The following is a 113250-nucleotide window of genomic DNA, read 5'->3' as shown; positions in this document are numbered from 1 at the left end:
GCCGGGTGCCGTCGGGGCTCAGCAGCTGGACGAGCTCGTGCTCGCCGGCGAGGGCGCCGGGCTGCGGGGTCATGGGTAGGGTCATGCCGATCCTCCAATCGCCGTCGCGCGGGATGACCGCGGTCGGTGCAACGGGACGCAGCTCCAGGGGTGGCGGAGCGAGAGCGCCACGATGTGACGGTGCTCACATCGTGAGACCAGCGTAACCGCTGGACTGGCCGGGGGCCAGCCTCAGCGGGCGGCGCGCCAGCGCGCGGCGGCCGTCAGGAACTCGGCGTTGATCTCGGGGTCACCGATGGTCACCCGCACTCCCTCGCCGTCGAACGCCCGCACGGACACCGGCGCGCAGTGAGCGGCGAAATCGAGGGAGTCGGCGCCGAGCGGCAGCCACACGAAGTTCGCGTGGGTGTCGGGAACGTCCCACCCGTCCGCACGCAGCGCGGTCATCACGTCCTCGCGCTCGGCGACGATCGCCTCCAGCCGCTGCTCGAGCTCGTCGACCGCCTCGAGCGAGGCGACCGCGGCCGCGATCGCGATGTCGGTCACCGCGAACGGCGCCGTGGCCGTACGCACGACCGACGCGATCGCCGGCGGCCCGACGAGGAAGCCGATCCGCAGGCCCGCCAGCCCGTAGGCCTTGGAGAACGTGCGGAGGACGACGAGGTTGTCCCGGCCGGCGAGGGCGTCCAGGCCGCGCACCGCGGCGGGATGGCGGACGAACTCCGCGTACGCCTCGTCGATCACCACGAGCACGTCCGAGGGCACGCGGGCCAGGAACGCGTCCAACTCGTCACGCGTGACCACGGGACCGGTGGGATTGTTGGGCGAGCACACCAGTACGACCCGCGTCGCTTCGGTGATCGCGTCGGCCATCGCGTCGAGGTCGTGGGAGGCGTCGTCTCGCAACGCGATCGGCACGCCGGTCGCGCCGGCGAGATCGACCGCGATCGGGTATGCCTCGAAGCTGCGCCAGGGATAGACGACCTCGTCCCCGGCCTCGCAGAACGCCGCCAGCAGCGTGAACAGCACGCCGACCGAGCCCGTCCCGCCGGCGAGCTGGTCCTCCTCCACACCCAGCCGAGCACTGAGCGACCGATAGAGCGCGGCCATCCCGGCATCGGGATACCGGTTCATGCGGCCGAGCTCGGTGGACGCACGTTCCAGCACCGATGGCAGCGGCGGGAACGGGTTCTCGTTGCTGGAGAGTTTGTATGCGTCGCTGTAGGCAGGCTTGCCGGCGCGGTATGCCGGAAGGCGCTCGAACACCGATCGGGGACGAGGGAAAGCCATGGCGTCACCCTAGTCCGGCCCTCTGCGACGATGGGCCGGTGAGTCGACCGGTGATCGGATACGCCCTGGTGGTGACGGCAGCCGTGATCTTCGGCGTCAACGCCGGGGTCTCGCGGGTGCCCGTCCAGGCGGGCCTCGGCATCGACAGCTATACCGCCTTCCGGCTCACCGGCGCCGCGCTGACGTTCTGGCTGCTCGCCGCGCTCGTGGACCGCACCGCCTTCCGGGTGCCGCGAGGCCGCGCGTTCGTGCTCGTCGTCGCCCTCGGAATCGCGGGCGTGCTCGGGGCGCAGGCGACCTACAACGTGACCGTCAACCGCTTGCCGCTCGGCGTCGCGCTGCTGCTGGAGTACCTCGCACCGGCGATCGTCGTGCTGTGGGTCCGATTCGTCCGCCGCGAACCGGTGCATCCGCGTCTCTACCCGGCGATCGTGGTCTCGCTCGTCGGCCTGGCGCTCGTCGGACAGGTGTGGCGCGGTCTGACGCTCGACGGCATCGGAGTCCTCGTCGGACTGCTCTCCGCCGCGTGCCTCGCCAGTTACTTCCTGCTCGGCGAGGCGCTCACCGCCCACGAGGGCGCGACCTCCAGCCCGCTGCAGACCGTGGTCTGGTCGTTCGGCATCGCGGCGGTGGCCGTGAACCTCTACGAACCGTTCTGGACCGCCTTCGACGTGCTCGGACAGGACACCGCTCTGCTGGGTCGGTTCGAGGACGTCACGGTCCCCGGCTGGCTGCCGATGGCCTACATCGTGCTGCTCGGCACCGTGGCACCGTTCTTCCTGTACCTCCTGGCGATGCAGTTCGTCCCGAGCACGCGCGCGTCCGTCGTCGCGATGCTGGAGCCGGTCGTCGCGCTCGTGGTGGGCTGGCTGTGGTTCACCGAGGTGCTGTCGACCGCGCAGACGATCGGGGTCGTCGTCGTGCTCACGGGCGTCGTCGTCGCGCAGAGCGCGCGGCTCGTGCGCGGGGAGAACGTCCCCGCCGCGCCCTGACGGTACGGGCACCGCAGCCGTCGGCCTGCGACAATGGCCGCATGGAACGCTTCCTCTCCACGTGGTTCGCGAGCAGTGTCGCGCTGGCCTTCGCCGCGCTGATCCTCGGCGACCACATGAACATCAGCGACCCGAACGAGTCCACGCTCAATCGCGTCCTCACCGTCGTCATCGTCGGCCTGGTCTTCACCATCGTCACGTCCATCGTCGGCCCGGTGGTCAAGCTGCTGTCGCTGCCGTTCATCATCCTCACGCTCGGACTCATGCTCGTGGTGATCAACGCGCTCCTGCTGTTGCTCACCGAGTGGATCACCGACCAGTTCGACCTCGCGTTCTTCGTCGACGGCTTCTGGTGGGCCGTGCTCGCGTCGGTCGTCATCTCGGTCGCCCAGACCGTCGTGCGCGCCATCATCGGAGACTGATCCGTGAGCCGCGACCGCTATCGCATCGCCGTCGTGTGCTTGGGCAACATCTGCCGTTCGCCGATGGCGCACGTCGTGCTGGAGAAGAAGATCGCCGACGCCGGCCTCGACGACAGGGTCGAGGTCGTGTCGGCGGGCACCGGCGGCTGGCATACCGGCGATCCGATGGACCCGCGTGCGGCCACCGTGCTGAGCGACGCCGGGTACGACGCGTCCCGCCACGTCGCCCGCAAGTTCACGGCCGACTGGTACGCCGAGAACGACCTGCTGCTGGCGATGGACGACAGCAACTACGCCGACATGGCCGCGCTCGCGCCCACCGCCGAGGACACCGAGCGGCTACGGATGTTCCGCAGCTTCGATCCCGAGGCCTCCGCGGACGACCTCGAGGTGCCCGATCCGTGGTTCGGCGGCGACGAGGGGTTCCGGATGGTCATGGAGATGATCGATCGATCCACCGACGCCATCGTCGAGCAGCTCCCGGGGCTGCTCTCGGCTTCCCGGCGAGGCTGATCGACCCCTCCGGTAACGTCGTGACCATGGCTCGGATGGCAGGGACGGCGGCGCGTGCGGAGGCTCTCGTGGGAACCCCCGTCGTGTCCACCACCCCGGTCGCCGGCGGCGACATCTGCACCGCCACCCGGTTGCGGCTGACCGACGGTCGCAACGCCGTCATCAAGACGCGCCCGCAGGCGCCGGCCGGGATGTTCCGCCGCGAGGCCGAGGGGTTGCGCTGGCTGAGCGAGGCCGGGGGCGTCGCGGTGCCCGAGGTGCTCGGCGTCGACGACGAGTGCCTGGTGCTCGCCTGGGTCGAGCCCGGCAAGCCGACCCCCGAACTGGCCGAGCAGTTCGGCCGCGAGCTGGCCGCCACCCACCGCGCCGGCGCTCCGCACTTCGGTGCCGACCGCGACGGCTACGTCGGCCTCGCCCCGCTTCCCAACCGCCCCCTCCCCACGTGGGAGGAGTTCTATGCCTCCCGGCGCGTCATGCCGTACGTCCGCGCCGCCCTCGACCGCGGCGCGCTGACGCCGGAGGAAGCGTCGACGATCGAACGGGTGATGCGCCGCATCCACGCGTTCTCCGGCCCCGCCGAAGAACCCGCACGCCTCCACGGTGACCTGTGGTCGGGAAACGTGCTGTGGGGATCGGAGGGTCGGGTCTGGGTCATCGACCCGGCTGCCCACGGCGGCCACCGCGAGACGGATCTGGCCATGCTCGCACTGTTCGGCGCGCCGCATTTGCAGCGCGTCATCGAGGCGTACGACGAGGCGTGGCCGCTCGCCGAGGGATGGCGCGAGCGGGTCGCGCTGCACCAGCTGCACCCGCTGCTCGTGCACGCGGTGCTGTTCGGCGGCGGATACGGCGCCCGCGCGGCCGCCGCGGCACAGAGCCTCCTCGACGGCCGCTCCTGAACGACACGCGGCTCCTTCTGTGGAGTGACACCGGTACGCCCTCGGGCTGACGCGAAGCCGCTGGGCGCTGCCTAACGTGGGGTCGATGCAAGCGCTCATCGCGCGCGATCAGCGCGCCCTTCTCACCGCCGTAGCCGTCTTCGGCGTCACCCTGCTGGTGATGCCCTGGCCCGAGAGCCTGAGTGTCGTTGTCACTCGGTCACTGACCTCGACGTTCGCCGCGGTGCCCAGCGTCGAGTTGCTCTCCGAGGCAGCGCTCGTCGTTCTCGCGCTCGGAACCGCAGCGGCCGGTCTCCGTGCCTGGCGGGATGCCGCGCGGCCGCGCGTCGTACTCGGGAGCGCTGCCGCAGGCGTCGTCCTCGCCTACGCCCTCAGCGAGGCGAGCAAGGTGGTCGTCTCGCAAGACCGCCCGTGCCAACGGTGGGCGTTGCCGGGCAGCTGTCCCCCACCAGGAGACTGGTCGTTCCCGTCCCATCACGCCACCCTGGCCTTCGGGGCGGTGCTCTTCATCGCCATCGCCACGCGGCACGTCGTTGCGACATCGGTAGCCGTTGTCGTCGCGACCGTCGTCGCCGCGGGCCGGGTCATGCAAGGCGCTCACTACCTCCACGACGTGGCCGCCGGGGCGCTCCTGGGCCTGGCCGTACCGACGACACTCGCTGTGCTCGTCACCTTCGGCCTGAGTCGTCGACACCGGCCCTAGCGCCGCGGCGGGGTGTGCTCAGGGCACTCTCAGGGGTACGCGGCACACTAAGCACATGCGCATCCTGGTGGTCGACGACGACCGCGCCGTCCGCGAATCGCTGCGGCGTTCGTTGGAGTTCAACGGCTACGACGTCGAACTGGCCTCCGACGGCGCCGAGGCCCTCGCTCGCGTCCCCCAAGTCCAGCCCGACGCGATCGTCATGGACGTCATGATGCCCCGGCTCGACGGCCTCGAGGCGACGCGTGCCCTGCGATCAGCGGGCAACGACGTCGCGATCCTCGTGCTCACGGCGCGCGACGCGGTGACCGATCGCGTGGACGGGCTCGACGCTGGCGCCGACGACTATCTCACCAAGCCCTTCGCCCTCGAGGAGCTCCTGGCACGGCTGCGCGCCCTGCTGCGCCGCGCGACCCGAACCGGCGGAACCGAGGACGACGCACCCGAGCCCGCCCTCGAGTTCGCCGATCTCTCGCTCGATCCCGCCACCCGCGAGGTCCGCCGAGGTGACCGGCCGATCTCGCTGACCCGCACCGAGTTCGCGCTGCTCGAACTGTTCATGCGCCGACCCAAACGCGTGCTCGAGCGCTCGTTCATCCTCGAGGAGGTGTGGGGCTTCGACTTCCCCACGACGGCCAACTCGCTCGAGGTCTACGTCGGATACGTGCGGCGCAAGATCGAGGCGGAGGGAGAGCCCCGACTGCTGCACACCGTCCGCGGTGTCGGCTACGTCCTGCGGGAGACGCCGCCGTGAGCATGGCCCGTGATGCTGCCGACCGGCTGCTCGACTGGCTTCACGACGCGCTGAGTCCCATCACCTCGCGCCTCTCCCTCGCTGGGCGGGTCGCGATCCTGACCACCGTCTCGGTGGCGCTCGTGCTCACCAGCCTGAGCACGCTCCTGTACGTGACGGTGCGTTCGGAGTTCATCGGCTCCGTCGACGAGGCGCTCGTGAACCGGGCCAACGACGCGGTCGCCGCGGGACTGAGCGCCTCCGCGCTCTCGGACCCGGGCACGCAGCAGTTGCTCGACCTCATGGGCATCCGCACGGTCTTCGTCCGCAGCGGTGGCGGGTTCTTCCAGCAGGGCAACGACGGCATCCCCTACGGCATCGACGAGCTCGGAGTCGCCCTCGGCCAGGAGCAGCAGTCGGCCCGGACGGTGGAGCTCGGCGGCGAGCGCTACCGGGTGGTGGCGGTTCAGGCGGGCCCGGGAAGGGCGTTCGTGCTCGCTCAGTCGATGGAATCCACCCAGCAAGCACTGGACCGGCTCGCGGTCGTGTTGGTTCTCGCCTGCTTCGCCGGCATCGCCCTGGCCGGAGCCGCCGGGTGGGCGGTGGCGAGCAACGGCCTGCGACCCGTTCGACGGCTCACCGCTGCCACCGAACGCATCGCCTCGACCGGGGATCTGACGCCGATCGAGACGTGGGGGTCTCGCGACGACGAACTGGCCCGTCTGACCCGCTCGTTCAACGCGATGCTCCAGGCGCTCGATGCCTCCCAGTCACGCGAGCGCCAGCTCATCGCCGACGCCGGCCACGAGCTCCGCACCCCGCTCACCAGCCTGCGCACCAACATCGAGCTGCTGCGTCAGGCCACGGGCGATCCCGACCGGGAGTTGAGTCCGGAGTCGCAACGCGAACTCATGGACGACGTCCGTGCTCAGCTGGACGAACTCACGACACTCATCGGCGATCTCGTCGAACTCGCGCGGGACGAACCGCTCCATCGCGACCCCGAACCGCTCGATCTCGCCGAGGTCGTCAACCAGTCGGTCGCCCGCGTGCGGTTGCGAGCCCCGGAGCTGGCCTTCGACGTCGAACTCGACGACAGCCGCGTCGTCGGCGAAAGCCAGTCGCTTGAACGCGCCGTCACCAACCTGCTGGACAACGCGGCGAAGTGGAGCCCGGCCGGCGGCACCGTCGCGGTGCGGCTGAACTCAGGCGTCCTCACCATCGCCGACGAGGGTCCGGGCATCGCCGAGGAGGACCTCCCGCACGTCTTCCAGCGCTTCTACCGTTCGACGGCCGCGCGCTCGCTGCCGGGCTCGGGGTTGGGCTTGTCGATCGTGCAGCGCGCCGCCGACCGACACGGCGGATCGGTGGAGGTGGACTCGACCGTGGGCCGGGGCACCACGTTCACCCTGCGGCTACCGCTCGCGCCTGCCTCGGAAGGCTGACAGAGTGGAGCAGACCTTTTCGCTGCCTCACACCAGGCTTTCATGACCGTCTCAGCAACGGGGGAGAATGTAGGACCATGACCGATTCTCACGATCCCTACGCGGACCGTCCTTACGTTCCGCCCACGGGCCCGCGTGGGCCCCAGGACCCCGCCAGCCCGGCCACGCCGGCGCGTGGGGACGAGAATGCCGGCTCCCCCACCGGCCCCTCCGGCGACCAGCCGCCACGGCCCACCCCGCCCGCGGAACCGCACGGCGACCCGCTCGACCCGAACCGCCGCACCGAGCCCGCCGGCCCCGCGAGCGACCAGCCGCCACGGCCCACCCCGCCCGCGGAACCGCACGGCGACCCGCTCGACCCGAACCGCCGCACCGAGCCCACCGGCCCCGCGAGCGACCAGCCACCACAGCCCACCCCGCCCGCGGAACCGCACGGCGACCCGCTCGACCCGAACCGCCGCGACGACGACACCGCGCGCTTTTCCCACGAGCCCAGCGGCCCGGCGGTTCCACCGCGCGGACCGGACACCGCCCGCGAGGCGCATGTTCCGCAGGGCGAGCCGTTCGGCCCGGACAGCGAGCACACCACCGTCCTCGGTGCTCCGCCTCCCGGCTCCGATGCGACGTCGGCGAACGCGGGCGCGACCCCGCCGACTCGTCGTGGACGGCTCGTCGCCGCGGTCATCGGCATCGTTCTCCTCGCCGGTGCGTCCGGCGTGGGCGGTGCGGCCCTCTACGACGAATTCTCGAACGACTCGGGGCTCTCTCCCCGCAGCACGAACACCGGCACGTCGCTCGACGACCCGGCCTCCTCGGATCTGCCTGCAGGCACGGTCGAGCAGGTCGCCCAGAAACTGATGCCGTCCGTGGTGCAGATCAACTTCGCCGGCGGCGGCGAGGGCGGCTCGGGGACGGGCGTCATCATCAGCGAGGACGGCCAGATCCTCACCAACAACCACGTGGTCGAGGCGGCGGCCGAGGGCGGCACGCTCACGGTCGCCTTCAACGACGGCACCAACGCCGACGCGACGATCCTCGGTCGCGACCCCGCCACCGACATCGCAGTGATCCAGGCTGACGGCGTTTCCGACCTCACTCCGGCGGAGTTCGGCCGATCCAGCGACGTGCGGGTGGGTCAGGAAGTCGTGGCGATCGGCTCGCCGTTCGGCCTGGAGTCCACCGTCACCCAGGGCATCATCTCGGCACTGAACCGTCCCGTCTCACCGGGAACACAGAGCAGCGACACCGACACCATCACGACCTTCCCGGCGATCCAGACCGACGCCGCGATCAACCCGGGCAACTCCGGCGGCCCCCTCGTCGACCTCGAGGGACGCGTCATCGGCATCAACTCGGCGATCCGCTCCTCGGGCATCGAAGGCGGCTCGATCGGTCTCGGCTTCGCGATCCCGAGCGATCTGGCTCGCAACGTCGCCGCCCAGATTCTGGATGGTGAGACGGTCGAACACGCCCGGATCGGGATCACGGTGCAGAACGCCACCGGCGACGACCAGATCACCGGTATCGGAGCGCGGGTGGCGGACGTCGAGCCCGGTGGACCCGGCGATGACGCCGGTCTGCGCGAGGGCGACATCGTGACGAGCGTCGACGACCATCCGGTCGCCAGCAACCAGGCGCTGATCGCCACGATCCGCGGCTACCAGCCCGGGGACGAGGTGACGCTGACCATCCTGCGCGACGGCCAGCAAGAGCAGGTGCAGGTCACCCTCGGCTCCGACCAAGGAGACCTCGCCCGCTGACGGACGGGAGGACTCAGCAGGGGCCTAGCCGCGGCTCCATTGCTGCCTCGTCCCGGTTCCTGAGTAGCCGCGAGGAACGAGCGGCGTATCGAAGGGCGGCCGCTACTCGACCACCTATCCCGGCGATAGGTGGTCGAGTAGGAGGTCGCTCAGCGACCGACGTATCGAGACCAGGTTGCGTCACGTGGTCTCGATACGCTCCCTCGTCCCTCGGTCGCTACTCGACCACCTATGTGGTCAGCGCCAGGCTCCGCGCTGGTATTGGGGGGCGTAGGGCGCGTCCTTGCGCGCGATGCCGAGTTCGTGCGCGGCGCGCAGGGGCCAGCCCGGTTCCCGTAGCGCCGCCCGGGCCAGCAGAACGAGGTCCGCGTCCCCGTCGGCGACGATGCGCTCGGCCTGCTCCGGCTCGGTGATGAGGCCGACGGCCCCGGTCAGCATGCCGGAGCCGGACCGGACTTCGCGCGCCAACGGGACCTGATAGCCCGGGCCCACGGGGATCTGCGCCGGCAGGATCGCACCGGACGAGACGTCGACGACGTCGACGCCCTGCTCGGTCAACTCGGCGGTGAGCTTGGCGGTCTCCTCGATCGTCCAGCCGCCCTCGAGCCAGTCCGTGCCGGAGAACCGGATCGCCAGCGGCTTGTCCTCGGGCCACACCGCGCGGAGGGCGTCCACGACGTCCCGGACGAGGCGAGTGCGCCCGTCGTAGTCACCGCCGTACTCGTCCGAGCGCTGGTTGGACAGCGGAGACAGGAACTGGTGCAGCAAGTAGCCGTGAGCGGCGTGGATCTCAATCAGATCGAATCCCGCCTCGTCCGCGCGCCGGGCGGCATCGGCGAACGCGGCGGGCAGCGCGGCCACCTCTTGGGTGGTGAGGGCGCGCGGCGCGTCGTAACCGGGGAACGCGAGGGCCGACGGGGCGACGGTCTGCCAGCCGCCCTCGCTCGCCGGGACCGACCCGTCGCCCGCCTCGCTGAAGGGCGCGTAGGTCGAGGCCTTGCGACCGGCGTGCGCCAGCTGTATTCCGATGGGGGCGCCCTGGTCGTGAACGAAGTCGACGATGCGACGCCAGGCGTCGCGCTGGACGTCATTCCACAGGCCGGTGTCCTCCGGACTGATCCGTCCCTCGGGCACGACCGCCGTCGCCTCGGTGATCAAGAGCCCGAATCCGCCGATCGCGTGCGAGCCCAGGTGCACGAGATGCCAGTCGGTCGGTACGCCGTCCTGCTCGACGCAGGAGTACTGGCACATCGGCGCGAGCCAGATGCGATTACGGGCGGTCACGCCGCGCACGGTCAGCGGCTCGAACAAGGCAGAGGTCATGGTCAGCACAACGGCACGGCCGGTACAGGCATTCCGTCCGCACAGGACAGAGGGCCCGCCCCGCCACTCCCTCGGACGGAAACGGGCCCTCGCCCCCCTAGCCCACGGCGCGGGTTGCCTCGGGAGCTGTCCCGCGCCGTGGGGGTCTGTCAGCGCCGTGAGCGCTGGGTCATCAGTGCGCCACCGCCGAGCAGCGCGATGAGGCCGATGATGACGAGCCACAAGGCAACGTCTGGCGCACCGGCGTCGGGCAGCTCGGTCACGAGCACCCGGACCGAGTCCTCCGCGCTTGCCGCCTCGCCGTCGCCCGGCGGGATGCCGACAACCGTCGCGTGGTTGTCGACGTAGCCGCGAGCGCGGTCGGCCTCGGTAGGCGCGTACGTCGCCTCCGCGACGACCTTCTCGCCCGGTGCCAGGACCCCGGCCTCACCCGGCCAGTCCCGGTAGGTGACGTCGGACAGGCCGCGCAGCCCGTCGCGCACCTCCACCCCGGACAACGTGACCGTTCCGGTGTTCTCGACGTCGAAGGTGTACCGGATCTGATCGCCCTCGACCGTGCCGGACTTCTCGATCGCGAGGCCGGTCAGCCCGGGAAGCGTGGTGCGCTCCTCGTCCGCCCCGTCCACCGGATCACCCTGGGGCGAGGTGCCAGAGGCCACGGCGTGGTTCACCAGCTCCCCGCGATCCAGGTCCGCCTGGGTCAGCGTGTACGTCGCCGTCGCCGTCGCGACCGCGCCGGGCGCGAGCACGCCCGCCTCGGCCGGCCAGGCGTACTCGATCTCCGACAGGCCCTCGAGCTCGTCGGCGATCGACACGTCCGTCAGCGTGACGTTGCCCGTGTTGGTCGCCTCGAAGCGGTAGGTGACGGTGTCACCGGCCTTCGACGCGGCGCCCTGCTCGAGGGTGGCCGACTTCTGCAGCGCGATCGCCGGGCCGGCCTCGACCGGAACCGTGACGTCGTCCGCGTCCTCGACCTCCTCGGTGACCGCGCCGAGGCGCGACAGCGCCGAAGCGGTCGCGGTGTTGTCGACCTTGCCGGCGTCGACGTCCGCCTGGGTCAGCGCGTAGGACGCGGTCGCGGTGACCGACTCCCCATAAGCGAGCGTGCCCTCCTGCGACGGCCAGGCGCCGAACGTGATGTCCGACAGACCCTCGAGCTCGTCAGCGACGGTGACGTCGGTCAACGTGACGTTGCCGGAGTTGGTCAGCGTGAACGTGAAGTTCACCGCGTCGCCGGCCTTGCCCTCGCCGCCCTCGGCCAGCACGCCCGTCTTGACCAGGTCGAGCGACGGGAGCTGGGGCAGCGTCACGTCGTGCTCGTCCTCATCGGTGACCGGCGGGTTGCCGCCGGGCGGGGTGCCCGTCACGCTCGCTGCATTCTCCAGCAGGCCTTCGTCGAGATCGAGGGCGGTGACCGGGTAGGTCGCGGTCGCCGTGGCCTTCTCACCGGGAGCGAGGACACCTGGCTCACCCGGCCACGTGTAGTCGAGCTCCGACACGCCCGGCTTCGGGTCGTCGACCGCGACGTCCGACAACGTCACGTTGCCGGTGTTGGTGACGGAGAAGCTGTACTCCACGATGTCGCCGGGCACCGCCGTGGCGCCGTCGGCGAGCCCGCCGGTCTTCTCCAGCTCGATCGCGGGAGCGGCAGCGACGTCGACCGGAGCATCCGCGACCGAGGTCACCCGCGCGCCCATCGGCGACAGTCCGGTGACGTTGGCGGTGTTGAGCACGCCGCCCGCGTCGACATCCGCCTGGGTCAGGTCGTACGTCGCCGACGCGTCCACCGACTCGCCCGGCTGCAACGTGCCGGCCCCCTCGGGCCAGGTGCCGAACTCGACCTCCGAGACACCCTCGAGCTCGTCGGTGAGCACGATGTCGGTCAGGGTGACGTTGCCGGTGTTCTCGATCTCGAAGTCGAAGTCGACCCTGTCACCGGCGCGTCCCTCGGCCTCGTCGGGCAGGTGACCGGTCTTGGTCAGCCCGATGAGCGGCTGCTGCGGAAGGTCGACGACATCCTCGGCGCTGTCCTCGATGTCGTCACCCGTGGGCGGCGTGGCCGTCACGGTCGCGTTGTTGACGACCTCACCGTCGTTCAGATCCGACTGCGTCAGCGCGTAGCTGGCGGTCGCCCTGACCGACTCGCCGGGCGCGAGGACGCCCTCGGCAGCGGGCCACTCGTAGGTCAGCTCCGAGACACCCTCGAGGGCGTCCTCGATGGCGACGTCACGCAGGGTCACGTTGCCGGTGTTGGTCGCCTGGAACTCGTAGGCGACGGCGTCGCCGGCCTGCGAGACCGCGCCCTGCGACAGGGAACCGGTCTTGCTGAGCTCGATGGCCGGTCCCGGCGTCACCGTGACCCGCGCGTCGTCGACGTCTCGCACGGGGTCGCCGGCAGGGGACTGCGCCGTCGCCGTCGCCACGTTGTCGACGCCGCCGGCATCCACGTCGGCCTGCGTCAGCGGGTAGGTCGCCGTCGCACTCACCGACTCGCCCTGAGCCAGCACGCCCTCGGCCGACGGCCAGGCGCCGAAGACGACGTCCGAGAGTCCCTCGAGCTCGTCGACCAGGGTGACTCCGGTCAGGGTCACGTTGCCCGTGTTGGTCAGGGTGAAGCCGTACTCCACGGTGTCGCCCGTTCGACCCTCCGCGCCGTCGCTGAGTGCGCCGTCCTTGACGAGGTCGATCGAGGCGAGCTGCGGGAGCGCGAGCTCGTGCTCGTCCTCGTCCAGCACCGCAGGTCCGCTCGGCGGAGTGCCGGTCGCGCTCGCGATGTTGGTGAGGTCGCCGCGATCGAGGTCCGCGGCCGTGAGCGTGTACGTCGCCGTCGCATCGACGGACTCGCCGGGCGCCAGGACACCCTCGTCACCCGGCCATGTGCCGTAGCTGAGGGCGGAGAGGCCCTCCATCGGATCGCTGATCGCGACGGCGTCGAGGGTGACGTTGCCGGTGTTGGTGACCCGGAACTCGTACTCGACCGTGTCGCCCGGCAGCGCCGTAGCGCCGTCGGCGAGTGCGCCGGTCTTGTCCAGCTCCAGCGCGGGTGCCGCCGGCACGTCGACTCGGGCGGTCGCGCCGTCGTTCACCGTCTCGTCGGTGGGCGCGGTGCCCGAGGCGGTGGCCGTGTTGTCCACGCCACCGGCATCCACGTCGGCCTGCGTGAGGGCGTAGGTGGCGGTCGCGGTGACCGACTCACCCGGCTCCAGGGTGCCGTCATCGCCCGGCCACGTGCCGAACGCGATGTCCGACAGGCCCTCCAGTTCGTCGCTGAGAGCGACGTCCGTGAGGGTCACGTTGCCCGTGTTGGTCAGCTCGAACGCGTACTCCACCCGGTCACCCGAGCGGCCCTGCGCGTCGACGCCGAGTTCGCCGGTCTTGACCAGATCGATCCGCGGCAGCTGCGGAACGTCGAGGACATCGGCGTCGCTGTTCTCCACGGGGTCGCCGACCGGCGGCGTGCCCGTCACCGTGACGGTGTTGTCGACCTGCCCGGCATTCACGTCGGACTGGGTCAGCGCGTACGTCGCAGTGGCCGTCACGGACTGACCCGGGGCCAGCCGTCCCTCGGCTCCCGGCCACGTGCCGAACGCGATGTCCGACAGACCCGGCAACGGATCGTCCAGCGTCACGCCGGTCAGCGTCACGTTGCCGGTGTTGGTCACGGTGAAGGTGTAATCCACCGCATCACCGGCGCGACCTTGTGCGGTGTCGGCCAGCGCGCCAGACTTCACCACGTCGATCGCGGGTCCATGGGAGATGGCGATGGTCTCTTCGTCGGTGTTCTCCACCGGATCGCCGTTGGGGCGTGCGGCCGTTGCCGTCACGGTGTTGTCGACCGTGCCGGCGTCGACGTCAGCCTGGGTGAGCCGATACGTCGCGGTGGCCGTCACCGACTGGCCCGGCTCGAGCGTGCCCGCAGCACCCGGCCACGCGCCGAACACGATGTCCGACAGACCGGGCAACGGATCGTCGAGCGCCACGCCGGTCAGCGTCACGTCGCCGGTGTTGGTGACCGTGAAGCCGTACTCCACGAGGTCGCCGGCGCGGCCCTCGGCCTCGGGGTCGAGCCGGCCGGTCTTGACGACGTCGATCGCGGCGAGTTGCGCCAACTCCACCTCGGCATCGTCGGTGTGCTCCACCCGCTGGCCCGTCGGCGAAACGCCGCTGGCCGTCGCCGTGTTACGCAGGTAGCCGCCGTTGACGTCGGCCTGGGCGACGGGCGCGGTGGCAGTCGCCGTGACCGATTGGCCGGGCTCGAGGGTGCCTTCCGCACCCGGCCACGCACCGAACACGATGTCGGAGAGACCCGGCAACGGATCGTCGAGCGCCACGTCGGTCAGCGGAAGGTTGCCGCTGTTGGTGATGGTGAAGTCGTACTCGACCGTGTCGCCGGCTCGTCCGGTGTCGCCGTCGGCGAGGGCACCGTTCTTCACGAGGGTGATCGCCGGCGCGAGTTCGGGAAGGACGACGTCGGCCGGGTCCTCGTCGCCCACGGGCGAGCCGGCCGGCGGTTGGCCGGTCGCGGTGGCGGTGTTATGGACGGTGCCGCGCTCCACGTCGGGCTCGGTCAGCTGGTACGTCGCACGTGCCATGACCGACTGGCCGGGGTCGAGCGTGCCCGCAGCACCCGGCCACGCGGCGAACTCGATCTGCGACAGGCCCGGGAGGGCGTCGGTGAGCGCGACGTCCGTGAGCCGGACGCTGCCGTTGTTGGTGATCGTGAAGTCGTAGTTCACGGTGTCGCCGGGCAAGCCCAGCGCGCCCTCCGCGAGCGAACCCTCCTTGGCGAGCTCGAGCGTCGCGCAGTTGGTGTTGACGATGTCGATCAGGGTGGACTGCAGTCCGGAGAAGCCGCCGACGTAGAAGTCGCTGCGCTCGTTCGGTCCGGAGACCTGACGGATGTGCTCGTAGAACGCCTCGAGTTGCTCACCGCTGAGGTTGTCGGTCAGGCCGATCGGGATGATGCGCGTGCCCTTGGCCTTCAACGCGTTGGCGCTCTGCACGGCGCGGGTGATGGTCTCGACATTCGTGGAGTTGCCGGGACCCTGGGCAGGGCTTCCGTACTGGGTCGGGTTGCCGTCGGTGAGGAACAGCAAGGCGCTGTACTGCTCCGCGGACGCGGTGACCGCGGCGAAGGCGCGGTCCCAGTTGGTTCCGCCCTCCGCGCGCTGCGGACGCTGGATGCCGTTGACCTTCTGCGCGATCGTCTGGGCACCCGCGGCGGTGCTCAAGGACGTCAGCGGCAGCGGCTGGTTGGCACCCGCGGTGGTGGCGGGCGCGTTCGAGGCGAAGGTGTGAAGCGCGATCCGGACGGGGTACCCGGTCAGGCGGGTCGCGAGTTCGCTGATCTCCTGCCGCATCTGCGCCAACTGCGGATCGGTGACCGAGTTGGACAGGTCGATGCTGATCGCCAGATCCAGTTCGCACTGACCCGGCAGCGGCGGATTCTGCGCCGGCGGCGTCGTGGACTCGACGGCGCCGGCGGCGGTGATGCCGCCCGTGATGGCGATGAGCATCGCCAGAACGAGGGCGATGGCGCGGCGGGGCCGACGCTGTGATGGACTCGGGGCTTGGGCGTGCTTCGGCCGTCCTGACGACGTCACGTACTGCTCTCCTTGCGAGGATGGGGGTGCCGCGGAGGGGGCGGTCGCGGGGCAGACGCGCGCGTCCGCCAACAGTCGATCCTGCGCCGAGCTGACAGCGTTTTCGGGCGGTCGCCGAGGACTTCACCCTGCTTTTCACCCCATGAGCGACAATGCTCACAATGAATCGGCGTTTACCCTGGTCGCTGCTGCTCGCGAGCCTGACCCTCAATGTCATGTACGCGGCGGTCGCCGGGGTCCTCGTTCCGGCACAGATCGCCACGGCATCTCCGGGCGACAAGGAGACGCACCTTGCGGTCGTGATGACCGCATCATCCGTGCTGACGATGATCGTGCATCCCTGGGTCGGAGCGCTGTCCGATCGCACCCGCTCACCGCTCGGACGGCGGACTCCGTGGATCGTGGGCGGGGCTCTCGCCTCGGCCGTCGCCCTCGTGGCCCTCGGCAGAGCCGAGTCCGTCGTGATGATCGCGCTGGGCTGGCTCGTCGTGCAGCCGCTGCTCAACGTGGTCGAGGCTCCGCTCGACGCCGTCGTCGCGGACCGGGTCCCCGCAGGGGAACGCCCTCGCGCCTCGGCCTTCTACGGCGGTGGCGCGGCGCTCGGCCTGGCCCTCGGAGCGGGCGCGGCCGGGCTCACGGTCGCGCACCTGTCCAGCACCTACGCGGTGCTGGCCGTGCTGCTGGTGATCGGCATGGCAGGGTTCGTCCTGGCCAACCGGGAACGGGTCACGCCGAGTGCGCCCCGTCGCTCCCGCCCGGCGCTCGCCGCGTGGCGTGACCGCGATTTCCGGCTCGTCCTACTCGGCCGTTTCGTGCTCGTCCTGGGGCACCAGCTCGTGATGGGCTACCTGCTGTATCTCGTGATGGACCGCACCGGCGGCGGACCCGAAGAAGCCGGGCGGGTCGTGACGCTGCTCGTCGGTGCGCACATCGCGGCCCTCGTCCTCGGAGCGGTCGTCGCCGGCCGCCGGGTCAAGGGGGCGCGGGTGCGATGGGTGCTCATCGCGACGGCGGTCATCGTGTCAGGGTTGCTGCTCGCCTTGCTTCTGCCCGGGCTGGCCGGGCTCGTCGCGTACGCCGTCGTCGCAGGCATCGGACGGGGGCTGTACCTGACGGCCGACCTCGCGTTGATGCTCGACGTGCTGCCGTCGCGCGAGGATCACGGACGCGACCTCGGCGTCCTCGGGCTCGCCACGATCGTGCCGCAAAGCCTGGCTCCCGCCATCGCGGGGCTCGTCCTGGCGCTGACCGGCAACGCCTACGACGCGCTCTTGGTGTGCGCGATCGTCGGCGTCGGGCTCTCGGCCGTCTTCATCGCCCGGATCATCCCTGCGGTCGAAACCACCCGCTGAGAACGCCGAATCCCACGGCGCGGGCATGATGCCCGCGCCGCGGGACGGTGATCAGCGGCGTGCCAGGCGGCGGGTCGTGATACCGCCGCCGAGGGCCACCAGCACCATGCCGGCCAGCAGGTACCACCAGGTGGGACCGCCGTTGTTCGGCAGGTCGCCGGAAGGGACGGCCGCGAAGGTGTTGGTCACCGTGATCGCGTTGTCCTCGTCGGCCGTCAGGACGGCCGGCTCGGCGATCGTGCCACCCTCGACCTGGACCTGGGCGGCGCCACCGGTCTCGGTCTCCTCGGCCCAGCAGTCCGCGCCGACCGGAAGGCCCTCCACCCGGATGGTCTCGCCGCCGGAGATCCGGTGCTCCTCGGCATCGACGATGACCGTCGGTTCACCGCGGCCCTGATCGAGCACGCAGGTGACCGCCACGGTGAACTCCTTGTCGCCGACATGATCGCGACCGGCGCCGGCGAGCTCCTTGCTCACCGCGAGGTCGGTCAGGTCGAAGGTGTTCGTCGCGGTGATCGTCAGCTCCTGGAGCTCCTCGCCCTCGGCCACCACCGCGGCGTCCTCGTACGAGTCGTGGTCCACCACCGAGGTGGTCGCTCCACCCGTGACGGTCTCCTCGCCGAAGCAGTGCGTACCGAGCGGCAGTCGCAGCGGCTCCCCATCGGTGCCGAGGACGGTGATGGTGTCACCGCCACGCAGCGCGATCTCACCGGAGTAGACCGTCGTGCGCACACCCTCGACCTCGCGCTCGCAGCGCAGCAGCACCGTGAACTCGGCGTCGGTGGCGTATGCCTCGTCGGCGCCGTCGCCCGCCAGCTCCTTGTGCACCGCGATGGTGCCGGCGGAGAAGACGTTCGTCAGGCCCGCGACGACGACCTGGGCCTCACCGTCGACCTCGTCGGGGATCGTGACCGTGACCGGGTCCGGGACCTGATCGGCACCGCCCGCGTCGGTCTCGGTCACCACACAGTCCGCTCCCACGGGCAGTCCGTCGAGGACCTCGGACTCGAGCAGCGTGGTCGCGCCGTCGCCCTGCAAGGTGACGGTGTCGGTGAACACGTCCTCACGACCGTGGAACGAGCAGCGCACGTCGAAGCTGAAGGGGCCGCCTGCGAGGCTCGGGGCGCCCGGGCCCGCGAGCTCCTTGGCGATCTTCAACCCACCGCTGCGGAACTGGTTCTCGATCGCGATCGTGGCCGGCTGACCGCTCTCGGTCTCGGCAGTACCGGAGTAGACGACCTCGGTCGCACCGCCGGTCTCCGTCTCGACCGCCCGGCAGTCAGCGCCCGGCGGCACGTCGACCGTCACCCGGCCGTCGTCGACCGTGGTGTCGATCGTCACCGAGAGCGGGTCGAAGCCCTTCACCGGCTGGCCGTCGACCGAGCAGAACAGATCCGCCTCGAAGGTGGTCGGCGCGTAGCCCGCCGCGGTGCCGGTCACCGACTTGTCGAGGGTCAGCGACGCGGGGGCGTAGCTGTTCTCGATCTCCACCTGCGCGACCGAGGCCGAACCGAGACCCGGCTCGATCGTCACGCGGACGGGGTTCTCCTCCGTGGCGGAGGACTGTCCGCCGAGAGCGTCGGTCTCCCACACGCGGCAGTCGGCACCGGCGGGGATCGCGGTCACCGTGACGGGCTCGCCCGGCGTGACCTCGTAGTCCTCGTCGACGACGGTCGTGCGAGTTCCGCCGATCGGCTCGATCTCACAGGTCACGTGGACCGGGAACGCCCGCTCGTCGACCGGGAGGTCGTACGGGTTGTCCGTGATCAACTTGGTGATCTCGAGCGCACCGTACGCCGTGCCCACTCCCACCTTGATCGGCTCGGTCGGCGGCATGACGTTCAGGCCGTTGCCGCGCAGCGTCGTCTCGGCGTGCGCGAACGAGTTCCACGCGATCGTCGGATCGGCGACCTGCTCGACGTCCAGCGGCGTCGTCATCGCGTACGCCACCTCGATGCCCTGACCGGGGGCCAGCGGCTCGTCGAACGCGATGTCGAACTTCGAGGCGGTGACGTCCGGCCCGAACTGCGCCTCCCACGCCGACGCCGGGCACTCCGGTGCCGAGGAGCCGGCGCCGCCCATGCGCAGATCGTCCGTGCAGACGTCCGCGTCCTGCGTGTAGCTCGTGGTCATCGAGCCGGGGCCGTTGAGGACCGGCTCGGTGGCGAGCGTCGGGCGCTGGTCCCACTGCGTGCCGCGGTTCTGGTCGACCCAGACACCACGGTCACCCTTGGCGGGGAAGACGTCCACGATGCGCATGTTCGTTCCCGACTCCGTCCCCGCGTTGACGACGCGGAGCAGGTACTGGAACTGATCGCCGGGATCGACCAGCGCAATGCACGGGTGCGACGTGTACTGCACGCCGTTCGCGTCGGTAACCGTCGGGCAGGACGCATCGCCGACCGGAACACCCTGGCGTGCGCGGGTGTCGTACCAACCGCGCTCGGGGTTACCGGCGACCCACTTGCGGGCGGTGAACGCCGCACCGGCCTTGACGGTCACATGGGCGGTGTCGGTGCAGTACAGCCCCTCGCCGAACGATCCGTCGTTCTGCGACTCGCCGCCGCAGGTGAAGTTCGGGCCGTTGCCGGTGGCGCCCATGGTGTTGACAACGACCTCGCCGGCGGTCACGCCCGGCGCGAGCATGACCTGGATCTCGATCGTGAACGTCGTTCCCGGACGGAGCAGCCAGGGCTTGCCGTCCTCGTCGACCGAGAAGTCGAAGTCCGCCTGGTTGACCCGCTCGCCGTCACGGGTCAGCGTGAGGGCAGGCGTCGGGACGTCCTCGGTGCCCTCGGGCACCTGGACGTCGATGATCCGGAACGGCTGGCCGCCGTCGCCGACGAACGTCTCGTCGAGCTGAAGGCCGGCCGGCAACGCGTCCTTGACCACCAGATCGGTGATGTTCGACGTCCCGGTGTTGGTGACCTTCAGCCGGAACGGCGCGACCTCGCCCGGGGCGAGCGACGAGTTCGGCGTCTTCTCGACCGACAGCTGGGCGTCGCCTTCGCTCACCGTGACGGTGGCGCGGGTCGGGTCGACGGGACGGGGATCCTCGGGGTCCTGCAGACGCGTCACGTACTCGCCGTGCAGCTCGTTGATCAGATCGTCCGGCACCGCCACGTCGGCATCGCTGCGCAGCGTCTCGCGCAGGCCGAAGCGGAAGCTCACCTCGCCGCCACACTGGTTCGCGTCGGCGCACGGCGTCAGCCGGTACTCGCCGGAGGAGTGCGTGAACGTGGCGCGGATGCCCACGACGTCCTTGGCCGCGACACCGTCGGGCAGCACCGCCTTGTCACGCGGAGATCCTTCGACCCACGTGCCGTCGACGAGCGCGTCGATGGTGACCCGGTTGGCGCCGGCGGGGAACTTGACCGTGGCGAAGTCCACGAAGTTCACCGCATCGAAGAACTCCTCGTTCGCATCGATGAGGCGCAGCTGCGACATGCTCAGGTTGCCGCTGTTGCTGGCCTGGAGCCGGGCAGTCGAGTGCTGCGGAGCGAGACCGGGGATCGGCCGCGGCAGCACCGACGGCGTGATGCTCTTGGTGATCGTGGCGGCGTCACGGGTCTCCTTGGTGGAGATGCGCGGCGAGCAGGACGGCTGGGCACCGACGTACCCGTCGGCGGTCATGACGAAGCAGTTGTCGAGCGTGACGTCGTCGTCGACCCCGTCGCGCCGCTGCGTGACGATCGAGAGCGTGAACGACTGCGTCGGCAGCAATTCACCGGTCATCACCGCGCGCACGCCGATGGACCGCTCGACGACCTCGTCCGAGGCGCCGTCGTAGGCGACCCAGGCGGAGACCTGCGGATCGTAGATCTCGATCGCCGTGTCGGCAGCATTGCTGCCACTCACCCGGGCGTCGGTCAGCCGGAGCACCGAGAACGGGTTGCCGAGACCGCTCGGCGGGATGCCGCCAGCCTCGGGCGCGGGGTCGGTGATGACAGGGTCGACGAGCGGGATGTTGCCGTTGTTGGTGTACCGGAGCGTGAAGGGGACCGGCTGGCCCGGCGGGATCTCGGTCTGACCGACCGACTTGTTGCCTTCACCGCCGCTGCGCGGCTTCTCGACCGTGAGGTTGGCGCATCCGCTGCCGCTCGTGGTGCCGGTGCCGTCGGTGCGCCCGGCGGTGCCGCTGTAGCCGTAGCAGTTGACGACGAACGGGCTGGTTCCGTCGGCGAGATCGGCATCGGTCACGAGGTCGTTGAGGTGACCGGAGATGTCCAGGCCGGCGGTCGCGTCGGTCCGGATCGACGGCTCGCCGTCCTTTTCGCCGGTGTACGTCACGACGACGCCGGTGACCCGTGAGCCGTCCTTCGCCACGTCGATGACCTGGGTGGCCGGCGACGGATCGTAGTCGGTCGTGGTGGCGGGGGCGTTGTCGTAGGTGACCCGGACGGTCGCGTTGGTCGCGCCGTTGGGGAAGCGCAGGCGGATCGTGTCGACGTCGATCTTCGAGAACTCACCGTCGGGGTTGGCCGACGGCTCGGTGATGACGATCTCCTTCACAGGAAACGGCGAGCGCTGACGCACGTCGATCCGCGCCGAGGAGCGCGAGTTCTCACCGATCACGGCGTACTCGCCACGGTCGTGCTGGAAGTTCTTGTTGGCGTCGGGGAAGAACGTCTTCGAGGCGTCCAGGACCAGGACGTCGGGGAGGATGTCGTACCCAGCGCAGGCCGCAGCACCGACGACGGGCGTCCCGTCGCCCTCGACCGCGGTCGGCTCGACGCAGTTGTCAACGCGCACCCGGCCCTGCGGACGCAACGGCTCGCCACTGGAGCGGTACGTCTCGCGAAGCTGCAGGCCGAGGCGTACCTCGCCGCCGGTCGCGTCGTACGGAAGCGGTGCGCCCGCGGAGTTCGTGAACACGACGCGCACACCGGTGACGTCGCCGGCGCTCACTCCGCCGGGCAGGGCGAGCTGGCCGGTGGCCGTCACGGTTCCGGCGGGCACCCACGCGCCGCCGGTCAGGACCTCGAGACGCGCCTGATCGGCTCCTGCCGGGAACCGCGACAGCTCGACGTCGGTGAGGTCGAAGTGCTCGAACGTGGCCTCGGCCGCGTCGGTGATGGTCAGCTCGTCCACGCGAGCGGAGCTGGAGGAGGAGTTGCGCACGCCGAGCACCGCGGTGCTCTTCTCGTCGCTGCCCGCCACCGCGGAACCGTCGGTCCACGACTTGGTGGCGACCGGACGCACGACCTTCGGCACCTCGACGGTGATGTCGTTCGTCGACTCGGCCGGGTCGGCGTTGTCGGCGGTCACCGTCGCGGTGTTGGAGATCGTGGTGCCGTCGGCGATCGTCGTGTCGGTCGGCAGTCGCATCCCGACGGTGAAGTTCTGGGTCGCCCCCGCGGTCAGACCCGTCGCGCCCACCGGAGCCTGGAGCACCTGCTGGTAGACGATCGTCAGCGTGCGCGTGGCCTCGTCGAACGTCACGGTGCGGGTGGAGTTGCTCTGCGGCAGCGCCGTGATGTCGAGGCCCTCGGGCAGGACGTCGGTGAACGTGAAGTTCACGCAGTCGACCTCGAGGCTCGAGCACTGCACGACGAACGTGTAGCTGAACTCGTCGCCGGGGTGCAGCGGCTGTCCGCCGAAGTCGTTGCCCTTCGTCACGTTGACGAAGGCCTTGCCGGGTTCGTCGACCGGCTGCGCAGCGGCGGTAGCCACCACCGACGGGCCCATGACCGAGGTGATCAGGGCGGTGACGGCAGCCAGGACGAGGAGGACTGAACGCCTGAACGAGCGTTCTCTGGGCATGCGGGGTTCCATGGTGATCTTTCATTTCCGGGGGTGACACTGCCGACGCGGCGTGGGCGGCGAGCTCCAGCAGTGATCGTTCGTGACGGGGACGGGGTGAGACGCCGCAACTACGGCCTTTTCACCCCGCCTTTCACCTGACGCCGCAGCACGGGGCCGCCCGCAGCGGGGCGAGGGGCTCCGAGCAGGTCGAGCTCCAGTGCTCGAGCGACGGCTTGATCGCGGTCGCGGACTCCGAGCTTGCGGTACAGCGAGCGGCGTTGCGACTTGATGGTGTTGACCGACAGGTGCTGGCGAGCCGCGATGGCGGCCTCGGTACCGCCACGGACGAGCTCGCGCAGCAGGATGCGTTCGCGTTCGGTCAAGCGCAGGGACGAGGTATCGGCCGGCAGCAGCGAGCGCAGGGAGCGTAGACCCGTGCTCGTGGCGAGCGCCTCGGCGTCGCCTGGGCTGAGCAGCCGCAGCGGCCACGTGATGCCGTGGGTTTCGACGAGCGCCACGATGCGCTCGGCCACCCGGTCCGCGACCTCGCCCTGGCCGAGACGCCGAACGAACGCGAATTCGAGAACGGCTGCGTGGAGCCGCCGCCGCGGGGTGACATTCCGCCCGTCGTCTCTGAGCTCTCCGACGAGCTCTCGAACGAGATCGAGGTCGCCGGACGCGAGCGCGGCGTGGGCACGAATCACCGAGGAGGCCGTCCCTTCGGCACGCACGGCAACCGGGCCCTTGCTGGCGAGCTCGCTCAGCATGGTGAGCGAACCGAGGACGTCGGCCCAGCCGATGCCCTCGGTCAGCGCCTCCGCGCCGCTCACGAAACGTTCCCGTGCCACCCGGGGGTTCCCGTCGGTGAGGTCCACGAGGCCACGGACGAGCTCGACGACGCCGCGATGCTCCGTCGCGGCACCGATGCTGCCGACGAACGCACGGGCGCGTTCGACGTCGTCGTCCTCCAGAGCGAGCGCGGCATCGAGGGCGAGGATGAGGTCGTCGCAGGGGTGCGGTCGGCCCACCTCGGGGCACTCCTCTCGGCGCAGACGCGCATCGTTGACGCGGCCGAGGACTAGGTCGGTCATGGCCACGCACGACAGCAGGACCCGCTGCCACCACGGATCGGGCATGACCTCGGTACCGCGCTCGAAGACGGAGTGGGCGTGAACGACCCGGCCACCGCCGAGCAGTGCCATGCCGCACTCGTAGTGCATGGCCGGAAGCCAGGGACCCAGGACTCGTCGGTCCTCAGGGGTGAGGTCGTGCAGCATGCTGTCGAGCGCGACGGCCGTCGTGACGGCACCGGGGCGGGCGAGGCGGCGCTGGACCGCGCATCGCAGTCCCCGGGTGAGGGCGCGTTCCACCGCTCCGCGGCGGCGGTCGTGATCGCTGAGAATGTGGCGAAGCAATGCCGGGAGCCGGTCGCGACGTCCCAGCAGTACCGCGCTGATGACGAGCGACCAGCGCAACGCCGGTCGCGAGTCCAGCTCGAGGATGTTGACCCCGCCGAGCAGGCCGTCGAACAGCTCCGGTTCGTCGGCCGCGAGCTGCGGACCGGAAGCGCGGAGGATCTGCTCGGCTTCCTCGAGGTCACCCGCGTCGAGAGCGGCGCGAAGTCCGTCGACGGCGGTGGGAGCCGAGGCAGGGTTCTCCGCGGCCGCGAAGGAGCGTAGGCCGGCGGCTTCGAGTTCGCGCCAGACCTCCGGACGCAGCCGGGAGGGGTCCTCGATGACCAGGACCATCGGGCCCGATGTGTGTCGATCGGTTCGCATCAGCTGTACCTCGCGAGATGTGGGTATGCCTCGCCCCCTGAAGGCACCGCCGGTCGGGCGGTCGACTACACGACGGGACTAGCGAGGAAATCTCACGCGAGAATCTGATGTGACTCCTGTCATACGGCTTTGCTTTTGGGGAATCTCGGCTAATCTGAGGTCGCCTCGGGTTCTTACGTCACTGACGCCTGCCCGAATGACCGGAGAGAAAGATGGCTGAACCGTCGTCCCCCGCCCTCGATGCCCCTGACAACGTGCTCATCGAGGCCCTTCGACGTGGTGATGTCGCGGCGATGGACTCCTTGTACCGCCGCTACCGGCCCGGGGCCGAGCGGGTCGCTCGCGCCCTCGATCCCGAACGCGGCGACGATCTCGTCGCCGAGGCCTTCTCTCGCGTGTTCGCAGCCATCCGCTCCGGCCGCGGGCCGAACGAGAACATGGCCGGCTACCTGGCGTCGACCGTCCGACGCCTGAACATCGACTTCCAACGCTCGCGCCGGCGAGAACTTCCCGCCTCCGACAGCCCCTGGCTCCTCGACGAGGAGACCCCCGACGAGGTGCTCGATCCGATCGACCTCGACCGGGCCGGACAGGCGTTGTCGGCGCTTCCGGAGAACTGGCGCGAGGTGCTTTGGTACCTCGAGGTCGAGGGCCGCAAGCCCGCGGAGGTCGCCGCACGCATGGGCGTCTCGGCGCCGCGCGTCTCGGCGCTGGCCTACCGAGCGCGCGAAGGGCTGCGCCGCAGCTACCTCGACCGCCACCTGACGACGTCGCAGTCGCGCCAGTGCCGCTGGACCCGCGAGCGGCTGAGTGCCTACGTGCGCGACGGGTTGAGCGAGGCGGCGCACGAGAAGGTCCGGCGGCACCTGGACGTCTGCCCCGACTGCATGCTCCAGCACGCCTCGCTCGTCGAGGTCAACACGCGCCTCGGTGTCTGGTTCTGGCCGCTGGCCGCTACAGGCTTTCTGGTGCTGCGCCCGGAGTTCTGGCCGAAGGCACTCGTCGCCACGGGAGCGACCGGTACGGGCGCGGCGGGTGGTGGAGCGGCGGGCGGTGGCCATGGCGGGACGGGGCCCCGCCCGAAGGGCCGGGCACTGCGCAGCTCGGTGACCACCACCGCGGGCGTGGCCAGCGGCGTGGCGGTGGCCGCAGCCGCGGCTGCGCTGGTCGTCGGCGGGTTCGGACCGTCCACGCCCACGAGCGATGCGATCCCGCCGGCGGCCGCCCCGCCCGCTCAGCCCAGCGAGCGAACGAAGCCGGTAACGGAGGACGATCCCGAGGCGACCGAACCGGCTGAGACGCCTGAAGCGCCGGCGCTACGACCCGTGGCCGCGGCGGTTCCGGCGGCGGCAGCGCCGGTCGCTGCAGCGCCGGCGGCGCCCGCGCCAGCTCCCGGCCCCGGGCCGGGGCCGCGGCCGCGGCCGAACGATCCTGGAACCGGCGGCGGTGGTGGCGGTGGTGACGGTGGCGGCGGTGACGGCGGTGACGGCGGTGACGGCGCAACTGGCGGCGGTGACGGCGGTGACGGCGGAACTGGCGGCGGTGACGGCGGCGGTGACGGCGGCGGTGACGGCGGAACCGGCGGCGGTGAAACACCGGAGCCGGTGATCACGGACTTGTCCTTCGCCGCCGCGAACGTCGTGAACGAGGCCCCAGGCACCTGGGACCTCGCCTTCGCCTTCCAGAACACGGCGGAGGGATTCACCGAGCCGACGACGCTGGTGCTGTCCATCCACTTGACCGATTTCGCCTACTTCCAGCCAAGCAACGATGGCGGCTGGCAATGCGGGGCGGAGCCAGCCGTCATCGGTAGCGGCTACTTCTGGGACAAGACCACGTGCACGCTCAACTGGGTGCCGGGGCAGCCGATCGAGTCGCTGACCATCCCGATGTTGTCCGAAACGACACCCACCGGAACCGCCACGTTGTCGGCGCCCGACGTGTCAGGTAGCCCGACCGGCTCCACCAGTTTCTGACGAATTCTCGCGTCAGATTCTGACCACTTCCGCGTCTGGTCGGTATGGACGTGTTCCTCGTGCTGGTCGTCGCTCTCCTGGCGCTGAACGTGCTCGTAATGTCGCTGCTCTATCTGCGGTATCGCCGCGAGCGCCAGGACGACGAGTGACGACACCTCAGCGGCGGTAGGGCGTGAGCGCGGAGCGGTGAGCTATCCCGCACTTCGAGCGTCGCCGTGCGTGATAGCTCACCGCCCAGGTCCGTGACGGTTACGTGTTCGAGCGGCGGCGGGCCAGGATGACGGCCGCAGCGCCGACGACGGCGAGCAGGACGACGATGCCGATGACGAGGCCCAGGTCGGCGCCGCCGTCGTCGCTTTCGTCGGTGGCGTCTGCCGCCTCATGCGCTTCCGGCTCGTCCGCGGCGTTCGCGTCGGAGGCGGGCGCGTGGGCGTCGGCCCGCAACTGCGCGTCGGCGGCCAAGGTCGGCAGGCTCTCGCCGCCCTCCTGGAAGCTCAATGCCACGTAATCACCCTCGGCGAGCACCTGCTCGGAGACGCCGGACTCGGCGTACTGCCACGGCGCGCCGTCGGTCGCCATGTAGAACGCCCAGTACGCGTCGGCGGCCGGCATGCTGGTGCACGGCTCGGTTTCCTCGTCGGGCAGGCCGTTCACACGGCACACGACGCTGTCGCCGTACTCGACGGTTCCCTCGATCTCGATGCCCGCCATCGTCAGTGCGTCGAGGGCGCGCATCCCTGCGGCGCCTTGAGCGCAGACGGTCGTGGGGGCGCCGGCGAGCGAGCCGTACTCGATGAGGATCGGAACGTCCGAGGGGCCTTCGCACTGGCCGTGGGCGGTGGCCGGCGGCGCGGTGATGACGAGGCCGGACAACACCAGCGCCACGGCGGCGAGCAGACGATTCACAGCTGAGGTCTCCTTTCGGGTGCCGGGTCGACCGGCGGGAGGTAGCGGGCCCGTCGCGCCGCTCGGCGCAAGGTGGTGAGGAGGGCGGGCCCGAGAATGACGATGAGCAGGGTGTTGGTGATCGCGCGTCCAGTGTCCCAGCCGGCCGTCGAGGTCAGCAGGGTGTACACGAGGAAACGTTGCAGGTTCTCCAGGACCGGGTCGCCGGGGACGAAGGACAGCGAGCCGCTGTCGATGCCGATGAGGAACGGCCACGAGGACAAGTTCATGAGCATGCCGAACAGGTACGCGCAGACGATGCCGTAGCCGGCGAGCATCGCGATCTCCGCACGACCGCCGACGCGGCGCGGCAGCAATCCCGCCCCCATGCCGATCCACGCGGAGCACAGCATCTGGAACGGCAGCCACGGACCGACTCCGGACGTCAGCAACGCGGACGCGAACATCGTCGTACAGCCGAGCACATACCCGAAACCGGGCCCGAAGACCCGGCCGGCGAGGATCAGCAGGAAGAACACCATCTCGATACCCGCGGTCCCGGCCCCTAGGCCCCGCAGTGCCGCGTTGATCGCGGTGAGCACACCGAGGATCGCGAGCGCCTTGGAGTCCATGCCGCCCTCGGAGAGCTCGGCCAGCACGACCAGTGCCACGACCGGAAGCAGCACCAGGAGGAGGAACGGCTGGTCGACCCGCTGAGCGTCGGCGGACGGCTGCAGGACGAGCGGCCACAGGAACATCAACAGTCCCGCGACGGAGGCCAGTGCCAGCACCATCGCCGAGCGCCGCGTGATCGGCACGGCGGCGGGCGCGCTCATAGCAGCGTCCTCTCCACCTGGCCGACCGTGAGCCACTGAGGACCGAGGACCTTCGACACCTGGGGCGCGAAGGCCGGGGATTCGGCCAGGACGCGGTCGGCCGGACCGCGGGACACGACCTCGCCGTCGGCCATCACGACGACGGTGTCGGCGACCGTCGCGGCGAACTCGACGTCGTGCGTCGACAGCACGATCGCGTGGCCGTCGTCGGCCAGGGCACGCAGCACGTCGGCCAGTTCCGCCTTCGCCCGGTAGTCCAGGCCCCGGGTCGGCTCGTCCAGCGCGACGACGCGAGGCCGCGCCGTCAGCACGATGGCGAGGACGAGCGCGAGCCGCTGCCCCTCGGAGAGATCGCGGGGGTGGTGCCCGGCGTCGATTCCCGGAGCAAGCCGCTGGAGCAGTTCCGCGCACGTGCCGGCGGGTGACCCGGACTGCGTATCGGCGGCCGCACACTCCTCGGCCACGGTCTCGAGGTAGACCAGATCCGCCGCGGTCTGCGGCACCAACCCGACGAGCATGCGCGCCTCGTCGGCCGACACCTCGGCCGGGTCCACGCCCTCCGCACCGACTCGCACGTCACCGGACCGCCGGGGGCCGGTGCCCTGGATCGCCCACAGCAACGACGACTTGCCGGAGCCGTTGCGACCCATCACGACGAGCACCTCGTCGGCGCGGACGGTGAGGTCGACGTTCTCGACGGCACGAGTGGTGCCATAGGCCACCGTCACTCCCGTAGCCCTGAGGAGCGGCGAACCCGAGGGCTCCGGGCGGCGTGGCGGCGCGGTGAGGACGAACGGCTCGGTCCGGACCCGCCGGCGTGCCTCGCGCACCGACAGCGGGAGCGGATCCCATCCGGCGAGCCGCCCGAGTTCGATCAGCGGCGGGGCCACGGGGGCCTCAGCCAACAGGTCGGCGGGCGACCCGCTGCGCACCGTCCCGTCCTCGACGATGACGAGCTGGTCGGCGAGGGGGATGACGCGCTCCATGCGGTGCTCGGCGAGGACGACGGTGAGCGCGAGGTCGTCGACGAGGCGGGCGATGGTGGCGAGGACGTCCTCAGCAGCCGTGGGGTCGAGCGCCGACGTGGGCTCGTCGAGCACCAGGACGCGCGGATGCATCGTCAGGACCGAACCGATCGCGACGCGTTGCTGCTGCCCCCCGGACAACGTGCGCAGCGACCGCTCCCGCAGGTCGGCCATGCCGAGCAGATCGAGCGTCTCCTCGACTCGCCGGCGCATCGTGCTCGGCTCGAGCCCCAGCTGTTCCATGCCGTAGGCCAGCTCCTCCTCGACCGTGTGGGTCACGAAGCCGGCGGCCGGATCCTGTCCGACGTAGCCGATCAGGTGGGCCAGCTCCCGCGGCGGTCGACCGATGACCGACTCGCCGGCGACGCGGACGTCGCCGCTGAGCACGCCGCCGCTGAAATGGGGCACGAGGCCGTTGAACATGCCGAGCAGCGTGGACTTGCCCGAGCCGGTGCGGCCGGCGACGAGCGCCAGCTCGCCCTCGGCGATGTGCAGGTCGACGTGGTGAAGGGTGGCCGTGGTCTCGCCGTCGTAGGCGAAGGAGACGTGGCGCAGCTCGATCATCGCATCGGCCTCGGTACGGGCGTCGCGAACGCCGGGATGGCCGCCACGAGGACGGCGCCGAGCGCGAGGAGCGAGACCTCGGGGACACCGGTCGGCGACGGAAAGGCCGCGGCCGGTGCGACGAACTGCATCAGCACCGCCGCCGTGACGCCGCACGCGACGGTGAGCCACTCGCCGGTCCGCCACGGATCCGGGCGGTACCGCGTCCGGCGCACGCGGCGGCCCGCCCGGTGGAAGCCGGCCGCCGCGAGAACGACCCCGAGCAGCAGCAGCGGCCAGGCGAGCACGCGAGGCGCGGTCTGGTCGAGGAAGGCGTAGGTGCCGACGCAGACGCCGAACAGCCCGGCCAGCATGAACGCGCCGGTGACGGCCCGCTCGCGGCGCGGCACTCCCCCGCTGCGGCCGTAGCCCCGGGCGTCCATCCCGGCGGCCAGCGTCATCGACCGTTCCAGCGCATCCTCGAGCACCGGCACGACGACGCGGCGCAGCGCTCCGACGCCCTTGCCCGGGTCGCCGCGCAGCCGCCGTGCGCGCCGCACCCGCTGGACGCTCTCGGCGAGTTGCGGGAAGACGGCGAGCGCGACGACGAGGGCGGTCCCGACCTCGTACAGAGCGGGCGGGACCGATTTGAGCAGACGCTGCGGATTGGCCAGCGCGTTGGCGGCCCCGATGCAGATGATGACGGCGGCGAGCCGCAGGCCGTCGTAGAAACCGGCGAGCACGGATGAGAGGGTCACGTCGCCGAGCAACCGGATGCCGCGGACGACCTCGGGCAGCGGGATCTCCGGCAGTGAGAGCAGAACGACATCGCCGGTCGTCGAGCCGCCGCCGAAGACGATGCGGTACACGACGCGCAGGACGACGATGACGAGACCGAACCAGAGGTAGAACCGGAACGCGCGGGCCCAGGGCGCGTCGCTGCGGCGGCTGACCACGACGAGCCAGGCGACGGCGACGACGAGACCGAGCACCACGGGGTTGGTGGTCCCCGATGCGGCGGCCGCGAGCGTCAACGCCCACCCCCACCAGGCACCGGGATGGAGGTCGCGCGGCAGGGGTCCTCGCTGGACCCGGGCCGGCGCCTCGGTGCTGACCATCAGTGCCCTTCCGGCGTGCGGCCGGGGGTGGCCGCCGGGGCGGTCACTCCACTGCAGCACGCGACAGTGTGACGTGACGACGCATCTCGCCCGGTCTTCCGACTCGCCCGAAGGCCCACGGCTGCGCGACAGTGCCGGATTCGGACCGGCTTTCCCGCGACGAGATGTGGTTCAAGGGATGAACAGCACGAGTATAGGCGTCGCGCGGTCAGGCGGCGCCGACGTCGGCCTGCCGAGGCGTGCTCAGCCCCAGTCGGGACGGGATCAGCTCACGTCGGCGTGCTGGCGGATCCAGGCGTGCATGGCGATCGCCGCCGCCGCGCCCGCGTTGATCGACCGGGTCGAGCCGAACTGCGCGATCGACAGCGTACGATCGCTCGCCCGCCGCATCGGCTCGGTGATCCCCGGGCCCTCCTGCCCGAAGACCAGCACACACGCCTCGGGGAGCGTCGCGGTCTCGATCGGCGACGATCCCGGCAGGTTGTCGATCGCCAGGATCGGCAGGCCGGCCGCGTGCGCCCAGGCCGCGAAGGTCTCGACGTCCTCGTGGTGACGGACGTGCTGGTAGCGGTCGGTCACCATGGCCCCGCGCCGGTTCCAGCGCCGCTTGCCGATGATGTGCACCTCGGCGGCCGCGAACGCGTTCGCGGTGCGCACGATGGACCCGATGTTGAAGTCGTGCTGCCAGTTCTCGATGGCGACGTGGAAGCGGTGCCGGCGCGCGTCCAGGTCGGCGACGACCGCTTCGACCCGCCAGTAGCGGTAGCGGTCGACGACATTGCGCCGGTCACCCTCCCGCAGCAGGTCGGGATCGTAACGCGGATCGTCCGGCCAGGGGCCCTCCCAGGGGCCGACGCCGACCTCCTCCGGTTCGCTCACGCCACGCCGTAGGTCTCGCGATAGGTCCGCATCGCCGGCAGCCGGTCGGCGAACCGCCCGGTCTCCTCCAGGTACGCGATGACGTCGTCGAGCGTGACGATCGCGCGCACCGACACGCCGCGCTCGCGTTCGATCTCCTCGATCGCCGAGACCGCGCCGGTTCCACGCTCCTGGCGGTCGATCGCGACGACGACCCCGGCGGCCGCGGCACCGGCCCCGTCGATGAGGTCGAGGATCTCGCGCACCGCCGTTCCGGCCGTGACCACGTCGTCGATGATGAGCACGCGGCCCTCGACGGCCGCTCCGACGAAGATTCCGCCCTCGCCGTGGTCCTTGGCCTCCTTGCGGTTGAACGCCCAGGGCACGTCGCGACCGAACTCGTCGGACAGTTGGATCGTGGCCGCCGCGGCCAGCGGGATGCCCTTGTACGCGGGCCCGAGGACGACGTCGAAGTCGATGCCGCTCTCCTCGATCGCCGCCGCATAGAAACGGCCGAGCGCGGCCAGCCGCGCACCGGTGTCGAAACTCCCGGCATTGAAGAAGTAGGGCGAGACGCGTCCGGACTTCAAGGTGAACTCACCGAAGCGCAGGACGTCGTGCTCGATCGCGAACGCGATGAACTCGCGCTGGTAGTCGTGCATGGCGATCAGCCTAAGGCGTGGCCGCGCGCGATCTTCGACCCGCGGTTACGTCGTGGACTTGGAGACGCCGCTCTTGGCCTGCACGTCCACCAGCGCGCCGATGGCCACGCTGCGGTCGTCGGTGTGGAACAACTCAGAGCACGTCAGCAGCGTGACGAGCTTCTCCGTCGGCTCCTGGCCTTCGGCCTCGGGATCGGGGACGGGTTGCAGCGGCCACGTCGTCCGGAAGTCGACGCGGGTGGAGCCGTCGGTGCGCAGTTCGTACGTGTAGATGTCGGTGCGCGTCTCGACGATGATCTCGTCGCCGGGGCGGAGTTCGGGGAACTTGCGGAACGGTTCGCCGTGGGTGACCCGGTGGGCGGCAAGGACCAGGTTGCCGACCTCGCCGGGGCGGGCGCCCTCGGGATACATGCCGACACCCTTGGCGAACGTGGGGTCGTCGAAGCCGAGCAGGATCGGGACGACGTAGTCCTCGCCGAATCGCGGTACCCGCAGCAGTCCCTCGCCGTCGATGACCTCGTCGCCGCGCTCCCACTGCTGGATGATGGCGGCGTGCTCGCGTTTGGCCACGTAGGTGGTGCCGTAGTACTGCCAGCCGACGTAACCGAGCACGGCGAGGCCGGCGAGGATCAACGCCAGTCCCAGCACACCCAGCACTCGGCCTGACTTGCGAGGCTTCACGTCCGTACTCACGCCCCTAGTGTTCCATTGCCTCCCTCGGCCTGGCGAGCGAAGTCGACCGGCAGAAAATTTTTTCTTCAATCTCCTTGCTCCCGTCCGCGGAGCCCGATAGCATGGAGCCGCAGCACAGAGGAGACTCGCAGCTGCCGACGGCCCGCCGTTTCACCCCCCGAGAACGGCGGGCCGACCTCTGTTCTCCACCAGGTCGACTATCGTCGCGTCAGTGAAGGCTTCCAGCGCCCGGCTCGACGGTCTCGGCACCACCATCTTCGCCGAGATGAGCGCCCTCGCCCTGCGCACCGGGGCGATCAACCTCGGCCAAGGGTTCCCCGACACCGATGGTCCTGCCGCCGTCATCGACGTGGCCGCCCGCACGGTACGCGACGGCGGACACCATCAGTACGCGCCCGGTCCCGGTATCCCTCCCCTGCGCGAGGCGATCGCGGAGCACCAGCGCCGTTGGTACGACCTCGAGCTGGACCCGGACCACGAGATCGTGGTGACCACCGGCGCGACCGAGGCCATTGCCGCGGCGCTCCTCGGGCTCGTCGATCCCGGTGACGAGGTGATCGCGCTCGAGCCGTACTACGACTCCTATGCCGCCATGATCCAGATGGCCGGGGGCACGCGGGTGCCGGTCACCTTGCGGACTCCGGACTTTCGTCTGCCGATCGACGAGCTCCGCGCCGCGGTCACGGACCGGACCGCGGTGATCCTGCTCAACACTCCCCACAACCCCACCGGAGCAGTACTGCGGCGCGAGGAACTCGAGGCGATCGCCCAGCTCGCCCGCGAACACGACCTGGTCGTCATCAGCGACGAGGTGTACGAGCACCTGACCTTCGACGCACCGCACATCCCGATCGCGACGCTGCCGGGCATGCGGGAGCGAACCGTCACGATCTCCAGTATCGGCAAGAGCTTCTCGCTCACCGGCTGGAAGATCGGATGGGCGAGCGGGCCCGAGGATCTCGTCCGCTCGGTCATGGGGGTCAAGCAGTTTCTCTCGTACACCTCCGGCGCGCCGCTGCAGCCCGCCGCCGCGCTCGCGCTGGGCCAGGACGCGCGCTACTTCGAGGAGCTCCGCGCTCAGCTTCGCCACCAGCGCGACCAGCTGTGTGAGGGTCTCGCGTCGGTCGGCTTCGATGTCTACGTTCCCGAGGGCACGTACTTCACGACGACCGACGTCCGCCCGCTCGGCTTCGCGGACGGCGTCGACTTCTGCCGCCGGCTCCCCGAGCTCGCCGGTGTCGTCGCCGTGCCGCACGAGGTGTTCTACGACGACAAGGAGGCGGGCCGCCCGCTCGTCCGCTGGGCGTTCTGCAAGCGTCCCGAGGTGCTCGGCGAGGCGGTGGACCGGCTGCGCCGCCTGGCCGGTTGAGGCGGTCGTCCTCTCCGCGCCGTCGAAGTCGCGGAGTACCGGTGCCCGGCCTACCGTGAACTGTGCTCTTTGACTGGTTGCTTCGGGCGCTCGGGGCAGTGGCCATCGTCGTGGCCGTGCGCGATATCTTCCACACCCTCTGGCACCCATCAGGTTTCGGCACGCTGGCCCGTCGAGTAGCGAGAGCCATCTGGCGGGTCGATCAGGCGACGTTGCGATTCCGGCGCCGTAACACGGTCGTGGGTCCGGTGATCGTCTTCACCACCGTTCTGGTCTGGTCGTCACTCGCCATCGTCGGGTGGGCCCTGATCTACCTGAGTTGGATGCCCGAAGGCTTCTACTTCGATAGTTCACTTCAACCCCATCGGTCGGACGACGTCTGGGCGTCGCTGTACCTGTCGCTGGTCACCGTCGCGACACTCGGTTTCGGCGACATCGTGCCGGCGACTCCGGCGCTCCGGCTGCTCGCGCCACTGCAGGCCGTGGTCGGATTCGTGCTGCTGACGGCGGCCATCTCCTGGATCCTGCAGATCTACCCGGCCCTCGGCCGGCGCCGGGCGGCCGCCCTCCGACTGCACGGCCTCGCGACGAGCCGCGCCCACGAAACGGTGGCCGCGGGCGACCCGCGGATCGCGGCCGCCGTGCTCGAATCGCTCGCTGCCGATCTGCGTGGCATCACCGTCGACGTCAAGCAGTACGCCGAGACCTACTACTTCTGGGACGCAGAGGAATCGACGTCGCTGTCGGCCAACCTCTCCTATGCACTCGTCCTCGTCGAGAGCGCAGCGGAAGCGGGGTCCGCCGACGTCCGCCGCCTCGGACGGATGCTCGCTGACACGCTCTCGGTGCTGGCCGGAGACCTCGACGGGCAGCACCTTCGGACGGGGGGCGATACCGCCCAGATCCTCGCCGCCTACGTGCGGGACCATCGCGGGGAGCAGCATCGAGACGAGGCCGCATTGTGACCGCCCTCGCTCTGGTGTTCGGCACGGCGGCCCTCCTGGCCGTGCTCACGTCAGCCATCGCGGCACGCAGCCCGCTGTCCACGTCGGCGGTCTTCCTGGTGACCGGCCTCGTGGCAGGGCCACTCGGGTTCGACCTCGTCGATCTCGATGATCACGTGGTCGAACGCACCGCTGAGATCGCACTGTTCACGATCCTGTTCACGGACGGGCAACACGCTCCATGGCGCGAGGTGAGGCGGCGGCTGGGTGCGCCGGCGCGCGCGCTGCTGCTCGCGATGCCGTTGACCTTCGCGATCATCGCCGCCGCCGGGCATTTCGTGGTCGGTCTGCCGTGGTTGGTGGCCCTCGTCCTTGCCGCCGTCCTCGCGCCCACCGACCCGGTGTTCGCGTCCGCCCTGGTCGGGCGGGAGGACGTCCCCGCCCGGGTGCGTAACCTGCTCAACGTCGAGAGTGGACTCAACGATGGGCTTGCGCTGCCTGCCGTGCTCGTCCTCGTCGGCGTGGCCGGCGGTGCCCCCGAGAACTTCTCCACCGACCCCGGGATTCTGGTGGTGGAGCTCGCCGCCGGCGCCGCGGTCGGCATCGCCCTGCCCGTCCTCATCTGGCTGCTGCTGCGCATCCCCGGGGTGGGAGCCGTGGCTTCCCTGCGCCCACTCGGGCCGTTGGCCTGCGCGGTGCTGCTGTTCGGCATCTGCGAGCAGATTCACGCCAACCAGTTCCTCGCCGCCTTCCTCGCAGGAGCCACGATCGCGACGCTGGCGCCCGACGCCTCCGAGACCTTCCGCCCGACGGGCGAGCTGGTGTCCGAGATGGTCAAGGGGGCCGCGCTGATCGCCTTCGCGTCCCTGGTCGATCTCGGCACGCTGGGCACCGCGGGATGGGCGGGCGTCATTCTCGCCGGCCTCGTGATCCTCGTCGCCCGTCCCGCACCCATCGTGCTCACCCTGGTGGGTACGCGGCTCACGATGGCCGAACGGCTTTCCGTGGCCTGGTTCGGCCCCAAAGGTTTCGCCAGCGTCGCGTACGCCGTCATCGTCGCCTTCAGCGGCATGGACATGGCTGACGACGTTCTCGCACTCACCACAGTCGTCGTCCTGGCTTCGATCGTCGCTCACAGCAGCACGGACGTCACGGTCGCCCGCCGTCTTTCCACTCCGCCTGCCTGATCTCGCCCTGCCCTCGATCAACGCGAGCGTCGAGCACAGCATTTTTGCTGCCCTGCCAGGATGGAGCGCGTGCCCGAGCCCCAGACGACGCCGCGCCTGCGGTCGCTCGACGGTCTTCGTGGGCTCGCCGCGCTCGTCGTCGTGGTGCACCACGCCGTCTTGACCATCCCGGCGCTGGCGACTCCCTACTTCGCGCCCTACGAGGCGACGACCGAGGGCTCACCCGCCTGGTGGCTCAGCTACACGCCCTTGCACCTGGTGTGGGCCGGCGGCGAGGCGGTCGTGGTGTTCTTCGTGCTCTCGGGCCTCGTGCTCGGGCTGAAGGCACGGAGCCCGCGATTCGACTGGGCCGGTTACTTTCCCGAGCGGCTCGCGCGCCTCTATCTCCCGGTGGCCGGTGCGGTCGCGTTCGGCGTCGCGGTGGCTGCGGCGTTCCCTCGAACCGCAGACGGGTCACTCGGCCCGTGGATCGCGCACCGTCCGCCTGCTCCCACGGTGACCGGTGTGCTCCACGACCTCACCCTCGTCTTCGGGCCCTCGCGCCTCATCAGTCCGCTGTGGTCGCTGCAGTGGGAGGTCATCTTCTCGGTCCTCCTGCCGCTGTACATGGTCGCGGCGGTAGCACTGCGGCGATCGCCCCTCCTGCTCGCCGCCCTGTGCATCGCCGCGTCCGGTGTCGGTTACTACGCCGGCGACGCATGGCTCATCTACCTGCCGATGTTCGGCGTCGGCATCGCTTTGTCGGAGTTGGTGACCACCACGCCGAGCACCTCAGGTCGTGCCCGATGGGGATGGACGGCGGCGGCGCTGTTCGGCCTCCTGCTGATCAGCAGCCGCTGGAGCCTGGCTCCGATCCTCGCGCCGTCGGCCGGCACGACCGCCCTGACCGGTGTCCTCGTGGTGCTGGGCTCCGGCATCCTCGTCGCGGCCGCTGTCCACGCGCGGCCGCTCGTGCGGATGCTCGAGCTGCGCCCGGTCCTGTGGCTCGGCGGTATCTCCTTCAGCCTCTATCTCATCCACGAGCCGATCATCATCGCGGCTGCCGAGCTCCTCGGGCCCGACCGCGGACCGTACGTCCTCCCGATCGCGCTCGCCGTCTCGATCCCGGCCGCGGCCGTGTTCTTCCGCCTCGTCGAGCGCCCGTCCCATCGTTTCGCCAAGCGGGTGGGCGTCTGGTTCCGCACCGAGTCCGCGCGCCAGGGCGAGCCGATGCGTCGATCCGACGAGCGCGTCGAGTCACCCCGACAGCGCGCCTGAGCACCAAAAAAGCGCCGAACCCCAGGGCCGGCGCTGCGAAGAGTGGAGCCGCCTGTCGGAATCGAACCGACGACCTTCTCATTACGAGTGAGATGCTCTACCGACTGAGCTAAGGCGGCGCGGTCGACGAGGATCGCCCGTCGAACCACAGGGAGTCTACCTGGGGACCCGCGCTGGATCGAATCGAGGGGGTGCTTCGTAGAATCGCGGGGTGGACGACGACATCCGCGCCGAGCTCGAAGAGATCCGCGCCAGCATCGACAACATCGACGCCGCCCTGGTGCACCTCCTCGCGGAGCGCTTCAAGTGCACGAAGCGGGTCGGGAAACTCAAGGCCGAGCACCACCTCCCGCCCGCCGATCCGGACCGGGAGGCACGTCAGATCGCCCGCTTGCGGGCCAAGGCCGAGGAGGCCGACCTCGATCCGGCGTTCGCGCAGAAGTTCCTGACGTTCATCATCGACGAGGTCATCCACCACCACGAGGCCATCGCCCGGGACTGACCGCCCCCGCGCGCCCGACTCACTCGCCGCAGACGAGGCCGTCCTCGGGCACCGTGCCGTCGACGAGATAGGCGTCGATCGCCTCGTCGACACAGGCATTGCCCATGCCGTAGCCGGTGTGCCCGTCGCCCTCCCGGGTGACGAGGACGCCGGACTCGAGCTGCGCGGCGAGCGCCTCCGACCACGCGTACGGCGTGGCCGGGTCGCGCGTGGTGCCGACGACGACGATCGGTGCGGCGCCCTCCGCAGTGACCGCCTCCTGCGGGTAGCTCGCCTCGATCGGCCAGTCGGCGCAGGCCAGAACACCCCAACCGAGCGCTCCGCCGAAGATCGGCGACGCCTGGCGGAAACGCGGCAGAACCTCGGCCTCCAGCTCCTCTACCGAGATGTCGGGCGAGCCGTCCAGACAGTTGACCGCGTAGATGACCTGCCCGGAGTTGCTGATGAACTCGCCCTCAAGGTTGCGGTCGAAGTAGATGTCGGCCAGCTGCAGGAAGATCGACGGGTCGTCGTCTTCCAGCGCCGCTTCGAAGGCGGCCGTCAAGTACGACCACGACTGCTGTGCGTACAGCGTGACCGCCACGCCGTAGAAGGCCAGCCCTTCGGTCAGTTCACGCCCACTCTCGGTGGCCATGGGCTGCTCTTCCAGGCGCTGCATGAAGGCGGCCACCGTATCGAGCGCCTGCTCGGGGGTCTCGCCCAGCACGCAGCCCTTGGCGACGCAGTCGTCGATGTACGACTCCAGGGCGAGTTGGAACCCCTGCGCCTGTCCGAGTGACAGGTCGATCGAGTCGAGGCTCGGGTCGAGGCCGCCGTCGAGCACCATCCGGCCAACTTTCTCGGGGAACAGATGCGCGTACGTGGCACCCACCTGCGTGCCGTACGACGCCCCGAACCAGTCCAGCCGGTCCTCGCCGAGCACCGCGCGTACGATGTCGTGATCGCGAGCGACCTCCTCGGTGGAGACGTGGGCGGCGAGTTCTCCGGAGTTCTGCGCGCACGCCTCGCCCATATCGACGATGCCCTCGCGCACGGCGTCCACCTCGTCGGGCGTCTCGGGGTCGGGATCGAGTGCGATGAATCCCCCGAAGTCGGCATCGTCGAGGCACTGCAGCGGGGTGCTCTCACCGACGCCCCGCGGGTCGACGCCGACGACGTCGTACATCTCGCGGACATCGGCGCCGAGCATCGAGCTCAGGTAGTCGGCGAACTCCTGGGCAGATCCTCCGGGCCCGCCGGGGTTGACGAACAGCGTGCTCTGCGCGTCGCCGGTGGCCGGCACCTTGCGCATGGCCAGCTCGAGCGTCTCGCCGTCCGGCTCCGCATAGTCCACCGGGACTTCGACGGTGCCGCACTGGGCTCCGCCCTCGCAGTCGCGCCATTCGACGTGCTGCGCGTAGAAGTCCTCGAGGCCGTCGGGTGCCTGCTCCCCGGTCGGCTCGGACGGTGTGGCCTGAGGCGCGTCGTCGCGCAGGAGGCTGGCGACACCCAGCGCGGCGGCGATGGTCAGGGCGAGGGCGGCGACGGCGACGCCCACCCCCACGGCGACGGAACGCTTCACGGTAGGAACCTCGTCATCATGTGTTCGACAGCGAGCAGAGGCGCGGCGTTGGCTTCGAGCGCCTCGCGGCACTGCACGACGGCGTCGATCGCCTCCACGATCGACTCCGGGCTGCGGTCGCGCGCCATCGCGGCGACGTCGTCGGCGACGTCGGCGTTGATCGGGTGCTGGCCCGCACCGAGTTGGACGGCCATGACGTCACGCAGGAACGACAGCAGGTCGAGCAGGACGCCGTCGATACTGTCGCGAGCCATGCGCTTGCGGCGGCGTTCCTGCTCCTTGGTGAGGGCCGACAGCGCACCGGCGTACCCGGCGGGACGCTTACCGCGGTCCTCGACACCCCACGACGCCTGGAGATCGGCTTTCTCGCGGTCGTCGGCGACATCGCAATAGGCGTTGGCGCGCGCCGTGGCCTCGTCGTCGATGCGCTTGGCAGCGCGCAGGCAGTCGCCGAGCGTGCGCAGCGAGTGCGGCAGCCCGAGGATGTCGGCACGCCGGCGTCGAGCTTCGGGGTCGCGAGCCAGCCCTCGCGCCCGTCCGATGTGTCCCTGCGATGCGGCTGCCGCGGCCCGGGCGTCGACCTCCTCGAGACCGTCGCGCTCGACGAGCAGCCGGGTGATGGCGTCGACCGAGGGCGTCCGCAACAACACCGGACGGCACCGCGAGCGGATGGTGGTGATGACGTCCTCGACGGCCGGGGCGCACAGCATCCAGACGGTGTAGGGCGACGGCTCCTCGACCGCCTTGAGCAGCGCGTTGGCCGCTTGGTCGGTGAGTCGATCGGCGTCCTCGACGACGATGATCTGCCAGCGACCGACCGCCGGCCGCAGCGCCGCGGTGCGGACGATCTCGCGGGCTTCGGCGACACCGATCGAGAGGCCGTCGGTGTTGAGCACGGTGATGTCGGGGTGGCTGCCGGCCCGCGCCGTGGTGCACGACTGGCACGTGCCGCAGCCGCCGTTCTCGCACTGCAGCGCCGCGGAGAAGGCGACCGCGGCGGTGGACCGCCCCGAGCCGGGCGGACCCGTGAACAGCCAGGCGTGCGTCATGCCACGCTCGCGCGAGCCGGCGGCCGAGGAGGCCGCGTCGACGGCCTCACGCAGCGAGGCGACGACGGTGTCCTGGCCGACCAGATCGGACCACACGCCGCTGAGCACGGCCGTCATGCCGTCACCTGCACCAGCCAGGGCGCGACGGCCTGCTGAATCGCGAGGTGGATCTCCTGCGGATCCTGATCGGCCGCGACGACGGCGTAGTGGCCGGGGTCCGCGGCGGCGAGTTCGAGGAAGTGCTCGCGCACTCGGCGATGGAAGTCCAGCGGCTCGCGCTCGATCCGATCAGGCGCGCCGGCGCGCTCGAGCCCGACGACGGGATCGATGTCGAGCACGACGGTGAGGTGCGGCCGCAGGCCGGAGGTGGCCCAGCGGGCGATCGGCTCGAGTTCGCCGGCACGCAGCGCTCGCCCGGCGCCCTGATAGGCCAGCGTGGAGTCGACGTAGCGATCGGAGATGACGACCCTTCCGTCGGCCAAGGCCGGGAGCACCACGTGATCGACGTGCTCGGCCTTGTCGGCGATGTAGACGAGCGCCTCGGCCCGCGGCGAGAGATCGCCGGTGGAGGGGTCGAGCAGGATGTCGCGCAACCGTTGACCCACGGCCGTGCCGCCCGGCTCGCGCGTGAGCACGACGGATCGGCCGTGCTCCTCGAGCCATCCGGCGAGCAAGCGCGCCTGGGTGGATTTGCCGGACCCCTCACCGCCTTCGAACGCGATGAACACACCGGTCTCGGTGTAGAGCGAGGCCTCCATGACAGCGAGCCTAATGGGGCCCGCCCACGAAGGCCCCGCTCAGGGCACCGGGTGTGGAGAACGGTCAGTCGTCACCGAGCAGGAACGCGTACGAGAATCCGGCGATCGCCGCGCCGAGGAGCGGCGCCACGATGAAGACCCACACCTGGCTGAGCGGATCGGCGCCGGCATACCAGGCGACGCCGAGGGACCGCGCCGGGTTCACCGAGGTGTTGCTGATCGGGATGCTGATGAGGTGGATGAGGGTGAGGGCCAGGCCGATCACGAGGCCGGAGAATCCGACCGCCGCGCGCTTGGCCGACGCACCGAGGATGACGAAGAGGAAGAAGGCGGTCAGCAGGACCTCGGCGACGATCACCGACGTGAGGTTGTAGCCGGCCGGGGAATGATCGCCGTAGCCGTTCGTCGCGAAGCCGTCCGCGGTCGTGAAGCCGCTGACGCCCGAGGCGATGAGCAGCAGCACCGCCCCGGCGATCGTCGCCCCGATGAGCTGCGCGACCACATAGCCCGGCAGCTCCTTCCAGGCGAAGCGACGAGCGACCGCGAGGCCGACCGACACAGCAGGGTTGAAGTGGCCGCCGGAGACGGGACCGAAGGCGTAGGCACCCGTGAGCACGGTGAGACCGAACGCCAGCGCGACACCCACGAAGCCGACGTATTCGCCGGCGAAGATCGCAGTGCCACAGCCCCCCAAGACGAGCCAGAAAGTACCGAGTGCCTCAGCACCGAGCTTCTGCGCGGTGCCGTGAACCGGAGTGAGTTCTGTCATGACACGAGAGTAGGACCGTGTCACCGGAACGCCCGGCATTGACGCACCACGGAATCCGCGCCGCGTCAGGACTTCTTGGCGGTGGACTTCTTGGTCGTCTTCTTCGTCGTGGACTTCTTGGCCGTCGTCTTCTTGGCAGCCGACTTCTTCGTGGTCTTCTTGGCACCCTTCTTGGCCGGGCCCTTGGCCCGGCGCTCCGCCAGCAGCTCCACGGCACGCTCGTGCGTGAGCGTCTCGATGTCGTCGTCCTTGCGCAGCGTCGCGTTGTACTCGCCGTCGGTCACGTACGGACCGAACCGGCCGTCCTTGGCGACGATCGGCTTGCCGCTCACCGGGTCCTCGCCGAGCTCCTTGAGCGGCGGCTTGGCAGCGCGACGACCGAAGGTCTTGGGCTGTGCGTAGATCGCCCGCGCCTGCTCCTCGGTGAGCGTGAACAGCTGCTCCTCGGACTCCAGTGACCGCGAGTCCGTGCCCTTCTTGAGGTACGGACCGTATCGACCGTTCTGCGCGGTGATCTCCGTGCCGTCGGTGTCCGTGCCGACGATCCGGGGCAGAGTCAGCAGCTTGACGGCGTCCTCGAGCGTGACGGTGTCGAGGCTCATCGAGCTGAACAGGCTCGCGGTGCGCGGTTTCTCGCTCTTCGGCGCGTCCTCGGGCAGCGCCTCGGTCACGTACGGGCCGTACCGGCCGTTCTTGACGACGATCGGAAGCCCCGTCTCCGGGTGCGTTCCGAGCTCGCGCTCCGCCCCGGCGGGGTTGGCCAGCAGCTCCTTGGCCTTCTCGAGCGTCAGCTCGTCCGGCGGCAGGTCCTCGGGGACGTTCGCCCGCGTGGGCTGCTCCGTGCCGTCCTTGCCGGTGACCATGGGCGGGCCCTCGAGGTAGGGGCCGTACCGCCCGACGCGCAGGTGGATGTCCTCGCCGATCTCGAACGTGGCGATCTCCCGCGCATCGATGTCGGGCAGGTTGTCCACGAGCCGCTTGAGGCCCGTGTTGCCTTCGCCCTCACCGGCCCAGAAGCTCTGCAGCACCGCGACGCGATCCTCACGTCCGTGGGAGACCTCGTCGAGCACGTCCTCGAGTTCGGCCGTGAAGTCGTACTGGATGAGGCGCCCGAAGTGCCGCTCCATGAGCCGGACGACGCTGAACGCGATCCAGGCCGGCACGAGCGCCGTGCCCTTCTTGTACACGTAGCCGCGGTTCTGGATCGTGTTGACGATCGACGCGTACGTCGACGGCCGACCGATCTCGCGCTCCTCCAGCTCCTTGATCAGGCTGGCCTCCGTGTACCGCGCCGGGGGCTTGGTCTGGTGACCAGCGGCCTCGAGCTCGGTGGCGGTGACCTGCTCACCCTCGCCGAGGACCGGGAGCTTGGTCTGCTGGTCGTCGTCGGCGGCGTCGGGGTCCTCGCTGGACTCGACGTACGCCTTGAGGAAGCCGTAGAACGTGATGGTGCGACCGCTCGTCGCGAACTCGACGTCTTCCCCGCTACCGGCCTCGGCACCGATCCGGATGCTGACCTGTTCGCCCTTCGCGTCGGACATCTGGGAGGCGACGGTGCGCTTCCAGATCAGCTCGTACAACCGCAGCTCGTCACCGGACAGGCCGGTCTGCCGCGGGGTGCGGAACGACTCGCCAGCGGGGCGGATCGCCTCGTGCGCCTCCTGAGCGTTCTTGACCTTGCCGGTGTAGACGCGCGGCTTGTCGGGCAGGTAGGACGCGCCGTACAGCTCCTTGACCTGCGCGCGGGCCGCGGCGATGGCGCTCTGCGACAGCGTCACGGAGTCCGTACGCATGTAGGTGATGAAGCCGCCCTCGTAGAGCCGCTGCGCGACCGACATCGTCCGCTGGGCGCCGAAACCGAACTTGCGGGAGGCCTCCTGCTGCAACGTCGTGGTGCGGAAGGGGGCGTACGGCCGGCGGGTGTACGGCTTGGACTCGACCGAGCGGACCGCGAAGTCGCGGCCCTCGAGCGAGGCGGCCAGGGCACGCGCCTTCTCCTCGTCGAGATGCGCGACGTCGCCCTTGCCCTTGAGCCGGCCGGTGTTGTCGAAGTGCGAGCCGTTCGCGACCCGCTTGCCGTCGAGGGAGGCGAGCTTGGCGCCGAACGTCCGCGGTTCGTGACCCTCACCGGCGTCGAAGGTGGCCTCGAGATCCCAGTAGGACGCGACGGTGAACGCCATGCGCTCGCGCTCGCGTTCCACGACGAGGCGCGTGGCCACCGACTGCACGCGGCCCGCGGAGAGGCCGCTCATGACCTTCTTCCACAGGACCGGGCTGACCTCGTACCCGTAGAGCCGGTCGAGGATCCGCCGGGTCTCCTGCGCGTCGACGAGATCCATGTCGACGTCGCGCGGGTTGGCGATCGCGCGCTGGATCGCCTCCTTGGTGATCTCGTTGAAGACGATGCGCTTGACCGGGACCTTGGGCTTGAGCTCATCGAGCAGGTGCCACGCGATGGCTTCGCCCTCGCGGTCCTCATCGGTCGCCAGGACGAGTTCGTCGGCGTCCTTCAGTAGCTTCTTGAGCTTCGTGATCTGCGACTTCTTGTCGGCAGACACGACATAGACGGGTTCGAATCCGTTCTCGATGTCGACGCCGAGCCGGGCCCACGCCTTGCCCTTGTGCTTGTCGGGCACCTGGTCCGCTCCCCGCGGAAGGTCGCGGATGTGCCCCACGGAGGAGTCCACGACGTAGTCGTCGCCGAGGTACGCCTGAATGCTGCGTACCTTGTTCGGCGACTCGACGATGACGAGCTTGGCCACGACCCACTTCCTGACTGATCCCGAGAATGGTGGGAACGCAGCACACCGTAGCGTGCCCTGTCAACCCTCCGCCGCGCAGCATGCTCCCGAGGAACAGCATGTCAGTGCCGCGTGCCAAGATCCATTCGTGAGGCTCGGGGTCTATCGAGACCTGTTACGCATCCCGCGGGTCGGCATCTTGTTCGTCGCCGCGTTCTTCTCGCGTATCCCCATGATGGCGCTGCCGCTCGTCTTCACCCTGTACGTGGTGGAGGGGCTCGACCGGAGCTACGCCGAGGCGGGGATCATCGCCGCGTGCGAGACGATCGGCGCCGCCGTCGGCTCGCCCTGGCGCGGCAAGCTCATCGATCGCTTCGGCGTGCGGCGCGCACTCATCCCATCGCTCGTCGCCGTGGTGCTGCTGTACCCGCTCGTCCCGTTCGTCGGTTTCTGGGGGCTCGTGCCCGTCGCGTTCCTGGCGGGCGTCTTCCTCATCCCGGTCCAGACGATCGCGCGGCTCGCGCTGGGCATCCTCGCCCCCATCGAACAGCGGCGCACCGCGTTCGCGGCCGACTCGGTCGTGGGTGAGGCGGCGTTCATCATCGGCCCGGCGATCGGTGGCGTGCTCGTCGTCCAGGCGAGTCCGGTCATCGCGCTCCTCCTGGTCGGTGCGTGCACCGTGCTGGCCGGGCTCATCTTCTTCGCGATGAACCCGCCGACGCGGTCCGCGACCGTCGAGGAGTCCGGGTCCCCTACCGCGGAGATCGCGCCCAAGCGCGGGTGGATGACGCCCACGATCGGTTACCTCTTCGCCCTGTCGGCCGGCACCATGTTCGCCCTCATGGCCACCGATCTGGGCATCATCGCGGCGCTGCGGGAGATCGACGCCATCGCCATGGTGGGGGTCGTCTACCTCGGCTGGGGCGCCTCGTCGCTGCTCGGTGGTCTCGTCTACGGCGCGCAGAGCCGTTCGATCCGGCCCACCTATCTGCTGTTCGCGATGGGGCTGCTCACGATCCCGATCGGGCTGGCCGACTCGGTGCTCGTGCTGGCGCTCGCTTCGATCCCGGCAGGCTTCCTGTGCGCCCCCTCGCTCGCGGCGGCGACCGAGTGGATCACCCATCTGGTCGACGAACGCGATCGCGGAGTCGCCATGGGATGGCAGGGCACGGCGTTCACCGTCGGAGGAGCGTCCGCGGCCCCGCTCATCGGCTGGTCGATCGACCATTTCGGAGCTGCCGGTGGCTTCGCGCTCGGCGGCGGGGTCGCCGTGGTCATCGCGCTCGTCGCGCTGCTCGGCCAGCGATTCGGCAGCCGCGATGTCGTCCGCTCCCTCGACTGACCGCGCGGGTCCCCCACTCAGGGAACGAGGAAGCCGTCGGCGACCAGCTCGCGGACGATCGGCGCGTAGGTGGCGCGCAGCTGCTCGCGGTCGCGGCCGAGCAGGCTGGCGAGCGCGTCCAGGATCTGGCCGGCAGTCAGCTCGCCGTCGCTCGTGCCGAGCAGGCCGGCTTCGATGGTGTCGACCTGCGCCACCCGGCGCGGCCCGCGGTCGAGATGCACCGTGATCGTCGCGGGGTCGGCGGCACCCACCGGGCCGTACGTCACCTGGCGAGCATCAGGAGCCAGGCGCCAGCGGCGCTCCAGGACATCGTCGGTCCCGGCGAGGGCGTCGACCCGGCGACCCCAGTCGAGCACGGCCTCTCCCATCGGCTGTCCGACGTCGCCCGTCCACTCCTCGATCCGTACGACGGGCGAGGTGCGCTCGGCCTTGCGCAGGGAGATCCAGCCGAAGCCCATCGCCTCGATCCGCTGGTCGGCGAACCAGGAGAGCCAATGGTCGTAGCGTTCGGGGTAGTCAGGGGCGCCGCGCAGTCCTGCATCGGCGAGCCACATCTCGGCGTAGCTCGCCAGGTCGGCAGCCTCGCGCTGGACGACCCACGCGTCGAGACCGGTGGGCTCGATCCAGGAGGCGAGTCGCTCCTGCCACGGCTCGCCCTCACGGTGCACCCAGGCGGCGAGGATCTGGCACCAGCCGCCCGGTGCGAGATGGTCCGAGGCTCCGGCCACCACTCGGCGCACGACATCGTCGGCCGGAAACGCCGTCTCCCGGTAGACGAGGCGCGCACCGTCCGGTGGGGAGACGACGAACGGCGGATTGGTCGCGATGAGGTCGAACCGCTCGCCGACGACCGGCTCGTACAGGCTGCCGTCGCGCACGTCGAGTTCGACGCCATTGAGCCGAGCACTGAGCCGCGCCATCTGAAGGGCGCGGGGATTGACGTCGGTGGCGACGACGCGCTGAGCGTGCGTGGCCAGATGGAGCGCCTGCACACCGCACCCCGTGCCGAGGTCGAGCGCACGTTCCACGGCGGGCCGCGCGGTCAGCTGGGCGAGGGAGGACGACGCCTCGCTGATGCCGAGGACGTACGACGGGTCCATCGCCGTCGCTCGGCCGTCGAGCCCCGGCGTCAGATCGGCCACGACCCACCAGTCGTGGCCTTCGTCGCCGTAGGGGCGAATGTCGACGGCGGCTCGCACATCGTCGCCATCGCGGAGCAGGACGCCCGCCGCGGCGAGCGGTTCGGCGAGCTCACCGAACCCGGCACGTACCGCCGAGGCCGGAACCGGGATCTGCAGCTGGAACAGACGGATCAGGGTCGAGAGCCGGCTACCGTCGCTCGTCGCCCGCCGGGCCGGAACGGTCTCGTTGCGGGCGAGCGCGTACCACGCCGCATCACCGAGGACGGCGTGCACGGCGTCGACCGTGAAGCCCGCGAGTTGCTCGCGCAGGTTCGCGACCTGCGCGTCATCGAGAATCTCCGGGGCGAAGGTCACGCGGAGTCGGCGCCGGCGAGTGCCTCGTAGGACTCGTGGAGCCCGAAGACCTTGTCCAGGCCCGTGATGCTGAAGATCCGCAGCAACCGATCGCTCGTGCAGATGATGTCGAGCGACCCGCCGTCCGCGCGGACCCGCTTGAGCGCACCGACGAGGACGCCGAGGCCCGTGGAGTCGAGGAACGCGACGTTCTCGATGTCGATCACCAATCGCGTATGACCTGCGTCGATGGCCGCTACGACAGCCTCCCGGAACTTGGGCGCCGTGTAGACGTCGATCTCGCCCTCCACCTCGATGATGTGGTGGGGCGCTGCAGTGCGTTCAGTGAGCGAGAGCTCCATGGTGTCCCTTCTCCTCCTCGCAGACGTTCGTCATTCAATCACGTAGCGTCCCGCGATGCACCGCCGTCCCTCTAGATGACCACCCATGCGTCACACTCGATGTCGTGGATACCGTCGCGCCGTCGCTCCTGGAACGCCGGGCGGATCGTATCCTGCATCGGGTCGACGAGCCCGCCCGCGAGGCCGTGGTCGAGCCGTGGCCCTCGTGGATCGGTCAACCGGTCCGGGACCACTTCGCCGCCGAGGGGGCCGAGGTGCTCTGGGCTCACCAGTCCGAGGCCCTGCGGCGACTGGAGCGTGGCGAGAACGTCGTCGTCGCGACCGGAACGGCATCGGGCAAGTCGCTGGTGTTCACCGCGCCCGCACTGCAGGTGCTGAGCGAGGGACGCGCAGGGCGCGCACTGGACGGACACCAGCACCCCACCGTGCTCTACCTGTCACCGACCAAGGCGCTCGCGGCCGACCAGTGTCGCCGGCTGCCGACCGACTGGCCCGGCCTTCGAGCGGCGACGGTGGACGGGGACAATTCTCGAGAGGCCCGCGCCTGGGCGCGCGATCACGCCACCTACGTGCTGACCAACCCCGACACGCTTCACCACACCCTGCTGCCGGGCCACGCCCGATGGGCCAGATTCTGGTCCGGACTCACCTACGTCGTGATCGACGAGTGCCATCACTACCGGGGTGTCTTCGGAGCGCACGTCGCTCAGGTGCTGCGCCGGCTCCGGCGCGTGTGCGCGCACTACGGTGCCACCCCGCAGTTCGTCGCCTCCTCGGCGACGGTGAGCGAGCCCGACATCGCGGCCGGCCGGCTGACCGGACTCGAGATGTCCGCGGTGACCGACGACGCGTCGCCGCGAGGTCCGAGGACGACCGTCTTCTGGGAGCCGCCGCTGCTTCCCGGCCGGGGAGACGGTCCGGGGACCACGCGCCGGTCGGCGACCACCGAAGCGGCGGAGGTGGTGACCGACCTGGTCGTCGACGACACCCGGACGCTGTGCTTCGTCCGATCGCGCCGTGGCGCCGAACAGCTCGCCACGGTGGCTCAGGAGCGGCTCGAGGACATCGATCCCGGCCTTCGAGAACGGGTGGCGACCTATCGCGGCGGGTACCTGCCCGAAGAGCGCCGGGAGTTGGAGGACCGGCTGCGTTCGGGCGATCTCCTGGCGTTGGCGAGCACCAATGCCCTGGAGCTCGGTATCGACGTGGCCGGTCTCGACGCGGTGGTCAGCGTGGGGTTCCCGGGAACCCGCGCCGGTCTCGTGCAGCAGTTCGGTCGCGCCGGCCGAGGCGGGGTCGATCACGCGAGCCTTAACGTGCTGGTCGCACGGGACGAGCCGATCGACACCTACCTCGTGCATCACCCGGAGGCCGTGCTCGGCGCCCCGGTCGAGGCGACGGTCTTCGACCCCGACAATCCCTACGTGCTCGGTCCGCACCTCGCCGCCGCCGCGCAGGAACTACCGCTCATCGAGTCCGATCTGGAGCTTTTCGGGGAGCGCGCGGCGGACGGGGTGGCAGCGCTCGAAGCGGCCGGCATGCTCCGGCGACGAGCGGCGGGATGGTTCTGGACCAGCCGCGAGCGCGCCTCGCAACTGGCGGATCTGCGCTCGGCCGGGGGGACGCCGGTGCAGATCGTCGACGCCGACACCGGTCGTCTGGTGGGGACCGTCGATGCCGCCGCCGCCGACGGTGAGGTGCATGAGGGAGCCGTGTACGTCCACCAGGGCGACATGTTCACGGTGGAGGAGTACGACCTCGAGCACGGCATCGCCGTGGTGCGGCGCGGAGACGTCCCGTACACGACGAGCGCCCGTTCGAGTACGGCGGTGGCGATCTGCGACGTACGCGACGAGCGTTCGCACGGCCCGGCCCACCTGAGTTTCGGCGAGGTCGAGGTGACGCACCAGGTGACGTCGTACGCCAAGCGGGACCGCCAGTCGGGTCGCGTCCTCGGCGAGGAGCCGGTAGAGCTTCCGGAGCGGACGCTGCCGACCACCGCGGTCTGGTGGACGCTGGACGATGCCGCGGTGGCCGAGGTCCTCGAGCCCGAGCAGATCCCCGGCGCCGCCCACGCCGCCGAGCACGCCGCCATCGGCCTGCTCCCGCTGCTCGCGACCTGCGACCGATGGGACCTCGGCGGCCTGTCGACCGCACTGCACCCGCAAACGGGCCAGCTGACGGTGTTCGTCTACGACGGTCATCCCGGGGGTGCCGGTTTCGCCGAGCGCGGATTCGCGATCGCCGCCCGGTGGCTCTCGGTGACCCGGGACGCGATCGCCGCCTGTGAGTGCCGCGACGGCTGCCCCTCCTGCGTCGTCTCGCCCAAGTGCGGTAACGGGAACCAGCCGCTCGACAAGGCCGGCGCCATCCGCCTGCTCGACGCGCTCACGCGACATCTCACCGCTCCAGATAACTGACCGGAGCAGCGCGGGCGCGCTGTTCCACCGCCCATCGACCACCCCACCAGCGGGGGCTCTCCGCCCGAGCGGTGACCGTGGCGACGTCAGCGTCCATCCGGCAATCGGCGAGGATCGCATCGTTCTCCCGGGCGACCTCTCTCGCCGCCTCGCAGCCGTCCTCGCCCTCGACACTCGCTTGACTGCCCGCGAGAGCTGCGAGGTCGGCCGCCGCTCGCGCCTCGTGACGAAGGCCGATGAGCTCGGCGAGCTGCCATCCCACCACCCCGAGCACGAGCAGGAGCACGCCGACCACGAGGGCGCTCACGGTGGCCACCCCGCACTCTCGCCTCATTCGGCGCGTCCCACCGCCACGGCGGTGACCGTGGTGCCGATGCCACCGAAGAGCGGAAGGCGTGCGGGCGTGTGAACCTCCACCCGCACCCGCTCCCCCTCCACATCGATCTCGACACGGGAGTCGGGCACTGCCACCTCACGCGCAGCCGCCTCCGCAACGTCCATCGACTCGCCCCGCGCGACGAGTCGGACCGCCTCACGGGCGGCATCGGTGGCTCGAGCATGGGTCGTCCCCAACGACCCCAGCCAGATCGCACCGACGAGCGCCATGGCGACGAAGGGGGCCACGACGGCGGTTTCCGCCGTGACCATCGCCTTCTCCGACCTCACCACGGCCAGAGACTCTCGACGGCCCGGACGAAAGCCTCCGGCAGCGACACGAACGAGTCGGGGTCCATCGTGAGGATGGACGTGAGCACCTTCTCGAAGACCGCCTGAACCCACTGCATGATGGGGTTGCCGGGGCCGATCAGGACCGCCGCGATGGTGGCCGTGCCCAAGGTGCCGACGGCGTACTCCGCCGTGGACATCCCCGTTTCGTGACGCCGCCAGAACGTCTTTCGCATCATCGAACACCTCCTCCAGGGGGGGGCCGGTGGCACGCCGCGCGACGCGCCACCGGCCGATCGGCTCAGAACGGCAGCAAGCCGGGGATCTTCTCGATGAGCCCGGTGACGAGATCGCCGAACCAGTCGCTCTGACCGATCTTGACGAGCACGCCGCCGATGGTGCAGGCACCGAGGGTGCCGACGGTGTACTCGGCGGTGGACATGCCGCGCTCCTGCGAACGACGGCGAAGACGGACGACCATGGGAGAACCTCCAGGGAGTCGGAAACACTGACACCGGAACATCGCGATGGACGCCGAGCTTCGGCGGAGGAATGCGCGCACTGTGGACGCGCACCGCCTGTGCACGATCACCACGAGATGCCGGTGAACGCCCCGATCAACGCCGGGACGATGCCGACGAGGAAGAACGCCGGCAGGAAGCACACGCCCAAGGGCGCGGCAGTGCGCACTCCCACGCGGCGGGCCGCGTCGCGGCGGGTGGCCCGACGATCCCGATGCAACTCGCGAGCCGTGTCCTCGAGGACTGCGACGATCGGCACCCCGCTGGTCGCGGCGCGTTGCAGCGCGCGAACCAAGGGGGCCAGCGGATCGTCGCCGACGACCTCGTCGACGCCGAGATCGCCGGCGATCAGCAATCGCCGCGCCACGGCGGCCAGCTGCGGGCCGATCGGCGGTGCCATGGCGTCGGCCACCAGGGAGAGCGCCCGATGCACCGGGACCCCTCCGGCGACTGCGGCCGCCGTGAGGTCGACCGCCAAGGGGAGCTGCTCGGCCGCGAGTCGGCGCTCGCGCCGCCGGGCTGCCGGCTCCAAACGTCTGATGCCGCGGGCGACGAAGGGCGCAACCAGGCCGCCGAGCACGAGACCCCACATGCCGCCGAGCGCGAGCCCCAGGAGCGGAGAGAACAGACCGGCGGCCAGGGGAAGCGGGAACTCCTTCGATCGGGAGGACGACCGTTTCACGGCGCGCCATCGAGCGCCAGCGGAGGTGGGAACCGCGACGAACCCGGCGGCCGCGGCGAGCGCGACCGCGACCAGCATCATGCGTCGCCCCGTTCCGCGGCGTCGGCGATGCGGTCGATCCACCACACGCCCACGCACGCGAGCGCCACCCCGGAGGCGACGACTCCGGCGACGAGCAGGTGGTCAAGGATCAGTGCCACCGGATCCCCGCCGAAGCCCGAGCCGAGGAGGAGACCGAACACCGGCAGCGTCGCCATGAGTACGGCGGTGGCTCGTGCGGGCGCCACGCCGGCCTCGACCTCGCGTCGGACATCCCGCTCCTCCCGCTCGCTCACGCTCAGCCGATCGAGCACTCCGGCCAACGGCGCTCCGCTGGTTTCGGCGACCCGCCAGGCAGCGGCGAGCCGGGCGAGCGCGGCGCCACCGGCCCCAGCGCTCTGGTGGTTCAGGGCCGCGGGAACGTCACCACCGAGCCGCGCGGCGTGCGCGACGGGAACCAGGACGGGAAACTCCCGGGCCACCTGAGCTAGCGCCGTGGACGCCGGGAGTCCCGCACGCAGCGCAGCCGCGAGAACGAGGACCAGCTCGCACACCTCCGCCTCCCGACGAGCCGCTGCCGCACGCTGCCGACCACGACGCCACCGGCGGGCAGCGAACGCCCCGGTGCCCGCGCCCGCGGCGGCGACGATCACGAGCGCCGGGCGCAACGAGACGACGATCGCGCCTGCGACCGGGGCCAGCACCAGCAGCGTGCCGCCGGCCAGGCGGATGCGGCCGAGGCGGATCGGTCGTTGAAGACGCGACGACGCCACCCAGCCGGGTGAGGGGCGCCAGGCGAGGACCGCCAGCGCGACGCCGACGGCGGCCAGCACCGTCATGTCGCCGCGTCCACCGTCTGGCGCAGGTCCGCAATGCCGGCCCCCTCGACGTCGTCGCCGTCGGTCGACCGGGTGAGCGCGGGAGTCACCCGCACCCACCCGTCGCCATCGGACTGGAGAACCGCGACCTGCTGCACGACCCGTTGCCCGGCTCGGCGCGGGTCCCGGGCGACATGGACCACGACCTTGACGCCCGCCGCCATCTGACTGTGGACGGCCGCACGACTGAGCCCCGCCGCCACTCCCAGCGCTTCCAGCCGTGCCGGCAGCGCCGCCGGCGAATTGGCGTGGACCGTGCCGCATCCACCCTCGTGTCCGGTGTTGAGGGCGGCGAGCAGATCCACCACCTCGGCGCCGCGGACCTCGCCGACCACCAGACGGTCCGGACGCATGCGCAACGCCTGGCGCACGAGGTCGCGGACGGTCACCAGTCCGGCACCCTCCACGTTCGCAGGCCGAGCCTCCAGCCCGACGACGTGCGGGTGGTCCGGACGCAGCTCGCTTGCGTCCTCGACGAGCACGACGCGCTCGTCCGGTGGGACTTCGCCGAGGAGCGCGGCGAGAACAGTGGTCTTGCCCGACCCCGTGCCTCCGGTCACCAGGAACGCGACCCGGGCGGCGATGAGCTCCCGCAACGTGTCAGCGAACGGACCCGAGACCGAACCGGCCGCTTCGAGATCGGCGAGCGAGAATCGTCGGCGGGCGGGGACGCGCAGGGAGATCGTCGTACCCGGACGCGCGAGCGGGGACAGCACCGCGTGCACGCGCGTGCCGTCGGGAAGCCGCGCGTCCACCCAGGGACTGGCGTCGTCGAGTCGACGACCGGCGTGCGCCGCCAATCGCTGGGCGAGACGACGGACGTCCGCCTCGTCGGCGAAGGCCACGGGACGACGTTCCACCCCGCGGCCCCGATCGATGAAGACGTCGGATGCCCCGTTGACCAGCACGTCGGTGACGCCGGGGATCTGCAGCAAGGGCGCCAGCACCCCCGCGCCGTGGGTCTCGTCGCGGAGGCGGTCGACGATCGCGAGCACGTGGTGCGTTCCGAGGAGGCGATGCTCCGCCTGCAAGGCGGCGGCCACCGTCGCCGGTGTCGGCTCGTCACCGCGCTCGGTGAGACGGCGACGGACCTGGTCGACGAGGACCGAATCCACGGGTGTCACGACTCGATCCCCACCGCATCGAGGACCCTGCCGGCGACCGATCTCAGCATCCGCGAGCGCGTCGGGCCCCGGCCGCGTTCCACGTCCTGCGCCAGCGGCCGCCGGGTACGGAGCCGAGCGAGTACGGGCAGCCCGAGGCCACGCTCGACCTGGCCGGGACCGAGGCCGCCGGTGACCGCGCGGCTGACGACCAGCACCCGATCGGTGCGTCCGTCGAGCTCGCCGACGATCCGCTCGGCGGCCGCGAGTCCGGTGACGTGCTCGGGAACGACGAGGACCACGGCCACCGACCGCGCCAGCAGGTCCGTACCGAGGCCGGCGGTGGCGAGAGCGTGGCGAGGGATGTCGCCGACGACGAGATCGAATCCCCGCTGCGCGGCCGCGAGCACCGGTCCGGGATCGAGGGACGTGCGAGACGACCGAGCGAACGACAGGACGCGGGCTCCCTCGCCCGGCAACGCCTCCGACAGCGAACGCGCCGCCACATGGCCGTCGGTCAGCGTGATCTCGTCCCAGCGAAGGCCCTCGTGGTGTTCGAGGCCCGCCACGAGATCGAGGCCCGGCCCGTCCGGATCTCCGTCGACGGCCAGGGCACTCGCGCCGCGACGGTGCGCCCCGTGCGCGCAGGCGACCACCAGCGTGGACGCACCCACGCCGCCACTCGCGCCGACGACGGCAAGAACGCACGCCTCGCCGCGACCGTCGACCGCCCGGGTGAGCGCCCCCGTCACCGCGTCGTCCTCGTCGAGTTCCCAGATGCCGACCGCGCCGAGCGCGAGCGCATCGGCCCACACGGCCGAATCCGGACCCTTCGCGAGGACCAGCACGTGGTCGCGGCGAGGCACCGCCAGGGACCGCAACCACGGCAGCACGGCAGCGTCGACGATGACCGCTTCGCAGCGGCGCCACGCCCGATGCACCGCATCGGGGACGCCCACCACCTCGACGTGCGCCTGGACCGCTGCACCCCAACGCTGGCCGCGTTCGGCGATGTCCGCCTGCTCGGTGACCACTGCGATCGATGCCATGACCTCACCGTGACCTGTGCCGCCCGCCGCACGACAGGGCACCTCGGCGCGTTGTGGATCTCGCATCGCGCGTCCCGATTCTGTGGACGACGCGCACCTGCCGTGGTCGGAGGCGTCCGCCCCAGCGACTACGCTGTGGTCATGGGCCGCGCGGCAGCCTTCTTCGACCTGGACAAGACCATCATCGCCAGGTCGAGCACGCTTGCGTTCAGTCGCCCGCTCTTCGCCGAGGGCCTCCTCACCCGTCGCGCTGTGCTGCGTAGCGCGTACGCGCAGTTCGTGTTCGCCTCCAGCGGTGCCGATCACGAGCAGATGGAGGCGATGCGCTCGTACTTGACCAGCATGGTCGCCGGGTGGGACGTCGAGACCGTGCGCCAGGTCGTCTCGGAGACCCTGCACGACATCATCGATCCGATCGTCTACGCCGAGGCCGTCGAGCTCATCGAGGCGCACCACGCCGCCGGGAGGGACGTCGTCATCGTCTCGGCGTCGGGCAGCGAAGTCGTCGAGCCGATCGGGGCGATGCTCGGCGTGGACCGGGTGCTCGCCACTCGGCTCGAGATCGAGGACGGACGCTACACCGGCGAGATCCTCGAGTACGCGTACGGCCCGGGCAAAGCCCGGCTGATCCGCGAACTGGCAGAGGTCGAGGGCTACGACCTGGACGCGAGCTTCGCGTACTCCGACTCCGAGACCGACATCGCGATGCTGGAGACCGTCGGCCACCCGTTCGCCGTCAACCCGGACAAGGCGCTGCGCCAGCGCGCCGAGGCCGACGGCTGGCCGGTGCTCACGTTCGCTCGCCCGGTGGCGTTGCAGAGCCCGCTCGCCCTCACGACGCCGACCGGCAAGGCGTTCGCCGCCGTCGGCGCGGCGGCGTCGGTCTCCCTCGTGGGCGCGGCGATCGCGGGAATCCTGTCACGCCGCCGGAACTTGTGATTCACGTCACAGTCGTGCATGCTGGAGACAGCACCACCTCAAGCACCCGGTCACCCGGTACCCACGCGGCGATCTACCCGTCCCACAGGGCAATCGTCTCGGGATATCCGCATCGCGGCCCCGCGGCGATGATTCGACGAAGGCACGCTTGGTAGCCAGCTGATCGGGTCGGCGGCGTCACTCTCCACGCGAGGGCGGCGCCGCCACTTCTGTGCCTCAGCGGGCGAGTGGTGAGGCTTCGGCGGCGCGGGTCGCCGCGTCGGCCGCGTAGAGCAGCCACTGATGCACCCCGGTCTCCTCGCTGCCGTAGCCGCTCAACGCCGCGAAGTACGCGGGAGCGTCGCCGACGTGACCGGCTTCGGGCACGGTCACGGAGGCCGGATCGATGCCCTTCGCCACCCACACCAGCCGTTCCGCCGCACGAGCCACGACGCCGTTGTGGGAGACGAACGCGCCCGCGTCGGCGATCTCGGCGTGCACGAGGGCCGCGACGATCAGGCCCGGCGCCTGGGTCGGGGTGGCGAGCATCCGGGCGAGCGCGGTCAGTCGCCCCACGCCCGCCGGGTTCACCGGACGCCCCAGCTCCTCGTCGGGGACGCTTCCCGCGGCAGCGATCGCGTGCAGCCGGGCGAGCGCCTGAACCGGCGAGCGCTGCCAGGTCGGCAGCAGCCCGAGGAGCTCGGTGGACAACCGGACGGCTCCCCGCGCCGTCGCGTCGCCCTCGCCGGCGGACAACTCGTCCACCGAGTAGGACGAACCTTCGAGCGAGGCCGTCGCCCAGGCTCCGAGCAGCAGGGCCCGCGCCGTGTCCTCGGGGGCAGTGCGCCGCAGCCCGCGATCGCGCAGGACGGCGTCGATGCCGTCACGAGCGGCGTTGAACGCCGAGGGAACGCCTTCCAAGGATGCGGCGGCGATGAACGGATCGGACACGCCCGAAGCGTACCTGCCGGCTGTCGCGGCCACCGATACGCTCGAAGGGTGAACGACGTCGTCCCGGTGGCTCGGGCCATGAAGTGGCTGGTCGGTGACCGGCTCGCGCTCGTGCTGCACATCGGCGACGGGCCGCTCGCCTACGAACTGGCCGACCAAGGCCATGACGTCACGATCGTCGGCGACGACGTCACCGCGATCCGCCACCCACACATCGCCTACGTGCGCTCTCAGGGCGACTATCTGCCGTTTCGGTCCCGCAGTTTCGACGCCGTCGTCGCCCCCGACCTCAACGACGAAGTGGCCGCACTCGCCGAATACGCCCGGGTATTGGTCGACGACGGGCTGCTGTCCACCATGGCGAGGCGTTACGACGACTCCATTCCGTGGATGCGCAAGCTGCGCACGATCACCGGCGACCGGGCCGGCACGATCGCGCCGGTGAACACCTTCACCGCGTCCGGGCTCTTCCATCCGCCGGAGAGCCAAGAGTTCAACGCCTGGCAGGAACTCGACTTCCCCACGCTCATGCGCTTCGCGGAATCGACCAAGCATCCGACGGTGCCCGCCGCTGCCTTGAGCGCGGTGCATGAGCTGTGGCGCGAGTACGGCGAGCAGACCGGCTCCTTGCGACTGCGGCACGAGACGCAGTGCTTGCGGGCGCGGGTGGACAAGTCGCAACTCGCCGCCGAGCCGGAGCCGCCGGACACCGTGCTCATCGACTTCCACTGACCCGATGACAGACCTCCTGCTTCTCGCGGCGCTGCTGCTGGCCGTCGTCGTCACTGCGCTGCTCGTGCGCTGGTGGCTGCTCGGCCGTCGCACCGGGCTCGGGTCGCCAGAGGAGCGGGCCACGTACGCCACGCTGCACACCGCCTCGCTCGCCGCACCCGCGCTGCGTGGCGGGCTGACCGCCGACACCGCCAGCCGCGCTCTGCCTCATCTGCGCTCGCTGCTCGGCGCCCGCACCGTCGGCCTCACCGATTCGCACGGGCCGCTGGCCTGGACCGGCGGCGACGCCTGGGAGCACGCGGGTTCCGTGGTCGCCGAGGTCCTCGACAGCGGTCGCCCGCAGGCGTCCGGCCGCGTCATCGTCGCGCCGTTGACCGTGGAGGATCGTGTCGTCGGCACGATCGTGGCCGTGGACGACGACCCGTCCGCCGGGCTCGCGCGGACCGCGACGGAGGTGGCGCGCTGGGTGTCGAGCCAGCTCGAACTGGCCGAGCTCGACGCGTCGCGTACCGCCCTGATGGAAGCCGAGCTGCGCGCCCTGCGGGCCCAGATCTCGCCGCACTTCATCTACAACTCGCTCGGAGCGATCGCCTCGTTCGTGCGCACGGACCCCGAACGCGCCCGTGACCTCCTGCTCGAGTTCGCCGACTTCACCCGGTACTCGTTCCGTCAGCACGGCGAGTTCACGACGCTGGCGGAGGAACTGCGGTCCATCGAGCGGTACCTCGTGCTCGAGAAGGCCCGTTTCGGCGATCGGCTCCGCGTCGTCACCCGCGTCGCCCCGGAGGTGCTCAACGTGACGGTGCCATTCCTGTCGGTGCAGCCACTGGTCGAGAACGCCGTGCGGCACGGGCTGGAGAAGAAGGACGGCACGGGCACGATCACCGTCATCGCGGAGGACGCCAGCGCCGAGTGCGTCATCACCATCGAGGACGACGGAGTCGGGTCGGACCCCGAGACGGTGCGCGACGCACTCTCGGGACGCACCGGCTCGCCCTCCGTCGGACTGGCCAACGTCGACGAACGGCTGCGGACCGTCTACGGCAACGATCACGGCATCGTCGTCGAGACCGGAATCGGGCTCGGCACCAAGGTCACGGTCCGCGTACCGAAGTTCGCGCCCGGCGTGGACTGACCGCCCGTTTTCGCGGCGGCCCGTGCGGCTTCGGCCCGTAGACTCGACGGGTGAAGTTCCTCAACGGCCTGCAGCCGACCCACGATCTGACGTACAGCGACGTCTTCATGGTGCCGAGCCGCTCCGACGTGACCAGCCGCTTCGACGTCGATCTCTCCGCGACCGACGGCACCGGCACGACCCTGCCGCTCGTGGTGTCGAACATGACGGCGATCTCCGGACGTCGCATGGCCGAGACGGTCGCCCGCCGCGGGGGTATCGCGATCCTCCCGCAGGACATCCCCATCGACGTCGTCGCCTCGACCGTCGCTCAGGTCAAGAACGCGCACCCGGTCTTCGACACTCCGGTGACCGTCGACCCGTCCATGACGATCGGCGAGGCCCTCAATCTCATCCCCAAGCGCGCGCACGGCGGCGCGGTCGTCGTCGACGGTGACAAGCTCGCCGGCGTGGTGACACCGCGGGACGGTGCCGAGATCGATCGATTCGCCCAGGTGCGCGAGGTCATGCGCACGGATGTGCTCACCGTCGAGGCCGGGCGCGACCCGCGCGAGTACTTCAACGAGCTCTCGGCACAGCACGTGCCCTTCGCGCCCGTGCTCGACGGCGGACGCCTCGTCGGCGTCATCACCCGCAAGGGCGCGCTGCGCTCCACCATCTACACGCCCGCGGTCGACCCGGAAGGACGCCTCGTCGTCGGTGCGGCCGTCGGCATCAACGGCGACGTGCGCGGCAAGGCTCAGGCACTCGTCGAGCTCGGCATCGATGTGCTCGTCGTCGACACCGCGCACGGCCACCAGAACAAGATGATCGAGGCCCTCGCCGTCGTCCGCGAGGTGCGCGACGCGCACGCCGAAGCGACGGGACGCCGTATCCCCATCGCGGCCGGAAACGTGGTCTCCACCGCCGGCACTCGCGAGCTCGTCGAGGCCGGCGCCGACATCATCAAGGTCGGCGTCGGCCCGGGCGCGATGTGCACGACCCGCATGATGACCGGCGTGGGGCGCCCGCAGTTCTCCGCCGTGCTGGAGTGCGCGGAGGCGGCCGCGGCGCTCGGCGCGAGCGTCTGGGCCGACGGGGGCGTGCGGTTCCCCCGCGACGTCGCTCTGGCTCTCGCCGCGGGTGCCGGCAGCGTCATGATCGGTTCCTGGTTCGCGGGCACGCACGAGAGCCCCGGCGACCTCAACATCGCTTCCGACGGGCGGGCGTACAAGGAGTCGTTCGGCATGGCGTCCTCGCGCGCGGTCGCGAATCGGACGCGCGACGCCGCCGGATTCGAGAAGGCGCGCATGGCGTTGTTCGAGGAGGGCATCTCGACGTCGCGGATGTACCTGGATCCCGAGCGCCCGGGCGTCGAGGACCTCATCGATCAGATCACCGCGGGCGTTCGTTCGAGCTTCACGTACGCCGGTGCCCGCGACCTCCTGCAGTTCCGCGAGCGCGCCATCGTCGGCATCCAGTCCACCGCCGGGTACGACGAGGGACGGCCGCTCCACGCCAGCTGGTGACCCTCCCTCGGCGGTAGGTCTCGTCCCACCCTGCCGCGCGGGCGGTAGGTGTAGTCCCACACCTACGCGCGGGCGGTAGGTGACGTCCTACCGCGACCGTCGCCGTGGGACCTCGCCTACCGCCCGGTGGCGGGGGCGAACGCGTGTCCACAGCGACCGCCCGTGCTCGGGTCGTCCACAGATGGGGTCGGCACGTCTGCCGTGACGCCTCGGTTGCGGCGGAGTCTGGCGTCATGTCCTCCCCGACGCCGATCCCCGACGCATTCACCCGTGGACCGTTTCATCGGCAGAGTTTCGTCGATGCGGGACTGTCCCCGAAACTGCTGCTCGGCTCACGTTTCCGCAGGATCTTTCCCGCCGTATGGGTGCACCGCGATCACGAGCTCGACGCTCACGACCTTCGCGCCGCGGCGCGGTTGTGTCTGGGAGACCGCGGGAGGCTCAGCCACCTCAGCCGACTTCAGGAGCTGGGCCTGGACGTGGGACCCGCCCTCCCGGTCCATTTCACGGTGGCTCGCGATCTCCACGTCGACATCGACGGCATCAGTCTCCACCGCACCGAAGTGCTGCCGCCCTGCGACGATGACGGCGTCACTCCGGCCGTCGCGTTCATCCAGGCGTGTCACAGCGCGCGGCTCATCGACGCCATCGCTCTCGGCGACTGGTTGCTTCACCATGATCGTGCCAGCACCACCGAGATCAACGAACTCTGCGTGCTTCATCCCTGGCGCCCTGGTTGCCCCGGCAGGCGCGACGCGTCCTTCCCTGGCTCGAGGAGCGTGCCGCCTCACTCAAGGAGTCGGAGTTGCGCGCGCTCGTCCTGGCCTGCGGTCTTCCGGCAGGCGAGGTGAACGCCGACGTGTTCCACCGAGGCCGACGCATCGCGATCACCGACCTGCTGTTCCGCGCCTGGGGCGTGGCTGTCGAGTACGAGGGGCGCCAGCATGCCGAGACGGCCGAACAGTTCCAGCGTGACATCGCCCGCTACGCCGATCTCCGCGCTGCGGGAATCGAGTACGTGCAGGTGACTCAGGAGATGCTGGCGCAACCGCGGGCGCTCATGATGCGGATCTACGACGTGCTGCGGCAGCGCGGGTACCCGGGACCTGCTCCCCAGTTCGGTCCCCGCTGGGACGCGCTCTTCCGCCGTCTGAGCGGTAGCTGAGGCCCCAGGCCCCTCGGCGAGCGGTAGGTGAGGCCCCACGAGCGAGCGCTCTCTGGGACGACACCTACCGCCCCAGGCCGGCGAGGATGAGGGTGAGGCCGCGGTCGAAGGACGCGTCGAGGTCGGGGTCCTCGTCGATCGCGCCGACGGCGCTGGCCTGGCGGTGCGTCTGGGTGGACTGGGCGTGCCCGAAGACGTAGAGCAACAGGGTGCGGGCGGCGTCGTCGCCGACGAGGTCGGCGAGCCGCTTCTGCACGTCCGAGACACCGAGCCGGAAGGCCGACGCGGTCGCGACGACCTCGGCACCGTCGCGCACGCGCAGCATCGCCTCGCGCAGCGCGTGGCAGAGTGCGCGCGGGTCCTCACCGTCGACGTCGCGGACGATCTCATCGGCCATCAGGGCGAGGAGGGACTGCTTGTTCGGGACATGGTGATACAACGCGCTCGGCTGGACGTCGAGCTCCGCGGCGACCCGACGCATCGAGCAGAACTCCAGGCCGTAGCTGTCCAGGACGCGCAAGGCGGCGGCGACGACGTCGGGGAGGCTGTTGGCCATGGCGCCATCCTATCGGCTAGCCTGAACAGCGTTCAGGTGAACACCGTTCAGTTGCCGAGGAGCGTCCATGCCCGAGACCGTCGCCGCGTCCCGTCGCGGCACCACCACCGACCTGGCTCTCATCGCCTCGTTCGCGGCGCTCATCGCCGCGTGCTCGCTGCTGCCGGCGCTCAACGTCGGCGCGGGGCTGGTGCCGATCACGCTGCAGACGTTCGGCGTGCTGCTCACCGGCGCGGTACTCGGTCCCAAGCGAGGCTTCCTCGCCGTCCTCCTCTACCTCGCCGTGGGTGCCGCGGGAATCCCGGTGTTCGCCGGAGGCAATGCCGGCCTCGCACCGTTCGCCGGGCCGACCGTCGGTTACCTGGTGGGCTTCCCGGTCGCGGCGGCGCTGTGCGGAGCGATCGTCCAGCGTCTGCCCCGCGCCAAGCTCGCCACGAGCGTCCCCCTGGTGTTCCTCGCCGGCCTCGGCAGCAGCGCGCTGCTCATCCACACGCTGGGGATCGCCGGCCTCATGTGGCGCGCCGATCTCAGCCTCGAGGCGGCCTTCACCACCGACATCGTGTTCTGGCCCGGCGACGTCGTGAAGAATCTCCTCATGGCGTTCGTCGCCACCGCGGTGCACCGCGCCTTCCCCGACCTGCTGCCGCGCCGGTGATCGTTCTCGACGAGGCCGGCGTCGTCGCCCCCGATCCGGGCGGCGACGTCGTCGTGCTCCGGCCGACCACGCTCACGCTGACCGAGCGCCGCATCGCGGTCATCGGCGCCAACGGCTCGGGGAAGTCCACGTTCGCGCGGATGATCAACGGTCTCGTCGAGCCGACCGAGGGACGGGTGCTCGTCGACGAACTCGATGTGCAGCGCGACGGTGCCGCCGTCCGCCGCCACGTCGGTTTCGTCTTCACCGACCCGGCGGCGCAACTCGTCATGCCCACCGTCGTCGAGGACGTCGCGCTCTCGCTGCGCCGTCACCATCGAGACGCGCGCGAGCGGCGAGCGGCGGCCCAACGCGTCCTCGACCGATTCGGGCTGGGCGAACTCGCCGACCGCAGCGTGCATACCCTGTCGGGCGGGCAGAAGCAGTTGCTCGCCCTGGCGAGCGTGCTCGCCACCGAGCCGTCGGTCCTCGTCGCGGACGAGCCGACGACACTGCTCGACCTGCGCAACAGCCGCGCGATCGGCGACCTGCTCATGGCCCTCGAGCAGCAGGTCGTCGTCGTCACGCACGACCTCGAGCTCGCGGCGCGTTGCGACCGGGTGCTCGTGATCGACGACGCTCGCGTCGTCTATGACGGCTCGCCGGCAGACGCGGTCAGCCACTACCGGAGCCTGGTGTGAACGCGCCTCTCGGGCTGCACCGCCCCGGCAGCACTCCGCTGCATCGCGTCCGCCCCGGGGCGAAGCTGCTGGGCTTGGTGACGTTCGCCGTCGTCGTGATCGCGACCGACGGCGCCGGCCCCACCCTCGCCCTGCTCGGCGTCGCGGTGGTGGTCGCGCTGATGTCCGGGCTCGGGGTTCGCGAACTGGGGCGGTCACTCCGGGCCTTCGCCGTCGTCGCGATCGCCTTGTTCGCGTTCCAGGCCTGGCAGAACGGTGTCGATCGCGGATTGGAGGTCGTCGGCGGTCTCGTGGCGTTGATCGTCGCGGCAACCGTCGTCACGGCCACCACGCCGACCGACGCGATGGTCGACACGATCGCATGGGCGGCCCGGCCCTGGCGGCGGCTGGGCGTCGATCCCGATCGGATCGGGTTGGCCTTCGCCCTCGTCCTCGCCGCGCTGCCGCGCATGCTCGAACTCGCCCACGAGACGCGCGCCGCCGCCCGGGCGCGCGGACTCGAGCGCAATCCCCGCGCCTACGCCACGCCGCTCGTGCTGCGCGCGGTGGCGCACGCTCGCGAGACCGGCGCGGCCCTGCACGCCCGGGGCATCGGCGACGACTGACGGTGACGGGCGGGACGCTGCCGCCGGCGCATCCTGTGACTACGATCACTGAGGTGACTGGCCTGCGCACGCTCGTCGTCGACGACGAGCAACCCGTGCTCGACGAGCTCGTGTGGCTGTTGGGGCGCGACGACCGGATCGCCTCGGTCGCGACCGCCCATTCGGGAACCGAAGCGCTCCGGCGGCTCGAGCGGGGCGATATCGACCTCGTCTTCCTCGACATCGCCATGCCGGGTCTCACCGGCATCGAGATCGCCCGGCTCCTCGGCCGATTCCGTCAGCCGCCGCAGATCATCTTCGTCACCGCGCATGACGCGCACGCGGTCGAGGCGTTCGAACTCGACGCGGTGGACTACCTCCTCAAGCCGATCCGCGAGGAGCGGTTGCGCGAGAGCATCCGCCGGGCCGCTCAGGAGCCCGAATCCTCTCCGGACGACACCATCGCCGTCGAACTCGCCGGCGTCACGCGGTTCGTGTCCCGATCCCACGTCACCCATGCCGAGGCGCAGGGCGACTACGTCCGCCTCCATCTGCTGGACGGCTCCAGTCACCTGATCCGGGCGGCGCTCAGCACGCTCGCCGACGAGTGGCGGGCCGCAGGATTCCACCGCATCCACCGCAGCATCCTGGTCAACCGGGCGCACCTGGTCGAGGCTCGCTCCCACGACGGACGGACGACCGTCGTCGTGCCCCGCGGCGACGGCACCGCGGCGCTCCCGGTCTCACGGCGTCACCAGCGGGACCTTCGCGAGCTCATCGGCGAGTACACCCCATGACCGAGCAACGCCGCGAACGCATCACCAATCCGCTCACGACGGCGCGCACCCATGTTCCTCGCTCCGTCCGGCAGGAGATCGACGAGTCGACGGGCGTGGGGCAGGTCTACATCCGCAGCCTCGTCCGCTCTCAGCTCCGAGCCGCGTTGACCGTGCTGGCCACCCTCGCGTTCACCGTCGGCGCGCTCCCGCTGGTGTTCCTCGTCCTGCCCGCCGTCAAAGAAGCGGCGGTCCTCGGCATCCCCCTGCCCTGGATCGTCCTCGGCATTGCCGTGTACCCCGCCGTGCTCCTACTCGGCTGGCTGTACGTCCGATACGCCGAGCGGGCCGAGTCGGACTTCATCGCGCTCGTCGAGTCCGAGAACGACGAGGCGGAGTCGCCATGAGCCCGGGCGCGGCCGTCACGGCGATCGTCGTGGTCGCTGTCGCGACGGTGACGATCGGCGCGCTCGGGCTGCGGATCAGCCGCACGACGAGTGACTTCTACGTCGCCTCCCGCACGGTCACACCCGCGCTCAACGGCTCGGCGATCAGTGGCGAGTACCTGTCGGCCGCGTCGTTCCTCGGCATCGCCGGACTCGTGCTGAGTTTCGGCGCCGACATGCTTTGGTACCCGATCGGCTGGACCACGGGGTACCTGCTGCTGCTCGTCTTCGTCGCCGCACCGCTGCGTCGCTCCGGGGCGTACACGATCCCCGATTTCGCGCAGGTGCGGGTGGGATCGGACGGCGCCCGGCTCGCCTCGACGTGGCTCGTGGTGATCGTCGGCTGGCTGTACCTGATGCCGCAGTTCCAAGGGGCGGGTCTGACGGTGCGAGCGACGACCGGGGCGCCGTCCTGGGTGGGCACGGCGCTGGTGGCGGCGATCGTCGTGGTCAACGTCGTGTCCGGGGGCATGCGCAGCATCACGTTCGTGCAGGCGTTCCAGTACTGGCTCAAGCTCACCGCGATGCTCGTGCCGCTGATCTTCCTGCTCCTCGCCTGGCGGGGTGACGGCGCGCCCGCACCCATCGCTCCCGAGCACTGGTTCGAGCCGCTGGGCGCCGCGACCCCCGAGACCCTGTACCGCACGTACTCGATCATCATCGCGACGTTCCTCGGAACGATGGGACTTCCGCACGTCGTCGTACGCTTCTACACCAACCCCGACGGCCGGGCGGCGCGGAGGACGACCCTCATCGTGCTCGCGCTGCTCGGCGCGTTCTACCTGCTCCCGACGCTGTACGGCGTGCTCGGCCGCGTCTACGCGCCCGACCTCGTCGGCTCCGGCGCCGCTGACACCGTGGTGCTGGAACTGCCCACGCGGATCCTCGGCGGTGTGGCGGGGGACGCGCTCGCCGCCCTGCTCATGGCCGGGGCGTTCGCGGCGTTCCTCTCCACCTCCTCGGGGGTGACGATGGCCCTGGCCGGTGTGGTCGGTCAGGGCCTCGCGCGGCGCGGCCCGTGGCAGGGCCGGCTGGCACCCGTCGCCGCGCTGCGCTGGGCGGCGGTGCTCTGCGTGTCGGTACCGCTCGTGCTCGCGCTGCTCGCCCAGCCGATCCCCGTCGCCAACTCGGTCGTGTTCGCGTTCGCACTCGCCGCGTCGACGTTCTGCCCGTTGCTCGTGCTCGGGATCTGGTGGCGCGGGTTGACCGCCGCCGGCGCGATCGCAGGCCTGGTCGGCGGCGGCTTGGCGGCGACCGCGGCTCCGATTCTGACACTGGTCGCGCGGCCCGAGGGCTGGATCGGAACCGTCATGTCGCAGCCCGCCGCCTGGTCGGTACCGATCGGGTTCGCGCTGATGATCGGTGTCTCGCTCGCCACCCGATCCCGGGTGCCGACGGACGTCTCGCGCACCATGGTGCGCCTCCACACCCCTGAGCGCCTCCCCCTCGACCGCGGCTGACGCGGGCCGTCGATGGCAGGTCAGCCGCCGACGGCGGGACGGTACGGCTCCTCGCGGACAGCGTGAGCGAGGACGAGCTTGAGGGCCATGGCCGCCGGGAGCCAGGACCAGCCCTCGGGTGCGCCGAGCATCATCGAGCCGAGCACCGCGAGCAGGACGAGAGCCGCCGCTACGGGCCGGCGCAGGTAGAGCGGCGCGCCGACGACGATCATGACCGCCGCGAGCACCCCGAGGTGCCAGACGGCTCCCCACCACCACAGCGCGGGTGCGAAGGCGAGGGCGACGATCCAGGGCTGAACGTGGACCGCGGCGAAGAGCACCGGCCGCCGCACGAGCCGCTCACCGAACGACGCCCCGGGCGCGGCCGGTCCGAAGTGTGAGCGCTTGGCGCTGTTGAGCGCGTTGGCCACGACGCCGCCCAGCACGTCGAATCCGATGACGGCCGCCAGCAACCACTGCCACCAGACCCACGGCACCTGCTCGCCCCACCATGCCCAGGCGAGCACCAGCGCGGTGCCGGCACCACCGGCCGCGACAGCCAGCCCACGCTCGGCACGCGTCGCCCCTGCGCCGTAGATCGCATCGCGCTTCCCGATGGGCGGAGTCCAATCGATGCGGACGTCATCGGTCATGCTCGCCCTCCATGGACATCCTGCGCCCCCAGGTCGGGGCGTCATCACCGTGCGGTCGCGAACGCCACTCTCCCACCGAACCACCGAGCGCGAGTGGCGGAGGCGCGACCGTCACCGGCTGCCGCGCACCGTTCCCGTCGTCCACCGTCATCGTCATCGTCGGCAGGTCGCCCGCCTGCTCTCGCGGCTCCACTCCGGCCGCGCCCCGATCGAGCAGCTCCTGCCCGAGCCGCGCCAGCGCCACCCCGACTTCTCGCGTTCCTCCGTCGTCGCGCTGTCGTCGCACCGCGAGGGCGAGCGCCCCGGCCAGCAGATGCCCTGCCCCGTGATCGAGCGCCTGGACCGGCAGCGCGCCAGGTTTCCGAAGAACTCCGTCCATCACGTCCCCCTCAGCCCAGGCGATCCCGGTCGCGGCCTGGACGATGCTGTCGAAACCCCGGCGCGATGACCACGGGCCGACGTGGCCCCAGGCGCTGATCCGTCCGATGACGAGGCCGGGATGCGTGGTGGCGAGTTCCTCTCCGCTCAGGCCGAGTCGCTCCAGGGCGCCCGGCCGGTACCCGGTCACGAGGACGTCCGCGCTGGCGAGCAGCTCGTCGAAGCTCGCCCGGTCCGCGCGACGGTTCAGGTCCAGTAGCGTGCTGCGCTTGCCCTGCCCCGTGTCGAGGTGCTGCCACGCGTGTTCGAGGAGCTGCGGGGCGTCGACGCGCAGGACGTCGGCACCACCGAAGGCGAGGTCGCGCGTCGCCACCGGGCCCGCGATGACCCGGGTGAGATCGAGCACCCGAAGGCCGCTCAAGGGCCTGCGGGGTCGCCGACCCGGGAGCGGGATCGGGCGTGACCGTGCCACGTGGACTCGATGAGTGGTGCGGTCGCGACGGCTTGCGCCTGCGCGTGGGTTCGCCAGGAGTCCGGGTCGCGAACCGCTGCGACGACGGCGCCGGCCGAGACCGCCGCGTCCTCGAGTTCCGCACTGGCCCGTGCCGCCACCACCCGCTCCACCTCGGCCCGGCCGGCGCGACGTCCCAATCCCAGCACGCGCAGGAGGCGCTCCTCGTGATGCGCGTAGTTGGCGTGCGTGCGGACCCACCCGTCGGCGGTCGCCCAGAACCCGGAGAGCGGCGCCCAGATTTGCGGGCGTTCACCGCCGATGAGCAGCAGCTTGTCACTACCGAACGACGCCTCGACCCGGCGCGGCTCCATGACTAGCGGCCCGGAGGCGGGGATCGCACCGCCCACCGCCGTGATCGCCGCAGAGGCGAACGCGACGCTGTCGAGGGCCAGCTCGTCTACCGCGAGGGATGACCGCCAGCTCATCTCTTCGCCGAAGCGATGCACGGGGGGCAGCTCGGTGACGTCGAGATCGACGGCCTCCGCGGCCGATCGCGCGAAGTTCCCCCACCTCCACGGCACGACGCGGGCCCGGCTCACGCCGTTGCCCCGTCCGCAGTGTGCTCTGCCGGACCGAAGACGACGAGCACGACCAGATCCTCCTCGATATCCACGAAACGATGCTCCTCCCCGGCAGGCACGAAGACGACACTTTCGGGCCCGACCTCGACCGTCGTCTCCGGAGTCCACAACCGACCTCGCCCACGCAGCACGACGTACACCTCGTCCTCGCCGTGGGGACCTTGCGGATCATGACCGCCCGCCGCGATGCGGTAACTCCCGACGCTGAGTGCGGGCACGCGCAGGCGCTCCTCGTACGTCGCCTCCTCGGAAACCGCCTCGGTGACGACGCCTCCGATCACCCTCATCGTGACCCTCCTGCCGCAATCGGTAATCGCGCCCATTCAAGCCTCATCGCCGGCCGGACCGCGCGGGCCAATCGCCCGGGACTGGCCCGCCGCTGCGTCACGATCGTTCAAGACCGTCGCTGCGCCACGTCCTAGACAGGGGGTCGGGGACAGCAGCGTCACCGGAACGTCGTCGAGGGGAGCTGGTCGTGAGGCCCGTCGGATTCATCGGTCTCGGCGTGATGGGGCAGCCGATGGCGCTCAACCTCGCCCGTGCCGACGTCCCGCTCGTCGTCTGGAATCGCACGCCCGCCCGCTGCGACCCCCTCGTGGCCGCCGGCGCGGACCGAGCTCCGACCTGCGCCGCGGTCTTCGAGCACTGCCCGGTGGTGCTGATGATGCTGTACGACGAGGCCGCGACGGACGCCGTGCTCGAGCGTGGAACCGGCGAGTTCGCCCGGCGCGTGCGCGACCGCACGGTCGTCAGTCTGGGCACGATGTCGCCGCGGTACTCCGCGCAGCTCGCCCACGACATCGAGGTCGCGGGCGGCTCGTACGTGGAGTCCCCGGTGTCGGGATCGCGCGGCCCGGCCGAAGCGGGTGAGCTCGTGGCGATGCTCGCCGGCCCGCCGGACGGACGCGAGCTCGTCCGACCGCTGGTCGAGCCCCTGTGCTCCCTGGTCGTCGACTGCGGCACCGTCCCCGCAGCGCTGACCACGAAGCTGGCCGTCAACGTCTTCCTCATCGCGATGGTCACCGGGCTGGCCGAGGCGTTCGCCTTCGCCGAGCGGCACGGCGTCGACCCGCGCCTGCTGCAGACGATCATCGACGCGGGCCCCATGTCGTCGGCGGTCTCCCGAGCCAAGGCCGACAAGCTGGTCCGGGGCGACCTCACCGTGCAGGCCGCGATCGCCGACGTGCGCAAGAACGCCGAACTCATCACCGGTGCGGCACGAGAACGCGGTGCTCCGAGCCCCCTACTGGAGGTGTGCCGTGCGCTGTACACGCGCGCCGAGGAGCTGGGGTTCGGCGATGCAGACATGGCCGCCGTCGTCGAGGCGATGCGCGACAGCGGCTCGATCACGTGACGGCCGGCCGCGCGACGCACCCGGCGCTCCTGGGGTTGTGTCTCGTCGAGTTCTCCAGCTGGGGCGTGCTCTACTACACGCTTCCGGTTCTGGGTGTCACGATCACCAATGCCACCGGCTGGCCGGTGCTCGTGGTCCCCACCGTCTACACGCTCGGCCTGCTCCTCGCCGCCGCCCTCGCTCCGCTCGCCGGACGGTGGGTGGATCACCTCGGGCCGAAGCGGGTCATGGCAGCCGGCTCGTTGCTCGGAGCCGCCGGGGTGGCGCTCTCGACGGTGGGTCCTTCCCTTCTCATGTTCGCCGCGGGCTGGTGCTGCGTCGGGGTCGCCCAAGCCGCGACGTTGTATCCGCCGGCGTTCTCGGCCGCCAACCAGTGGTTCGGCGCGGGCGGCTGGCCGCTCACCGTGATCACCCTCGCCGGCGGGGTCTCGTCCACCGCGCTCGCCCCCGTCATCGCGGGCCTGGGTGACGAGCTCGGCTGGCGGCGGGCACTTCTCGTCCTGGCGGCCGGGTACGCCGTCGTGAGCACGAGCGCGGCCGTCGGACTGCTCCGGCCCCGGTGGCGCCGGCCCGAGCGACGTGGCCGCGAACACCGGACGTACGTCGCGGCGATCGGACGCAGCCCGGCCTTCCGGTCCTCACGGCAGGCACTGGCCGTCGCGGCCCTCGGTCTCTATGCAGTCACGCTCACGCTGATCCCCCTCCTCACCGAGCGCGGGTTGGGCTACCGCGAGGCGGCGATGGTGTTCGGCCTCGTCGGCACGGGACAGGTCCTGGGTCGCTTGGCGTTCCATCCGCTCAGCCGGTTCGGCGACCCTCGTTCCCGCCTCCTCGTGCAGGTGGCGGCGAGCGCCACGGTCATCGCGATCCTCGGCGTCGTGCGCGGACCGCTGCACGCGCTCGCGATCGCCGCGGTACTGGCCGGCGCGGTGCGCGGAGCCCACACGCTCGCGGCCGCGAGCGCGGTGTCGGATCGTTGGGGCTCCGAGGCGTACGCGACGATCCTCGGCCGCTTCCACGCCCCGATCGCCGCGGCGATGGCGCTCGGCCCCGCGGCCGGCTCCGCCCTCGCCCACCTGACGGGCTCCTACGGAACGGCGGCGCTCGTCTTCTCGGTACTCACCCTGCTCGCCGTCGTCCTCGTCCGCAAAGCCTGAACACCAGCCCCGCGAGTGGCGCAAACTGGTCCGCGAGTGGCGCGGTTTGGAGGCGATCCCGGCCGGAACCGCCCCGTTCTGCGCCACTCGCCATGAAGGGCGCGGCCGGCGTCCTCCACGATCCGTCAGGAACCGCTGGTGGCCGCGCGCCAGGCGGCGGGCGTGATGCCGTAGGCGCGTTTGAACATGCGAGTCAGGTGCGCCTGGTCGGCGAAGCCCGCCAGCGCGGCCGCCTCGGCGAGCGGCCGTCCGTCCAGAACGAGCCGCCGGGCCACCTGGAGTTGCTGCGCCGTACGGAACCGGCTCGGGCTCGTGCCGTACGCCGCGCGGAAGTGCCGGGCCAGGGTCCACCGGTCGAGTCCGGCGATGACCTCCAGGTCCTCGGCTCGGTAAAGCCGCGCCGGCTCGTCGCGGATCGCGTCGCGGACCCGCCGAACCGCCGCCTCGTGCAGCGGGCCCAGCGGCACCCGGCGCGTTCCGCCCTCGCGCGCGAGCATCGCTGCGACCGCGGCGACGACCTCGACGTGACGGAACCCGTCGGGCGGAGTGTCCTCGTCGGCCAGGACGTCGACGAGAACGCGCGGGACCCGACGAGCGTCGACGACCGGATCGGCGACGAACGGCAGGGCGAGACCGCCGAGCGACTCGCGGACGAGAGCGGGGTCGACGTAGAGGATGCGGTATCCGAAGCCGTCGCCGGTTCCGGGCATTCCGTCGTGGGGTTCGTCGGGGTGCAGCACGTGCCACTGGCCGGGCAGACAGGCGCGCCGGCTCCCCCGATACCCGAAGGCCTGCACACCGAATCGCGTGACACCTACGGCGTACGTCTCATGCCGATGCGGCGAGAAGCCCTCGCCGACGATTCGGGCATCCATCCGCTCCAGGCCGTCGGCGAGGTCGACACGGCGGAACCGATGACCGCTCGCCTGCTGGCCTCCCGGCACCTCCATGAGGTCATTCCACCCGCAACGGGCCACGGCGGCAATGGCCACTCGGCGCGCACTGGCCATCGGGCGTCACAGGGGTTCAAGACCGCGACCGGACGCCATGCGTACCGTGAGCGCGCCTGGAAGGAGGGCACGATGACGGTCGACGCGACTCTCGGGGCGCTCCCCTCCCTCATCGTCGGTGCGCTCGCGCTCATGGGAAGCCCCGGCCCGGCCACAGTCGGCGCGGCCGGCACCGCGGCCGCCTTCGGACTGCGGCGCGCGTTTCCGTACGTCGCGGGCAGCGCCGTCGGGACGATCGCGGTACTCACGGTGCTGGTCGCCGGAGCGGGCGCCCTTCCCGACGCCGAGCTGCGGTGGGGCCGCGTCGACCTCGCGACCGTCGTGATCGTCGTCGCCACGGGCTACTTGCTGTGGCTGAGTTGGCGCATCGCCACCGCACCGCCATCTGCCGCCGGTGAGCAAGCCCTGGCCCCGCGGTTCGTCAGCGGTCTCCTGCTCGGGCTCTCCAATCCCAAGGCGTACCTCGCGCTCGGCGCGCTGGTGAGCGGGCACGGGCTGAGTGGCGCCAGCCCGGCCGGAGCGACGCTCGCGCTCGCGGTGCTCGCCACCCTGGTCGCCCTCGTCCACCTCGCGTGGGCAGTGGCCGGGGCGACGGCCGCTCGGGCTCTGCATCATCCGGTCGTCGCCCGGGGTGTCAACGTCGCCCTCGCCCTCCTGCTCGCCGCGTCGACCCTCCCCCTGCTCGCGGACGTGCTCTGACGGCGGACCGTTCGTCCGCGGATGACGACCGTTCGTCGTGGGCGCGTCGCCGCACGGCGGTCGTCCGGTTCCCTTGATCGATCCAGTCCCCATGTGAGCTGCCACACACCGCCGTCGGGCCCTACGGTCCAGACACGGACACCGATCCCGGTGTCGTGACGTCTGGAGAGGGGGAGCCATGGCCGAACAGATCTCGCGTGAGACGCACCAGGCGTACGAGCGCATCCACCAGGAACCGCAGTTCGCCGAGCTCAAGAGGATCTACCGCGGCTTCGTGCTGCCGATGACCGTGGCCTTCATGGTCTGGTACCTGCTGTACGTGGTGGCGTCGAACTGGATGCCCGACTTCATGAACACCCAGGTGTTCGGCAACATCAACGTGGCACTCCTCTTCGGGTTGCTGCAGTTCGTGACCACGTTCGGCATCGCCTCGTGGTACGCCCGCTACTCCGCGAGCAAGATGGACCCGCTCGCGGACGACCTGCGTGACGACTTCGAGCGGGAGGTCGGCCAGTGAGGACTCAGGACGTGCTCCTCGCCGCGAGTGAGGGATCGAACCAGGCGCTCACCGCCTCCTTGTTCGCCGTCGTCGTGCTGTTGACCGTCGGCATCACCTTCTGGGCGAGCCGCAACACCAAGACCGCTGCGGACTACTACGCCGGCGGCCGCTCGTTCTCCGGAGTGCAGAACGGCTTCGCCATCGGCGGCGACTACATGTCGGCCGCCTCCTTTCTCGGCATCTCGGGTGCCATCGCACTGTCCGGCTACGACGGGTTCCTCTACTCCATCGGCTTCCTCGTCGCATGGCTCGTCGCGCTGCTGCTGATCGCCGAACTCCTGCGCAACTCCGGCCGCTTCACGATGGCCGATCAACTGGCGTACCGCATGCGGCAGCGGCCGATCCGCCAGGCCGCGGCCGTCTCCACCGTCGTGGTGTCGATCTTCTACCTGCTCGCGCAGATGGTGGGCGCTGGCGCGCTCGTCGCCCTGTTGCTGGGCGTGGACAGCCAGACGGCCAAGAACATCACGATCGTCTCGGTCGGCGTGCTGATGATCTTCTACGTCGTGGTGGGCGGCATGAAGGGCACCACCTGGGTGCAGATCGTCAAGGCCGTGCTGCTGATGTTCGGCACCTTGCTGATCAGCGTGCTGGTGCTGGCCAAGTTCGGTTTCAACCTCTCGGACCTGCTCGGCACCGCCGCCGACGCGAGCGGCAAGGGGCAGGCCTTCCTCGAGCCCGGCTTGAAGTACGGCGCGACCACCACGAGCAAGATCGACTTCCTGTCGCTCGGCATCGCGCTCGTGCTGGGCACCGCCGGCCTGCCGCACATCCTCGTCCGCTTCTACACGGTCCCCACGGCCAAGCAGGCCCGCGTCTCGGTGCTCTGGGCGATCGGCCTGATCGGCACCTTCTATCTGATGACGCTGGTGCTCGGCTTCGGTGCCGCCGCCCTCGTCACCGGTGATGCCAAGGACCAGATCGCCGCCTCGGGCGGCAACCTGGCCTCGCCGCTGCTGGCCGAAGCCGTCGGCGGTGGTCCGAGCACCCTGGGCGGTGCGATCCTGCTGGCGTTGATCTCCGCGGTCGCCTTCGCCACGATTCTCGCGGTGGTCGCCGGGCTGACGCTGACCTCGGCATCCTCGGTCGCGCACGACCTCTACGCCAATGTCTGGAAGAAGGGCACGGCGACCGAGAAGGACGAGGTGCGCACCGCCCGGATCGCGGCGTTCGTCATCGGTGGCATCGCGATCGCGCTGGCCATCCCCGGGCAGAGCCTCAACGTCGCGTTCCTCGTCGCCCTCGCCTTCGCGGTCGCGGCCTCAGCCAACCTCCCGGCGCTGCTCTACAACCTCTTCTGGAAGCGGTTCAACACCCGCGGGGCGCTGTGGAGCATCTACGGCGGCCTGATCTCCGCGGTCGGCCTGGTGTTCTTCAGCCCGGTCGTCTCGGGCAAGGTCGACCCGGACACCGGATCGAGCCTCTCGCTGTTCCCCGCGGGAGTCGACTTCAGCTGGTTCCCGCTGGAGAACCCGGGCATCGTCTCGATCCCGCTCGGGTTCCTCCTCGGCTGGCTGGGGACGGTGACCTCGAGCGACAAGGGTTCGCAGGAGCGCTTCGCCGAGCTGGAAGTGCGGTCCCTGACCGGCGCCGGCGCCGAGAAGTAGGCGACGCCGCGGGGTCCGCACGACGGGCCCCGCGGCAACCTTTCTGCCACCTCTGCGCCGAATGCTGTGGGGTGGGACACAATCGTGAGTAGGACCCGATTCGAGGAGAGAGTTTCGTGACAGAGACAGCAGGCATCGACAACCTGGCCCACGAGGACCGCGTGTTCGAGCCGCCCGCCGACCTCGCGGCTCATGCCAACGTCACGGCGCAGGCCTACGAGGACGCCGCGGCCGATCGCCTGGGCTACTGGCGCACGCAGGCCGAGCGGCTGCACTGGCAGACCCCGTTCACCGAGGTCCTCGACTGGACCAACCCGCCGTTCGCGAAGTGGTTCGTGGGCGGCAAGCTCAACGTCGCCTACAACTGCGTCGACCGCCACGTCGACGAGGGTCGCGGCGGCAAGGTCGCCTTCCACTTCGTCGGCGAGCCCGGCGACACCCGCACGCTCACCTACGCCGACCTCAAGGACGAGGTGAGCAGAGCGGCCAACGCGCTCGTCGATCTCGGCGTCCGCACCGGCGACCGCGTCGCGATCTACCTCCCGATGATCCCCGAGGCCGTCGTCGCGATGCTCGCGTGCGCCCGGCTCGGCGCCCCGCACACCGTCGTGTTCGGCGGATTCAGCTCCGACGCACTCGCCAGCCGGGTCGCGGACTGTGAGGCCAAGGTCGTCATCACCGCGGACGGCGGGTACCGGCGCGGCAAGCCTTCGGCGCTCAAACCCGCCGTGGACGAGGCGCTCGAGAAGACGACGGGCGTGGTGGAGAAGGTCCTCGTGGTGCGGCGCACCGGCGAGGAGACCTCGATGACCGAGGGTCGCGACGTGTGGTGGCACGACGTCGTCGACACCGCCTCACCGGAGCACACGCCCGAAGCCTTCGACAGCGAGCACCCGCTCTACGTCATGTACACCTCGGGCACGACCGGCAAGCCGAAGGGCATCCTCCACACGTCCGGCGGATACCTGACGCAGGTCGCCTCGACGTTCCACGCCGTGTTCGACCACAAGCCCGAGACCGACGTCTACTGGTGCACGGCCGACATCGGCTGGGTCACCGGGCACTCGTACATCGTGTACGGGCCCACCGCGAACGGCGCCACCCAGGTGCTCTACGAGGGCACGCCCGACACACCGCACAAGGGCCGCTGGTGGGAGATCGTGCAGGAGTACGGCGTGACGCTGTTCTACACCGCGCCGACCGCGATCCGCACGTGCATGAAGTGGGGCGGCGAGATCCCGGCCGAGTTCGACCTCTCCAGCCTGCGCATCCTCGGCACCGTCGGTGAGTCGATCAACCCGGAGGCGTACGTCTGGTACCGCGAGAACATCGGCGGCGGGCGCACGCCGATCGTCGACACGTGGTGGCAGACCGAGACCGGCGCGCACATGCTCAGCCCCCTGCCCGGCGTCACGAAGGCCAAGCCGGGCTCGGCCATGGGCCCGCTGCCGGGCATCAGCGCCGAGGTCGTGGACGACGCCGGCAAGCCCGTGGGCAACGGACAGGGCGGCTACCTCGTGCTCACCGAGCCGTGGCCGGCGATGCTGCGCACGATCTGGGGCGACGACCAGCGGTACCAGGACACCTACTGGTCGCGCTTCGAGGGCATGTACTTCGCCGGCGATGGTGCCAAGAAGGACGAGGACGGCGCCATCTGGCTGCTCGGCCGCGTCGATGACGTCATGAACGTGTCGGGACACCGGCTGTCCACCACCGAGATCGAGTCGGCCCTCGTCTCGCACCCGAGCGTCGCGGAGGCCGCCGTGGTCGGCGCGACCGACGCGACGACGGGCCAGGCGGTCGTCGCCTTCGTGATCCTGCGCGAATCGGCCGTCGACTCCGGCGAGGAGACCGCGGCCGAGCTGCGCAATCACGTCGCCAAGGAGATCGGCCCGATCGCCAAGCCGCGGCAGATCATGGTCGTGCCCGAACTGCCCAAGACCCGCTCGGGCAAGATCATGCGTCGCCTGCTGCGCGACGTGGCCGAGAACCGCGAGGTCGGCGACGCCACGACGCTGGCGGACTCGTCGGTCATGGACCTCATCACCTCGGGCCTGAAGCGCACGAGCACCGACGACTGATCGGTCCGGGCGGTGGCCGAGACCGCCCGGACGTGACGCGGGCCCGGCAACCGAGGGGGAGGTTGCCGGGCCCGCGCGTGGGGACGAGGACGATCAGATGAGGCGTGCGTCGCCCACCTCGGCCGCCGACGCCGGCAGGCCGTTGTCCTCGAGGATCTTCACGAGCTCACCGTTCTCCCGCAGCTCCTCGATGAAGGCGTCCAGCGCCTCGCCGAGTGCCTCGTTCTCCGGGTTGATGAGGATGGCCGTCTGCGACGGCTGGTTGGTCGAGGACACGCGCTCGTCCGACTGGAGCACCTCGAGCTCGAACTCGGTGCCCTCGGCGGAGATCATCGCCGCGCCGTAGCCGTCGAGACCGGCGTCGAGACGGCCGGCCTTGAGCTCGTTGGCGAGGCTGAGCGAGTCGGGGTAGACCCGCGTCTCGACGTTCGGCAGCGCCTTGAGGTCGTCCACCCAGAGGTAGCCCTCGACCGTGCCGATCCGCTTGCCCTCGAGATCGTCGACGGTGGCGCTGCCGTCGGTCGACATGACGGTCAGCTCGTCGAGGTACACCGGCGTGCTCAGCCGGACGACCTCGCCGCGCGCCTCGGTCCGGTAGAACCCACCGACGGCAACGTCGACACGGCCCTGCTCGGTCGCCGGCACGGCGGTCGCGTACGTGTACGGAGCGTACGTCAACTCGAGGCACGCCTCGGCGGCGAACTGCTCGAGGATGTCGCTGTCGATGCCGGCCATCTCGCCGTTCTCCTCCATGGAGTACGGCGGGGTGTTGGTCAGGGCGACGCTGAGTTCGCCCTCGTTCACGGTCTCGACCTCGATCGTCGGCTCACACGAGGCGTCGACGCTGCTGGCTCCCCCGCCGCCCCCGCAAGCGCTGAGCGTGAGCAGCGAGGCGGCCGCGAGGCCCAGGACGCGAATCGGCGTTTTCATGGTGTCTCCTTGTGGATGGATGGGTGGTGCACGTGGTCAGGTGGTCAGGTGGCGGGACAGGCGCCGCTCGAAGCGTGCGACCAGCCAGCCCGCCGGGATCGTGACGGCCAGGTACAGCAGACCGGCGAGGGTCAGCACGTCGAGGTAGCGGAACGTCGCCGCGCCGATCGAGTAGGCCTGGCTCAGCAACTCGGGAAGGCCCAGCGAGAAGGCCAGCGAGCTGATCTGGAAGATGAGGATCGCGAAGCCCAGCAGGGTCGGCAGGGCGATCCGCAGGCCCTGCGGGATCACCACGAAGCGCATGACGTCGCCGCGGCTCATCCCGAGAGCGTCCGCGGCTTCGAGTTCACCGTCGGGGACGGCCCGCAGACCCGCGCGGATGATCTCACTCGTGTACGCGGCCGTCGTGAGCGACAGCGCGAGTACCACCGCGGCGTAGGTCTCCAGGGTGAGCCCGACACTCGGCAGGCCGAAGTAGACGAGCTGGAGCATCACCAGCGCGGGCATACCGCGGCCGATCTCGACGAGCAGGATCGCGGGCCAGGTGAGCAGCCGCGTCCGGGCGAAGGCCGCGAGCGCCAGCAGCAGACCGGCCGCCAGGCCGATGATCAGACTCAGTCCGGTGACCTGGACACTCACCCAGAGACCGTCGAGCAGTCGGGGGAGCCACTCGGCCCAGTCGGAGAAGATCGCAGACTTCATGGTGCTCACGCTGCCTTCCGGATCCGGGCGAAGCGCTTCTCGAGCCACCGGGACCAGATGGCCAGCGGCGTACCGATCGCGATGTAGACCGCGGCGGCCAGGATGAACGGCATCAGGCCGTCCCCGGACGAGCGCGCATGCTGGTTGGTGACCGACATGATCTCGGCGACGCCGATCGTCGAGACGAGGGCCGAGTCCTTGAGCAAGGAGATCGCCCAGGTGACCATGCCGGGCATCGCGACCCGGAAGGCCTGCGGCGCGATGACCCGCGCCGATGTCGTCGAACGGCTCAGCCCGAGGGCGTCGGCCGCCTCGAACTGTCCCTTGGGCACCGCGAGGAGGCTGCCCCGGTAGACCTCGGACAGATGGGCCGCGGAGACCAGCCCGAGGCCGATGACGGCGGCCTGAAACGGCTCCATCCGCAGCGCACCGCTACCGATGCCGAAGAAGATGATGAACAGCAGCACGATCGGCGGGATGCCGCGCAGCACCTCCACGACCGACCGGCTGAGGCCGCGCACGACCGTCCACCGCGAGCGCCGCCCCGCGACGAGCGCCAGACCCAGGACGGCACCGATCGCGAAGCTCGCCGCGGTGACGCCGAGGGTCACCGGGATGGCGGCGACGATGATGGGGAGGACGTCCATCAGCGGTCCTTGATCGCCGACAGGAACGTCCGGGTGCGCGCGTGCTGCGGGTCGTCGAGCACCTGCTGCGGCGGGCCCTGCTCCAGGATGCGGCCGTCGGCCATGACGATGAGGCGATCGGCCACGGTCGCGGCGAAGTGGATCTCGTGGGTGACGACGATCATCGTCATGCCGGTGTCGGCGAGCTGGCGCATGACCGCGAGGACCTCGAGGCCGAGCTCCGGGTCGAGGGCGCTGGTGGGCTCGTCGAACAGCATGATCTCGGGGTCGAGAGCGAGGGCCCGGGCGATCGCCACGCGCTGCTGCTGACCACCCGAGCACTTCGCCGGATAGGCGTCCGCCTTCTGCTGCAGCCCGACCCGCTCCAGCAGCTCCATCGAGCGGCGGTCCGCCTCGTCGCGGCTGCGCCCGAGGACGCGCTCCTGGGGCAGCGAGATGTTGCGCAGCACCGTCATGTGGGGAAACAGGTTGAACGACTGGAACACCATGCCGACCCGGCGGCGCAGCTGCGTGAGATCGCGCGCGCTGACCGTGCCGGAGGTGTCGAGGTCCGTGCCGTCGACGGTGATGGTGCCGCGGTCGGGCACCTCCAGCAGATTGATGCAGCGCAGCATCGTGCTCTTGCCCGAGCCGCTCGGACCGATGACGGCGACGACCTCACCGCGGGCGACGTCGAGCGACACCCCGTCGACGGCGCAATGCCCCGCGAAAGTCTTCTCGACATCGCGCAGGGACAGGATCGACTCTGCCTGATTCACTGGTTTCCTCCTCGAAGGCCGCGCACGGCCGTGACCACCGCGTCGGTCACGGTGTGCACGTGGTCGTCGGTCATCGGCGTCGACAACGCCAGCAGACCGTTGGTGCCCGCGAGGACGCCTTCGCCGTACAGGGCCCACCAGAGGCGGGGCAGGTCGACGTCCTCTCGGATCCGCGTCAACGACCCCCGTCCGCTGACAGCGATCCCGGCCTCGGTCAGACCGGATCGCAGCTGGTCGCCCAGCGAGTTGAGGCGCGCGATGGTCTCGGCAGAAAAGTGTTCCAGGGCGACCCGACCGGCGATCATCGACATCGGGTTGGCGCTGAACGTGCCGCCCCAGGAGACGCCGAGCTCACGCATCGGATCGAAGACCGCCATGACCTCGGCAGTGCCGCCCAGACCGCCGACCGGGAACCCGCCGCCGATGACCTTACCGACGGTCATCAGGTCGGGCTCGACCTCGTACTCGCGGTGCAAGCCGCCCTCGGCCATCCGGAACGTGATGACCTCGTCGACGATCATGAGCGCCCCGTGGCGTCGGGTCAGCTCACGGACGAGGGTCACGAACTCGGTCGCAGCGGGGACCAGGCCGGCGCGGTTCGGCATGACGTCGATCAGCACGGCGGCCACCTCCTCGCCGCGCGTGCGCATGAAGTCGCGGAGTGCCTCGGCGTCGCCCTGGGGCAGCGCCACGCTCGTGCCGGCGACGGCTTCGGGAATGCCCGGAGCGTTCGATGCGACCACGGCGTCGGAGGTGCCGTGATAGCTGCCCTCGAAGCGCACCAGCAGGTCACGGCCGGTGGCCGCGCGCGCACCGCGGACGGCGGTCATCACCGCTTCGGTACCGGAGTTGGAGAACCGCCACAGGGGCAGGCCGGTGCGCGAGGCGAGCAACTCGGCGAGTTCGATCTCGGTCGCGGTGGGCAGACCGAAGGCGGTCCCGTGCGGCAGTTGCTCGGCGACCGCCTCCTCGACCGGCGCGAACGCGTGGCCGTGGATGAGCGCGGTGTAGTTGTTGTTGCAGTCGATCACCCGATGGCCGCGCTGATCGAGGACGTACGGGCCGCTGCCCGAGACGGCGTACGGCGGCGTCGGCGGGACGAACAACGTCGTCCGCGTGTTGCCCCGCGGCATGACCGCTCGCGCGCGCTCGGCGAGCGGGTGCCCCTCGTAGTCCTGGACGCCGGTCACTGCTGCCCCGCGAAGGTCCGGCTCTGTTCCTTCATGAAGCCCGGCAGGTACCACAGTCCCAGCCCACCCTTGCCGGTCGAGCCCGAGAGCTTCCAGCCGCAGAACGACTGGACGCCCGGCCAGGCACCCGTCGTCGCGCCGGCCGCTCGGTTGACGTAGATGACGCCGGCCTGGATCTCGTCGAGGAACCGGTCGATCTCGGCCTGCTCACCGCTGAAGACGCCGGCCGACAAGCCGTAGTCCACCGCGTTGGCCTCGGCGAGCGCCGCGTCGAAGTCGTCCACCGCGGTCACGGCGAGGAACGGCGCGAACAGCTCGTCGCGGGTGAGACGGTGGCCGAGCGGCAGGTCGGTGACGATGATCGGTGCGAAGAAGTTGCCGGGACGGTCGATGCGGCCCCCGGTCACGACCCGGCCGTCCTGCTGCGCGGTCGCGATGGCGTCGTCGATACGCGCGGCGATCGAATCGTCGATCACGGGCCCGAGGTTCGACGCGGGGTCCAGCGGATCGCCGACGACGAGCTTCTCGGTCTCGCGGACGAGCGCGGCGATCAGATCGTCGGCGACGCGGCGGTCGACCACGACGCGGCGGCAGGCACTGCACTTCTGTCCCGAGAGGCCGAAGGCGGAGCGCACGATGCCCTGGGCGGCGGCGTCGAGATCGGCCGACGCGGCGACGACGGCCGGGTTCTGGCCGCCCATTTCGGCGAGCACGGGGCGCGGCAGGCCGGAGGGGCTGCGGGTCGCCACGAGTTCCCAGCCCACGTGAGCCGAGCCCGTGAAGGCGATGCCGTCGACGTCGCTCTTGGCCAGCGCCTGGCCGACCTCGGCGCCCCCGCTCACGACGTTCAGCACGCCGGCCGGAAGGTGACGGCGCAGCATCCCGGCGATCTCGGCCGTCGAGCGGGGCGTCTTGTCCGACGGCTTGAGCACGACGGAGTTGCCCGTGACGAGGGCGGCGACCATCATGCCGATCGAGAGCGCGACCGGGAAGTTGAACGGCGAGATCACTGCGAAAGCGCCGTAGGGGACCATCACGTCGAAGTTCGTGTCGCCGCCGCTGGGCTTGAGCGGCGCACAGTAGCCGTCGTTCTCGACCATCAGGTCGCAGTAGTGGGCGATCATGTCGAGCACCTCGGTCGTCTCGCCCACGGCCTCGAGCCGGGTCTTGCCCGTCTCGGCCGACACGACCGCGGAGAGGTACGCGATCTCCTGAGCGATGTCCTCGCGGGCGGCGCGCAGCATGGCGACGCGCTCGGCGTAGGGGGTGCGGCGCCACGGTCCCGCCGCCGTCTTCGCGGCGGCCACCGCGCGCGTCACGTCGTCGTCGGTCGCGACGTGCGCAGCGCCGATGACGACGCCGGCGTGGCACGGGTCCTCACGGACGACGACGTCGCCCGTGAACAGCTCCTCGCCGCCGATCACGAGGGGCTGCGGCGCGGGCCGCTCGGCGCGGATGGTGCGCAGAGCCTGCTCGAAGGCCGCTTCGAGAGCGTCGTCCCCCAGCGAGGAGGACGCGTAGTTGACCGTGGGTTCCGTCATTGTCAGTTCCTGCCCTAGTCGTCGGTCGTGGTGCGCGTTAAACATATAGCGCTGTATATTTGAATGCCAAGTGGGGGTGTGCCCTGTAACACAGTCGTTACACCGGGCCGGTCCCGGCGGAGTCCGGAATGCCCGGCCAAATGCCCTCACTCGAGCGCTCTGGGCGCGCCGCTGGTTAAACTGCCGCGACCAGCGGATTCGGCGAGGGAGGCGACGTGCAGAGCGATGATCTGCTCTCGACGCTGACCCGGCGAGTCCTGTTCGCGCCGCTGGCCGATCAGGGCCGGGCGGACACCGTCGCCGAACGCCTGCGCACCGCGATCTCGCTCGGCATCCTGGGCGAGGGTGAACAACTGCCCCCAGAACCCGACCTCGCCGCCCAGTTCAACGTCTCCCACGTGACCCTGCGCGAGGCCCTCACGAAGCTGCGGGCGCAGGGCATGGTCACCACCCGCCGGGGCCGCGGCGGCGGCACCGTCGTGAGCGCGCCGCGACCCAATCAGCTGCGGGTCGCCCTCGAACAGGTCGCCCGGTTCTCCCGGCTCGACCTTCGCGATCTCGCTGACTGGCGACGGGCGATCGCCTGCGAGGCGGCCGCGCTCGCCGTGGCCCGCGCGTCCACCGAGGACGTCGCCCTCCTCGCGCGCGGCACGATCCGGCTCGCCGCAGCCGGTGACGAGGTGGAGTCCCGCCGCGCCGACAGTCGCTTCTTCATCGAGCTCGCCGCGGCCTCGCAGTCGGTCCGGCTCAGCCGCGCGATGATCAATCTGCAGGTCGAGTATGCGCCGGTCCTCACCCTCGTCTACACCGACCAGCAGCTCCGTGCGGAGGTCGCTCAGATCCTGCAGGATCTGATGATCGCGGTGCGTGAGGCCGACGGCTCGGCCGCCCGCCGGCACGCGACCACCGCGATCGACCGTGTCGCCGTCCGCGCCACCGTCATGCGTTCGGAAGGATGGTCAGCGCCGTGAACACCACCGGAGAACATTCCGATCGCGGGCTCCGCCGGGCCGCGCGAGACATCATCACGCTCACCGAGCCGCTGTTCGACGCGCTCGCGGAGCTCGCCGAAGCGTGCCGGCGCGACGTCGATCTCACGCTGCCGCGGCCGTTCGACGACGAGGCGTCCTGGTCGGCGTTCGCCCCGGCCGCGGACCACGTGCTGCGCACCCACGTGCTCGCGACGGGCGTGGGTGCAGCGGTGATCGGCGAGGAGTCGGCCGACGGAACAGCGTCGATGGCCTGGTGGATTCGCCGCGACGGTCACGTGAGCCGCAAGCGCCACGTCATGAATCCGCAGTCGGACTCCTTCTACGACGTGCGGCACCTGCGATGGTTCCGCGTCCCGATGGCCACGGGCCGCCCAGCACTCTTCGGCCCCTACGTCGATTCGTGGGGTACGGACGACATCACACTCACGGCTGCCGTCGCACTGATCGTCGACGACCGCCGCGTGGGTGTCGTCGCCGCCGATCTCGACACCCGGCAGTACCTCGATCTAGCCGAAGCGGTGCTCCGCGAGACCGGAGTCTCCGCCCTCCTCGACGACGAGGACCGGGTCGTGGTGTCCAGCGATCCGAGCATCGACACCGGATCGCGGATCGCCTCACTGGGTCAGGCGGTCACCGGGCGCGAGACCATCGACGAACTCAACTGGTCCCTCGCCCGGCTGGGCGGTCAGTCCGCGAACCGCTCGTGACTCCAGTCGATCTCGAAGTCACTCGGCCGGCCGAGGATCGCGTGGGCCGCCAGACGCCCCACCGCCGGGGACAACTGGATGCCGGAGCCGCCCGCGCCCAGCGCGCACACCACCCCCGGGGCATCGCGGTGCCACCCGGCGATCGGCTGGTGGTCGGGCGTCATCGGGTAGATGCCGGACCAGCTGCGGCCGATCTCCATGTCGTCGGCGCCGACGAGACGCTCGGACAACAAGGTGATGACGCGCTCGATCTGGTCCATCCCCATGGCACCGAGCGGCACGTCGGGTGAGACCGGGTCCTTGATCGCCTCGTCGGTGTGCAGGCCGGCGATCAGCTGGTCGGCGCGCTCGGAGCGGAAGTAGACCCCGTCGGTACCCGAGCCCGGCACGTAGTCCATGACGAAGGGGGTGAACGGCTGCGGCGCGCCGAGTTCGATCGTGAGCGCGCCGTGCAGCTGGGGAAGCAGCGGTACGGGAGCACCCAGCAGCTCGCCGACGTGCCCCGCCCACGGGCCGGCGGCATTGACGACGACATCGGCCTCGAAGACGCCTTGTGCGGTGTCGAGCCGCCAGGTCTCCCCGATGCGCTCCGCGCTGAGCACCTCGGCCCGCGCCACGACCGTCGCCCCGCGCCGCTTGACGATGCCGGCCAGCAGCTGCGACACCGCGTAACCGTCGACGTAGCCGTCCCACGTGCCGAACTGCGCGGCGACGAGATCATCGACGACGATGTGCGGCCAACGCTCCGCGATGTCCTCGGGCGCGAGGATGACGGCGTCGTCGACTCCGCACGCCTTCTGGTGCTCGAGGCTCTGCTCGAAGGCCGTGATGTCGGCCTGCTGACGCCCCAGCCGCAGGTACCCGCCGTGCACGAAGTGCAGGTCGTGGTCGCGCTCCAGCGCTGCGTAGACCTCGCGACCATAGGCGCGGACCTGGACGTCGGGGTACGTCAGGTACTGGGTCTCGACCATGCCCACCGACCGCCCCGAGGAGCCGTCTCCAGGATGCGACGCCTCGAGGACCACGACGTTCTCGACGCCGGCGGCGGTCAGCTCGTAGGCGGTGAACAGTCCGAGGACTCCGGCGCCGATGACGACGACACGCGGGTGGCTCATGGGCACTCCTGTCAGCGGGGAACGATCGCGATAAACATACAATGCTGTAGGTTTAAGCAGGCAGTGGGCCCCGCCACACCCCGGGTCGATGAGCGTTCCGCTGGCCCTCGGCCCGCTTCTCGGTAGGCTCATGCCATGAGTGAACGTCAGCCCGTCACGGAGGACCCCACGATCGGCCGTCTGGTGGCCGACGTCACGCGCGACTTCTCGTCGCTGGTCCAGCACGAGATCCAGCTGGCCAAGTCCGAGCTCAAGGTGAGCGTGCGCGCAGGTGGCATCGGTGCGGCACTGCTCGCAGTGGCCGCGTTCATCCTGCTGCTCGTCGTGATCCTCGCCTCGATCACGATCGGCTTCTTCCTCACGATGACCGGCCTGCACCCGGCATGGGCGTTCCTCATCGTGACCGGCGCCTATCTGCTGCTCGCGCTACTCCTCGCGTTCATCGGCATCCGCCGGTTCCGCAAGGTCAAGGCGCCGCAGAAGACCATCGCCACGGCCAAGCAGATCCCCTCCACCCTCAAGGGCAAGGTCGACTGACCCCCGCCGAGTCCTCGAGCGGTAGGTGTAGTCCCACTTCGGTCCTCGAGCGGTAGGTGTAGTCCCACCGCCGACAGCCTGGTCGGACTACACCTACCTCCCAGCGGGCATGGTGTCGCAGGAGTGGGCGGCTAGCGTCGACGGGCGGCCTCGCGCCGACCTGCGATGAGGCGCGCGAGCACGCCGACCACGAGGGCGGCGGCGCCGGCGATCGCCAGCAGCTCGATCCATTCGTCGAGCGAGGCCTGGAAGCGATCCGCCAGCGTCTCGGTGAGCACCTGCCCGAACGCCGACGCGCCCTCCTCCATCCGATCCAGCGCAGCCGGCACCGCGACACGAGAACCCGCGTACGAGATACCGGCCACCAGGAGCGCCCCGACGCCGATCCATGCCAGGCCCACCGAGCGGCGACGCGCGAACACGAAACACAGGAACGTGGCGGCACCGGCGGCGATGAGCGAGATCATCTTCCAGGTGGGCGCCGACTCGACCCAGTCCATTCCGGGCGGGGCCGACGCGACCGTCACGAGCATCTGATCGGGGGTCGCGAGCTCGACGGGAAACTGCGCGGCGACGGGGCCGACCGCCAATGCGGCCAGCGGCGCCACGTCGAGCTGCAGTTCCTCCGGAGGGCGATGCCCGTCGAACCAGAGCGCGTGGGAACGGCGTTGGGTCTCGTCCCAGGCCGCGTCGAATCCCTCGATCTCCCCGACCCGCTCGAAGGCGGCGCGCAGCTGCTGCGCGAACTGATCGCGGACGCCATCTGGCAGCCCGAGGTTCTCGGTGAGGTCGGTCGCCACGATCTCCGCGACTGCCACCCGCAGCTCCTGGTCGTCACGCAGCTCAGCGACGAGTGCGACGTACCCGGACTCGTCCGTGACGTTGTCGGCGATCCAGGTGACCGGCAACGCGACAGTGCCCGCCACGACGGCGACGATCCAGCAGAAGACAGAGGCCAAGGTGCGCATCAGACACATCCTCCCGTAGAGACGCGCTGGGTGGCGGTGATTCCCGCCTGCGCGTTCCCCGCGGCCTGTTGCGCGGTCACCGCGTACCCCGTGGAGGGGTCGCTGACCGACGCCGCGAAGATGACGCCGTACACCTGGCCGTCCTCGGACACCAGCGGCCCACCGGAGTTGCCCGACCGCACCAGCGAACGCACCGAGAACGCCTCGCGCGGGTGCTCGCCTTGACCGTAGATGTCCGTCGCCCGCATCGTCGTGACATCGCGGATGCGTGCCGCGCGCGCGTCGAAGGGCCCGTTCTCGGGGTAACCCAGCACCGCCGCAGCATCACCGGCCGCGCCGGACGTGTCGAACTCCAACGCCGGCACGCCCAGGCTCTCGGTGCGCAGGACCGCGATGTCCATGGCCGGATCGAACACGACGGGCACGGCGCTCACCCGGCGCCCGTCGACCTCGACGATCGGGTCGGAGACACCGGCGATGACGTGGGCGTTGGTCATGATGCGCCCGTCGGCGTAGACGAAGCCCGAGCCCTCGATACCCCGCCCGCACTGCGCTGAGCCGACGATCTTGACGACGCTGCCCGATGCCGACTGCACGCCGGGCAATGCCAGCGTCGCGTCGTCGGGCGGCTCGATCGAGGTGATGACCTCCGGCTGGAACGGTTCGAGGTACCGAGGGAAGACGTCGTCGGTGAGCGAGCGGCTGAAGGTGGCGAGCACATCGGACGCCTGGGACGGCATGACCCGGTCGACCCGCTCGAGGATGGCTGACGTGCGGACGGCCTGGCTGAGGTACGGGATGGTGGCACCGCTCACCGCGTAACCGAGCGCCCAGGCCGCGGCCAGCACCGCGACGACACCCAAGGCCGCACCCGCCACCGCGTCCACGGCGCGCCACGGCCATTCGGTGACGCGGAAGTCTCGTCCGGCGAGCCTGCCGATGAACTGCCCGGCCAGCAGGCAACCGACCACGAAGAGCAAGGCCAGGAGCGGCCGCCCGTCGCCGAAGATCCACGGCGCGACGACGACGCCGATCAGACCGCCGGCGATCAGGCCGATGCCCTCGATGAGGTTCAGCACGAATCCGTGCACGAATCCGGAGGCCGCGTAGAGCGCGACCAGCCCGAGCAGGATGAGGTCGAGGGTGTTCATCTCATCCCTCCGGGAGCGGGCGCTCGCGCGAGGCGTCCCAGGGCCGGGACCATCCCACGTGGTCGAAGACCCGGGCGATCACACCGGCGGTGAACCCCCACAGCGGCACGTCGGTGCCGATGTCGAAGGCGGGGCCGCGCCAACCGCCGCTGTGCACGACGCTGAACCGTCGCTCCGGATCGAGCAGTTCCTCGATCGGCGTCCAGATCACCTGCTCCACCTCGTCGAGACTCACCGGTACGAGATCCGGACTCCACGAGCGCCAGTACCCGAGCACCGGGGTGACCGCGTGATTGCTCGGCGGCAGCCACAGGGTCGGCAGCGTCCCGAACACCTCGACCGAAGCGGGGTCGAGCCCCACCTCCTCCTCGGCCTCGCGCAGCGCGGTCGCCACGGCATCGGCGTCCTCCGGATCGCTCTTGCCACCGGGAAACGAGATCTGGCCGGCGTGGTTGCGCAAGGTGCTGGCGCGCTCGGTCAGCAGGAGCTGCGGACCGCGAGGGCCGTCGGCGAACAGCATGAGCACCGCCGCCGGACGTGCGTCGGCGGGCGGATGGGGAAAACGGGGCGCCAGCTGTTCGGCCTCGACCGATCCGGCGAGGTCGGCGACGGGGCGCAGCCACTCGGGCAGCTCGGAGGTGGTGGCGCTCATGCGCGCCCCTGCGTGGTGACGAGCGCTTCGGCCTCGGCCGGATCGGTCGGACCGATGCCGTACGACGGGCACCACCGGGCGACCGGACACGCGCCGCAGGCGGGTTTGCGGGCGTGGCAGCGACGGCGGCCGTGCCAGATGAGGCGCTGGCTCACGTCGGTCCAGTCGCGGCGCGGGAAGAGCGCACCGACCGCGTGTTCGGTCTTGACCGGATGGCGAGCGGTGGCGGCGTCCACCCAGCCGAAGCGCTCCGCGAGCCGGGCGAAGTGCGTGTCGACGGTGATCCCCGGGACGCCGAAGGCGTTGCCGAGCACGACGTTGGCGGTCTTGCGACCCACGCCCGGGAGCGTCACGAGGTCGTCGAGGCGACCGGGCACCTCCCCGTCGAACCGCTCGACGAGTGCGGCGGCGAGCGCCAGCAGACTGTCGGTCTTGGCCCGAAAGAACCCGGTCGGCCGGATGAGTTGCTCGAGTGCGGTGCGGTCCGCCGCCGCCAGCGCGGTCGCGTCGGGATAGGCGGCGAACAGCGCCGGGCTCACCGCGTTCACGCGGCGATCGGTGGTCTGCGCGGAGAGCACCGTGACCACCAGCAGCTCGAAGGGATTGCGGAAGTCGAGTTCGGGATGGGCGTCCGGATACGTGGCCGCGAGCACCCGATCGATCTTGCGCGCACGACGCACCAGGGCGGTGTCCGGACGCGGGACGGGGGACGTGACCACGCGATAAGCGTACGTGTCCAGCGTTGCGGCGCTCGCGAGATCGCGGGATATGGGAAACTGGGGTACGGACCCACCGGGCCGTGACCGAGAAGGAAGAATCGTGACCGACGACGTACTGCGCCAAGCGCCCCTGTTCAACGGGCTCGACGAGACCGCTTCTGCGGCTCTGGAGTCCTCGATGGAGTCTGTGTCCCTGCGACGCGGCGAGATCCTGTTCAACGAGGGCGATGACGGCGACAAGCTGTACGTCGTCGTCGGCGGCAAGATCAAGCTCGGCCGCACCTCGCCCGACGGCAGGGAGAACTTGCTGGCCATCCTCGGCCCGGGTCAGATGTTCGGGGAGCTCTCCTTCTTCGATCCGGGGCCGCGTTCGGCCACTGCGACCGCCGTCACCGACGCCTCGCTCAAGAGCCTCGGACACGACGCCCTGAGCCCCGTGCTCAACGACCACCCCGATGTCGCCAAGGCGCTGCTCAACCAACTCGCCGGCCGACTGCGCCGTACCAACGAGGTCGTCGGCGACATGGTGTTCTCCGACGTGCCCGGCCGCGTGTCGAAGGCGCTGCTCGACCTCGCCGACCGCTTCGGACGTGAGGCCGAGGACGGCATCTACGTCAACCACGACCTGACGCAGGAGGAACTGGCTCAGCTTGTCGGCGCCTCGCGCGAGACGGTCAACAAGGCCCTCGCCGACTTCGCCTCGCGCGGTTGGGTCCGCCTCGAGCCGCGCAGCGTCGTCATCCTCGATCTCGAACGCCTCCAGAAGCGCGCCCGCTGACGAAACCCCGGATGTGCGCACATCCGGGGTTTAGGGCGTGTCTCCTAATTCGTGGCGGTGTCTCGCGGGATGTTTCCTGGGTGAGTCGGGAAGCTGTGCTGACGGATGCCCAGTGAAAGCGGATCAGGCCGTTGTTGCCGTCGTCGACGGGGCGGCGGGATCACCCGTTCCGGCACGACCGCCTGGTGATGCCGGTGCGGTCGGCGACGTGGATTCGGCCGTGAGCGTAGGTTCGACGGTCCACCGTGCTCATCAGCACGCGACGAAGGGACGCAACGTCGTCGAGCGAGGCTTCAGCGAGTCGAAACGGTGGAGCGGCCTCGCCACCCGATACGACAAGCTCGCCCTCACCTATCGCGGCGGTGTCGTCCTGCGAGCGGTCACGCTCTGGCTGAAGGCCACCGCGTGAGGACCTGCATCATCACGACTCGTCCGCCACGACCTCTGCTTTGAAACCGACTGAGTTCTCCAGCCAGCCTGCGTAGTGATCCGGACCTCCGGCATGGGGATAGCGATCCTGATACAGCGGTCGCCACCCGTGCTGGTCGGCCCGAGCCATGATGTCGTCCACGCGGCCGGGACCGCCGGCCTTAAAGGCGAGGTGGTTCACGCCCGGCGACCGCCGATCATGTGTCACCCCGGAGGTATTCGGAGAGGTCGTCAACGTGAGATACGCGCCGCCAGCAGCCCAGGACTCACCCTCGGGCCACTCGCCATCGCGCGCGAAGCCGAGCTCACTGAGCAACCAACCCCATTCCGCACGGGCTTCCGCAAGATCTACGACCCACACCTCGACATGATGAAACCCCGCCACGTCCTACAGTCTCTCAACTCAGCCGATCAGGCTTTGGGAGACACGTCCTTGCCGAGGTAGTCGAGCTGGGCCTTGACGCTCAGCTCCGCCGCGTCCCACAAGACGGGGTCGACGTCGGCGTAGACCCGCTCGACCACCTCGCGCGGCGTGGTCGCTCCAGCCTCGACGGCGGCGCGGACCTGATCGAGCCGGTCCTCGCGATGCGTGATGTAGAAGTCCAGGACCGCTTCGGGATCGTCGATCACCGGGCCGTGGCCCGGCAGGATGCGGCTCACGAGTCCCTCGGCCACGAGCTCACGCAGATGAGCCAGCGAATCGAGGTACGGGCCGAGGGCGCCGTCGGGGTGCGCCACCACCGTGGTTCCCCGGCCGAGCACGGTGTCACCGGTCAGCAGCGAGTCCTCGCCGGTGAGCCGAAGGCAGAGGGAGTCACGCGTGTGTCCCGGCGTCGCGATGACCTCGAGCTCGAGACCATCGACCTCGACGAGTTCGGCGTCGCTGAGCGGCTCGGCGCCCGTGCACAACGCCTCGTCCAGCGCCCGGGTCGGAGCGCCGGTGAGTTCGGCGATCCGGGCCATGGCTTCGGTGTGGTCGGCGTGGTGGTGCGTGAAGAGCACGAGCGCGACCTCGCCGGCAGCGCCGATGACGGCGTTCAGATGCTCCTCATCGGCCGGTCCCGGGTCCACCACGACGGCGCGCGCGGCCCCCGGCTCACGCAAGATCCAGGTGTTGGTGCCATCCAGCGTCATGATCCCGGGGTTATCGGCCAGGACGAATGAGGCGCGGTCGGTCACGCGGGTGGCGCTCACACGTGCTCCCCTCGATCGGTCTCCAAGAACAGCTCCCCGTCGACCTCGACGATGCGAGGCTCGATCGGGGTGACCACCCGCAGCGCAGCCGCCGCGAGGACGGTCTCCGCGGTGTGCTGGGCGAGTTCGCGACAGGTGACCGCCGTCGGCGGCATCATCGCCGCATCGCCAGCGTCCACGCGCTCCAGCACCGCGCACAGCGGGGCCCACAGCGATCGGTCGGCCTCCGTGCTGATCTGCCCCACGGCCTGGCCCTCGGGCAGCGCAGCGACGAAGAACCGGGTGTCGTACCGGCGCGGCTCGAACGCCGGGGTGATCCAGTGAGCCCACACGCCGATGAGGTCGGCGCGCAACACCAGCCCGTGAGCCTCGAGGAAGTGCGCGAACGAGACGCGCCCCGCTTCGAGGTCGTCGCGGGCGGCGAGCATGTCCGCACCGGTGGTGTCGCCGTAGACGGTGTCCGGGCCCGGCCCGGCGAGGAGCACACCGGTCTCCTCGAAGGTCTCCCGGACCGCTGCCACCACGAGAGCGTGGGCGAGATCGGCATCGCACCCGAGTCGAGCGGCGAATTCCGCTGCCGAGGGCCCGATCCAGTCGACCGGCTCACGGTCGGACTCGTGCACGCCGCCGCCGGGGAAGACGTACATGCCCGCTGCGAAGGCCATCGAGGCCTGCCGGCGCATGAGGAACGCCTCGATCCCCTGCGCTCCGTCACGCACGACCGCGATGGTCGCGGCGTCCCGGGGAGGTACGGGATTGCTCGCACGATGCGCGTGCTCACGCAACCGCTCGGGCAACGGAAGCAGCATCTCAGCGCACCTCGGCGACGACCTCGACCTCGACGGGAGCGTCGAGCGGCAGGACCGCCACGCCGACCGCCGAGCGAGCATGCTGGCCGGCCTCGCCGAACACGGCGCCGATGAGTTCGCTCGCGCCGTTCGCCACCTGCGGCTGGCCGGTGAAGCCCGCATCGCTCGCGACGAAGGCCACGACCTTGACGATGCGTACGACGTCGTCGAGGTCGACGATCGAGCCCAACGCGGCGATCGCGTTCAGGGCGCACTGCCGAGCGGCCTGCTGCGCCTCATCGGCGTTGACGCCGGCGCCCACCTTGCCGGTGATCGTGAGCTCCCCGTCGACGAACGGCAGCTGCCCGGACGTGTAGACGTAGTCGCCCGACCGGATGGCGGGGACGTACACGGCGACCGGAGCGGCGACGGACGGCACCTCGAGCCCGAGTTCGGCGAGGCGCTCCTCGACGGCTGCCATGTCAGGCCACCGGGCGTTTGAAGTAGGCCACCAGGTTCTCGGGGTTCATGCCGGGCACGATCTGCACGAGTTCCCAGCCGTCCTGGCCGAAGTTGTCGAGGATCTGCTTCGTGGCATGCACGAGCACGGGCGCGGTCAGGTATTCCCACTTGGTCATGGCCCGACTCTAGCCGCCGACGAGCACGGTGACGACGGCCCGCGGAGGCACTCGGGTGCGAGACACCGGCGGCACGATCGCCCTCGAGCCCCTACGCTCGACCTCGTGGCTCCCTCCTCGACACCGTTGCACATCGTGACCGGCAAGGGCGGGACCGGCAAGACGACGGTCGCCGGTGCCCTCGCGATCGCGCTGGCCAGTGGCGGACGACGCGTGCTGTTGTGCGAGGTCGAGGGGCGGCAGGAGATCGCTCGGCTCTTCGACGTCCCGCCGCTGCCTTACGAAGAGCGCCGGATCAACGCCGCAGGGCGCGACGGCGGACAGGTCTATGCGCTCGCCGTCGACGCCGAGGAGGCGTTGCTGGAGTACCTCGCGATGTACTACCGGCTCGGACGAGCCGGTAAGGCCCTCGACAAGTTCGGCGTCATCGACTTCGCCACGACCATCGCACCGGGCGTGCGCGACGTGCTGCTGACCGGCAAGGTCTACGAGGCCGCACGGCGCCGGGAGAACGGTCCGGAGTCGCCGTTCGTGTACGACGCGGTGGTGGTCGACGCCCCGCCCACCGGGCGGATCGCCCGCTTCCTCGGGGTGAACGACGACGTCGCGGGCCTCGCGAAGGTCGGTCCGATCAAGAACCAGTCGACGTCGATCATGGCGATGATGCGAAGCCCGCAGACCAAGGTCCACCTCGTGACTCTGCTGGAGGAGATGCCGGTGCAGGAGACCCTCGACGGCATCGCCGAGCTGCGCGCCGAAGGGCTGCCGGTCGGCCACGTCCTGGTCAACATGGTGCGACCGGCCTTGGTCAGCGAGGCCACCCGGACGGCCCTGGAGCACGGCACGGTCGACACCGCGGAGGTCTCGGTGTCCTTGGCCTCGGTGAGCCTCGCCCCGGACGCCGCCGATCTCCTCGTCGATGCCGGCATCGCCCACGTGCAGCGCCAGGACCTGCAGAACGACCAGGCGCAGACGCTGCGAGCGAGTGTCGACGACGTGCTCGACCTGCCGCTGGTCAGCGACGGTGTCGACCTCGGTGCGTTGTTCGAGCTCGCCGACGCGCTGGAACCGGTGGTGAACCGATGACTCGCCCCGCCCAGACCCGCCCCAAGGAGTCGATCCGCGGTGCCCAGCGCGGCGCCTCGCGCGGTGACACCGGCACGCATCCTGGGGTGGACATCGATGCGATGCTCGACGACCCCACGACGGAGATCATCGTGTGCTGCGGCTCCGGCGGCGTCGGCAAGACGACCACCGCTGCGGCGCTCGCGCTACGGGCGGCCGAACGCGGCCGGTCGGTCTGCGTGCTCACGATCGACCCCGCCCGTCGCCTGGCGCAGTCCATGGGGCTCGTCGAACTCGACAACACGCCCCGCCCGGTGACCGACGTCGACACCAGCGCCGGCGGTTCCCTCGACGCCATGATGCTCGACATGAAGCGCACGTTCGACGAGGTCGTCGAGGCGCACGCGTCGCCGGAGAAGGCGCAGCAAATCCTGCAGAACCCGTTCTACGTGGCCTTGTCGAGCTCGTTCGCCGGGACGCAGGAGTACATGGCGATGGAGCGCCTCGGCCAGTTGCACGCCGAAGGCCGGTGGGACCTCATCGTCGTCGACACCCCACCGTCGCGGTCCGCGCTGGACTTCCTCGACGCACCCGAGCGTCTCTCGTCGCTGCTGGACGGCCGGTTCATCCGGCTCCTGCTCGCACCCGCCAAAGGTCCTGCCCGCTTCCTGACCGCCGGCTTCGGCGTGGTGACCGCGGCGCTGAGCAAGATCCTCGGCGCGCAGATCCTGTCCGACATGCAGACGTTCGTCGCCGCGTTCGACACCCTCTTCGGGGGATTTCGGCAACGCGCCGAGGCCACCTACGCGCTGCTGCAAGCCGAGGGGACGGCATTCCTCGTCGTCGCCGCCCCCGAGGACGCCGCCATGCGCGAGGCCGCGTTCTTCGTCGAGCGACTCGAAGGCGACGCGATGCCGTTGGCCGCACTCGTCGTCAACCGCGTCCACGACGAACGCGCCGGCGGCATCAGCGCGGCCGACGCCGAGTCCGCAGCGCCACGGCTCGCCCACGGCGGGGACACCGACCGCATCACGGCCGACCTGCTGCGCGTGCATGCCGAACGGATGCGCGTCGCCGCTCGTGAGCAGCGGGTTCGCCGCCGCTTCGCCGCCGCTCATCGCAATGTCGCCTCGGTGACCGTGCCGGCGCTCCCCAGCGACGTGCACGACCTCGAGGGCCTGCGGACCGTGGGGCGGCACTTGGCCGACGAGCCCACGACCGTCTGACCCCCGTCAGTGCCTCGTCCATTCCTGCGATTGGGTGAGCCGGAACAGGTAGACGAGGGCCGGGAGGACGAGGACGATCGCGAGCCCCGTGGTGACCAGGAGCGCCTGCAGGGTCGCGGGGGCTCCCGCGGCGTCGGCGATCGTGACCTCGTCGACGAGCATCCAGGGGTATTGGCCCACTCCCCAGCCGGTGATGACCGACGCGACGGCCACGACCGCCGTCACCCGGGCGGCGACGTAGCGGCGGCCGAACAGCAGGACGAGGGTCGCCGCCCCTGCGAGAGCCGAAGCGACGATCAGCACCGACGCACGTCCGGCGAGGCCGTCGCTGAGGGTGGGAGCATCGCGCCGCAACGGCACGAGGGCGGCGAGGACGACCGCTCCCGTCACCGCCCCGACGGCGATCGATCGCACCCGCAGCCGATCGGCGAGGCGCCGCTGACCGCCGCGCTCGGCGTCCGCGGTCAGGAACGTCCCGGCGAGGAAGGCGCAGGTGCCGACCGCGATCGCGCCGCCGAAGAGCGAGGTCGGGTTGATCCAGGAGGTCCACAGGTCGCCGCGCCCCTCCGCCGGGACGCGGCCCGAGGCGATGCCGCCGGCGACCGTGCCGAGGAAGAACGGCGTGATGACCGACGAGGCGGCGAACACCACGCCGAACAACCGGGCCTGACCCAGCGTGGCCGAGTACTTGCGAAAGGCGAAACTCGCGCCGCGCAGGACGATCCCGAGCAACGCCAGCAGCAACGGGAGGACGAGCGTACTCATCGCGGCGGCGAACGACTGCGGGAACCCGGTCCACCAGGTGACCAGCACGTAGATGAGCCACACGTGGTTGGCCTCCCACACCGGACCGATGCTGTGGTCGACCAAGGTCCGCACCTCCGCACCCCGGCGCGCGCCTCCGGCGGTGAGGTCGAAGAAGCCTGAACCGAAGTCGGCACCACCGAAGACGGCATAGGCCACGACGCCGACGAACATCGCCGCGGCGACCGCCACCTCCAGGCTCATCGTTCGTCCTCGGGGGCATCCACCATGCGCGACTGCGGCCCGTACGGGCTCGGCAGATCGGCCTCGCCGGCGCGCCAGCGCCGCGTCATCGAGCGCAGCACCACCACGGCGCCGATCGTCAGGGCCGTGTAGACGACCGCCGTGCTGCCCAGCAACCACCACAGATCGGCGCTGTAGTCGCCGACCGCATCGCGTGTCCGCATGATGCCGTAGACGATCCAGGGCTGGCGACCGACTTCCGTGGCGATCCACCCGGACTCGAGAGCGATCACCGCCAGCGGCCCGGCAGCGACAACGCACCGCAGGAACCAGCGGTGCTCCAGCAGATCGCGACCCCGCCACCGGAAGAACCAGAACACCAGGACGCCGAGCATGAGCAGCATCCCGATGCCGACCATCGTCTGAAAGGCCCAGTGCGTGATGTTGATCGGCGGATGCTCGTCGACCGGAATCGTGTCCAGCCCGGGCACCGGCGCCGTGAAGGAGTTCTGCGCGATGAGCGACCCGAGGTAGGGGATGTCGAGTGCGCCCTTCACCTCGCCGTCGACGTAGATCCCGCCGATCCGCAGCGGAGACGGGCTCTCGGTCGTCTCGGCCAGCTCGAAGGCCGCGAGTTTGGCGGGTTGGCGGTCGCCGAGATTTCCGCCGAGCAGGTGACCGACGAACGGCTGGACGAGTGCCGCGACGGTCGCGAACGCGAACGGCACGATGAAGCCGAGCCGGTGGTGCCGGTCGCGGCGGCCTCGCAGCATGCCCGCGGCGTAGACGCCGGCCGCGGCGAACCCGACCACCATGTACGCGGCGATCCACATGTGCAGGAACTGCAGGAAGGCCAGGTCGTTGAACATCGCCCGCCACGGGTCGACGTCGACGACCTCGCCGTCGACGATCCGGAATCCCGCGGGGGCGTTCATCCAGGCGTTCACCGAGATCACACAGAACGTCCCCACGACTCCGGCGACGGCCATGGGGACGACCATGAGCAGATGCCGCCGCGGGGGCATGCGTCCCCAGCCGTACAGATAGATGCCGAGGAAGATCGCCTCGACGAAGAACGACAGTCCCTCGAAGGCGAAGGGGAGGCCGAGCACGTCGCCGAACGTGCCCATGAGCCCGGGCCACAGCAGGCCCATCTCGAAGCTCAGCACCGTGCCGGACACCGCTCCGATCGCGAAGAGCACCGCCGAGGTCTTGGCCCAACGTTGCGCGAGCCCGAGGGCGACGGCGTCATTGCGGCGGATACCGCGCCAGTGCATCACGAAGATCATCGCGGGGAAGGCGACCCCGAAACAGGCCAGGATGATGTGCCAGCCCAGGGAGAGCGCCATCTGCTGCCGGGCCGGCAGGAGCCCTTCAGGCTCGGTGGCCAGGGCCACGAAGTCCATGACGGCGGCCGTCATGGCTTCGACGGTACGCCCGTCGCCGGATCAGCGCCGCGCGAGGACGATCATCGAAGGCGTCAGGCGTTTCCGGCCTGCTGCAGGATGCTGCGCCACTGCGTGACGTGCGGCTTGCGGCGCAGCAGCGCGCGTCGCTCGCGTTCGGTCATGCCGCCCCACACGCCCCACTCGATCCGATTGTCGAGGGCCTCGGCCAGGCACTCGGCTTTGACCGTGCAGGTGTTGCAGAGCTGCTTGACCCGGTTCTGTTCGGCTCCGCGAACGAAGAGATCGTCCGAACGACCGAGGCATGCAGCCTCCTGAGCCCAATTGGCGTTCCACATCGTCGAATCCTTCCCGAGAGTGAGGCATGAGACCGAAGCGATTCGTCCGCTTCACTGTAAAGCGAAGTTACTCGTCCGGTCAGACCTCGCGGGGATGGTTTCGCACTAGCCCATTCGAGTCATGCCGGGTCGCGTGCGGGCCTGAAGAGTCGGCACCGTCCCGTATTCTCGTGTTCATGGCGTGGCGCGATGTCGAGGCGAAGGTCAAGAAGGCAGCCCAGACGGAGTCCAAGCCGACGTCCACGGCGTCGGCTCTATGGTCGATCGGCAAGCTCTCCGCGCTCGCGGGGGTGATCGTCGCCGCCGTCATGATCCCGGCCGCCACGGCCACCACCATGACCACCCGCGAGATCACCGCCGACGTCATGGACCTTCCGCTGGAACTCCAGGAGATCCCGAACCCCCAGACCACGGAGCTGTTCGCCTCGAACGGAGAGCGCCTGGCGTACTTCTACGAGGAGAACCGCCAGGACATCCCGCTCGACGAGATCTCGCCGGTCATGCAGGACGCGCTTCTCGCGATCGAGGACTACCGGTTCTACGAGCACGGCGCGCTCGACCTGCGCGGAACCTTGCGCGCTCTGGTCAACAACGCCGCCGAGGGACAGACGCAGGGCGGGTCCACCATCACGCAGCAGCTGGTCAAGCTCACGACGCTGCAACAGGCCACGACCCCCGAGCAGCGTGCCGCCGCCGTGGAGCAGTCGGTGGCCCGCAAGATCCGCGAACTCAAGCTGGCGATCGGCTTCGAGGAGAAGTACACCAAGGACGAGATCCTCGAGCGGTACCTCAACATCGCGTACTTCGGCAGCGGTGCCTACGGCGTCAACGCCGCCTCCCAGCGCTACTTCTCGGTCGCGCCCGCCGACCTCACGGTCAGCCAGGCCGCCCTCCTCGCCGGCCTCGTCAAGAACCCGGTCGAGTTCGATCCGCGTATCTACCCCGAGCGCGCACTGCAGCGACGCAACACCGTGCTGTCGGTTATGGCCCAGCACGGCAAGATCACGCCCGAGGAGGCCGAGCAACTCAGCAAGGAACCACTCGGGCTCAACGTCACCGACTTCGCGAACGGCTGCGTCGGCTCGGTCGCGTCATTCTCGTGCGACTACATCCGGCGCGTCCTGCTCGAGGAGGAGGCGCTCGGCGACACCTACGACGAGCGCAAGCGCCAGCTCGAGCGGGGCGGCCTGACGATCAAGTCCAACATCGACGTCACGATGCAGAACGCCGCGAACGCGGCCGCCGCCAACAACGTCGACCCGACCGACCAGGCCATCGGCGCGCTCGCGCTCGTCGAACCGGGAACCGGCAAGGTCCGCGCGCTCGCCCAGTCCCGTCCGATGGGTGACGACAAGGCCGCGGGCCAGTCCTACATCAACTTCACCGTGCCGGAGCGGTATGGACAGTCGATGGGCTTCCAGGCCGGCTCGACCTTCAAGATGTTCACGGTCGCCGCGGCACTCAAGAAGGGCATCCCGACGAGCAAGACCTACGGCTCGCCGCAGAACATGACGATGCCGCGCGGCACGTACTTCGACTGCGAGGGCCGCGGCACCGACCAGTGGCAGGTCTCCAACTCCACCGGGTCGGGCACGTTCAACATGTACACCGGCACCCGTCAGTCGGTGAACACGTACTTCGCGCAGCTCGAGCGGGACGCTGGCCTGTGCGACACGGTTCGCATGGCTGAGGCGATGGGCATCACGGTGCCCTACGACCCCGACAACGGCGTCACGGGTCAGGTCCCCTCGTTCACCCTCGGCCCCATCGAGGTCAGCCCCCTCGATATGGCGGCCGCGTACGCCGTGCCGGCTTCCGGCGGCATGTACTGCAAGCCGATGCCGATCGACGAGATCCTCGACCGCCAGGGCAACGTCATCAAGAAGTACGAGCCGGAGTGCAACCGGGTGCTCACCGAAGACGAGGCAGCCCAGATCAACGACATCCTCCGGGGCGTCCAGGAGCCGGGCGGCTTCGGCTACCAGTCGGGCACGGGTCTGGCCATTCCGTCCGCGGCCAAGACCGGTACGACCAACGACACCAAGAGCGTCTGGTACGCCGGGTACACGCCCGAGCTCGCGGCCGCGGCGATGATCGCGGGCGCCAACAACGAGGGCCAGCCGATCGACCTTCGCGGTCAGGTGGTCAAGGGGCGCGTCCCAGGCAACATCGCCTCGGGCTCCGGACTCGCCGGTCCGATGTGGGCCGACGCCATGCAGGCGATCCAGTCCACGTTGGCACCGGTCAACTTCGCCCCGCCGCCGCGGCGACAGCCCCAGCCGCTCAACCGCGCATCCCAGCAGCAGCGGCAGCCGCAGGCTCCTCCGGCGGCCGATGAGCCGCCGGCCGACGACGACTGAGACGACGAAGGGCGGGTCCGGATTCGGACCCGCCCTTCGTCGTGATCGCGTCAGCTCGCGCTGAGCTGACGCCGCACCTCGGCCGCGACCTTCGCACCGTCGGCACGACCCTTGGTCTGCGGGGTCACGACGCCCATGACCTTGCCCATGGCCTTCATGCCCTCGCCCGCGGCACCCGTGCTCGCGATGGCGTCGGACACCAACGCGGTGATCTCCTCGTCACTGAGCGCCGCCGGTAGGAACTCGGCGATCACGCCGGCCTCGTCGCGCTCCTTCTGCGCCAGCTCGGGACGCTGACCGGCGTCGAACGCCTCGGCGGCCTCGCGACGCTTCTTCGCCTCGGTCGCGAGGACGCCGATGACATCGTCGTCACTGAGTTCGCGGGCCTCCGTGCCCGCCACCTCGGCGTTGGTGATCGAGGTGAGGACCATCCGGATGGTCGAGGAGCGGAGCGAGTCACGCGCCTTCATGGCTGCGGTGAGTTCCGCCCGCAGGCGGTCCTTGAGAGCTGACATGCCTCCATTATCGAGCACGCGACAACGCGCTCCCTCCCGCTCAGGCGCGGGGCTCCCAGCGGAAGTACCGCTTGGCGATTTCCCACCCGATGGCGGTCCAGAGCACGAGCCCTGCCGTCGCGCTGACGGCCGTTCCCGGCGTCGGCATCTCGTACGCCAGCCGCGCCAGGGTCACCAGCGCACCGCCGGGCGTCAGATCCATGAACCGGCTGTCCACGAACGGCGAGGCGAACAACGTGCCGATCACCAGAAAGAAGAACGGCACGGTGGACATCTGCGCGGCCGTCGCATTCGGCGTGATGGCCGCCGTGCCGACGGCTGCCGCGAGATTCATGGCGATCGCACCGAGAGTCGCGAGTACCAACCACCACGGCTGCACGGGCACTTCCAGGCCCATCGCCAGCAGGATCGCGAACACGACGAAAAGCTGCGCGAGGCACAGCGCCGCAGGCGCCATCACCAAGCCACCGAAGATCGCGACGTCACCGCTCTCCCCTGACCGCAGCCGCTTGAGATACAGATCCTGACGTCGCGAGACCGCGGTGATGGTCACCGTGAGATAGATACTCAGCACCGTGAAGAGCCCGATGATCATCGCGGACGTGCCGACGCCGGCGTCCGGCTGGTCGACACCCTGAACGGCGATCATCCCGGCAACGGCCAGCGGCATCAAGGTCGCGCTCAGCAGAACCGTCTTGTTGCGCGTGATGAGGCGCCATTCATTGAGCGCGATGACGGACATCTGCTGCGGGGTGCTGCTCATGCGGGGTCCTCCTGCAGGGTGTGGTCGGCCGCGATCTGGGCGAAGACGTCGCTCAGCGATGCCTGATTGACGGTGAGACGCTCGAGCCGGTGGTGCTGATCCTGCGCCCAGCCGAGCAGCCGGACCAGCGACTGCTGGGCGTCATCGACGTCGACGTGGAGCATCTCGCGGGCATCGAGCTCGAGATGACGCGGCGCGAGGATGGTCCGCAGCGCACGATCGACCTCGACCCCGGTGACGTCTGCGGGCCGGCGGAAGCTGATGCGCGTCGGCCGGTCGTCGATCAACTCGGCGAGTGTCCCTTCGACGGCGATGCGGCCGGCATGCATGATCGCGATGCGATCGGCGAGCCGCTCGGCCTCCTCCAGGTAGTGGGTGGTGAGCACGATGGTCGCACCCGTGTCGCGCAGGCCGGCGATGAGATCCCAGGTGTTCTGGCGCGACTCGGGGTCGAGACCCGTGGTCGGCTCGTCGAGGAACACGACCTCGGGCTCGTTGACCGTGGCGAGCACGAGGTCGAGGCGTCGCTTCTGTCCGCCCGATAGCTGCACGACACGGGTGTCGGCCCGGTCGTCGAGATGGACCCGCTCGAGCGCCGCGGCCAAGGTCGCCTCGCGGCGGTCCTTGCGGGCGGGCGGAGCGGAGGAGAGCGCGAGCCACATGCGGACGGTCTCGGCGACGGTGAGTTCCCCGGCGAAGCCGGACTCCTGGAGCATGATGCCGACCCGCGGGCGCACGGCGCTGCGCTCCCGGTGCGGGTCGTGGCCGAGGAGACGAACGCTGCCACCGTCGGCGCGCCGGTGGCCCTCGAGGGTCTCCATCGTGGTCGTCTTGCCGGCCCCGTTGGTGCCCAGGAGCGCGAACACCTCGCCGGTGCGCACCGAGAGGTCGATACCGCGGACCGCCTCGAAGTCTCCGTACGCGCACCGCAGGTCCTGCGCCGAGATCGCGAGGTCGTGCGTTGTCGTGGTCATGGTTCCAGCCTGCGGCGGAGCCGCGCCCCTCCGTAGTGGCCGGCCGTCACCGGTTCCGATGACATTTGTCATCAGCCGCCTGGACTACCGTGGAGACGATGTCCCCCACCGAACCTCGCTCGGCCGAGAACCGCAGCGGACGCCGCCGTGACAGCTTCACGATGACGTGGCGGTACAACCTCGTGTCCCTGTGGATGTACCTCGGTTTCGGCAGCCTCGGCGCCGTGGCGAACGCCCTCCTCCGCGACGACCTCGTCGGCTGGCGGCGCGTCGTCGTGCTGCTGCTGATCATCGCGCTGATGGGTTGGGCCGGCTACTGGTGCCGCTCGCTGATCGTGGGGCGCAGTCGCCATGGCATGCCGGCCCTGGTGCACGGGGTCACCGCCGTGGCGGCCACGCTGCTCGTCGTCATCGCCTCGTGGCACCCCGGCGCGCCGATCGGCTACCTGCTCGTCCCGTGGTCGGCCATCGCGGTGCTCGGCCTGGACTTCCGCCGAGGCGAGTACCTGGCGTGGCTCCTCGCGTGGGCAGCGGCTCTGTTGGGGCTGCGGGCTCTGGTGGTCGTCGTCAGCGGTGGCGACCTCGCGGGGTTCTTCCCGAACGACTTCGGCAGCATCTATCTGCTGGCCTTCTTCGCGGTCTTCGTTCCGGCCGCGTCGTGGTTTCAGTTGTGGATCTGGGAACTCACCATCGACGTCCGCGACGCCGGCGTTACCCGGGCCGAGCTCACCCGCGTCCGCGAGCGGCTGCGCTTCGCGGCCGACCTCCACGACATCCAGGGACACCACCTGCAGGTCCTCGCGCTCAAGACGGAGCTCGCTGAGCGGCTGATCGACCGCGATCCCGAACTGGCGCGGGCGACGATCCACGAGGCGCAGGAGATCGCCCGCACCGCGCTGGAGGAGACCCGCACGTTGGCTCAGGGGTACCGGCAGGTGTCGCTGCACGACGAGATCGTCAACGCCGCCTCGGTGCTCGAAGCGTCCGGCGCGATGGTTCGGGTCGACGTCCCCGCCCAGCTCGACCATCCCTTGTTGGCCACGGCCCTGCGAGAAGCGACGACGAACATCCTGAGGCACAGCAACGCCACCACCGTGGAGATCTCGGGGACACTCGATCCGCCCTCGCTGCGCGTCGTCAACGACGGCGTGATCGCACCGCCGAACGGCTCGGGTACCGGCCTGGCCTCCCTCGCCGAGCGCTTCGCCGCGCGAGGCGGCTCGGTCGAGTCGCAACGTGCCGAGGACCGCTTCACGCTCGTCGCGACCGCCGGCGGTCCCACATGATCCGCATCGTCGTCGCCGACGACGAGGAGATGATTCGCACGGCCATCGTGTCGCTGCTGGCGATGGAGGGCGATCTCGAGGTCGTGGCGCAGGCCGACAACGGCTCCGACGCGGTGTCGCTGGTCCGCCGGCACGTTCCCGAGATCGTGCTGCTCGATCTGGAGATGCCGCCGACCGATGGGATCGAGGCGGCGACGCAGATCCTCCGGTCGGCGCCGGACACGCGTGCGGTGCTCATGACCCGGCACGCGCGTCCCGGGGTGCTGCGCCGGGCGATGGCGGCCGGCATCACCGGCTTCGTGCCCAAGTCGACCTCGGTCAGCCGACTGGCGGAGGTGCTCCGCGACGTGGCGGCGGGCCGTCGCTACGTCGACCCCGAACTGGCTGCCCAGGCGCTCAACGCCGACGCGTGTCCGCTGACCGACCGCGAGTTGGACGCGCTCCGGCTGACCCGGACGCACGCGTCGGTCCAGCAGATCGCCGAGACGCTCCACCTCGCCGAGGGAACCGTCCGCAACTACCTCTCGTCGGCGATGGCCAAGACCCAGTCGGAGTCGCGGCACGCGGCGGCCGAGGTGGCATGGCAGCAGGGTTGGATCTAGTCCCCCGGTAGCCTGACCAGATGGTCCGACCTCGTTCGCTCGCGCTGTCGGCACCGTTCGTTGCGGCGGCCGGTGTGCTCGCATACTCGTCGCTCTACGAGGTGCGTGCTTTCACGCTGCGGCACGTCACGGTGCCGGTCCTCCGGCCCGGATCGGAGCCGTTGCGCGTGCTGCACCTCTCCGATGCGCATCTGCGGCCTCGTCAGCGCCGTAAGCGGGAGTGGCTGCAGTCGCTCGCCGCCCTCGAACCCGATCTCGTGGTCAACACCGGCGACAACATGGCGCACCTGGACGCCGCACCTGCCGTGCTCGACGCCTACGGGGACCTGCTCGACGTTCCCGGCGTCTTCGTGTTCGGCTCCAACGACTACTTCTCGCCGGTGTTCAAGAATCCGGCGCGCTACCTGTTCGGCGGCAGCGGCGTGGAGGCCGGCGGGGACTGGCAACGCTCGCCCGACATGCCCTACGAGGACCTTCGCAAGGGTTTCACCTCTCGGGGCTGGGTCGATCTCACCAATCAGCACGGCGAACTGGTCGTCAACGGGACGCGCATCGCCTTCGTCGGCGTCGACGACCCGCACCTGGAGTACGACGAGCTCGACGATCTCCCGGCCGATCCGCTGGCGGATCTGACGATCGGCGTCGCCCATGCGCCGTACCTGCGGGTGCTCGACCGCTGGAACCGCGCCGGGTATCGGTTGATCCTCGCGGGCCACACGCACGGCGGTCAGTTGTGCGTGCCGGGTTACGGCGCCTTGGTCAGCAACTGCGATCTCGACCCGGCGCTCGCGAAGGGGCTCCATCAGCACCGGACGCCAGAGCACGAGCCCTCCTGGGTGCACGTTTCAGCCGGGCTCGGGACGTCGCCGTACGCCCCCGTGCGGTTTGCATGCCGACCCGAGGCGACACTCTTGACCCTGACTGGGTAGACTCATCGAGTCCTTGTCACGAGGACTGCCACGGGGTGTGGCGCAGCTTGGTAGCGCGCGTCGTTCGGGACGACGAGGCCGCAGGTTCAAATCCTGTCACCCCGACCAATCTCGCTTTGCCTGACAGCTCCCAGCCGACGCGGCTGGGAGCTGTCGTTTTCCGTCCCCGGTCGGCCGCGACGGGGTGAAGATCGGGGTGAAGATCAGGGCATTAATGCCGGATGAACCTCCTCGTTCTAGTTCGATGTGTGCTGGCCGACTCTCGGCCAGCACACGCGAAGGAGCAGGGATGGGACAGACCGATGCCTCTACGCGGACTTTCGGACGACGAACGATGGCAGGTGTGGCCGCGGTGGGTACCGCGGCCGCGCTCGTGCTGAGCTCGGCCGGTCCGGTTGCCGCTGCGGAGGGTGACGACGCACAAGCCGAGGGACGGGTGCTCACCGGTTCAGCCGGCACACTCGACCTCGACACGCTCGCGGCGCTCAGGCCGGCCTTCGTGGCCGACCCGAACGACCAGCAGGTGAGCCCCCTCGCGGTTGACGTGCTCAGCACGCTCGGGATCGATCTGGGCGGAGGCATCCAGCTCTTCGGTCCGAACGGCGTGATCGGCGTCGGCGCGCTCGGGCAAGTGGCTCGGACGAGCGACACCACCGCCTCCGCGGCCTCGGGCGCCGTTACCGATGAGGGAGCGATCGCAGTCGGCGGCAACGGCGTCGGCGACGAAGCGTACGTCGACCTGACAGCGCTGCTGAGCAGCGCAGGGGTCGCGGACGTCACCGCGGGTCTGGTCGACCAGCTGCGACTTGACCTCGGCGTGCTCTCCGCCACGGCACAGGCGAAAGGCGGGGAGATCGAAAGCGACTACCAGATCTCCGGCGGGCGGCTGACGCTGCGCAGCCCGGCGGTGACCGACCTCACCGCGGGGATCGACGAGGTGCTCGGCACCCTGTCGGACACCGCCAACGACGTCCTGGGCCCGCAGGGCGCGCTCGACTCGTCGTTAAGCAGCGTGAGCAGCGGGCTCGTCGAGCCGCTCACGACGGCCCTCAACACCTTGAGCCTCGGTCTGGTGTCGGTCGACGACGTCAACGTCGCCGCCGCTGCCACGGTCGACGTGCGCGCCGCGCTGTCGTCGGTGACCAGCAGCCCGTTGACCGATACCGAGCGCGGCGTCACCATCGACCTCAGCCGCGGCACCATCGAGGTCGATCTCGCCAAACTGATCACCTACGCCCAGGGCGGGACGTACGACGGCACGCTCAACAACCTCGCGCCCAACACCGAGATCCTCGATCCCGAGCTCATCAAGACCGTGCTCGACGGAGCGATCGGCATGCTGCTCGACCAGGTTCCGGCACTCGTCGTCAACGCGGCCACCGACGCGCTCAACTCCACCGAGCTGACGGTCCACCTGACCGCGAACGCCGAAGTGGTGGCGGTCGTGCCGGTCCCGCTGGCCACTATCGACATCAAACTCGCCGGACCGATCGGCGGCTTCCTCGGGCTGGAAGGCGCCACGGCGCCAAATGCCGACACCTCGGAGACCAAGGTGCTGGGCGGACTCCTGCCCGTCGACGAGCTGCTCGAACCGGTGCTCGGCGTCGTGACGGGCAACCTGCTGCCCGCTCTCGTGCAGCCGCTGCAGTCCGCCCTCAGCCAGGTCGGCATCGTCGCCTCGGTCGTCGAGCCGGTGGTCAGCATCGCCACGACCGCGCTCGATCCGTTGGCACCGGTTCTGAACCAGCTGCTCTCGGTGACGGCGAACGTCCAGCAGCGGCCAGGTGCGTTCACTCAGGCCGGAGGTGTCGATGCCGGCTCCTTCACCCAGCGGGCGCTGAGTGTCCGGCTCCTGCCGGGCTTCGGCACGCCGCTCGCCGAGGTCAACCTGGCCTCCGCGACGGTCCGCGCGGGCGTCGTCGAGGGCACCGACCCCGAGCCCGACCCGGAACCCGGGACCGATCCGGAACCACCCGGGACGGATCCGGACGGGCCCGACGGCCCGAACACCGGGGGCCCGACGCCGGGCAACAATCACGCCGGCGGGGGCGGTGCCACGACGGCGAGCGCCGCCAAGAAGCTCCCCGCGGCGGGTGCCGACCTCGGGCCGGCGACCGTGCTGGTGGCGCTGCTGCTCCTGACCGGTGGTTCGGCCGCGGTGATGGTCGCCCGACGGAGCCGACAGAGCGCTCTCTGAGCGAGCGCGGCCTACCGTTCACCACGGCCACGTGGACCCGGCTCGTCCGGGTCCACGTGGCCGTCGTCGTTGCAGCGACCGTTCGATCGATCAGATCCGCCGGGCCTGGACGATCACGTCGTGGAGCTCGAGTCTGCGCCCGTTCGGCGCCGTCACCGTGCGCGCGACCTCCTCGGCGCTGACGATCTGCCACGCCGGAGCCCCGAGACGCCCGCTGATGCCTGCAGCGTCGGCCGTGGCCTTCGGCGGGTGCGCGTGCGCGGGTCCCGAGCCCGCCAGGTGACCGACGATGAGCAGGGTTCCCCCCGGCGCGACCCAGTGACTGATGCGTTCGTAGAAATCCAGCTGCGGGAGCTGCGGATGCGCATAGTGCGTCGTCACCAGGTCGAACGTCCGGTGCGGCTCCCAGACGCTGAGGTCGGCCTCGATCCACTCCACGTGCGAACCGCCGCTGGATGCGGCCGCGTGCCGGGCCGCGCGCGAGTGCCTTGGCCGAGATGTCGACAGCGGTGACCTGCCAGCCGTGCCGGGCGAGCCAGACCGCCTCCGCGCCCTCACCACTGCCCGCATCGAGTGCGGTGCCCGGGACGAGCTCCGCAACGAGCGCGACCAACCGCGGATGGGGCGGCATTGCATCGTCTCCTCGTCGGCCGGCCTCCTGCCAGTGCTCGTCCCAGAAGGTCTTGTCGAAGTCACCCATCATCCCAGCCTCAACCCTGCGCGCGCCGGTGGCAAACTGCTTTGCCGATGCAGCAAACCCGCGGAGTCGGCCTCAGAGTTCGTGCGGCCGGTGAATCGCACTGAGAGCTGTGCCACACTGCTGCCATGGAGGAGCCGGAGTCGCCGGGGCGCGTCAAGAAGGTCGTGATCCGTCCTGTCAGGCCAGACCAACACGAAGGCGAGCCACCGGTCGAGCGGCCGGTCACCACCCTTCCGCGCGTCCGCCGGCCCAGTCGGCGCCCGCGAAAGCCCGCGCCCCTCGACGCCCCCCGGGTCTCCCTCGCCGATCACGCTGCCAACGCGAGGAGGAAGGCCTCCGCAGCGGTCCGTCTGCTCGCAGAACTCACCGTCGCCGAGCTACGGCACCTGCACTGGCCCCACTGGGAGAACTGGGTGGCCGCTGCCGTGGTCGGGGCGGGCGCGGGGCTGCTGATGGCGACCCTCGGCGCGCTCGCCACCGCCGTCGTCGCAGCGGTGCGCGGGGTGGCCGGCGGGGCGGGAGCGGCCGGTTTCGCCACGATCGCGCTCCTCGCCGTGGCCGTCGTGAGCACCGCCGCCTTCTGCCTGCGCCGGCTCGGTTCGCCCCGGGCATGGACCGTCGCCTCGCTGGGTGCCGTCCTGGTGCTCGCCCTGGTGCTCGCGATCTTCCTGCGGCCGGCGGCGACCGCCTGGGCGTTCCTCATCCTCCCGGCGGTGGGATCGCTCGCGTTCCTGGCCGCCGACCGTGTCCTCGACCTCGCCGAACGCCAAGGAGACGACGCATGACCGCCCCTGTGCTCTGGTCGCCACCGCTGGACGGATCGAGCCAGATGGAGGGCTTCATGCGGTGGTTGTCCGCCGAGTCGATCGCCGACGTCCCGGACTACGAACGCCTCTGGCAGTGGTCCGTCGACGAACCGGATTCGTTCTGGGCCGCCCTGTGGCGCTACTTCGACATCCCCTCCGACGGCGATGCCTCGGTGGCGCTCTCCGAGGACGTCATGCCCGGCGCCGTGTGGTTCCCGCACGTGCGAGTCAACTACGCCGAGGCCATGGTGCGTATGCCCGGGCGCGCGGACGACGACGTCGTCGTGCTCGCCCGCTCGCAGAGCCGCGAGGACATAGCGCTGACCGCGGCGCAGTTCCGGGACCAGGTCGCTCGTGCGAGGGCCGGGTTGTTGCGGGCCGGCGTCAGTCAGGGTGACCGCGTGGCGGCCTATGCCCCGAACGTCCCCGAGACCCTCGTTCTGCTCTTGGCGAGCGCCAGTCTGGGCGCGGTCTTCACCTCGTGCGCGCCCGAGTTCGGCACCCAGAGCGTCGTGGACCGGTGGCAGCAGATCGAACCGACGCTCCTGCTCACCGTCGACGGTTACCGCTACGGCACCAAGCCGATCGACCGCCGCCAGGAGGTCGACGCGATCCGCGCCGCCCTGCCGAGCGTGCGCACCACCGTCTGGCTTCCCTACCTCGAGGAGTCCGGCCCGGTACCGGAGGGTGCGACCACCTGGGCCGACTTCACTGCGGAGCCGGGCGCACTGGACTTCGTCCGGCTCCCCTTCGCAGCACCGCTGTACATCCTGTTCTCCTCGGGCACCACGGGCCTCCCCAAGCCGATCGTCCACGGGCACGGCGGCATCACGATCGAGCACCTCAAGGCGCTGGCCCTCCACTGCGATCTCGGCCCCCGCGACCGGTTCTTCTGGTTCTCCACGACGGGCTGGATGATGTGGAACTTCCTCGTCTCCGGTCTCGGCACCGGCGCGACCATCGTGATGGTCGACGGCGATCCGGCCAGCCCGGACCTCGGCGCGTTGTGGCGCATGGCCGACGAACTCGACGTGACCTACTTCGGCACGAGCGCGCCGTTTCTGTTGCAGTGCCGCAAGGAGGGCGTGCACCCGCGTCAGCTCGGTGACCTCCGCGAACTTCGCGCGGTCGGTTCGACTGGCGCCCCATTGCCCGCCGAGGGCTTCCGGTGGGCACACGACGAGTTCGGGCCGGACGTCCAGATCTGCTCGGTCTCAGGCGGCACGGACGTGTGCGCCGCGTTCGTGGGGTCGGCTCCGATCGTGCCGGTCTACGCCGGTGAGATCTCCTGCCGCTGCCTCGGGTGCGCCGTCGACGCCGTCGACCCTGACGGCAAGCCCGTCCGCGATCAGCTCGGCGAACTCGTCGTCACCCGGCCCATGCCGTCGATGCCGGTCGGCTTCTGGGGCGATCCGGACGGCAGCCGCTACCGGGCCGCGTACTTCGAGAACATTCCCGGCGTCTGGCGCCACGGCGACTGGATTCGTATCACCGAGTACGGCAGCTGCGTCATCACCGGACGCAGCGACGCGACGTTGAACCGCGGCGGCGTCCGCTTGGGCACCTCGGAGTTCTACAGCGTCGTCGAGTCGCTCCCCGAGGTCGCTGACAGCCTCGTCGTGCACCTGGAGGACGATGAGGGAGGGGCGGGACGTCTCCTGCTGTTCGTCGCGACTGCAGACGGCTCCGCGCTGGACGAGGACCTCCGCCAGCGCATCCGTCGCGAACTGCGGTCCCGACTGTCGCCGCGGCACGTACCCGACGAGATCCACCAGGTGCGAGCCGCACCGCGGACACTGTCGGGCAAGAAGCTCGAAGTGCCGGTCAAGAAGATCCTGCGGGGCACACCCGTCGACGATGCCGCTGCCCGCGGCGCCCTCCAGAACCCCGAGGTTCTCGACGACTACACCGGTTTCAGCAGCGGGGGTACTCGCTGAGTGTGACGTTTGACAGGCGAAGAGCGCGATTTCACCTGCGAAACGTCACACTCAGCGCGAACGCAAGGTCAGACGAGGAGTTCGGCGATCTGGATCGTGTTGAGGGCGGCACCCTTGCGGAGGTTGTCGCCGCTCACGAACAGCACCAGACCGCGATCGCCGTCGACCGAACGGTCCTGCCGGATGCGGCCCACGAGGCTCTCGTCGATCCCGGCGGCCGCCAGCGGCGTGGGCACGTCGACGAGCGTGACGCCGGGAGCCGAGGAGAGCAGCGCGGTCGCGCGCTCGGCGGTGATGTCCCGAGCGAACTCGGCGTGGATCGACAGCGAGTGGCCGGTGAAGACCGGGACGCGCACGCACGTGCCGGCGACGCGCAGATCGGGGATGCCGAGGATCTTGCGGCTCTCGTTGCGGAGCTTCTGCTCCTCGTCGGTTTCGTTGGAACCGTCGTCGACGACCGACCCGGCCATCGGCAGGACGTTGAACGCGATCGGTGCGACGTACTTGTTCGGCTCGGGGAAGCTGACCGCCCGACCGTCGTGCGTCAGGGCGTCGGCCTTGTCGACGACCGCCCTGGCCTGCTCGTGCAGCTCCTCGACGCCGGCGACGCCGGAACCGGACACCGCCTGGTACGAGCTGACGACGAGGCGGACGAGGTCGGCCTCCTCATGCAGCGGCTTGAGGACCGGCATCGCAGCCATCGTGGTGCAATTCGGATTGGCGATGATGCCCCGGCCGCCGGGGCCGTCGCCGGCGG

107 protein-coding genes, 2 tRNA genes, 2 pseudogenes and 1 riboswitch (2 of these 112 running past the window's edge) are annotated in these 113250 nt (G+C 70.3%); of the genes and pseudogenes, 49 read left to right on the top strand and 62 right to left on the bottom strand.

Annotated features, from left to right (window positions below):
* A protein-coding gene (gene pdhA / locus D9V41_RS02705; protein WP_121792960.1) for a pyruvate dehydrogenase (acetyl-transferring) E1 component subunit alpha crosses the window boundary here: on the bottom strand, positions 1–85 show its start. The gene continues 1049 nt to the left of window position 1, outside the view; the window shows 85 of its 1134 coding nt (coding positions 1–85); its start codon is at positions 83–85; the stop codon falls past the left edge of the window.
* 146 nt (positions 86–231) lie between these two features.
* On the bottom strand, positions 232–1290 hold the full coding sequence (locus tag D9V41_RS02700) for a histidinol-phosphate transaminase (protein WP_121792959.1): 1059 nt from the start codon (positions 1288–1290) through the stop codon (positions 232–234).
* Positions 1291–1328: 38 nt separating this feature from the next.
* On the opposite strand from D9V41_RS02700, the gene D9V41_RS02695 reads away from it, so the two are divergent.
* The 8 genes from D9V41_RS02695 (at position 1329) to D9V41_RS02660 (ending at position 8757) form a co-directional block, all read left to right on the top strand.
* The gene (locus D9V41_RS02695; protein WP_166375882.1) at positions 1329–2282 is read left to right on the top strand and encodes an EamA family transporter; all 954 of its coding nucleotides are present in this window, start codon (positions 1329–1331) and stop codon (positions 2280–2282) included.
* A gap of 41 nt (positions 2283–2323) precedes the next feature.
* Entirely contained in the window at positions 2324–2704 is a 381-nt protein-coding gene (locus D9V41_RS02690; RefSeq protein ID WP_121792957.1) for a phage holin family protein, read from the top strand.
* Positions 2705–2707: 3 nt separating this feature from the next.
* Positions 2708–3217: a low molecular weight protein-tyrosine-phosphatase gene (locus tag D9V41_RS02685; RefSeq protein ID WP_121792956.1), complete on the top strand. Its 510-nt coding sequence runs from the start codon at positions 2708–2710 to the stop codon at positions 3215–3217.
* 26 nt (positions 3218–3243) lie between these two features.
* Positions 3244–4116 (top strand): fructosamine kinase family protein, encoded by an 873-nt coding sequence (locus D9V41_RS02680; RefSeq protein WP_121792955.1) that lies wholly within the window; start codon positions 3244–3246, stop codon positions 4114–4116.
* 85 nt (positions 4117–4201) lie between these two features.
* On the top strand, positions 4202–4819 hold the full coding sequence (locus D9V41_RS02675; protein WP_121792954.1) for a phosphatase PAP2 family protein: 618 nt from the start codon (positions 4202–4204) through the stop codon (positions 4817–4819).
* A gap of 55 nt (positions 4820–4874) precedes the next feature.
* Positions 4875–5573: a response regulator transcription factor gene (locus D9V41_RS02670; RefSeq protein ID WP_121792953.1), complete on the top strand. Its 699-nt coding sequence runs from the start codon at positions 4875–4877 to the stop codon at positions 5571–5573.
* A 2-nt stretch (positions 5574–5575) separates the two neighbouring features.
* Entirely contained in the window at positions 5576–6997 is a 1422-nt protein-coding gene (locus D9V41_RS02665; RefSeq protein WP_121792952.1) for a sensor histidine kinase, read from the top strand.
* A gap of 77 nt (positions 6998–7074) precedes the next feature.
* The gene (locus D9V41_RS02660) at positions 7075–8757 is read left to right on the top strand and encodes a S1C family serine protease (RefSeq protein WP_121792951.1); all 1683 of its coding nucleotides are present in this window, start codon (positions 7075–7077) and stop codon (positions 8755–8757) included.
* A gap of 237 nt (positions 8758–8994) precedes the next feature.
* On the opposite strand, the gene D9V41_RS02655 is transcribed toward D9V41_RS02660, so the two are convergent.
* The gene (locus D9V41_RS02655; RefSeq protein ID WP_121793039.1) at positions 8995–10080 is read right to left on the bottom strand and encodes an NADH:flavin oxidoreductase/NADH oxidase; all 1086 of its coding nucleotides are present in this window, start codon (positions 10078–10080) and stop codon (positions 8995–8997) included.
* A 149-nt stretch (positions 10081–10229) separates the two neighbouring features.
* Entirely contained in the window at positions 10230–15683 is a 5454-nt protein-coding gene (locus D9V41_RS02650) for a DUF7507 domain-containing protein (protein ID WP_133434090.1), read from the bottom strand.
* Positions 15684–15844: 161 nt separating this feature from the next.
* On the opposite strand from D9V41_RS02650, the gene D9V41_RS02645 reads away from it, so the two are divergent.
* Positions 15845–17035 (top strand): MFS transporter, encoded by a 1191-nt coding sequence (locus tag D9V41_RS02645; protein ID WP_166375881.1) that lies wholly within the window; start codon positions 15845–15847, stop codon positions 17033–17035.
* 51 nt (positions 17036–17086) lie between these two features.
* Here D9V41_RS02645 and D9V41_RS02640 read toward each other — a convergent pair whose 3' ends face one another.
* The gene (locus D9V41_RS02640; protein ID WP_121792948.1) at positions 17087–22798 is read right to left on the bottom strand and encodes a DUF5979 domain-containing protein; all 5712 of its coding nucleotides are present in this window, start codon (positions 22796–22798) and stop codon (positions 17087–17089) included.
* Between the two features lie 110 nt (positions 22799–22908).
* Positions 22909–24558, bottom strand: a complete 1650-nt coding sequence (locus D9V41_RS02635) for a helix-turn-helix transcriptional regulator (RefSeq protein WP_121792947.1) — start codon at positions 24556–24558, stop codon at positions 22909–22911.
* A gap of 212 nt (positions 24559–24770) precedes the next feature.
* Here D9V41_RS02635 and D9V41_RS18570 point away from each other — a divergent pair, with 212 nt between their 5' ends.
* Positions 24771–26534, top strand: coding sequence for a sigma-70 family RNA polymerase sigma factor (locus D9V41_RS18570; RefSeq protein WP_121792946.1), 1764 nt, complete (start codon positions 24771–24773; stop codon positions 26532–26534).
* A gap of 249 nt (positions 26535–26783) precedes the next feature.
* Here D9V41_RS18570 and D9V41_RS02625 read toward each other — a convergent pair whose 3' ends face one another.
* The 7 genes from D9V41_RS02625 to D9V41_RS02595 all read right to left on the bottom strand — a co-directional run bounded on the left by D9V41_RS02625 (position 26784) and on the right by D9V41_RS02595 (position 33154).
* Entirely contained in the window at positions 26784–27440 is a 657-nt protein-coding gene (locus D9V41_RS02625) for a hypothetical protein (protein ID WP_121792945.1), read from the bottom strand.
* The gene (locus tag D9V41_RS02620; RefSeq protein WP_121792944.1) at positions 27437–28255 is read right to left on the bottom strand and encodes an ECF transporter S component; all 819 of its coding nucleotides are present in this window, start codon (positions 28253–28255) and stop codon (positions 27437–27439) included. The genes D9V41_RS02625 and D9V41_RS02620 overlap by 4 nt, the downstream gene beginning before the upstream one ends.
* A complete protein-coding gene (locus D9V41_RS02615) occupies positions 28252–29844 on the bottom strand; it encodes an ABC transporter ATP-binding protein (RefSeq protein WP_121792943.1) in 1593 nt (530 codons plus the stop codon). Before D9V41_RS02615 ends, D9V41_RS02620 begins: the two co-directional genes overlap by 4 nt.
* A complete protein-coding gene (locus tag D9V41_RS02610) occupies positions 29841–30941 on the bottom strand; it encodes a CbiQ family ECF transporter T component (RefSeq protein WP_121792942.1) in 1101 nt (366 codons plus the stop codon). The genes D9V41_RS02615 and D9V41_RS02610 overlap by 4 nt, the downstream gene beginning before the upstream one ends.
* 70 nt (positions 30942–31011) lie before the next feature.
* Positions 31012–31121, bottom strand: a riboswitch (cobalamin riboswitch).
* Between the two features lie 84 nt (positions 31122–31205).
* Positions 31206–31820, bottom strand: a complete 615-nt coding sequence (locus tag D9V41_RS02605) for a TrmH family RNA methyltransferase (RefSeq protein WP_121792941.1) — start codon at positions 31818–31820, stop codon at positions 31206–31208.
* Positions 31817–32461 carry an orotate phosphoribosyltransferase gene (pyrE, locus tag D9V41_RS02600; RefSeq protein ID WP_121792940.1) on the bottom strand — a complete coding sequence of 215 codons (645 nt, stop codon included), beginning with the start codon at positions 32459–32461 and terminating at the stop codon, positions 31817–31819. The genes D9V41_RS02605 and pyrE overlap by 4 nt, the downstream gene beginning before the upstream one ends.
* Positions 32462–32506: 45 nt before the next feature.
* Positions 32507–33154: a sortase domain-containing protein gene (locus D9V41_RS02595; RefSeq protein ID WP_121792939.1), complete on the bottom strand. Its 648-nt coding sequence runs from the start codon at positions 33152–33154 to the stop codon at positions 32507–32509.
* 211 nt (positions 33155–33365) lie between these two features.
* On the opposite strand from D9V41_RS02595, the gene D9V41_RS02590 reads away from it, so the two are divergent.
* From D9V41_RS02590 to D9V41_RS02575, 4 genes are all read left to right on the top strand, one after another.
* Positions 33366–34523 carry a pyridoxal phosphate-dependent aminotransferase gene (locus D9V41_RS02590; protein WP_121792938.1) on the top strand — a complete coding sequence of 386 codons (1158 nt, stop codon included), beginning with the start codon at positions 33366–33368 and terminating at the stop codon, positions 34521–34523.
* A gap of 62 nt (positions 34524–34585) precedes the next feature.
* Positions 34586–35488 (top strand): potassium channel family protein, encoded by a 903-nt coding sequence (locus tag D9V41_RS02585; protein ID WP_121792937.1) that lies wholly within the window; start codon positions 34586–34588, stop codon positions 35486–35488.
* Positions 35485–36654, top strand: a complete 1170-nt coding sequence (locus tag D9V41_RS02580; protein ID WP_121792936.1) for a cation:proton antiporter — start codon at positions 35485–35487, stop codon at positions 36652–36654. Before D9V41_RS02585 ends, D9V41_RS02580 begins: the two co-directional genes overlap by 4 nt.
* 69 nt (positions 36655–36723) lie before the next feature.
* A complete protein-coding gene (locus D9V41_RS02575) occupies positions 36724–37911 on the top strand; it encodes an acyltransferase family protein (protein ID WP_166375880.1) in 1188 nt (395 codons plus the stop codon).
* 43 nt (positions 37912–37954) lie between these two features.
* Here D9V41_RS02575 and D9V41_RS02570 read toward each other — a convergent pair.
* Positions 37955–38030 (bottom strand) — tRNA-Thr (locus D9V41_RS02570).
* A 92-nt stretch (positions 38031–38122) separates the two neighbouring features.
* Between D9V41_RS02570 and D9V41_RS02565 the strand changes: the two genes are divergently transcribed.
* A complete protein-coding gene (locus tag D9V41_RS02565; RefSeq protein WP_121792934.1) occupies positions 38123–38413 on the top strand; it encodes a chorismate mutase in 291 nt (96 codons plus the stop codon).
* A gap of 19 nt (positions 38414–38432) precedes the next feature.
* On the opposite strand, the gene D9V41_RS02560 is transcribed toward D9V41_RS02565, so the two are convergent.
* From D9V41_RS02560 to topA, 5 genes are all read right to left on the bottom strand, one after another.
* Entirely contained in the window at positions 38433–39974 is a 1542-nt protein-coding gene (locus tag D9V41_RS02560) for an alpha/beta hydrolase (protein WP_121792933.1), read from the bottom strand.
* The gene (locus D9V41_RS02555) at positions 39971–41140 is read right to left on the bottom strand and encodes a DNA polymerase III subunit delta' (RefSeq protein WP_121792932.1); all 1170 of its coding nucleotides are present in this window, start codon (positions 41138–41140) and stop codon (positions 39971–39973) included. The genes D9V41_RS02560 and D9V41_RS02555 overlap by 4 nt, the downstream gene beginning before the upstream one ends.
* Positions 41137–41781, bottom strand: coding sequence for a dTMP kinase (tmk, locus tag D9V41_RS02550; protein WP_121792931.1), 645 nt, complete (start codon positions 41779–41781; stop codon positions 41137–41139). The genes D9V41_RS02555 and tmk overlap by 4 nt, the downstream gene beginning before the upstream one ends.
* A gap of 64 nt (positions 41782–41845) precedes the next feature.
* Positions 41846–42550 carry an aquaporin Z gene (gene aqpZ / locus D9V41_RS02545; RefSeq protein WP_121792930.1) on the bottom strand — a complete coding sequence of 235 codons (705 nt, stop codon included), beginning with the start codon at positions 42548–42550 and terminating at the stop codon, positions 41846–41848.
* 65 nt (positions 42551–42615) lie between these two features.
* Entirely contained in the window at positions 42616–45312 is a 2697-nt protein-coding gene (gene topA / locus D9V41_RS02540) for a type I DNA topoisomerase (RefSeq protein WP_121792929.1), read from the bottom strand.
* A 127-nt stretch (positions 45313–45439) separates the two neighbouring features.
* On the opposite strand from topA, the gene D9V41_RS02535 reads away from it, so the two are divergent.
* Positions 45440–46633, top strand: a complete 1194-nt coding sequence (locus D9V41_RS02535; RefSeq protein ID WP_166375879.1) for an MFS transporter — start codon at positions 45440–45442, stop codon at positions 46631–46633.
* A 17-nt stretch (positions 46634–46650) separates the two neighbouring features.
* Here the strand turns inward: D9V41_RS02535 and D9V41_RS02530 are convergent, their stop codons facing one another.
* Together D9V41_RS02530 and D9V41_RS02525 are read right to left on the bottom strand one after the other, a co-directional pair.
* On the bottom strand, positions 46651–48129 hold the full coding sequence (locus D9V41_RS02530) for a DUF7059 domain-containing protein (protein WP_243697129.1): 1479 nt from the start codon (positions 48127–48129) through the stop codon (positions 46651–46653).
* Positions 48126–48470, bottom strand: a complete 345-nt coding sequence (locus D9V41_RS02525) for an STAS domain-containing protein (RefSeq protein WP_121792928.1) — start codon at positions 48468–48470, stop codon at positions 48126–48128. The genes D9V41_RS02530 and D9V41_RS02525 overlap by 4 nt, the downstream gene beginning before the upstream one ends.
* A gap of 104 nt (positions 48471–48574) precedes the next feature.
* Between D9V41_RS02525 and D9V41_RS02520 the strand changes: the two genes are divergently transcribed.
* Positions 48575–50890 carry a DEAD/DEAH box helicase gene (locus D9V41_RS02520; protein WP_121792927.1) on the top strand — a complete coding sequence of 772 codons (2316 nt, stop codon included), beginning with the start codon at positions 48575–48577 and terminating at the stop codon, positions 50888–50890.
* Here D9V41_RS02520 and D9V41_RS02515 read toward each other — a convergent pair.
* The 8 genes from D9V41_RS02515 to ssd form a co-directional block, all read right to left on the bottom strand.
* Positions 50871–51206 (bottom strand): Rv3654c family TadE-like protein, encoded by a 336-nt coding sequence (locus D9V41_RS02515; RefSeq protein ID WP_166375878.1) that lies wholly within the window; start codon positions 51204–51206, stop codon positions 50871–50873. The two genes, D9V41_RS02520 and D9V41_RS02515, sit on opposite strands and share 20 nt — an antisense overlap.
* Before the next feature lie 14 nt (positions 51207–51220).
* Positions 51221–51538, bottom strand: coding sequence for a TadE family protein (locus D9V41_RS02510; RefSeq protein ID WP_133434089.1), 318 nt, complete (start codon positions 51536–51538; stop codon positions 51221–51223).
* Between the two features lie 14 nt (positions 51539–51552).
* Complete coding sequence (locus tag D9V41_RS02505) at positions 51553–51795, bottom strand: DUF4244 domain-containing protein (RefSeq protein WP_121792924.1); 243 nt, start codon at positions 51793–51795, stop codon at positions 51553–51555.
* Between the two features lie 62 nt (positions 51796–51857).
* Positions 51858–52037 carry a DUF4244 domain-containing protein gene (locus D9V41_RS02500; RefSeq protein ID WP_121792923.1) on the bottom strand — a complete coding sequence of 60 codons (180 nt, stop codon included), beginning with the start codon at positions 52035–52037 and terminating at the stop codon, positions 51858–51860.
* Positions 52038–52144: 107 nt separating this feature from the next.
* Entirely contained in the window at positions 52145–52840 is a 696-nt protein-coding gene (locus D9V41_RS02495) for a type II secretion system F family protein (protein WP_121792922.1), read from the bottom strand.
* Positions 52837–53637 carry a type II secretion system F family protein gene (locus D9V41_RS02490; RefSeq protein ID WP_121792921.1) on the bottom strand — a complete coding sequence of 267 codons (801 nt, stop codon included), beginning with the start codon at positions 53635–53637 and terminating at the stop codon, positions 52837–52839. Before D9V41_RS02490 ends, D9V41_RS02495 begins: the two co-directional genes overlap by 4 nt.
* On the bottom strand, positions 53634–54800 hold the full coding sequence (locus tag D9V41_RS02485) for a TadA family conjugal transfer-associated ATPase (protein ID WP_424922782.1): 1167 nt from the start codon (positions 54798–54800) through the stop codon (positions 53634–53636). Before D9V41_RS02485 ends, D9V41_RS02490 begins: the two co-directional genes overlap by 4 nt.
* The gene (gene ssd / locus D9V41_RS02480) at positions 54797–55828 is read right to left on the bottom strand and encodes a septum site-determining protein Ssd (protein WP_166375877.1); all 1032 of its coding nucleotides are present in this window, start codon (positions 55826–55828) and stop codon (positions 54797–54799) included. The genes D9V41_RS02485 and ssd overlap by 4 nt, the downstream gene beginning before the upstream one ends.
* 141 nt (positions 55829–55969) lie before the next feature.
* On the opposite strand from ssd, the gene D9V41_RS02475 reads away from it, so the two are divergent.
* Positions 55970–56767, top strand: coding sequence for an HAD family hydrolase (locus D9V41_RS02475; RefSeq protein WP_121793036.1), 798 nt, complete (start codon positions 55970–55972; stop codon positions 56765–56767).
* Between the two features lie 216 nt (positions 56768–56983).
* Here the strand turns inward: D9V41_RS02475 and D9V41_RS02470 are convergent, their stop codons facing one another.
* The gene (locus D9V41_RS02470; protein ID WP_166375876.1) at positions 56984–57697 is read right to left on the bottom strand and encodes a Fic family protein; all 714 of its coding nucleotides are present in this window, start codon (positions 57695–57697) and stop codon (positions 56984–56986) included.
* 48 nt (positions 57698–57745) lie between these two features.
* On the opposite strand from D9V41_RS02470, the gene D9V41_RS02465 reads away from it, so the two are divergent.
* The 3 genes from D9V41_RS02465 (at position 57746) to D9V41_RS02455 (ending at position 61072) form a co-directional block, all read left to right on the top strand.
* Complete coding sequence (locus D9V41_RS02465) at positions 57746–58429, top strand: methyltransferase domain-containing protein (protein WP_121792917.1); 684 nt, start codon at positions 57746–57748, stop codon at positions 58427–58429.
* Between the two features lie 4 nt (positions 58430–58433).
* Positions 58434–59564 (top strand): sensor histidine kinase, encoded by a 1131-nt coding sequence (locus D9V41_RS02460; protein ID WP_121792916.1) that lies wholly within the window; start codon positions 58434–58436, stop codon positions 59562–59564.
* Positions 59565–59671: 107 nt separating this feature from the next.
* A complete protein-coding gene (locus tag D9V41_RS02455; protein ID WP_243697138.1) occupies positions 59672–61072 on the top strand; it encodes a GuaB1 family IMP dehydrogenase-related protein in 1401 nt (466 codons plus the stop codon).
* A gap of 332 nt (positions 61073–61404) precedes the next feature.
* Here the strand turns inward: D9V41_RS02455 and D9V41_RS02450 are convergent, their stop codons facing one another.
* Complete coding sequence (locus D9V41_RS02450) at positions 61405–61698, bottom strand: hypothetical protein (protein ID WP_133434088.1); 294 nt, start codon at positions 61696–61698, stop codon at positions 61405–61407.
* Positions 61699–61877: 179 nt separating this feature from the next.
* On the opposite strand from D9V41_RS02450, the gene D9V41_RS02445 reads away from it, so the two are divergent.
* Entirely contained in the window at positions 61878–62237 is a 360-nt protein-coding gene (locus D9V41_RS02445) for a hypothetical protein (RefSeq protein ID WP_133434087.1), read from the top strand.
* A gap of 64 nt (positions 62238–62301) precedes the next feature.
* Here D9V41_RS02445 and D9V41_RS02440 read toward each other — a convergent pair whose 3' ends face one another.
* Positions 62302–62793, bottom strand: a complete 492-nt coding sequence (locus tag D9V41_RS02440) for a TetR family transcriptional regulator (protein WP_121792912.1) — start codon at positions 62791–62793, stop codon at positions 62302–62304.
* Between the two features lie 67 nt (positions 62794–62860).
* Between D9V41_RS02440 and D9V41_RS02435 the strand changes: the two genes are divergently transcribed.
* The 6 genes from D9V41_RS02435 to D9V41_RS02410 are packed head-to-tail and all read left to right on the top strand — an operon-like array spanning position 62861 to position 67394.
* Positions 62861–63448: a biotin transporter BioY gene (locus D9V41_RS02435; protein ID WP_121792911.1), complete on the top strand. Its 588-nt coding sequence runs from the start codon at positions 62861–62863 to the stop codon at positions 63446–63448.
* On the top strand, positions 63445–64128 hold the full coding sequence (locus D9V41_RS02430) for an energy-coupling factor ABC transporter ATP-binding protein (RefSeq protein WP_121792910.1): 684 nt from the start codon (positions 63445–63447) through the stop codon (positions 64126–64128). The genes D9V41_RS02435 and D9V41_RS02430 overlap by 4 nt, the downstream gene beginning before the upstream one ends.
* Positions 64125–64733, top strand: a complete 609-nt coding sequence (locus tag D9V41_RS02425) for an energy-coupling factor transporter transmembrane component T family protein (protein ID WP_121792909.1) — start codon at positions 64125–64127, stop codon at positions 64731–64733. Before D9V41_RS02430 ends, D9V41_RS02425 begins: the two co-directional genes overlap by 4 nt.
* A 53-nt stretch (positions 64734–64786) precedes the next feature.
* Positions 64787–65509: a LytR/AlgR family response regulator transcription factor gene (locus D9V41_RS02420; protein WP_121792908.1), complete on the top strand. Its 723-nt coding sequence runs from the start codon at positions 64787–64789 to the stop codon at positions 65507–65509.
* Positions 65506–65895, top strand: a complete 390-nt coding sequence (locus tag D9V41_RS02415; protein WP_121792907.1) for a DUF485 domain-containing protein — start codon at positions 65506–65508, stop codon at positions 65893–65895. The genes D9V41_RS02420 and D9V41_RS02415 overlap by 4 nt, the downstream gene beginning before the upstream one ends.
* Positions 65892–67394, top strand: coding sequence for a sodium/solute symporter (locus D9V41_RS02410; RefSeq protein ID WP_121792906.1), 1503 nt, complete (start codon positions 65892–65894; stop codon positions 67392–67394). The genes D9V41_RS02415 and D9V41_RS02410 overlap by 4 nt, the downstream gene beginning before the upstream one ends.
* Before the next feature lie 20 nt (positions 67395–67414).
* On the opposite strand, the gene D9V41_RS02405 is transcribed toward D9V41_RS02410, so the two are convergent.
* Genes D9V41_RS02405 through D9V41_RS02395 form a run of 4 tightly spaced genes read right to left on the bottom strand, consistent with a single transcriptional unit; the run spans position 67415 to position 69786 of the window.
* A complete protein-coding gene (locus tag D9V41_RS02405) occupies positions 67415–68026 on the bottom strand; it encodes a hypothetical protein (protein ID WP_121792905.1) in 612 nt (203 codons plus the stop codon).
* A complete protein-coding gene (locus D9V41_RS02400; protein WP_166375875.1) occupies positions 68016–68810 on the bottom strand; it encodes a CoA transferase in 795 nt (264 codons plus the stop codon). The genes D9V41_RS02405 and D9V41_RS02400 overlap by 11 nt, the downstream gene beginning before the upstream one ends.
* Positions 68811–68821: 11 nt before the next feature.
* On the bottom strand, positions 68822–69457 hold the full coding sequence (locus D9V41_RS17670) for a hypothetical protein (protein WP_166375874.1): 636 nt from the start codon (positions 69455–69457) through the stop codon (positions 68822–68824).
* A complete protein-coding gene (locus D9V41_RS02395; RefSeq protein ID WP_121792903.1) occupies positions 69454–69786 on the bottom strand; it encodes a cupin domain-containing protein in 333 nt (110 codons plus the stop codon). The genes D9V41_RS17670 and D9V41_RS02395 overlap by 4 nt, the downstream gene beginning before the upstream one ends.
* A 188-nt stretch (positions 69787–69974) precedes the next feature.
* Between D9V41_RS02395 and D9V41_RS02390 the strand changes: the two genes are divergently transcribed.
* Both D9V41_RS02390 and D9V41_RS02385 read left to right on the top strand, forming a co-directional pair.
* Positions 69975–70853 carry an NAD(P)-dependent oxidoreductase gene (locus D9V41_RS02390; RefSeq protein ID WP_121792902.1) on the top strand — a complete coding sequence of 293 codons (879 nt, stop codon included), beginning with the start codon at positions 69975–69977 and terminating at the stop codon, positions 70851–70853.
* Positions 70850–72010 carry an MFS transporter gene (locus D9V41_RS02385; RefSeq protein ID WP_121792901.1) on the top strand — a complete coding sequence of 387 codons (1161 nt, stop codon included), beginning with the start codon at positions 70850–70852 and terminating at the stop codon, positions 72008–72010. Before D9V41_RS02390 ends, D9V41_RS02385 begins: the two co-directional genes overlap by 4 nt.
* Before the next feature lie 125 nt (positions 72011–72135).
* Here the strand turns inward: D9V41_RS02385 and D9V41_RS02380 are convergent, their stop codons facing one another.
* A complete protein-coding gene (locus D9V41_RS02380) occupies positions 72136–72960 on the bottom strand; it encodes an AraC family transcriptional regulator (protein WP_121792900.1) in 825 nt (274 codons plus the stop codon).
* A 132-nt stretch (positions 72961–73092) separates the two neighbouring features.
* Here D9V41_RS02380 and D9V41_RS02375 point away from each other — a divergent pair, with 132 nt between their 5' ends.
* The 4 genes from D9V41_RS02375 (at position 73093) to acs (ending at position 77966) form a co-directional block, all read left to right on the top strand.
* Positions 73093–73719, top strand: coding sequence for a LysE family translocator (locus D9V41_RS02375; protein WP_166375873.1), 627 nt, complete (start codon positions 73093–73095; stop codon positions 73717–73719).
* A gap of 178 nt (positions 73720–73897) precedes the next feature.
* Positions 73898–74236, top strand: a complete 339-nt coding sequence (locus tag D9V41_RS02370) for a DUF485 domain-containing protein (protein ID WP_121792898.1) — start codon at positions 73898–73900, stop codon at positions 74234–74236.
* Complete coding sequence (locus D9V41_RS02365) at positions 74233–75885, top strand: solute symporter family protein (RefSeq protein ID WP_121792897.1); 1653 nt, start codon at positions 74233–74235, stop codon at positions 75883–75885. The genes D9V41_RS02370 and D9V41_RS02365 overlap by 4 nt, the downstream gene beginning before the upstream one ends.
* Before the next feature lie 116 nt (positions 75886–76001).
* Positions 76002–77966: an acetate--CoA ligase gene (gene acs / locus D9V41_RS02360; protein ID WP_121792896.1), complete on the top strand. Its 1965-nt coding sequence runs from the start codon at positions 76002–76004 to the stop codon at positions 77964–77966.
* A 93-nt stretch (positions 77967–78059) separates the two neighbouring features.
* Here acs and D9V41_RS02355 read toward each other — a convergent pair whose 3' ends face one another.
* From D9V41_RS02355 to D9V41_RS02330, 6 genes are read right to left on the bottom strand one after another with little or no spacing between them, the layout of a single operon-like run.
* Positions 78060–78896 carry an ABC transporter substrate-binding protein gene (locus D9V41_RS02355; protein WP_121792895.1) on the bottom strand — a complete coding sequence of 279 codons (837 nt, stop codon included), beginning with the start codon at positions 78894–78896 and terminating at the stop codon, positions 78060–78062.
* A 36-nt stretch (positions 78897–78932) separates the two neighbouring features.
* Entirely contained in the window at positions 78933–79598 is a 666-nt protein-coding gene (locus D9V41_RS02350) for an amino acid ABC transporter permease (RefSeq protein WP_121793035.1), read from the bottom strand.
* A gap of 5 nt (positions 79599–79603) precedes the next feature.
* The gene (locus tag D9V41_RS02345; RefSeq protein WP_121792894.1) at positions 79604–80245 is read right to left on the bottom strand and encodes an amino acid ABC transporter permease; all 642 of its coding nucleotides are present in this window, start codon (positions 80243–80245) and stop codon (positions 79604–79606) included.
* Positions 80245–81003: an amino acid ABC transporter ATP-binding protein gene (locus D9V41_RS02340; protein ID WP_121792893.1), complete on the bottom strand. Its 759-nt coding sequence runs from the start codon at positions 81001–81003 to the stop codon at positions 80245–80247. The genes D9V41_RS02345 and D9V41_RS02340 overlap by 1 nt, the downstream gene beginning before the upstream one ends.
* Positions 81000–82193: an aspartate aminotransferase family protein gene (locus D9V41_RS02335; protein ID WP_208006696.1), complete on the bottom strand. Its 1194-nt coding sequence runs from the start codon at positions 82191–82193 to the stop codon at positions 81000–81002. The genes D9V41_RS02340 and D9V41_RS02335 overlap by 4 nt, the downstream gene beginning before the upstream one ends.
* Positions 82190–83734, bottom strand: coding sequence for an aldehyde dehydrogenase family protein (locus D9V41_RS02330; RefSeq protein ID WP_166375871.1), 1545 nt, complete (start codon positions 83732–83734; stop codon positions 82190–82192). The genes D9V41_RS02335 and D9V41_RS02330 overlap by 4 nt, the downstream gene beginning before the upstream one ends.
* A 215-nt stretch (positions 83735–83949) precedes the next feature.
* Here D9V41_RS02330 and D9V41_RS02325 point away from each other — a divergent pair, with 215 nt between their 5' ends.
* Positions 83950–84705: a FadR/GntR family transcriptional regulator gene (locus tag D9V41_RS02325; protein ID WP_121792891.1), complete on the top strand. Its 756-nt coding sequence runs from the start codon at positions 83950–83952 to the stop codon at positions 84703–84705.
* Positions 84702–85433, top strand: coding sequence for a cache domain-containing protein (locus D9V41_RS02320; protein WP_121792890.1), 732 nt, complete (start codon positions 84702–84704; stop codon positions 85431–85433). The genes D9V41_RS02325 and D9V41_RS02320 overlap by 4 nt, the downstream gene beginning before the upstream one ends.
* Here the strand turns inward: D9V41_RS02320 and D9V41_RS02315 are convergent.
* Positions 85412–86548, bottom strand: a complete 1137-nt coding sequence (locus tag D9V41_RS02315) for an NAD(P)/FAD-dependent oxidoreductase (RefSeq protein WP_166375870.1) — start codon at positions 86546–86548, stop codon at positions 85412–85414. The genes D9V41_RS02320 and D9V41_RS02315 overlap by 22 nt on opposite strands.
* A 135-nt stretch (positions 86549–86683) precedes the next feature.
* Here D9V41_RS02315 and D9V41_RS02310 point away from each other — a divergent pair, with 135 nt between their 5' ends.
* Positions 86684–87085, top strand: coding sequence for a phage holin family protein (locus D9V41_RS02310; protein ID WP_121792888.1), 402 nt, complete (start codon positions 86684–86686; stop codon positions 87083–87085).
* Positions 87086–87216: 131 nt separating this feature from the next.
* Here the strand turns inward: D9V41_RS02310 and D9V41_RS02305 are convergent, their stop codons facing one another.
* From D9V41_RS02305 to nth, 4 genes are read right to left on the bottom strand one after another with little or no spacing between them, the layout of a single operon-like run.
* A complete protein-coding gene (locus D9V41_RS02305) occupies positions 87217–88053 on the bottom strand; it encodes a hypothetical protein (protein WP_121792887.1) in 837 nt (278 codons plus the stop codon).
* Complete coding sequence (locus D9V41_RS02300) at positions 88053–89204, bottom strand: MarP family serine protease (protein WP_121792886.1); 1152 nt, start codon at positions 89202–89204, stop codon at positions 88053–88055. The genes D9V41_RS02305 and D9V41_RS02300 overlap by 1 nt, the downstream gene beginning before the upstream one ends.
* A gap of 1 nt (position 89205) precedes the next feature.
* On the bottom strand, positions 89206–89856 hold the full coding sequence (locus tag D9V41_RS02295; RefSeq protein ID WP_121792885.1) for an NUDIX hydrolase: 651 nt from the start codon (positions 89854–89856) through the stop codon (positions 89206–89208).
* Positions 89853–90575 carry an endonuclease III gene (gene nth / locus D9V41_RS02290; protein ID WP_166375828.1) on the bottom strand — a complete coding sequence of 241 codons (723 nt, stop codon included), beginning with the start codon at positions 90573–90575 and terminating at the stop codon, positions 89853–89855. The genes D9V41_RS02295 and nth overlap by 4 nt, the downstream gene beginning before the upstream one ends.
* 100 nt (positions 90576–90675) lie before the next feature.
* Between nth and D9V41_RS02285 the strand changes: the two genes are divergently transcribed.
* Both D9V41_RS02285 and D9V41_RS18665 read left to right on the top strand, forming a co-directional pair.
* Positions 90676–91353, top strand: coding sequence for a Crp/Fnr family transcriptional regulator (locus tag D9V41_RS02285; RefSeq protein ID WP_121792884.1), 678 nt, complete (start codon positions 90676–90678; stop codon positions 91351–91353).
* A gap of 271 nt (positions 91354–91624) precedes the next feature.
* Positions 91625–91762, top strand: a pseudogene (locus D9V41_RS18665) (IS5/IS1182 family transposase); the annotation flags it as partial.
* Positions 91763–91774: 12 nt separating this feature from the next.
* Here the strand turns inward: D9V41_RS18665 and D9V41_RS02275 are convergent.
* From D9V41_RS02275 to sp36, 5 genes are read right to left on the bottom strand one after another with little or no spacing between them, the layout of a single operon-like run.
* Positions 91775–92167, bottom strand: coding sequence for a VOC family protein (locus D9V41_RS02275; protein WP_121792883.1), 393 nt, complete (start codon positions 92165–92167; stop codon positions 91775–91777).
* Between the two features lie 26 nt (positions 92168–92193).
* Positions 92194–92976: an MBL fold metallo-hydrolase gene (locus D9V41_RS02270; protein WP_243697128.1), complete on the bottom strand. Its 783-nt coding sequence runs from the start codon at positions 92974–92976 to the stop codon at positions 92194–92196.
* The gene (locus tag D9V41_RS02265) at positions 92973–93785 is read right to left on the bottom strand and encodes an NUDIX hydrolase (RefSeq protein ID WP_121792882.1); all 813 of its coding nucleotides are present in this window, start codon (positions 93783–93785) and stop codon (positions 92973–92975) included. Before D9V41_RS02265 ends, D9V41_RS02270 begins: the two co-directional genes overlap by 4 nt.
* A 1-nt stretch (position 93786) precedes the next feature.
* Positions 93787–94245, bottom strand: a complete 459-nt coding sequence (locus tag D9V41_RS02260; RefSeq protein WP_121792881.1) for a RidA family protein — start codon at positions 94243–94245, stop codon at positions 93787–93789.
* 1 nt (position 94246) lies between these two features.
* Positions 94247–94402 carry a Sp36 family protein gene (gene sp36 / locus D9V41_RS02255; protein WP_118397113.1) on the bottom strand — a complete coding sequence of 52 codons (156 nt, stop codon included), beginning with the start codon at positions 94400–94402 and terminating at the stop codon, positions 94247–94249.
* A gap of 105 nt (positions 94403–94507) precedes the next feature.
* On the opposite strand from sp36, the gene bagA reads away from it, so the two are divergent.
* Together bagA and bagB are read left to right on the top strand one after the other, a co-directional pair.
* The gene (gene bagA, locus D9V41_RS02250; protein WP_243697127.1) at positions 94508–95488 is read left to right on the top strand and encodes an ATPase BagA; all 981 of its coding nucleotides are present in this window, start codon (positions 94508–94510) and stop codon (positions 95486–95488) included.
* Positions 95485–96693, top strand: a complete 1209-nt coding sequence (bagB, locus tag D9V41_RS02245) for an ArsA family ATPase (protein ID WP_121792879.1) — start codon at positions 95485–95487, stop codon at positions 96691–96693. Before bagA ends, bagB begins: the two co-directional genes overlap by 4 nt.
* 6 nt (positions 96694–96699) lie before the next feature.
* Here bagB and D9V41_RS02240 read toward each other — a convergent pair whose 3' ends face one another.
* Genes D9V41_RS02240 through D9V41_RS02230 form a run of 3 tightly spaced genes read right to left on the bottom strand, consistent with a single transcriptional unit; the run spans position 96700 to position 99424 of the window.
* Positions 96700–97701: a cytochrome d ubiquinol oxidase subunit II gene (locus D9V41_RS02240; RefSeq protein WP_121792878.1), complete on the bottom strand. Its 1002-nt coding sequence runs from the start codon at positions 97699–97701 to the stop codon at positions 96700–96702.
* Positions 97698–99101: a cytochrome ubiquinol oxidase subunit I gene (locus D9V41_RS02235; RefSeq protein WP_243697126.1), complete on the bottom strand. Its 1404-nt coding sequence runs from the start codon at positions 99099–99101 to the stop codon at positions 97698–97700. The genes D9V41_RS02240 and D9V41_RS02235 overlap by 4 nt, the downstream gene beginning before the upstream one ends.
* A gap of 59 nt (positions 99102–99160) precedes the next feature.
* The gene (locus D9V41_RS02230; protein ID WP_121792877.1) at positions 99161–99424 is read right to left on the bottom strand and encodes a WhiB family transcriptional regulator; all 264 of its coding nucleotides are present in this window, start codon (positions 99422–99424) and stop codon (positions 99161–99163) included.
* A 176-nt stretch (positions 99425–99600) separates the two neighbouring features.
* On the opposite strand from D9V41_RS02230, the gene D9V41_RS02225 reads away from it, so the two are divergent.
* Entirely contained in the window at positions 99601–101784 is a 2184-nt protein-coding gene (locus tag D9V41_RS02225) for a transglycosylase domain-containing protein (RefSeq protein WP_166375869.1), read from the top strand.
* Positions 101785–101834: 50 nt separating this feature from the next.
* Here D9V41_RS02225 and D9V41_RS02220 read toward each other — a convergent pair whose 3' ends face one another.
* Genes D9V41_RS02220 through D9V41_RS02210 form a run of 3 tightly spaced genes read right to left on the bottom strand, consistent with a single transcriptional unit; the run spans position 101835 to position 104036 of the window.
* Positions 101835–102299, bottom strand: coding sequence for a GatB/YqeY domain-containing protein (locus D9V41_RS02220; RefSeq protein ID WP_121792875.1), 465 nt, complete (start codon positions 102297–102299; stop codon positions 101835–101837).
* A gap of 40 nt (positions 102300–102339) precedes the next feature.
* A complete protein-coding gene (locus D9V41_RS02215; RefSeq protein WP_121792874.1) occupies positions 102340–103062 on the bottom strand; it encodes an ABC transporter permease in 723 nt (240 codons plus the stop codon).
* Complete coding sequence (locus D9V41_RS02210) at positions 103059–104036, bottom strand: ABC transporter ATP-binding protein (protein ID WP_121792873.1); 978 nt, start codon at positions 104034–104036, stop codon at positions 103059–103061. Before D9V41_RS02210 ends, D9V41_RS02215 begins: the two co-directional genes overlap by 4 nt.
* Positions 104037–104134: 98 nt before the next feature.
* Between D9V41_RS02210 and D9V41_RS02205 the strand changes: the two genes are divergently transcribed.
* The 5 genes from D9V41_RS02205 to D9V41_RS02185 all read left to right on the top strand — a co-directional run bounded on the left by D9V41_RS02205 (position 104135) and on the right by D9V41_RS02185 (position 109050).
* Positions 104135–105322, top strand: coding sequence for a sensor histidine kinase (locus D9V41_RS02205; protein ID WP_133434084.1), 1188 nt, complete (start codon positions 104135–104137; stop codon positions 105320–105322).
* On the top strand, positions 105319–105924 hold the full coding sequence (locus tag D9V41_RS02200; protein ID WP_121792871.1) for a response regulator transcription factor: 606 nt from the start codon (positions 105319–105321) through the stop codon (positions 105922–105924). The genes D9V41_RS02205 and D9V41_RS02200 overlap by 4 nt, the downstream gene beginning before the upstream one ends.
* 20 nt (positions 105925–105944) lie before the next feature.
* On the top strand, positions 105945–106853 hold the full coding sequence (locus D9V41_RS02195) for a metallophosphoesterase (protein ID WP_121792870.1): 909 nt from the start codon (positions 105945–105947) through the stop codon (positions 106851–106853).
* A gap of 31 nt (positions 106854–106884) precedes the next feature.
* Positions 106885–106961 (top strand) — tRNA-Pro (locus D9V41_RS02190).
* Between the two features lie 235 nt (positions 106962–107196).
* Complete coding sequence (locus D9V41_RS02185) at positions 107197–109050, top strand: choice-of-anchor G family protein (RefSeq protein ID WP_121792869.1); 1854 nt, start codon at positions 107197–107199, stop codon at positions 109048–109050.
* A 90-nt stretch (positions 109051–109140) separates the two neighbouring features.
* Here D9V41_RS02185 and D9V41_RS18435 read toward each other — a convergent pair whose 3' ends face one another.
* Together D9V41_RS18435 and D9V41_RS18430 are read right to left on the bottom strand one after the other, a co-directional pair.
* Positions 109141–109488 (bottom strand): class I SAM-dependent methyltransferase, encoded by a 348-nt coding sequence (locus D9V41_RS18435; RefSeq protein ID WP_243697125.1) that lies wholly within the window; start codon positions 109486–109488, stop codon positions 109141–109143.
* Between the two features lie 76 nt (positions 109489–109564).
* Positions 109565–109681: pseudogene (locus D9V41_RS18430) on the bottom strand (SAM-dependent methyltransferase); the annotation flags it as partial.
* Between the two features lie 194 nt (positions 109682–109875).
* Between D9V41_RS18430 and D9V41_RS02175 the strand changes: the two are divergent.
* Positions 109876–110535: a hypothetical protein gene (locus D9V41_RS02175; RefSeq protein WP_121792868.1), complete on the top strand. Its 660-nt coding sequence runs from the start codon at positions 109876–109878 to the stop codon at positions 110533–110535.
* Positions 110532–112493 carry an acetoacetate--CoA ligase gene (locus D9V41_RS02170; protein WP_121792867.1) on the top strand — a complete coding sequence of 654 codons (1962 nt, stop codon included), beginning with the start codon at positions 110532–110534 and terminating at the stop codon, positions 112491–112493. Before D9V41_RS02175 ends, D9V41_RS02170 begins: the two co-directional genes overlap by 4 nt.
* 68 nt (positions 112494–112561) lie before the next feature.
* On the opposite strand, the gene D9V41_RS02165 is transcribed toward D9V41_RS02170, so the two are convergent.
* Positions 112562–113250, bottom strand: partial view of an aspartate-semialdehyde dehydrogenase gene (locus tag D9V41_RS02165; RefSeq protein WP_121792866.1) — the 3' portion only. 349 nt of this gene lie beyond the right edge of the window; 689 of the gene's 1038 nt are visible here — the last part of the coding sequence; its start codon lies beyond the right edge, outside the window — the gene reads right to left on this strand; its stop codon occupies positions 112562–112564.

Origin of the sequence: Aeromicrobium phragmitis (assembly GCF_003674095.1) — a bacterium.
GTDB lineage: Bacteria > Actinomycetota > Actinomycetes > Propionibacteriales > Nocardioidaceae > Aeromicrobium > Aeromicrobium phragmitis.
The sequence above is the reverse complement of the archived record's forward strand: the minus strand, read 5'-3'. Positions and strand labels throughout refer to the sequence as shown.

Excerpts from the sequence above, each read along its gene's own strand:
- D9V41_RS02665 (WP_121792952.1), top strand. The coding sequence starts at position 5,576 with ATGGCCCGTGATGCTGCCGACCGGCTGCTCGACTGGCTTCACGACGCG.
- D9V41_RS02505 (WP_121792924.1), bottom strand. The coding sequence starts at position 51,795 with ATGATGCGAAAGACGTTCTGGCGGCGTCACGAAACGGGGATGTCCACG.
- D9V41_RS02380 (WP_121792900.1), bottom strand. The coding sequence starts at position 72,960 with ATGGAGGTGCCGGGAGGCCAGCAGGCGAGCGGTCATCGGTTCCGCCGT.
- D9V41_RS02220 (WP_121792875.1), bottom strand. The coding sequence starts at position 102,299 with ATGTCAGCTCTCAAGGACCGCCTGCGGGCGGAACTCACCGCAGCCATG.
- D9V41_RS02200 (WP_121792871.1), top strand. The coding sequence starts at position 105,319 with ATGATCCGCATCGTCGTCGCCGACGACGAGGAGATGATTCGCACGGCC.
- D9V41_RS02210 (WP_121792873.1), bottom strand. The coding sequence starts at position 104,036 with ATGACCACGACAACGCACGACCTCGCGATCTCGGCGCAGGACCTGCGG.
- D9V41_RS02300 (WP_121792886.1), bottom strand. The coding sequence starts at position 89,204 with ATGAACACCCTCGACCTCATCCTGCTCGGGCTGGTCGCGCTCTACGCG.
- D9V41_RS02615 (WP_121792943.1), bottom strand. The coding sequence starts at position 29,844 with ATGATCGAGCTGCGCCACGTCTCCTTCGCCTACGACGGCGAGACCACG.
- D9V41_RS02230 (WP_121792877.1), bottom strand. The coding sequence starts at position 99,424 with ATGTGGAACGCCAATTGGGCTCAGGAGGCTGCATGCCTCGGTCGTTCG.
- D9V41_RS02645 (WP_166375881.1), top strand. The coding sequence starts at position 15,845 with ATGAATCGGCGTTTACCCTGGTCGCTGCTGCTCGCGAGCCTGACCCTC.
- D9V41_RS18570 (WP_121792946.1), top strand. The coding sequence starts at position 24,771 with ATGGCTGAACCGTCGTCCCCCGCCCTCGATGCCCCTGACAACGTGCTC.
- D9V41_RS02635 (WP_121792947.1), bottom strand. The coding sequence starts at position 24,558 with ATGCGAACCGATCGACACACATCGGGCCCGATGGTCCTGGTCATCGAG.
- D9V41_RS02405 (WP_121792905.1), bottom strand. The coding sequence starts at position 68,026 with ATGACCGATGACGTCCGCATCGATTGGACTCCGCCCATCGGGAAGCGC.
- D9V41_RS02435 (WP_121792911.1), top strand. The coding sequence starts at position 62,861 with ATGCCCGAGACCGTCGCCGCGTCCCGTCGCGGCACCACCACCGACCTG.
- D9V41_RS02455 (WP_243697138.1), top strand. The coding sequence starts at position 59,672 with ATGGTGCCGAGCCGCTCCGACGTGACCAGCCGCTTCGACGTCGATCTC.
- aqpZ (WP_121792930.1), bottom strand. The coding sequence starts at position 42,550 with ATGACAGAACTCACTCCGGTTCACGGCACCGCGCAGAAGCTCGGTGCT.
- D9V41_RS02225 (WP_166375869.1), top strand. The coding sequence starts at position 99,601 with ATGGCGTGGCGCGATGTCGAGGCGAAGGTCAAGAAGGCAGCCCAGACG.
- bagB (WP_121792879.1), top strand. The coding sequence starts at position 95,485 with ATGACTCGCCCCGCCCAGACCCGCCCCAAGGAGTCGATCCGCGGTGCC.
- D9V41_RS02410 (WP_121792906.1), top strand. The coding sequence starts at position 65,892 with ATGAGCCCGGGCGCGGCCGTCACGGCGATCGTCGTGGTCGCTGTCGCG.
- D9V41_RS02610 (WP_121792942.1), bottom strand. The coding sequence starts at position 30,941 with ATGGTCAGCACCGAGGCGCCGGCCCGGGTCCAGCGAGGACCCCTGCCG.
- D9V41_RS02475 (WP_121793036.1), top strand. The coding sequence starts at position 55,970 with ATGGGCCGCGCGGCAGCCTTCTTCGACCTGGACAAGACCATCATCGCC.
- D9V41_RS02640 (WP_121792948.1), bottom strand. The coding sequence starts at position 22,798 with ATGCCCAGAGAACGCTCGTTCAGGCGTTCAGTCCTCCTCGTCCTGGCT.
- D9V41_RS02175 (WP_121792868.1), top strand. The coding sequence starts at position 109,876 with ATGGAGGAGCCGGAGTCGCCGGGGCGCGTCAAGAAGGTCGTGATCCGT.
- D9V41_RS02305 (WP_121792887.1), bottom strand. The coding sequence starts at position 88,053 with ATGCGCACCTTGGCCTCTGTCTTCTGCTGGATCGTCGCCGTCGTGGCG.
- D9V41_RS02195 (WP_121792870.1), top strand. The coding sequence starts at position 105,945 with ATGGTCCGACCTCGTTCGCTCGCGCTGTCGGCACCGTTCGTTGCGGCG.
- D9V41_RS02395 (WP_121792903.1), bottom strand. The coding sequence starts at position 69,786 with ATGAGGGTGATCGGAGGCGTCGTCACCGAGGCGGTTTCCGAGGAGGCG.
- D9V41_RS02235 (WP_243697126.1), bottom strand. The coding sequence starts at position 99,101 with ATGACGGCCGCCGTCATGGACTTCGTGGCCCTGGCCACCGAGCCTGAA.
- D9V41_RS02375 (WP_166375873.1), top strand. The coding sequence starts at position 73,093 with ATGACGGTCGACGCGACTCTCGGGGCGCTCCCCTCCCTCATCGTCGGT.
- ssd (WP_166375877.1), bottom strand. The coding sequence starts at position 55,828 with ATGGCATCGATCGCAGTGGTCACCGAGCAGGCGGACATCGCCGAACGC.
- D9V41_RS02690 (WP_121792957.1), top strand. The coding sequence starts at position 2,324 with ATGGAACGCTTCCTCTCCACGTGGTTCGCGAGCAGTGTCGCGCTGGCC.
- D9V41_RS02170 (WP_121792867.1), top strand. The coding sequence starts at position 110,532 with ATGACCGCCCCTGTGCTCTGGTCGCCACCGCTGGACGGATCGAGCCAG.
- D9V41_RS02330 (WP_166375871.1), bottom strand. The coding sequence starts at position 83,734 with ATGACGGAACCCACGGTCAACTACGCGTCCTCCTCGCTGGGGGACGAC.
- sp36 (WP_118397113.1), bottom strand. The coding sequence starts at position 94,402 with ATGACCAAGTGGGAATACCTGACCGCGCCCGTGCTCGTGCATGCCACG.
- D9V41_RS02490 (WP_121792921.1), bottom strand. The coding sequence starts at position 53,637 with ATGACGGTGCTGGCCGCCGTCGGCGTCGCGCTGGCGGTCCTCGCCTGG.
- D9V41_RS02555 (WP_121792932.1), bottom strand. The coding sequence starts at position 41,140 with ATGACGGCCGTGCTCAGCGGCGTGTGGTCCGATCTGGTCGGCCAGGAC.
- D9V41_RS02680 (WP_121792955.1), top strand. The coding sequence starts at position 3,244 with ATGGCTCGGATGGCAGGGACGGCGGCGCGTGCGGAGGCTCTCGTGGGA.
- D9V41_RS02460 (WP_121792916.1), top strand. The coding sequence starts at position 58,434 with ATGACAGACCTCCTGCTTCTCGCGGCGCTGCTGCTGGCCGTCGTCGTC.
- D9V41_RS02295 (WP_121792885.1), bottom strand. The coding sequence starts at position 89,856 with ATGAGCGCCACCACCTCCGAGCTGCCCGAGTGGCTGCGCCCCGTCGCC.
- D9V41_RS02260 (WP_121792881.1), bottom strand. The coding sequence starts at position 94,245 with ATGGCAGCCGTCGAGGAGCGCCTCGCCGAACTCGGGCTCGAGGTGCCG.
- pyrE (WP_121792940.1), bottom strand. The coding sequence starts at position 32,461 with ATGCACGACTACCAGCGCGAGTTCATCGCGTTCGCGATCGAGCACGAC.
- D9V41_RS02440 (WP_121792912.1), bottom strand. The coding sequence starts at position 62,793 with ATGGCCAACAGCCTCCCCGACGTCGTCGCCGCCGCCTTGCGCGTCCTG.
- D9V41_RS02240 (WP_121792878.1), bottom strand. The coding sequence starts at position 97,701 with ATGAGCCTGGAGGTGGCGGTCGCCGCGGCGATGTTCGTCGGCGTCGTG.
- D9V41_RS02655 (WP_121793039.1), bottom strand. The coding sequence starts at position 10,080 with ATGACCTCTGCCTTGTTCGAGCCGCTGACCGTGCGCGGCGTGACCGCC.
- D9V41_RS02670 (WP_121792953.1), top strand. The coding sequence starts at position 4,875 with ATGCGCATCCTGGTGGTCGACGACGACCGCGCCGTCCGCGAATCGCTG.
- D9V41_RS02310 (WP_121792888.1), top strand. The coding sequence starts at position 86,684 with ATGAGTGAACGTCAGCCCGTCACGGAGGACCCCACGATCGGCCGTCTG.
- D9V41_RS02495 (WP_121792922.1), bottom strand. The coding sequence starts at position 52,840 with ATGATGCTGGTCGCGGTCGCGCTCGCCGCGGCCGCCGGGTTCGTCGCG.
- D9V41_RS02350 (WP_121793035.1), bottom strand. The coding sequence starts at position 79,598 with ATGAAGTCTGCGATCTTCTCCGACTGGGCCGAGTGGCTCCCCCGACTG.
- D9V41_RS02700 (WP_121792959.1), bottom strand. The coding sequence starts at position 1,290 with ATGGCTTTCCCTCGTCCCCGATCGGTGTTCGAGCGCCTTCCGGCATAC.
- D9V41_RS02510 (WP_133434089.1), bottom strand. The coding sequence starts at position 51,538 with ATGGTCACGGCGGAAACCGCCGTCGTGGCCCCCTTCGTCGCCATGGCG.
- D9V41_RS02620 (WP_121792944.1), bottom strand. The coding sequence starts at position 28,255 with ATGAGCGCGCCCGCCGCCGTGCCGATCACGCGGCGCTCGGCGATGGTG.
- D9V41_RS02370 (WP_121792898.1), top strand. The coding sequence starts at position 73,898 with ATGGCCGAACAGATCTCGCGTGAGACGCACCAGGCGTACGAGCGCATC.
- D9V41_RS02315 (WP_166375870.1), bottom strand. The coding sequence starts at position 86,548 with ATGAGCCACCCGCGTGTCGTCGTCATCGGCGCCGGAGTCCTCGGACTG.
- D9V41_RS02525 (WP_121792928.1), bottom strand. The coding sequence starts at position 48,470 with ATGGAGCTCTCGCTCACTGAACGCACTGCAGCGCCCCACCACATCATC.
- D9V41_RS02660 (WP_121792951.1), top strand. The coding sequence starts at position 7,075 with ATGACCGATTCTCACGATCCCTACGCGGACCGTCCTTACGTTCCGCCC.
- D9V41_RS02675 (WP_121792954.1), top strand. The coding sequence starts at position 4,202 with ATGCAAGCGCTCATCGCGCGCGATCAGCGCGCCCTTCTCACCGCCGTA.
- D9V41_RS02415 (WP_121792907.1), top strand. The coding sequence starts at position 65,506 with ATGACCGAGCAACGCCGCGAACGCATCACCAATCCGCTCACGACGGCG.
- D9V41_RS02215 (WP_121792874.1), bottom strand. The coding sequence starts at position 103,062 with ATGAGCAGCACCCCGCAGCAGATGTCCGTCATCGCGCTCAATGAATGG.
- D9V41_RS02345 (WP_121792894.1), bottom strand. The coding sequence starts at position 80,245 with ATGGACGTCCTCCCCATCATCGTCGCCGCCATCCCGGTGACCCTCGGC.
- D9V41_RS02205 (WP_133434084.1), top strand. The coding sequence starts at position 104,135 with ATGTCCCCCACCGAACCTCGCTCGGCCGAGAACCGCAGCGGACGCCGC.
- D9V41_RS02500 (WP_121792923.1), bottom strand. The coding sequence starts at position 52,037 with ATGGTCGTCCGTCTTCGCCGTCGTTCGCAGGAGCGCGGCATGTCCACC.
- D9V41_RS02355 (WP_121792895.1), bottom strand. The coding sequence starts at position 78,896 with ATGAAAACGCCGATTCGCGTCCTGGGCCTCGCGGCCGCCTCGCTGCTC.
- D9V41_RS02265 (WP_121792882.1), bottom strand. The coding sequence starts at position 93,785 with ATGCTGCTTCCGTTGCCCGAGCGGTTGCGTGAGCACGCGCATCGTGCG.
- tmk (WP_121792931.1), bottom strand. The coding sequence starts at position 41,781 with ATGGAGGCCTCGCTCTACACCGAGACCGGTGTGTTCATCGCGTTCGAA.